The following is a 115,343-nucleotide window of genomic DNA, read 5'->3' as shown; positions in this document are numbered from 1 at the left end:
GCGCCTGCCCTTCCTTACCCTGCACAGCGACGTGCGCGACGTCGTCTACGTGAGCTGGCTGGTCGACGCCGCTGCCGCTCAGCAACTGCTGCCCGCCGGCGCAACCTTGTGGCAGCGCGACGGCAAGACGCCATTTACCGTGCTGACCTACCGTCACGGGCATTTCGGTCCGGCCCTGCCGGGTCCGCTGCGCAAGCTGCTGCCATCGCCCCTGCAAAGCAACTGGCGCCTGTACCTGGACCACACGCCTCCGGGCGCGCCGGCCGTGCCCTGCGTGTACTTTTTGAAAAACATCATGGACAGCTTGCCGCATGCGCTGGGCACGCGGCTGTTCAGCGACATCCTGCCGACCCACCTGGCCGACGGCATGACGCTGGAAGTCACGCCCACGCAAGCACGCTGCAGCATTGCAGGCGGCGCCGGCAGCGCGCCATCGCTGGAAGTGCAGGCGGACATCGTGACCGACCATACCCTCGATGCCGACTGGCAGGCGCTGTTCGGCAACTGGCGCGACGCCGTCGCCTTCCTCGCTTGCCAGGATGCGGCCATTGCGCACGTGCCGCGCAACGGCAAGCTGGTCTTCGGCGAAATCGACTTGCCCGTTGATGTGGATCAAGTGCAAGCGCTGACGGCCTTGCGCGCCGACTGTGGCTTGCTGGGGCAGTTGCCACCCGTCTCGAAGCCGTTCGCCTTTCTCGTCCCCAAGGTTCCCTTCAAGGCGCTGTCAGAGCGGCTGCTGTAGCGCGGTGGCGGCGCGGCGCTCCGGCGCCCGCACGGGCCTAACCGGGCCGCCGCGCCGCCGTTCCAGCTTGAACAGGGCCATCGCCTGCTCCAGCTGCAAGGTCTGGTCTTGCAGCGAGGCCGAGGCGGCCGCCGATTCCTCGACCAGCGCCGCGTTCTGCTGCGTCACTTCATCCATTTGCGTGACGGCCATGTTGACCTGGCCGATGCCGTGGCTTTGCTCGCGCGAAGCTGAGGCGATCTCTTCCATGATGCCATGCACGCCCTGCACGGCGCCCAGCATCTCGGCGCTGCTGGCGCCCGCCTGCTGCGCCAGCTTCGCGCCCGCCTGCACCTGCGCCAGCGACGCCGTGATCAATTGCTTGATTTCCGTGGCCGCCGCCGCGCTGCGGTGCGCCAGGCTGCGCACTTCGCCCGCCACCACGGCAAAACCGCGCCCCTGGTCGCCCGCGCGCGCCGCCTCGACGGCCGCGTTCAGGGCCAGGATATTGGTCTGGAAGGCGATGCCTTCGATGATGCCCGTGATGTCGCCGATCTTCTTCGATGAAGCGTCGATGTCCGCCATCATGTTCACCATCTGGCCGACGATCTCGCCGCCGCGCCCTGCCAGGCCGTGGACCTTGCCCGCCATGTCGCTGGCCTGCACGGCGTTGCCGCTGTTTTGCTGCACCGTGGCCGCCAGCTGCTCCATGCTCGACGCCGTCTGCTGCAGGGCCGACGCCTGCGCTTCCGTGCGGCCCGACAAGTCCATATTGCCGGCGGCGATTTCCTGGCTGGCCATACTGATGCGCAGGAAATTGCCGCGCACGTCGCCAACGATGGAATGCAGGTTCACGCGCAGCTGGCGCAGCGAGCGCAGCAACTGCCCCATCTCGTCGCGCCGTGTGGTGTCGAGCTCGCCCGTCAGGTCGCCGCCCGCCATCACGTCGCAGGCCTGGCGCGCCCGCTGCAAGGGTTGCAGCACGGCACGGTGCAAGCTGTGCCAGAAATACAAGCTCGCGCACAGGGCCACCACGGACAGGCCCGTCAGCCAGCCGCCCGCGCCGGCCGGCAACGCCCCCGCATTCCACGCCAGCTGCAGCAGCAATACCAGACTCAGCAAGCCCAAATTCCAGCCGATGCGCTTACCCAGCGGCAGGTCGCGCAGGCTCGCCAGCCTGGCCAGCCAGCCAGTCCGCACGGCAGCGCCCTGGCTGATGACGATGCCATCGGCCTGCCCCGCCTTGATGCGCGCGTACAGGGCGGATGCCTGCGCCACCTGCTGGCGCGTGGGCTTGGTGCGCACGGACATGTAGCCGACGGCCACGCCGTCTTCCACCACCGGCGTCACGTTCGCCAGCACCCAGTAGTAATCGCCATTCTTGCAACGATTTTTCACCATGCCGCTCCACGAGCGGCCCGAGCGGATGGTGGCCCAGAAATCGGCGAACGCTTCGACCGGCATGTCCGGATGACGCAGGATGTTTTGCGGCGCGCCGATCAATTCTTCCGCACTGTAGCCGCTGACGGCGATGAAATACGGGTTCGCATACGTGATATTGCCTTGCAAGTCGGTAGTCGAGACGATGGTCTCGGTATCGCTCAGGTTGATCTCGGTAGCAGTGACGGGAAGATTGAGTCGCATGGTCGTATCCTTGGCTGTAGCCCGTGCGGGAGCGGGAAAGAAGCAAAACGCCGGACAACGCCGCGCCGGCGGCAGTCCGCATCGATACATTAATTTTAATATTTAATTATTAATTTAAATGGGCAATTTTTACTGGCGAAATTGCCTTGCGAATCTGCAAAGATTGCAGGTGGCGGCGTAGCCGCAGGGGAATGGGGAGAGATACCGGAACAAGGCGATTGTCCCGGCGGCAAACAGCGTAGCGTTTAGCGTGGCACGTAACGCCAGTTGCCGTTTTCCAGCATGAACGTCAGTTCCGTCTTGATGCCTTCCGGACGGCTCGGCACGCTCAATTCCGTATCGCATACGAGATAGCCCGTCTTGCGCTTGACGTCGCACTCATTGACGGCCTTGACCTGCATGGTCGTCTGCGCTTCCTGCATCTGCACATCCTTGGCCGCTTCCGGATTGCGCGCCACTTCGTCCTTGGCCCAGCTTCGGATCATGGCTTGCGCCTCGGCCGGCGACGGTCCCGCGAACTTGGCGTCCTTGCGCTCGACGCCCACCCAGGTACCGTTCTCGTTACGCAGCGGCAGCACCATGAAAGCATCGCGCATGCCGGCGCTCATGGCGACCAGGCACACCACTTCGCCCGGCACTTCCTGCGAATCCTGGCAGCCGGTCAAGCTGGTGACCTTGACGGCGATCGGTACCGGCACAGTCGTTTGCATCCTGGCTTGGGTCTTGGCCACGCCCGCCTGCACGGCGGCGTGGATTTGTTCGAGCGTCGGCATGGTGGCCGCCTGGGCCGGCAAGGCGGTAAACAGGGCGGCGGCGGTCAGGGCGAGGGAAGTCAGGCGCATGGGTGTCGAGAGTAGTGATCAAAGGCCGGCAGTCTAGCACTTTGCATCAAATCAGCTGTTTCTATAGGGAATTATCCACGGCATCGGGTGCGAGAAAGGCCCCGCCCGCGTCCGCCTGTCCACGCAGCCGCAAGCCAATGGTTCGCAGCATTTCGACCAGCTCGCGCAAGCGCAGACCCTCGTCCGTCAGTTGGTACTCGACCTTCACGGGCACTTCCGCGTAGATCGTGCGCGTCAGCAAGCCCGCCTCTTCCAGCGCGCGCAAGTCCAGGGTCAGCATGCGCTGCGAGATATTCGGCACGGCGCGGCGGATTTCGCTGAAGCGCTTCGGCCCCGCCATCAGATAGCTGAGCAGCACGATGCGCCAGCGCCCGCCCAGCAGTCGCATGGCTTCTTCCACGGCGCAGCCGGAGACATTGTCTTTCATGGTTGGCTTCGTACCTGGTATAAAAAATGTACCTATATCACATTATTCTGCCTTCTTCCAAATAGTAAGCATTGCACTTAGACTGCCCTTCCTCACCCAACTTGGAGTTTTGACTTGGAAACCACCCTGATCTACAGCGTGCCGTTCGGCTGCTCGTTTGCCGCCATCGCCGCCCTCGAATGGAGCGGCCTGCCGTACCAACTTGCCCGCGTGGAAGCGCGCGACCCGGCCAGCAAGCAGCATCCGGCCTTTCTCGCCATCAATCCGCTGGGCCAGACGCCGGCCCTGCTCACGCACGCGGGCGCGCCGCTGCTGGAAAGCATGGCGATCCTGCTACACATCGCCGCCCGCACGCCGCACACAGGCTTGGGCTTTGCGCAAGGCACGCCGCAATACGACCGCCTGAACAGCGTGCTATCCTTTTTGCACACGACCTTCCATGCCGCCTTCATGCCCGCCTTCCAGGCATCGCGCGCGGCACCGGACGATGCGCGCGCGGCCGTGTGGCGCGAAATGGCCGTCGACAAGGTCAACAAAAGCCTGGCGCACCTGGAGCGCCTGCTCGCTGGCCGCGCCTGGCTGGCCTCGGACACGGCACCGACCATCGCCGACGCCTACCTGGCCGCCACGGCGCGCTGGGCCGAACCGCTGCAGCTGGCCAGCCTGGCCCATTATCCGCACGTGGCACGCCTGCTGGCCGCGCTGGAACAGGACCCCGGCATCCGCTTTGCCCACGCCATCGAGGCGGGCTTGCCGGCCGCCAGCCAGGGCGGCTTCCTGGGCCATGTGGCGCTCGACCAACTGGCACTGCCGGCCGGCTAACCGGCGGTCAACTCCCGCAGCAAGCGCGTCTTTATTGCTATGATGTCGGGCTGCCGGCGGTACAGCCGGCCACGTCAATACCATATCGATAACGTCGTCATAAGAATCGGGAGTTTGAATGAGTTTACGTCTGCTGCTCTTGGGAGCATTCAGTGCCGCCATGGCCACCACCGCAGCCATCCCTGCGCTGGCCGCGCCGCGCGGTTTCACCGTGGAAGACATGGTGGCCATGGAACGTGTGGGCAGCCCCGTGCTGTCGCCGGACGCCACGCGCGTCGTCTACACGGTGCGCACCACCAACCTGGACAAGAACCGCGGCAACACGCAGCTGTGGATGATCGACCTGCGCGCGCCGAACGCCGCGCCGCGCCAGCTCACGCGCGGCGATGCCAGCGCCAGCGACCCGCAATGGTCGCCGAACGGCGACGCCATCTACTTCCTGTCCGGCCGCTCCGGCTCCTCGCAAGTGTGGCAGCTGCCCCTCACCGGCGGCGAAGCGGCCAAGGTCACCGACCTGGCGCTGGACGTCGACACCTACCGCTTGTCGCCGCAGGGCGACCGCCTGGCCTTCAGCATGGGCGTCTTCCTCGATTGCGCGGACATCGCCTGCACGAAGAAGCGCCTCGATGAAAAAGCGAAAAACAAGGCGACCGGCATGGTCTACGACCAGATGTTCGTGCGCCACTGGGATACCTGGGCCGATGGCCGCCGCAATGCGCTGTACTCGGCGCCGATCGACGCCACCGGCAAGGTCAGCGCCGCGCCCGTGAGCCTGAGCGGCACCCTCGACGGCGACGCCCCATCGAAGCCGTTCGGCGACAATGGCGAATACCATTTCAGCCCGGACGGCAAGACGGTGGCCTTCTCCGTGCGCGTGGCCGGCCGCACGGAATCGTGGTCGACCAACTTCGACATCTACACGATTCCTGCCGCCGGCGGCCAGGCGCCGCGCAATCTCACCGCCGACAATCCGGCCTGGGATGCCAAAGCCACCTGGTCGCCCGATGGCCGCACCCTGGCCTATGTCGCCATGACCAAGCCGGGCTTCGAAGCGGACCGTTTCCACCTGGTGCTGATGGATGTCGCCACCGGCAAGAAGCGCACCGTGGCCGATGACTGGGACCGTTCCGTGGCCGACTTCCGCTGGACGCCTGACAGCAAGGCTTTCCTCGTCGCCGCCGATGACGTGGGCCAGCACCGCCTGTTCCACATCGACGCGGCCAGCGGCAAGGTCGCTGCGCTGACGGGCAAGGGCGCCGTGGGCGACTTCGACGTGCGCGGCAATACCATCGTGCTGGCGCAAGCGAATCTGGCCTCGGGCGCGCAGCTGTACACGCGCAAGCTCGACGCCAAGTCGGAAAACGCGCCGATGGTCCAGCTGACGAAGCAGAATGCGGCGGCCCTGGCCGACGTGCGCTTCGGCGAATATGAGCAGTTCTCGTTCGCGGGCGCGAATGGCGAAACCGTCTACGGCCACGTGATGAAGCCATGGAATGCCAAGGCCGGCGAAAAGTATCCGGTCGCTTTCCTCGTCCACGGCGGCCCGCAAGGCAGCTTTGGCAACAGCTGGAGCTACCGCTGGAATCCGCAAGTGTATGCGGGCGCCGGCTACGCCACCGTATTCATCGACTTCCACGGTTCGACCGGCTATGGCCAGAAGTTCACGGACTCCATCAGCGGCGACTGGGGTGGCAAGCCGCTGGTCGACCTGCAGAAGGGCCTGGAAGCGGCCACCAAGAAATTCCCATGGCTGGACCGCGAGCGCAGCTGCGCGCTGGGTGCGTCGTACGGCGGCTACATGATGAACTGGATCGCCGGTAACTGGCCGGACGGCTTCAAGTGCCTGGTCAACCACGACGGCGTGTTCGACAACCGCGGCATGGCTTACGCAACGGAAGAACTGTGGTTCACGGAATGGGAAAACGGCGGCCCCTACTACGATGCGCCAGCCAAGCACGAGCAGTTCAATCCCGTCAACTTCGTGAAGAACTGGAAGACGCCGATGCTGGTGGTCCAGGGCGACCTGGACTTCCGCATCCCCACGGCGCAAGGCCTGGGCACCTTCACGGCGCTGCAGCGCCAGGGCATCCCGAGCAAGCTGCTGGTTTTCCCGGACGAGAACCACTGGGTGCTGAAACCGGCGAACTCGCTGCTGTGGCATCACACGGTGCTGGACTGGCTCAATACCTACACCAAGAAGTAATCGGATGAATGTCGGATTACGGCCTTTGGCCTCGGCGGCCCCGCCTAATCCGACCTACGTTCGCTCTTCATAACAAAAAAGCCGCACGGTGCATCCCAGCACCGCGCGGCTTTTTCCATGCGTAGGTCGGATTAGCGGCGCGCGCGCCGCGTAATCCGACACATCCACCATCGTTCAATACGCAGTGAGCGCCTTGGCAAACTTCACGATCCACAAGCGGCTTGGGCGTTCGCGGTCGTCGCCGCGCGCCACGCGGATGGTGTTGGCGGCATTGCAGCCGGCGGCGGCGCTGGTGACGATAGTACCGCTGGCATCGACCGTGCACTTGGTCACGTCGGCATCCGCCACTTCCACGCCGTTCGCGTCAAAGATCTTCGTCTTCAGGCCGAAGTCGTTGTCGTTGGCCAGCGCGATGGTGGAGTCGTCGATCAGGGTCAGGCCTTCCGCCTTTTCCGCCGCCCAGCCGATGGCATTCAAGTCCAGCAGCAGGGTTTTCTTCAGCGGCGTGACGGCGGTCCAGTCGGCGCCATTCACGGCCGCGCCGCCCATGCTGCTTTTTTCCAGGTCCGAGGTCGTCGCGTTGAAGGCAGCGGCCGAGATATCGGTGGCGCCCTTCAATTCGACCAGCATCAATTTATTGAACACCTTGCCCGACGGCGCGGCACCCTGCTCGATGACGAGGAACTTGCCGCCGCCCAGCGCCACCATGTCGCCCAGCTTGGCGTTGCCCGTGCGGCCATCCTGGTAGTCGGCCGCATTCAGCGGATACGCATACATCTTGCCGCTGGTGCCCGTCGTCGGGTCAAATTCGATCCAGCGCGTGAAGCGGGCGAAGCGCTCGACCTGCTCATTCTTCCTCGTCACCGTGTATGGCGCCGTGCCGTCGGACAGGGGGCTTTGCAGGAAGGCATACAGCTTGTCGTTGCTCGTATCTAAGGTCATGCCCTCCATGCCGCGGTTCGCGCGGCGCTTGGCGAACAGGGTTGGCAAGCCCTTGCCCGGTTCGTACTTGGCCTGGATGATGCCGGTGGCCGCATCGATCTTGATGATGAAGGGGCCGTATTCGTCCGAGACCCACAGCGCATTGCGCTTCGCATCGACGACGATGGCTTCCGAATCGAGGCCGCCCGCATTGAAGACAGCCTTGCCGTTTGCATCGAACTTCATCGCATCCATGACGGGAATCTCGGCCGAATTGCCGACCGCGCCCACGGGCACGGGCAAGCCCGAGCTGTTGACGGTGGCGGACACCTTGATCGGCGTGCTCGACGCCAGCACGGCGCCGTTCTTGCCCACCGTGAGTACCCCGAACGAAGGCGTGAAGCTGGGCGACGGGAAGATTTTGCTGCCGATGGTGCCCTTGCCAGATGGATCGGGCACCAGCGGGCCGTCGCCGTTCGGGCCGCGGTCCGTCAAGCCATAGAATTCCAGGTCGCCGGCCGCATTCTTGCCCTTGTAAGCCAGGCCCGAGCCGTACGACGGCAGGAAGCCGTTCGGGAATTCGCCCTTGATCTTGGCGTTGGTACCTTCGTACGGAACGTAGAATTTATCGGCCGCCTGGATCTGGTAGCGCGTCACGGTGACTTTCACTTCGCCGACCGGATTGGCTTGCGTCAGCGCCTCGTTGACGGGCGCGCCCGCTTTCGAGGCCAGGGTGTCTTCGAAATGCTCGCGCACGAGGGCGCGGCGCTCCGCATCGACCGTGCGGCCGGCGAATTTCCCGCCCACCGTTGCCAGATGCGCGGCCAGCGCCGCGTTGAAGCCGGCCGGGGCGGCGGCAAAGTCCAGCGTCTTGCCGGCCAGCGCCGCCTTCACTTCGGCCGTCAGCTTGATGCCGTTCGACGGATCGCTGTCGTCATCGAGCAATTGCAGCGCCAGCAGGCGGTTGACGACCTTGTCGTCCGCCACGTTGGTGCTGGCGGCCAGCGCCAGCGGCGTGACGACGGCGCCGCATGGCGCCGAACCCAGGGCCAGGCCGCCCACGCTGAAGGCGACAGTATCGCCCGGGTTGCACATGAATTCGCCCTTGGCATTGGTGCTGGCCTTGGCCGCGCTGCCCGCCACGTAATCGAGTCCTTCCACCGCGCCATCGAGGAACACGCCCGTCTGCGCCACGGGCTTGGAAGGCTCCGCCGGCGGATTGTCGCTGCCGCCGCACGCGGCCAGGGTCAGGCCGGCGGCGATGGCCAACAGGGTCAGTTTCGGGATCGACGTTACAGCAGTGTTCATGCATTCCTCGGCTAAGGTGGGTGGGATAACCGTGGAGCATAACCAGTCAAAGTGACAAGCCCGTGACAGTCGTCAGGCCTGTGGCATATCCGCCACGGGCCCGCCGATGCCGCCAAAGCGGCCATCTGCCTGGCGCCGGAATTCCTTGGGCGTGACGCCCTTCACCTGCAAGAAGCGGCGGTTGAAATTGGCCACGTTCTGGAAACCCACGTCGTAACAGACGTTCGACACATAGTGATCCGTATCCATCAGCAACTGGCACGCCTTGTTGATGCGCAGGCGGCTGATGAAATCCGTGAAGCTGTTACCCGTCGCCTTGCGGAAGAAGCGCGAGAACTTACTCAGCGACATGCCCACCTGATCGGCCAGCATTTCCGCCGAAATCGGCTCGCGGTAATTGTCCGTGATGTAGTTGAGGACGGAGTTGACCTTGGCCAGGGTGGCGTCATCGTCGTACGAGCGCAGGGAGGCGGTCGACAGCAAACGGTAATTGGCCGTGCGCGCCAGCTTGCTCATCAGCTGGACGAATTCGGCGAAGCGTTCGGCGCCATGCGTGGCGCGGATGCGCGCCAGGTGCTGCTCGGCCTCGTGGCCCATGTCGAAAAACTCCACGCCATAGCTGGAGCGCTCGAGCAGCGGCAGCAGTTCGCGCAGTTCGGGGATGACGCGCGCGGCACCGGCCAGCGGCGCATGGGCAAATTGCACGATCATGTCGCGCAAGGCCACGCCGCCTTCGGGCATCACGTTGGAAATCCAGTTGTGCGGCAATCGCGGGCCCGTCAGCACCAGGTGGCCAGGCGAGAATTCGCCGATATAGTCGCCCACGAACAATCGTCCGCTGGTGGCGACGATCAGGTGCAGCTCATATTCCTCGTGACAGTGCCAGCGCACGCGCGAGCTGGGATAGCCGTGTTCCAGGTAATTGATGATGCCATCATAGCTTTCCCGTTCCAGCTCGGGCGCCTTGCGCTCGCTGTCCTTCTGCCATAGGTGTTCCATGCTTGTCTCTCCCAGGCTGTCCCCGCCTGTGCCATCCAATGTACCTCAAAAAGCCTCAGGCGCCAAAACGGCCCAGCGCCTGCTGGCGAAACTCCTTCGGCGTCATGCCCTTCAATTCCAGGAAGCGCCGGTTGAAATTGGCCACGTTATTGAATCCCGCCTCGTAGCAGATGTTGCTGACATAGCGCTCGGTCTCCATCAGCAGCTGGCACGCCTTGTTGATGCGCAGGCGGTTGACGAAGTCCGTAAAGCTGTTGCCCGTGGCGCTGCGAAAAAAACGCGAAAACGTCCGCTCGGGCATGTCCACCTGCTCGGCCAGCTGTTTCAGCGAAAACTGGCTGCTGTAATTGTGCACGATGAAGTTGATGGCCGAACTGATGCGCGCCAGGGCCACGTCGTCGTCGCTCGACTGCATCGGCACCGTCGACAGCAGCTGGTAATCGCTGGTCTGCGCCAGTTCGCCCAGCAGTGTCAAAAATTCGATGAAGCGCGGCAGGCCATTGCTGTCGCGGATGCGCTGGAAACGCCGCAGCGACTGTTCGCTGACGCCAAAAAATTCCACGCCGTGCAAGGCGCGCTGCAGCAGCGGAAAAATATCCTTCAATTCGGGAATGGCGGTGGCCATCGACGCCAGCGGCGCATGCGAAAACTGGACCACCATGTCGCGCAATGCCACGCCTTCCGGCGGCGTGTCGAGCGAGACCCAGTTGTGCGGCACGCGCGGTCCCGTCAGCACCAGGTGGCCGGGCGTGAACTGGCCGATGTAGTCGCCGACAAAGACCTTGCCGCTGCTTTCGACGATCAGGTGCAGTTCATACTCGTCGTGGTAATGCCAGCGCACCAGCGAATTCGGAAAGCCGTGCTCCAGGTAGCGGATGAAGCCAAAACTGCCTTTCGGCTCGAAGCCTGGCGTGGCGTCGCGCTGCTGTTCCAGCTCCATCTGCGGCAGTGAGGCATCGGCTTTGCGTGGCATGGCGCGCCCTCCCCCGTCAGGCGACGATCTGTTCCAGCGCCGCGCGCGCACCCATCCCGTACAGGCTGGCCAGCGACTGCCCCACCGCCTGCGTAAAGGCTGGCGTGTCGCTCAACTCGCCGAACAGCTCGCGCAGCGACAGCAAGGCCGTCGCGTCCGCCCCGCCCTGCAGCGCCAGTGCGCGCAGGCGCGCCGCATACGGGTCGTTCAAGGGCATCTCGCGCCCCTGCTCGTCGTGGCCTTCCAGGTAGCGAAACCAGCACGCCACGGTAAACGTCAGCAGCTTGATGGCGCCGTCACGGGCCAGCGCTTCGCGCACGGATGGCAGCACGAATTTCGGGATGCGCGCCGAACCTTCCGTGCCGATGCGCGCCAGCTGGTCGCGCACGGCCGGATTCGAAAAGCGCTCGATCAGGGTGGCCTTGTACCGCTCCAGGTCGATGCCTTCCACTTCATCCAGCAAGGGCGTCACTTCCTCATCCATCATCTGGCGCACGAGCAGGCGGATGCCAGGATCGTTCATCGCTTCGTGCGCAAACGTGTAACCGAGCTGCATGCCGATGTAGCACAGGGCCTGGTGGCTGGCATTCAAGAGGCGCAGCTTCATCTTTTCATATGGCAGCACGTCGTGCGTCATCTGCGCGCCCACCAGCTCCCAGGCCGGCCGCCCCTGCGGGAAGTCGTCTTCGATGACCCACTGGCGGAACGGCTCGCACACGACGGGCCAGGCGTCGATGATGCCAAAGCTGTCGCGCACCAGCGCCCGGTGTTCATCGGTGGTGGCCGGGGTGATGCGGTCGACCATGCTGTTGGGGAAGCTGCCATGCGTGGCCAGCCAGCGCGCCAGCTCCCCGTCGCGCAGAGAGACAAAGGCCAGCAACATCTTGCGCGTCACGTCGCCATTGTTTTGCAGGTTATCGCAGGACATGATGGTAAACGGCGCCAGGCCCCGCTGATGGCGCACGGCCAGCGCCGCCGCCAGATAGCCGAACGAGCAGCGCGGCGCCTGCGGGTGCGCCAGTTCATACACGATATCGGCATGACCGGCGTCGAATTCGCCCGTGCCCTGGTTCACATAGTAACCACCCTCGGTGATGGTCAGCGCGACGATGCGCGTGCCAGGGTCGGCCAGCTTTTCCAGTACGGCTTGCGGCTCGTCGGGCGCATACAGGTATTCGCCGACGCAGCCGATGATGCGCGCGCTGTCGCCGGCCGCGCTGCGCTCGACCACCGTGTACAAGCCATCCTGCGCCCGCATGGCGTCGCGCATGGCCGCGTCATGCGCCAGCAAGCCCACGCCGCAATAGCCCCACTGCGCGTGCTGCTGGCCTTGGCCCTGCAGTCCGAGTAAATCATCGAGATACACGGCCTGGTGGGCGCGGAAAAAGCCGCCCACGCCGATGTGCACGATGCTGGGCACGAGCGCGCCGCGCGCATACGCGGGCACGGCTGCGTCCACCGGCAGCTTGGCCAGGTTCGCCTGGTTCAATGCGATGGCGTCCATTACAGCGCTCCTTTCGCCGCCGCGTAGGTCTTGCCGGCGCGGTCAAAATAATGGACGAAGCCCGGCTCGAACGTCAAATGCGTCTGCTGGCCCGGCTGCAGGCTGCTGCGCTCCGCCCCGCGCGACACCACCTGCACATTGTTCGGCAAGCGCACATAGGTCAGGGTTTCCACGCCCAAGGACTCCACCAGGTCGACCGTGACGGGCACGCTGCCCGGCTGCGCCGCGCCCAGGTGCACGTGTTCGGGGCGGATGCCGACGAAGCCGTCCGCCTGCGCCGCGCTGCCCGCCTGTGCCAGCAGCTGCGGCGCCGCGTCAGCGGGCACCACGTTCATGCTGGGCGTGCCGATGAATTGCGCGACAAAGCGGTTGGCGGGACGGTCATACAGTTCCAATGGCGAGCCATGCTGCTCGATCTGGCCGTCGCGCAGCACCACCACGCGGTCCGCCAGGGTCATCGCCTCCACCTGGTCATGGGTCACATAAATCGTGGTGGCGCCCAGTTCGCGGTGCAGCTTGGCGATCTCGATGCGCGTCTGCACGCGCAGGGCCGCATCGAGGTTCGACAGCGGTTCGTCGAACAGGAACACTTTCGGGTCGCGCACGATGGCGCGGCCGATGGCCACGCGCTGGCGCTGCCCGCCAGACAATTCTTTGGGCGTGCGTTCCAGGTACTTGCCAAGGTCGAGGATGGCGGCCGCCTTGTCGACTTTTTCGCGGATGATGGCCGGATCGACGCCGGCCAGTTTCAGCGCGAACGACATGTTCTGGAACACCGTCATGTGCGGATACAGCGCATACGACTGGAACACCATCGCCAGATCGCGCTTGGACGATGGCAGCGCCGTGATGTCGCGCCCGTCGAGCGACAGCTTGCCGCCGTCGATCGGTTCCAGGCCCGCGATCAGGCGCAGCAAGGTGGATTTTCCGCAACCCGACGGACCCACGAAGACGACGAATTCGCCCTGCCGGATCTCCAGGTCGATGCCCTTGATGGCGCGGTGCTCGCCAAAGAATTTTTCGATATTGCTCAGTTGAAGGTAAGCCATGATGTGTGTCTCTATTCTGTAGTTTATTTGACTGCGCCAAAGGTCATACCCTGGACTAACTGCTTCTGGCAGAACCAGCCCAGCGCCATGATGGGCGCGATGGCCATCAGCGAAGCGGCCGACAATTTCGCCCAGAACAAGCCTTCCGGGCTGGAATACGAGGCGATGAGCCAGGCCAGCGTGCCCGCGTTGGAGGCGCCCAGGTTCAGCGACCAGAACGACTCATTCCACGACCACACCATGCACACGAGGGCCGTGGAAGCGATGCCGCCCACGGACAGGGGCAGCACGACGTGGCGGAATTCGTCCCACACGGTGGCGCCATCCATGCGCGACGCCTCCAGGATTTCGCGCGGCAGCTCCTTCATGCTCGTGTACAGGAGCCAGATCATGATGGGCAGGTTCATCAGCATGAACATGATGGTCAGGCCGATGCGCGTGTCGAGCAGGCCGAAGTACTGATAGCAGATATAGATCGGCATCAGGGCGCCCACGCCGGGCATGTAGCGCGAGCTGAGCATGAATTTCAGCAAGCCGATGGTGCCGCCCGTGGGAAAGAAGGCCATCGAATAGGCGGCCGGGATGGCGATCAACAGGCCGATGGCCGTCGAGAGCACGCTGGTAAACAGCGAGTTCCACGCGTAACCGAAGTAATTGTCGCGTGCCAGCACTTCGCGGAAGCTGTCGAGCGTGGGCGTGAAAAACAGCAGCGGCGGCGTGGAAATGGCTTGTCCTTCCGTCTTGAAGGCCATCAGGCCCAGCCAGAAGATGGGAAAGAACAGCAGCAGCGCGAACAGCCAGGCGGCGGCCGTGCGGCCATACAGATTGAGTTTGCTATGCATCAAGGTCTCCTTATTTCGACAGATTCTTGCCGATGACGCGCATCAGGAAGAAGGCGGCGATGTTGGCGATGAGCACGGCGAACAGGGCACCGGCCGAGGCCGCTCCCACGTCATAGGACAGCAGTGCCTGCTGGTAAATCATGAAGGTGATGGTGGTCGTGTCGAAGCCGGGACCGCCGCCCGTGGTGGTAAAGATTTCCGCAAAGATCGACAGCAAAAAGATCATCTCGATCATCAGCACCACCGAGACGGCGCGGCCCAGGTGGGGAATATAGAGGTAGCGCAGCTGTTGCAGATAGGTGGCGCCATCCATGCGCGCCGCTTCCAGCTGTTCCCGGTCCATCGACTGCAGGGCCGTCATGAAGATCAGGCAGGCGAACGGCAGCCATTGCCACGAGACCATCATGATGATGGAAAACAGGGGATGGGCCGACAGCCAGTCGACGGGCGTGGCGCCAAAGAAAATGCTGATTTGCGCGAACAGGCCGTAGATCGGATTGAGCAGCATGTTCTTCCACATCAGGGCATTCACGGCCGGCATGATGAGAAACGGCGAAATCAGGAGCACGCGCACGATGGCGCGTCCCGGGAACGCTTCATTGATCAGCAAGCCCAGCGCCGTGCCCAGCACCACCGTGACCAGCATGACGGAAAACAGCAGGGTAAACGTGTTCTGCAATGCCGGCAGGAACGAGGCATCCGTAAAGAAAAAGTGGAAATTGGCCAGGCCATGGAAAGGATGGCCGCTCGGATCGAGCATGGAATAGCGCACGAACGAGTAATACAGGGTGATCAATAAGGGGATCACGGAAATGACGGAGACGGCGACCACGGCCGGCGTCAGCAAAGTCCGGGGGATAATGCGTTTCATAATGTTCTCTTGGGACAGGTGAACCGATAACCCGCAAAGCTAAAGTACCGGGGTCGGACCCTCAGGGTCCGACCCCAGATTTATGCCGTTGGGGTACGCAAACTATGCAGCAGGCTTACTTGTAGTACCCGCCCTTGCGCATCTCCCGCTCCGCCGTCTGCTGCGACAACTCCAGCGCCTGATCCACCGTCACCTTGCCCAGCAGCGCTGCCGCCATCTGCTGGCCGGCTGCCACGCCGATCACCTGGAATTCGGGAATCGAGGCAAATTGCACGCCCACGTAAGGCGACGGCGGCAAGGTGCTTTGCACGGCGCGCGTGGTGGCCAGGGCCTTGCCTTCGGCGGCGGCAAATTTCGCCACTTTCTGGAACTCGGGGCTGGCATAGGTCGACTTGCGCGTGCCGGTCGGCACGTTGGCCCAGCTCGTTTCCTTGGCTACCAGTTTCACGTAGTCGGGCGACGTGGCCCAGTTGATGAAGCGCTGTGCTTCATTCGGGTGCTTGGAACTCGCGGGGATGGCGAGCGACCAGATCCACAGCCAGTTCGCGCCCCGCTCCGTCACGCCGATAGGCGACTGGGCAAACGCCACCTTGTCGGCCACCTTGCTTTGCTTGGGGTCCGTGATGAAGGAGGCGGCAATCGTCGCATCGATCCAGATGCCGCATTTGCCCTGGTTAAACAGCGCCAGGTTTTCATTGAAGCTGTTGGCGGCCGCGCCCGGCGGGCCGTATTTCTTCATCAGGTCGACATACATGGTGACCGCGTCCTTCCATGGCTTGCTGGTAAATTGCGGCTTCCATTTCATGTCGAACAGCTGGCCGCCATAGGAATTGGCCATGGTGGTGATGAGTGCCATGTTGTCGCCCCAGCCCGGCTTGCCGCGCAGGCAGATGCCGTACACGCCGTTGGCCGGATCGTGCAGCTTGGCCGCCACGTCGCGCAGCTGGTTCCAGGACGGACGGTCCTCGATCGTCACGCCCGCCTTTTTGACCAGGTCGCTGCGGTACATGATCATCGAGCTTTCGCCATAGAACGGCGACGCATACAGCTTGCCGTCGCCGGAGAGCCCTTCGCGGATGGCCGGCAGCAAGTCGTCGATATCGTATTTGGCGTCCGGCTTGATGGGGAGCAGCCAGTTTTTCTTGCCCCAGATAGGCGTTTCATACAGGCCGATGGTCATCACGTCGAACTGGCCGCCCTTGGTGGCGATATCGGTGGTCATGCGCTGGCGCAAGACGCCCTCTTCCAGAGTCACCCATTTGAGCTTGATGTCAGGATTGGCTTGCTCGAAGAACTTGCTGAGCTTTTGCATTTCGATCATGTGGCCGTTGTTGACAGTCGCGATAACCAGGTCGGTGGCGGCAAAAGCGGACGAGCTGAGGCAGCCGGCGAACAGCGCGGCGATGGCGTAACGTTTCATTGTATGTCTCCAGTGTTTTTGTCGTTGGCAATGCTCAGGTACTTGGCACCACGACCACAATGTAGCACCGGACTTTGATACTTTCTGATACTCCAAAACCGCAATTCGATACTCTTTTGCAAGCCCACTATGCGCAAGAGTATCGATATGTAGCAAAAACAACACTCTGAAAGAAAGTATCAGCACTTGCACGTTTTGTATCAGGGTGGTTAAAAAAGCGCTGCTAGACTTGGTTTTCGGCATTAGACCGCGTGCGGTGGTCGCCTTCAGGGGCGCCACCGCTACCACTTACATTCTTCTGGAGACCGCATGAACCGTACTGCGTTGAAAACTTTACCTGCCCTGATCCTGGCCATCGCCAGCGCTTCCGCCATGGCCGACCCCATGTACCCAAGCGACGCCGAAGGCTTCCATGGCTACCTGCGCGCTGGCGCCGGCAGCAATACGTCGAGCGATGGCGGTTCGCAAGGCTGCTTCGGCCTGGGTGGCAATACCATGAAATATCGTCTGGGCAATGAGTGCGACGCCTACACGGAATTCGGCTACACCAAGTCTGTTGCCAAGTCCGGCGGCGTGAACTACCTGGCCACCATCTGGGTCAACGCCTACGCGCCAAACTCGGATTTCGGCGACAACAAGCTGGGCATCGTCAAGGCCTATGTCGAAGCGCAGGGACTCGATTTCCTGAACGGCGGCACGGCCTGGGTCGGCAAGCGTTTCTACTACCGTCCTGACATCCACATGCTGGATCTGCAATACATCAACATGAACGGCACGGGCGCCGGCCTGGACCGCATTCCGGTTGGCCCGGGTAAATTCTCGTATGCCTTCTTCAAGGACAACGACATCAATGCCCGCGACAAGAACACTGGCGCCATCACCGGCACCCGTTCCGCCGTGCGCCAGAACTTCATCTACGGCGAAATTCCCGTCAATGAAAACGGCACCCTGGACCTGGCCGCGACCATTATCACGGCCGAAGGCAAGGACAACGACATCTACGGCCCGAAACATAACGGCTGGCAACTGTCGGCATTCCACCGTCAAGGCAAAGTCTTCGGCGGCGGCAACACCTTCGGCGTGCAGTACGGCGTCGGCCCTGGTGTTGGCGGTGACGGCAACGGACAGTTCGGCGCCTCGGGCAGCACTTCCTACGGTTCTGACCGCAAGCGCACGCGCGTCTTCAATGACATGGCGATCCAGCCGATGGAAAACTTCGGCATGGAATTCGTCGCCCTGTGGCAAAAAGACGAATCGACGGCCGCAGGTTCCTCGACCTGGACCTCGGTCGGCGTGCGTCCTGTGTACGCATTCACCAACAACTTCAAGCTGGTGGGCGAACTGGGCACGGACCGCGTGACGCAATCGGGCGGCCAGCCAGCCAAGCGCCTGACCAAGCTGACCATCGCGCCGACGATCTCGGCCGGTCCTGGCCTGTGGTCGCGTCCTGAACTGCGCGCTTTCGTGACATACGGCAAATGGAACGATGCGGCCACCGCCTCGGTCAATGCGTCGAACAACGGCGGCCCGATCTACAACAACAATACCAGCGGCACGTCCTACGGTTTCCAGGTAGAAACCTGGTTTTAAGCCAGCTTAACTAACGCCAGAAACTAAAAAGGGCGGAACCGCGGTTCCGCCCTTCTCTGTTTACATTACCGGATTCAACTTATGGCAAGGCTACCGGCAATTCCGGATACTCCTGCGTCAGCGCATACTTGGTGCCGCCCACGGTGACCGTGTAGTTGGCCGGTCCCGAGATCGGCAAACGGTAATTCAAGGTCAGCGCCACGGAGCCGCCGGGAGCCAGCGATTGCCAGGCGGGAATCGCGAAGCGGGCCCGGTTGTAGTTCTTCGTGAAGCCGCCGATATTGTTCGGTCCCGTGTAGCCGGCATTGATCACCGTCAAACCAAAGCCTGACTGGTCGCTCATGTCCGATGGTGCCGAGACGGGATAGTCGAACTCCACCACGGTGCCGCCTGGCAAGGTCGACGCCGTATTGTTCTTCACCGTCATCACCGGGTTGATGGGGAAGTTGTTGTCGCCCAGCTTCCAGCCGCCCAAAGTGATGCTGACGTTGGCCGCCGTGCCCGGCATGGCGATTTCGGCGCGCTTGTTGCCATACACGCCAGCCGTGCGGAATGCCTGGTACAGCACGTCCGTCAGGGTGGTGCCCATGAAATACTCGCCCTTGCCGCCGTTGCGCGTGGCATCCCATGCATAGTCGCCCGCCATTTCCCAGATCATCACGCCGCCGATATTGTTGTTGACGATGTATTGGGCCTTGGCCGCGATCGACTGCGTGGTTTCCGTGGAAATGAACACTTTCTTGGTCGCATTCCACAGCCACGGCGCCACCATGGTGCTGCTGTAATGCGGCACATAGGTGCCCACCAGGGCCTTGTCCGTGACTTTATAGGCGTCCAGGTAGCTCGGCACGATACCGTTCTGCAAGTTCAACGCATGCCAGATGGGGTTGCCGCCGCCTGGCGTGGGTTTGCCCTGCGAGTCCAGGTCGTACCAGACGTTGTCGATGCCGGTGGCGCCCGTGCCGCACGTCTTGGTGCCGGCGCAGGTGACCGTGGAACTGATCAGTGGCGTCGTGCCCCACAAGCCATTCGTGCCACCCGTCACATCCTTCCAGCCCCGCGTGTAGAACGGCACGCCGATATTGATGCGCCCCGCCTGCATGGCACCGCGGTAATAGCGGTAGGCCCAGTCCGTGTTCAGGTAGCCGATGTTCTGGAACTGGTAGGCGTTACCGGCACGCAATTCACCATCGTTGCCGTCGTCAAACAGCGCCGCGTTCGGCCCCACATACTGGTTCCACGCGCCGTGCAAGTCGTAGCTCATCAGGCTGGCGTAATCGAGATATTTCAATCCCGACATGTTTTCCTCCCCGCGCAAGACCCAGCCCGAGGCGGAACCGGCGATGGTGAGCAGATAGTATTTATTGTCCTGCACGGCCGCCTCGTCGAGCTTCTGGCGCAGCACTTTCAGCAGCAGGTTGTAGCTCGTCATCAGGCCGGCCAGGCGCGGCTTCGAGACGGCGAAGTCGTTCGGATTGCCCGCTTCATTATTGGTGGTCGGATGTTCGTAATCGACATCGACGCCATCGAAGAAGTTGTACTGGCGCACGAAGGCCACCATGGAATCGGCCAGGGTGTTGATGCCGGCCGTGTTGATGCTGCCGTCCGCATTCGTCGTGGCCGTGTAGAAGCCGCCGCTGCCGGCCCAGCCACCCACGGAAATCATCAGTTTCACGCCCGGATACTTCTTCTTGTATTGCGACAGCAAGTTGAAGTGCCCCTTGTACGGCAAGGATGGGTCCATGGCGGCGGCTGGCACGTTCGGCCATGTAAGGCCCGTGTCCGGATTGGCCGCGCCGCTGCCGATGGCGATTTTCGAGGTTGCCGGATCGACGGAAGCGAACGCATAGTTCAGGTGGGTGATCTTGTCCCAAGGCAGATTGTTTACCAGATAGGTGGGGCTGCCATCGACACCGGTGCGCCAGCTGGCGAAGTAGCCGACGATGCGCCGGTTCAAGCCATTGCTCAGCACTTCGCGGCCATTCGCGTCGTACACCTTGCAATACGGCACATTCGGCACGGCTGAGATCAAGCCATCCGGGCGGCAAGGCGTGGGCGTGGGCGTTGGGGTCGGGGTCGGCGTCGGGGTCGGCGTCGGGGTTGGCGTCGGGGTCGGCGTCGGCGTCGGTGTTGGCGTAGGTGTCGGGGTTGGCGTAGGTGTCGGGGTTGGCGTCGGGGTTGGCGTCGGTGTCGGCGTATCCGTCACGGCCCACGGGCCCCACTGGTCGGCGGCGCTGGGGACATTGCCCTGCGTCCACCACTTGGCCTTGTAAGTGACGCCTTGGTAGAGCACGCACTGGCCGCCCGTGTAGACGGTGGCGGCGTCCCAGACGGCGCACGCTTCGACGGCGGCGAGCAAGGTGTTCGGGGTGGCGGTCGTACCGTCTTGGCCACCGCCGCCGCAAGCGACGAGTACGCCGCTGAGCAGGGCCATCAATAATGCATTCGATTTCATGTTGTATTGGTCTCCGTTATGGTTGTACAGGTTGTACGTTGTGAGCTGTTGCAGGCCCCTGAAGGGGCTCTTGTCAACTGTTATCCCTGGCCGGCTATTCCTGCATTTACTGCTACTGCAACTTCACATTCCAGTTGGCTTCCACGCATTTCACGTAGTTCCCGGCCTGCAAGGCGCTGTACGGGGTTTGATAGCTGACCAGCTGGCATTGGTTGTCGCCACCGGCGCTCCAGTTCTTTTCCCAATAGATGTTGTAGGAAGCGGAACTGGCCGGGGTGAAGCGTTGCATGTTGGCGCAAGACAATTGTTCGCCGGAATAATCCCAGCCCATGTCGGCGGCAAATTGCTTGTAGTAATCGATGCGGTTTTGCGCGGCCTGCTTTTCCGTGCCCTGCCCGCATTCGGCGTTGATGATCATGATGGTGGTGGCGAAATTATTGCCCGCGCCAGCCGTCGTATCGGCCGCGTTCGGCACCCACGTGCCGTCAAGCACATGCAGCATCGACGGCTTCGGCGGTTGCGGATAGACAAAGAAGAACGTGGCCGAGGCCAGGTTCAGCCAGGTCGAGGCCACCAGGTCCGGGTTCTTCAGCAGCACGGACTGGTCGCCGTCATGCATGGCTTGCGAGAATGGGCCGTAATTGTAGTTGTACGACAGCTGCTTGGCGCCGCGGCCGAAATACTTCTTGAAGCTGCCATCGGCGTTCTTGCCGCAGGTCCAGACCTTGTTGAAGACGGGATCGGCGCACTCGACGTTGTAGCCGCAGCCGGCGCCCGTCTCGTCGCAGCCCAGCTCGCGCAAATACTTCAAGCCCTGGCGCCATTGCGGCAGCGGACTGCTGGCGTTATGGTCGCCCGTTTCCTGTACAAAATGGGCGAACATGGTGGCCAGGCTGTGGCGGCAGATGGCGTCCGCATTGCGCCCGTCGCTGTAGTCGTCGCACACGGCGGGGAACTTGGCTACGGCTTGCAGGAAACGCTGATAGGTATAACTGGTGTCGCGCGCGGCAAAATAGTAATCCCACTTCGCCGCCGGCAGCAGGCGCTCGACCCGCTTGACGTTGAGCGGATTGCTGGCCAGGCCGGGCTGCACGGCCTCGACGGCCGTATTGCCCAGGGTGCGGATCGACGCCTTGACCTTGCGGAAGAAATCGTTGTTCGTCAGCGCCGCCTCGTTGGCCTCGGCCTGGGCCTTGGTGGGGATGCCGGGCGTTGGCGTTGGCGTTGGCGTTGGCGTTGGCGTTGGCGTTGGCGTCGGTGTCGGCGTCGGTGTCGGCGTCGGTGTCGGCGTCGGTGTCGGGGTGGGTGTCGGGGTCGGGGTGGGCGTCGGGGTTGGAGTGCTGCTATCGAGACTCCACGGTCCCCACTGGTCGTTGTTCGGCGCCGTGCCCTGCACCCACCATTTGGCGCGGTAGACCTTGCCGTCATACACGGCGCACTGGCCCGCCGTGTAGACGGCAGCGGCGCTCCAGGCTGCGCACTGATCGCTGGCGGCCGTGGCGGCCAGCAGGGTCGATGGGGGTTCGGTGGTGGAATTGCCGCCGCAAGCGAGCAGCGCGCTGCCCAGCAGGCCAGCCATCAAAGGCGAGGCCAGCCGGCTAATTTGCCGTGTCTTCACAATGTCTCCTGAACGTTATACGAAAACTATCGAAGTAGCTTTTTATGTTGTACGTAAAGAAAGCACAGCGAAGCGTCGGCTTTCTGCAGAGAGAATGCGACGCTCTAAATTGGTAGTCAAGTGGTTTTATATAACGGTGTTTTTTACAATACCAGTGCTGGCGATCGCTGCGTTGGCAAGCGATGTGGTGGCGAATGGGACAAGTAAAAAAAGGCCCGCTGCATGATGGCAGCGGGCAATACCGCGCTGGATGGGTGGCGGCAAGTGGTATTAAGGGTTGTTGCGCATCCGGGACGAACTTATCTGTTCAGCACGTACTTCGCCAGGCTCGCCGCATCCGCTTCGCTCAGCTGGCTGAATGGCGGCATGGGCACGGGGCCCCATTTGCCCGCGCCGCCACTGCGGATGTTGGCCGCCACGGCAGCGACACCGTCCTTGCCCTTGTACCTGGCTGCCACCTCGGTAAAACCGGGGCCGACCACCTTCTGGTCGAGCGCATGGCAAGCCATGCAGCCATTCGCCGCCAGCAAGGTTTTGACATCCTTGCCGCTGGCGGCCGGGACAGCGGCTGCCACGGGTTTGGCGACGGCCGCGCCCGTTGCTGCCACGCCCCGCTCCACGCCATAGGTTTTCACCAGGTAATCGACCATGGCCGGCATGTCCGCGTCGTCGAACTGCGCGCCGAACGGCTTTTTCATCTTCTTGACGGTGGCTTCCCAGTAGGCGCGCGGAGAGGCCGGCGGCTGGCTCGATGCATACTGGGCCGCGTGGCACGTCATGCAGTTGCGCTGCACCAGCTGGTAGCCGGGCAATTCGCTGGGTTTGTACGTCGCCGTTTCCGGCGGCAAGTGGATCTCCAGCGCGCACGCACCACCCGCCGCCGCCAGTGCCAGCGCGGCAATCAATATTTTCATTCGCATGTGAATCTCCTCAGACTGCCTGGATGCGCGTGGTTTCCACCACGTTGCGCATATAACCCATGGGATTCCACAGGGCTTTCATGGGCTGGCTCTGGCCGATGCGGTTGACGGCGCGCACCATCAGCACGTGCTTGCCCTTGCGCGGCGCCTTCATGAGCATGGTCCATACGCGGAACGAGTAGCGTCCCAGGTCCTTGCCCAGCTTCGCTTCCTGCCACGTCTGGCCGCCGTCAAGCGACACGGTCACCTCGCTGATGCCCTGGCCGCCATCAAAAGCGATGCCGCGCAGGGCCAGGTCGCGCCCCGCCTTCACTTGCGCGCCATCCTGCACGCTGGTGATGAAAGAGCGCACGTTGAGGCGGCTGATCGGCGTCGTCTTGCCCACGGGTGCGCCCGGCTCGATGAAGCCGGAGCCGTTGTCGGGGATACGGTAGCCCGTGCTCATCCAGAAACCGTCGAATGGCTTGTCCAGCACGGTGATGTCGCTCAAGTGCTTGACCCAGTAAGTGCCGTAATAGCCTGGCACGATCAGGCGCAGCGGATAGCCGTTGAGGAAAGGAATGTCTTCGCCATTCATGGCCCAGGCCAGCATGACGTCGCCCGCCATGATGTGCTCGACGGACAAGGCTTTTTGGAAGTCGGGACCATCGCCCACTGGCGGCGCTTCCAGGCCATTGAAGGCTACTTGCACGGCGCTGGCCGCGATACCGGCCTTTTCCAGCACGGTCTTCAGGGGGATGCCCGTCCAGCGGGCATTGCCCATGGCGCCATTGCCCAGTTGCCCGCCATTCGCGCGCGGGGCAAAGAAGCCGCGGCTGTTACCCGAGCATTGCGTCACGGCCACCACGTCGACCGGGTCGGCCAGCTGTTTCAGTTCCGCCAGCGACAGTTCCAAGGGCGTCTTCACCAGGCCGGCGATGCGCAGGCGGTAGCTGCCGCCATCGATGCTGGTAGGCAAGCCACTCCAGTGGTAGCGCACGAAAAATGCATCGTTGGGCGTGATCGCGCCTTCATTGAACACGCTGAACGGCGTTTCCAGCTGGGGCGGACGGCTGGTCAGCAGGATCAGCGGGCGCTTTTGCGGAAAGGCCACCAGTTCGCGCTCGCCATTTTCAAATGGCAGGGTAACGGAGGCAGAGGCGGCCAAGGCTGGCCCCGCCACTGCGGCGGCGCCCAGGGTGGCCGTCGTACGCAGGAAGCGGCGCCGGCCTGCGGGCAACAAGGTCGTGTCAGACATGTTTGAGCTCCACTTTGGCTTCGTTGTCGCCGTTGCGGTCGTCGTTGACGAGCTTCTTGATGTAGTACATGACGCTCATGATGACCACGCTCAACAGGCCGAACCAGAACGACACGCGCTGCTCCGTATCGGACGACACGCTCATGGCACCGAGGATCACCAGCATGGCGATGATGGTGAAATACGTCAGGTAAGGGAACAGCCACATGCGCACCTTGATGCGTTCCGGACATTCGCGCTCCAGGCGGCGGCGCAAACGCAATTGAGATATCGCAATGAGCAGGTACACGAACAGGATCAGGATGCCGTAGGAATTGACGATGAAGGGGAACACCAGGTCGGCCGATACATACGATACGGCAATGGCGAAATAGGCGAACAGGGTGCTGAACAAAATGGCGCGGATGGGCACGCCGTTCTTGCTCAGCTTGACCAGGCCCGTGGGCGCATCGCCGCGGCGCGTCAGCGCAAAGATCATGCGCGACGAAGCGTACAGGCTGGAATTCAAGGCCGACAGCACGGCCGTCAAAATGATGGCGTTCATGATGTGGGCCGCGTACGGGATGTTCATGACGGTCAGGGCGCTGACGAATGGCGTGGCGATGGCCGGCGAATCCCAGGGCACGATGCAGACGACGACAAACATGGAACCGACATAAAACATCAGCACGCGCGTGATGACGGAATTGGTGGCGCGGGCGATGGCCTTGGCCGGGTCCGACGTTTCGGCGGCGGCGATGGTGACGATTTCGGCGCCCGAATAGAAGGCCGTGGCGGCGACGGCGCCACTGAGCACCGGCCCCCAGCCGTGCGGCATGAAGCCGCCGTTGCTGGTCAGGAAACCCAGGGTCGGGATGCTGTTGGGCAAGCTACCCGTGATGAACAGGGCGCCGACAAACAGGAAGACGATGATGGCGACGACCTTGATCGAGGCGAACCAGAATTCGAATTCGCCGAAGGCCTTGACCGAGAACAGGTTCAGGATGGTCATCGAGACGAGCAGCACCAGGCTGATAGCCCAGGACGGTACGTCCGGCAGCCAGAAGTTGACCAGCTTGGCGCCGGCGATGGCTTCCAGGGCCACGACGACGACCCAGAAATACCAGTACATCCAGCCGCTCATGAAGCCGAGGAATTTCGAGACCTTCGGCTTGTCGTCGAAGGCCAGACGCGCATATTCGTAAAAGGAGCCGACCACGGGCAGGGATGAAGCCAGCTCGCCCAGCATGCGCATGATCAGGACGACGAGGCCGCCCGTTAGCAGGAAGGAAAGGATGGCGGCCGGGCCGGCAGCCTTGGCAATGACGCCGCTGCCGACAAAGAGGCCGGCGCCGATCACGCCGCCGATGGCGATCATGCTCATGTGGCGTTGCTTGAGCGAGTGCTGCAAGCCGGTACTGTTATGCGATTCGCTAATCATGTTTTGTCTCCTGAAAATCTCTGAAGCTCGGTGCGCCCTGCCTGCTGCGGCTTGTTCATGCCGCGCGGCTTTGTTTTATTTAGGCAACACCGTCAAGCAGCATCGATACATCGTGTGAATCAGTCTGGTTGGCCGCATTCCATAAGTCAATCTGGAAATGCAGCGGCCCGGCGCGGCGTCCAAGGGGCAAGCGCGCTGGAGGGTAAGTACGGGTATGGCGAGTTAAAAAAATGGGAGCAGCGGCAACACTTGTGGCGTGCACGCCACTCCCGGGAACGTCTTACACCTTGCCCTTCCATGGCACGAGGGTACGTTCGAGGTAACGCATCATCAAATCAAACAGGAAAGCAAAGAAGCCGATCACGATAATGCCCATGATCACCACATCGCTGGCCAGGAACTCGGAGGCGCTCAGCACCATGTAGCCGAGACCGCGCGTGGCCGCCACCATCTCGCCAGCCACCAGGGTGGTCCAGCCCACGCCGATGCCGATACGCATGCCGGTGAGGATTTCCGGTATCGCGGCCCGCAGGATCACGTGCACGATGACCTGGAAACGCGTGGCGCCCATCGAGTACGCCGCGTGGATTTGCTCCAGTGACACGGAGCTGACGCCGGCGCGTGCCGCGATCGCCATCGGCGCGAAGATGGCCAGGAAGATCAGGTAGACCTTCGAAAACTCGCCGATGCCGAACCAGATGATGACCAGTGGCAAGTAAGCGAGCGGCGGCAACGGACGGTAGAACTCGATCAAGGGATCGAAGATGCCGCGCGCCACGCGGTTCACGCCCATCATCACGCCGATGGGAATGGCGAACAGGCAAGCCAGGCCGAATGCGCCAAACACGCGCACCAGACTGGCGACAGTGTGTTCCCACAGGGTGGCGCCGCCGAAACCGGTGGTGGCCGCCATGATGAATTTTTCATACACGGCTTGCGGCGACGGCAGAAACAGCGGCTTGACCATGCCGCTGGCCGTCACGCCAAACCACAGCAGCAGTACGGCGATGACGGTGACGGTGGCGATGCGGCTGGAATTGCCCTGCCCCGGCGCGCCGAACGCTTCGCCGGGCATGGCGCAGCGGGGAGCGAACAGGCGCGAGAAAAAGCCGGCGCGCTTGGCGGTGGTGGGAGGAAATCCCACGACGGATGGGCTATGCATGGGACACCTCCAGCTCTTTATTGACGGCGCGTTCGTCGCCATAAATGATGTTGAGCACCGTTTCGCGCATCTTGATGAAGTCCGGGCTCGATTTCACGGCGCGCGCATCGCGGCACTCGAGGAAGCGCTTGTTGAAATCGAGTTCATACGTATGCGTGATGCGGCCCGGACGGGGCGACATGACGATCAGCCGGTTCGCCAAGAACAGCGCCTCGTCGACGCTGTGGGTAATGAAGAAGAACATGGTGCTGGACTTGGCCCAGATATCGAGCAGCAATTCCTGGATGGTTTCACGGGTCAGCGCATCGAGCGCCGCCATCGGTTCATCCATCAGCAGCATGGCCGGATTGCTGGTCAGGGCGCGGGCGATGCCCACCCTTTGCTGCATGCCGCCCGACAATTGATAGATCATATTGTCGTGAAAGTCTTTCAAGCCGACCAGCGCCAGATTTTTTGCCGCCTGTTCGCGCCGCACGGCCTTAGCCACGCCTTGCAGCTTGAGGCCGAATTCCACGTTTTCCATCACGTTCAGCCATGGCAGCAAGGCATGTTTCTGGAACACGACGCCACGGTCGGCACCCGGCCCTTCCACTTTATTGTCGCCGAGCATGATCTCGCCCTTGGAGGGGGCGATAAAGCCCGCCATCAGGCTCAGCAAGGTGGTCTTGCCGCAGCCCGAGGCGCCCAGGGCGACGACAAAGTCGCCGCTATTGATGGTCAGGTTGATATTATTTAAGGCATGTACGCGTTCACCGGCCGTCTTGCCCGGATAAATCACGCTGACATCCTTGACGTAGAGATTTTCCATCGTGTGCCCCGCATAGGTGTAGTCACTTCAGTTCAACGCATTCTGTTCAGCCAGCGCGCCCGCAGGCGCGCCATTGCACAACGTTTACTTCAGCAGGCCGGCGGCCTGTGCATACTTGGGTGTCACATATTTGGCGTAATCGGTAGCCAGGGTGTCGATCTTGCCTTCGCCCTTCAAAAATTGCGCCGTGGCCAGCAAGGCTTGCGCCACGCCGCCCTTCGCGCCGCCGCCGAGCCAGGCCCGCGAGGCCTGTTCCTGCAGCGAGGGATAGGCGTACAGGGCCACGGAAGCGGCCACGTCCTTGGCGGCGGCGCCCGAATGCTTGACGTTGGCTTTCACTTGCGGGGAGTCAATGGTCCACGCCTTCGGATTGGCGCGGTAGTCGGCATCGGCGGCGGCCATCACCTTGACGAACTTGGCCATGAAATCCGCATTCGCTTCGCCCCAGGCGCGCTCGACGGCCATGCCGTCAAACGTGGCCTTGCCCTTCTTGCTCAGTTCGCCGGACGTGACGAGGACCTTGCCGTTTTGCTTGAGTTTGCTCAAGGCCGGATCCCATACGAAGGCGGCGTCGATGTCGCCCCGCTCCCAGGCGGCGGCGATCTGGTTCGGCTGCATGTTCAGCAATTTCACTTCCGTGGGCTTGATGCCCCACGTTTCCAGCGCGAACATGGTGTGGAAGTGTGTGGTGGACACGAAAGGCACGGCGATCTTCTTGCCGCGCAAATCCGTCGGCTTGGTGATGCCGGCGCCATTGCGGGCGACCATCGCTTCGGCTTCATTGATGTCGTCGATGATCCAGAACAGCTGCAAGTCGACGCCGCGGCTGACGGCTGCAGTCAGGGGGCTGGAGCCGATGACGCCGATCTGCACGTCGCCGGAAGCCATGCCGGTAGCCACCTTGGCGCCCGAATCAAACTTGCGCCAGTTGATTTTATAGCCGGTGGTTTTTTCCACTTCGCCGCTGGCGATGGCCACCAGGAAGGGACCGTTGATTTCCTGGTAGGCAATCGTCACTTCCTTGCTTTGCGCGAAGGCGGTACCGCTGGAGGCAAGGGTAACGCCCAGTACCAGGGTGCCGAGGACGGCGCGGCGCATCGTTGAAAAAACCGTGTTTTTGCTCGTATTTGTGTTCATGTCTCACTCCAAGTTATTGTTATGTGTGAACGTGCGGGCAATCTCATCCCTCGCGGGAGGCGCCGCTGGTCGATCTATGTCAACGCATGCGGCGGCTTAGTACGGCTACTGCTATTTAAAACACTTCATCCTTCAAGTGATACCAGCGGTACAGGAAGCGCTGGCCCAGGCGGCGGAACGGCGCGAACGCTTGCGACTCGACCAGTTCCATCATGTTGGGATACGGCAGTTTGGAATTGAAAATCGGCAAGCCCGTGTCGCTGGCCTTGCCGGCGATACGCTCGGCCATGCGCCGGCCCGCCTGCGCCGAGTACATGACGCCGTTGCCGCCGTAGCCGAGCGAATAGAAGATCGATTGCTTCGGGTCCGGTTGCACGATGCGCGGCATCATGTCGTGGCTGACGTCGACCCAGCCCCACCACGAATAATCGATGGCGATGCCGGTCAGCGCGGGAAACTTGCGGTGCAGATCGTTGATCAAAAACTGTTTGTACTTGTCGTCCGGCGCGTCGGCGCCCGTGATGGCGCTGCGGCTGCCGATCTGCACGCGGTTGTCCGGCATCAGGCGGTAGTAGTGGCGCAGGATGCGCGTATCCGTGATCACCTGGTGGGTGCGGAAGTTGCACGCCTCGATTTCCGCCGGGGTCAGCGGACGCGTGACAAGCGAATTCGACAAAATCGGCAGCAAGCGGTTCTTGACTTGCGGATGCAGGTGCGGCGAGGTGTAGCCGCCCGTGGCCACGGCGACGGATCGGGCACGCACCACGCCGCCTGGCGTTTGCAGATAATGCACGCCGTTGCGCGTTTCCCAGCCCATCACGGGGCTGGACGGGTGCACCTTGGCGCCCAGCGCGCGCGCCTTGCGCAGGTAGCCGAACGCCAGCTTGCCTGCATGGATGCCGATGCCTTCCGGCTCGTGCAGCGCGCCGGCCGCTTCCTTGTCGTCGACGAATTCGCGCTTGACGGTGTCGGCGTCGAGGATGCGGGCGTCGTACTTGAAGATCTCGCGCATGACCTTGGCTTCTTTTTCCAGCGCGGGCATGGCTTTCGCCTTGTGGGCGATGTACAGGTGGCCGCCCGGCTGCGGGTCGCAATCGATGTCGGCCGTGATCTTCTTGAACGTTTCCATCGCATCGCACACTTCCGCGTGCAGTTTCAGGGCCGTGTCCAGCCCATAGCGGTCTATCCACTGCGAGCGTTTCAGGCGGCCCGTCGTGCATTGCGCCTGGCCGCCGTTGCGCGTGCTGCAGCCCCAGCTGACCCGGTTCGCTTCCAGCACGGTGGCCTTGATGCCGTGTTCCTGGGCCAAAAAGATGGCGCAGGATAAGCCCGTGAAGCCGGAACCGATGATGGCCACGTCAACGTCGATGTCATGCGTGATGGGACCGTCGTCGGCGGGCGGCTCGCCGGCCGTGCCGATCCAGTAGGTGGGCGCGTAGGCATTGCCGTGGCCGGGGCGCTGGGCCACCAGCGGATCGAAGGCGGGATCGTAGGGCGTGCGGGCGGCGGTGCTGTTGTTGCCCATTACGCCAGGCGGGGTGTCGACAGGTTTGTTCATGGTCATTCCTGGTGAACGTGCTGGCTCAGACTGTGACGACGGGTGGGCGATCCTTGCGGAAAGCATTCTTGACGACGATCTTGCCATCGCGGAAGGTGAAAATATCGACCATGCGCGCTTCGATACGCGTGCCGTCCGCCTTGGTGCCGGCAAAGGTCGACTCCGTCACGCCCCGTTCGCCGCTGACGAAATGCACGGGGTTGAGCCAGGCGGCGTCGGGGAAGGTTTGCCAGGCCAGCTCGAAGCCGGCGCGCACGGCGTCGCGGCCGATGAAGCTCTTGCCCAGAAGCTCGGGACCGGCGACGGCGTGGAATTCGCAATCGTCGGCCATGGCGGCCATCAGGGCATCGATATCGTGGCGGTTCCAGGCATCGCCGAATGCTTGCAGGAAGTCCGTGGTGACGGCGTCAGTATGCGGTACAGGGTGGTTCATGGTTGTCTCCGTAAATCGTTTTTGATACGCTACGTTCCGTTTTTTGTCTTTTATTGAATTTAAGCCTTAAGCATGGCCTTGTCAAATCAAATAATTCAAAAAACGGGACGCCTTGTATTCTTTAATGAAATTATGATGCTTTCGTGACAATCTGTGAGAATTTGGTCACAGCGCTGTGTCGGATTACGCCGGGCTTGCGCCCGGCTAATCCGACCTACACAGTCGCGTAGGTTGGATTAGCCTGAAAGGCGTAATCCAACAACACCAGCAAATCAGACGTAGTCTTTATATTTATCCAGGTGACGCACAGGTTTGCTCAGCGCATCGCGGCGGAACGGGTCGCCCAGCTCGCGCGTGCACATGATTTCGATGATGGTGGTCTTGCCCTCATTCATCTGCATGTCGATCGCCTTTTTCAGGGCCGGACCCACGTCTTCCAGCTTGTCGACCGTGATGCCTTCGGCGCCCATGGCGCGCGCGATTTCCGCGAAGCTCTGGTTGTCGAGTTCACCTGCGACGAAGCGGCGGTTGTAGAAATCCACCTGGTTTTTCTTTTCCGCGCCCCACTGGCGGTTGTGGAACACCACGGCCGTGACGGGAATGTTGTGGCGCACGCAGGTCATCGTTTCCATCAGGCTCATGCCCCAGGCACCGTCGCCCGCATACGACACGGCCGGACGGTGCGGCGCGGCCACTTTCGCGCCGATGATGGTCGGGAAGGCATAGCCGCAGTTGCCAAAGCTCATCGCCGCAAAGAAGCTGCGCGGCTTTTCAAAGCGCAAGTAACTATTGGCCACCGAGTTGATGTTGCCGATGTCGGTCGACACCATCACGTCTTCCGGCATGGCTTTTTCCAGCTCGCGCAAGACCTGGCGCGGGTGCAGGTAATTGCCCGGCTCTTTCTTCTGCTCTTCGATCATGTCCAGGCTGTACGCATCCTTCTCGTGCGTCCAGTTGGTCAGCTCCTCTTCCCACGCGGCCTTTTCCGCCTGCACGGTGGCATAGCGCTCGTCGCGCGTCGCGTCGCAATCGAGCGTCTTGCCGTCCAGGCGCGCCAGGATGGCTTTGGCGGCCGCCTTGGCGTCGCCGCAGATGCCGACCGAAATCTTTTTCACCAGCCCCAGCATCTTGTTGTCGGCGTCGATCTGGATTATTTTCGCGTTTTTCGGCCAGTAATCCATGCCGTGCTGCGGCAAGGTGCCGAACGGTCCCAGGCGCGAACCGAGGGCCACGACGACGTCGGCCTTGGCGATCAGTTTCATGGCTGCCTTGGAACCCTGGTAGCCGAGCGGGCCGCACCACAGCGGATGGCTGGCAGGGAAGGAGTCGTTATGCAGGTAGCTGTTGACGACGGGTGCGCCCAGGCGTTCGGCCAGGGCCTTGCATTCCTCGATCGCTTCGCCCATGACGACGCCGCCGCCCGAGATGATCACAGGGAACTTGGCTTTCGCCAGCAATTCCGCCGCATCGTTCAGGCTTTGTTCGCCGCCGGCGCCGCGGTCCAGGCGGTTCGGTTTCGGGATTTCCGCCTTGATTTCGCCATAAAAATAGTCGCGCGGGATGTTCAATTGCGTCGGCCCCATTTCCGACATGGCGCGGTCAAAGCAGCGGCCCGTGAATTCCGCCATGCGGGCCGGATTCGTCACATGACCTTGATATTTCGTGAATTCCTCGAACATCGGCAGCTGGTTCGCTTCCTGGAAACCGCCCAGGCCCATGCTCATCGTGCCCGTCTCAGGGGTAATGATCACGACGGGCGTGTGCGCCCAGTAGGCGGCGGCAATGGCGGTCACGCAATTGCTGATGCCGGGGCCGTTCTGGCCGATGACGACGCCATGGCGGCCCGAGACGCGGGCATAGCCGTCGGCCATGTGGCCGGCGCCCTGCTCGTGCACGACGGGAATCAAACGGATGCCGGCCGGGGCAAAGATATCCATCGGGTCCATGAAGGCCGAGCCCATGATACCGAACATGTCGGTCACGCCATTGGCGGCCAGGGTTTCCACGAACGCTTCGGAAGGCGTCATCTTTTGCGGGCCGGTGGGGATGGCCGCTGCGGCGGCGGCTTTTTGCTCGGTCATGTCATTCATGGGTGTCTCCTGGTCTGTGGTGATTGAAGCTGTTGAAATTATCAACTCATTTATTAAAAATCGGTATATTTTGTTCCGAAATTTGATATACAATTCAATTTAAGCGTTCACCAATCAAAAGTCAAACAGATTTTCAAGGAAACGGTACAATTTGAGTTCGAAAATGAAATAAGCTGAAGTAACACTCATAGCTACCCAACCGAGGCCACCATGGACATGATTTCATCCCCAAAACTTGAGCCGGAAAAACTGGAAGGCGACACGCCCACGATGCGTTTGTTTGCCTTGCTGGAAGTGATTGCCGAAAAAGACCAGTTGCTGTCGCTGCAAGCGCTGGTGGAAGAAACGGGCTTGCCGAAGCCGACCCTGCACCGCATGCTGCAACAGCTGGAAAGCGTGGGCGTGCTGCAGCGCGAAAGCGATGGTCGCCACTACAGCACGGGCGTGCGCCTGCGCCGCCTCGCATCGAACCTGCTGATTAACAACACTTTCCATGGCGCCCGCCGCATGGTCTTGCGCCAGCTGGTCGAGGAAGTGGGCGAAAGCTGCAACCTGACGGCCTTCAGCGGCAGCGAAGTCGTGTACCTGGACCGCGTGGAAACGGCGGCCCCGCTGCGCTTCTACCTGCATCCCGGTTCGCGGGTGCCGGCCCACTGCTCGTCCAGCGGCAAGCTGTTCCTGGCGCAAATGACGCCCGTGCAACGGCGCCGCCTGCTGGGCCACATGGAATTGACGCGCTTTACGGACAAGACGGAAACGGACCCCGTCAAGCTGGAACGCGAACTGGAATTGGTGCGCCGCAACGGCTATGCGCTGGACGACGAGGAATTCCTGCCCGGCCTGCTGTGCGTGGCCGTGCTGGTGCCGAACCCGAACGGCCGCTCGAACCTGGCCGTGGCCATCCAGGCGCCCATCATCCGTTTAACGCACGACAAGGCTTTACATTTCTTGCCAGCATTGCAACGCGCCGCGCAAGCCCTGGCCGCCATCGAATCGGAAACCATGCCGACGACGGGCGGGAACGACGACGCATTGCAAGCCGGTCACTCATAACCGCCGTAGCGCCCATGCTGCGGTTTCACAGGAGAACAAGGTGCCAGATTCACGCCAACATCCCCCCGCCGCAGCGGCGCAAACCTTGCAGTCCGTGCGCAGCCTGTTCAATATCGACAGCGACCTGCGCGTGCCCGTCTTCACGGAGCGCGACCCGCACGTGCCCGACATCGATCCCGCCTACCGCTTCAACCAGGACGTGACCCTGGCGATTCTGGCCGGCTTCAGCCACAACCGCCGCGTGATGGTGCAGGGCTTGCACGGCACGGGCAAGTCCACGCATATCGAACAGGTGGCGGCGCGCCTGAACTGGCCTTGCGTGCGGGTCAACCTGGACGGCCACATCAGCCGCCTGGACCTGGTCGGCAAGGACGCCATCGTGCTGCGCGAACAGCAGCAAGTAACGGAATTCCAGGAAGGCATCGTACCCTGGTCATTGCAACGCCCCGTGGCCCTGATCTTCGACGAGTACGACGCGGGCCGCCCCGACGTGATGTTCGTCATCCAGCGCATTCTGGAGCGCGACGGCAAGTTCACCCTGCTCGACCAGAACCGGGTCATCACGCCGCATCCCCACTTCCGTTTGTTCGCCACGTCGAACACGGTAGGACTCGGCAACCTGAACGGCATGTACCACGGCACGCAGGTGCTCAATCACGCGCAGATCGACCGCTGGAATATCGTTGCTACCCTGAACTATTTGCCGCAGGCGGAAGAAACGGAGATCGTGCTGGCCCGTGTCCCCGCCATGAACGACGAGGCGGGCCGCCAGCTGGCCAGCAGCATGGTGGCCGTGGCCAGCCTCACGCGCCACGGTTATGCGGCGGGCGACCTGGCCTGCCTGATGTCGCCGCGCACGGTCATTACCTGGGCCGAGAATTGCCAGATCTTCCGCGACCCGGCCCTGGCCTTCCGCCTGTCCTTCCTCAACAAATGCGACGAGGCCGAGCGGCCCATGGTGGCCGAGTATTACCAGCGCTGTTTCAATGAGGAATTGCTGGCGAGCCAGGCATGAGTACGGAAGCGACCGCGCCTGCGCCCTACACGCGCGAGCAGCAGGAAACGGACGAGTTGTGCGCGGGCGCCATCCGCGCGCTGAGCGGCGTGTCTTCCATCCGCTACCGTGGCCGGCGCCTGCACGATGGCCACCGCCCCGTGCCCATCCACGCAGCCCATCTGCAGCCCGATGCGGCGCTGCAGGATTTGCCCTCGCTGCGCGGCGCGGCAGACAGCGTGGCCCTGCGCCTGCTGCACACGGACGCCGCCCTGCACAAGTCCCTCTGCCCGCCCGAGCCCGTGGCGCGCCTCGTGTTCGAATTGCTGGAACAGTTAAGGGTGGAAACGCTTGCGCCAGAACACCACGCTGGCGTCATCGGCAACCTGCGCCACCGTTTTACGGCATGGTCGCACGCGTTCTACGATTCCGGCCTGGCCGAGGGCGCCTCGGGCTTGCTGTTGTACACGGTATTCCAGATGTGCTGGTCGCGCCTGACGGCGCGGCCCGTGCTGGAAAAGACGGAAGATTTCATCGAGGCGACGCGCTGGTCCATCTCTTCACAATTGAGCGGCGACCTGGCGGGCTTGCGCCGCCACCGAACGGACCAGGCGGCCTTTGCGCGCCACTCTCTGGCCATCGCCCACGCCGTCGATGCCATGCTGCAAGATGCGCAAACGGCGCGCGACGGCAGCCAGGACGAGGCCGGCGACGCCAAGGCGCAGGCGGCCTTCAAGCTGCTGCTCGATTTTGACAGCGAGAATGACAACGTTCCCGATAGCGCACCGCTGGGCGAGAGCCGCGCCTTCAGCGACGGCGATGGCACCTACCGGATTTACAGCACGGCGTACGACCGCGAAGAAAAAGCGGGCGAGCTGGTGCGCCGCGCCCTGCTGCTCGAGTACCGCGAACGCATGGATGCGCGCATCGCCAGCCTGGGCATCAACACGGCCCGCCTGGCGCGGCGTTTCACGCAACTGCTGGCCATACCCGAGCGCGACGGCTGGTCGTTCGGCGAGGAAGAGGGCACTATCGATGGCCGGCGCCTGGCGCAGCTGATCAGCTCGCCGTCCGAACGCAGGCTGTTCCGCAAGGAACAATTCCTGCCCCAGGCCGATTGCCTCGTCACCTTTCTCGTCGATTGTTCCGGCTCCATGAAGACGCATGCGGAATCCGTGGCCGTGCTGCTCGACATTCTGCTGCGCGCGCTGGACCAGGCCGGGATCAGCACGGAGTTGCTGGGCTTTACGACGGGCGCGTGGAACGGGGGACGAGTCAGGCGCGACTGGATGCGCGCCCGCTCGCCCGCCAACCCGGGCCGTCTGAATGAACTCGTGCACATGGTCTTCAAGGATGGCGATACGAGCTGGCGCCGCGCGCGGCCCGACATCGCGGCCCTGCTGAAAGCGGACCTGTACCGCGAAGGCGTCGATGGCGAAGCCGTGGACTGGGCGTGCACCCGCATGCTGGCGCGCCCGGAACGGCGGCGCATCCTGCTCGTCGTGTCCGACGGTTGTCCGATGGATACGGCCACGAATCTGGCCAACGACGAGTTTTACCTGGCGCAACACTTGAGGCAAGTGGTGGCGCGCCGCGAAGCGCAGGGCGCCGTGGAAATCTGCGGCCTGGGCCTGGGCCTGGACCTGGGCGCCTACTACAGCCGCAGCCTGGCCACCACCCTGCCCGCCTCGCTGAACAATGAACTGTTCAGCGAAATCGCCCAGCTGCTCGCCGGACGCGGGAAACGCTGATCACACCATGGACTTGCGGCGGCGCGTCATCACGCCGGCCAGCGCCAGGCCCGTCAGCAGCATCACATACGTTTCCGGTTCCGGCACGGCGCTGATGTATTCATACGTCACTGCCACGCGGCCGGAAGCGGCCGTCTGGAATTGGGTCAGCAAATTACCGGAACCGCTGCCCGTCGAGGAACCGATGGCGTTCAGGCCCAGCTGGATCAAGCCACCGCCGGCCGAGGAAAACAGGGCAAAGTCGCTGGCACTGCCGCTCGTGTAGGAGTTGGCGCCCGTGCTGGACCGGGGTCCTGTATTGGCACCCGAGGTGCCTGCAAAGTCGATGCTGCCATCGAAGGCGCTCAGGGCGAACGTCTGCGTGAACAGTGGGTTAGCCACCAGCAAGGTGGAATTGTCGGGACGGTACAAGGTCAGCAGCGACGCCAGGCTCAGGGTCACGTCGGAGGCGCTGGCGTCAAGGCTTTCCGCCTTGCCGCTGCCCTGTACGGCGCCCTCCAGGTGGAACTTGATCGAGGTCAAGGTACCGAGGTTGCTGTCGAACTTGCCCAATCCCAGGGTGTCTGACCAATTGGTGGCACCCAGGGCGCGGTCGGCGCTGAAGGTGATGGTCTGGGTGGCCGCTTGGGCGGAAGACATGGCGCCAAAGCCAACCATGGCGGCTGCGGCCAGTGCGATCAGGGATTTTTGCATTGAGGACTCCAATTCATTCAAAGAGGAAGAGTGGATCAGCCAGTGATTCACTCAGGAAACGCGAGGGAACTCCCTCGCGCCACAGCCCGGCCATTCAGCGCTCCAGGCAATCCATTGTAATAAATGAAAGAATCGCAATATACTCAGTTTGTTGCAATTTTAAAAATAAGTGTTGTTATTTTGATTTCCCCGGAAACGATCAAACAGCCGGCCGAATGAAGCGCCGCACCTTTGCTGGCGCCTCAAGCGACACAGTAACGCACGGCATGCGCTTCCATCGGCAAGGGGATTTCCCAGTTCCACAGCATCGATTGCAGCTTCTTGTTACTGAGCGATGTGTCGCGCTGGCCATTGCGCCGCAATAACTCCTTGCGTGGCTGCTCCAGGTACACGAGTTCCACCTGCGCGTGGTATTTATACAGCAGGTTGAGCGTCTTTTCGCGCATCAGTTTTGACAGATGCGTGGCATTCCACACGAACGGTTCGCCCTTGCGCAGCAGTTCGCGCGCCCGCTCTTCCGCATAGTCGCCCACCTGCCCTTCGTTCTTGCCGTGCTTCAAGCCCAAGGCCATCCGCGCATCGTCGAAGGACACGACGGGCAGGCGCGGATGGTGCTTCTCCACCCACGTATTCTTGCCCGAAGCAGGCAAGCCCGACATCACGATCACGTGCGAACCCGGCTCCTGGAACAGGGGGTAGTCGGGATGCGCCTCGGCGCCGCGAAAATATTTGACGCGCGTGTGATCGTCGACAAAGGCCTTGCGCTGACCGTAGCAACCCTCCTCGCGCGCCAGTTCGCGGAACAGCTCGATGGCATCTAAAATGCGCTGCGGATCGGGACAGATCCTGCCGCGGATATCGGCTTCGGCCAGCATGGCCAGCAAGTGGATATCGACCTGCCACGACAGTTCGCGCACGGTAAATTCCGGCGTGACGCCGCGCCGCGACGTTTCCAGCGCAAAGAAGGGCACTTGATGTACGTTAATCAGGCGGCAGATTTCCTCGCGCGCGGCAAACGGCACGTCGCAATCCCACAAGGCGATGCGCGCATCGAGGGCGCCCTTGCGCGAGTGGCCGGGCTGGCCGATGGCGCCCGTCACCGGGTCGATCACCGTGGTGCTGCACTTGGCCACGTCGTGCAGCAAGGCGGCGAGGAACACGATTTCCTGTTCCGCCCGCGTCGCTTGCTGGTAATCGGGCATGGCCAGCAGGGATTCCACCACCATCATCGTATGCGTCCACACATCGCCTTCCGCGTGATACACGGGGTTTTGCGGCGTCGTTTTCGCCAGTTCCAGCTGCGGGAAGGCGGCCAGGCAGGCATTGAAATCGGGCGACTGGCCCGCTTGCGGCACCAGTTGTTGTAACTGTTTCCAGTTCATCTTGTACTCCTTGAAAAGGTTGCCAGTTCGTCCAGCGACTGGCAGGTGTGCAAGCCCAGGCTTTCCCACGTCACCAGCGGCTGCGGCGCGTACAGGTCCACGCCTTCGGCCAGCTGGTTCGGGATCAAGGGCCGCGTGCTGTGGTGCGAACCGCTGTCGAGGATGGTTTGCGTAAAGTCATGGCGTACCAGCTTGTAGCGGGCCAGCACTTGCTCGTCGTCTTCCACTTTCAGGTACAGGCCTTCCGCGTGGTCGGACTTGTCCGTCTGCTTCCAGCACAGGTCCAGCGGCAGGCGTTCGCGCGCCACCGCGGTTTCAAAAGCGTCGCGCCACAGGCGGGACTTGGCCAGCGAATGGCGCAGCAACTGCCACAACTGTTTGGGCGACGAGGGCATCTTGCCCGCATACAGCACGGGGACGGAGAGCACGGGCGAGCCGGCCAGCATGGCGTGGCGGCGCGCCGTCGACAAAAACATTTGGCTGCGGCGGCAATACACGTCGAACTCGTTGAAATAATGGGGCAAGCGGTCGTAAAACACGGAATGCTTGCTGTACGACCATTCTCCAAACAGCACAAATTGGTCTTCCAGCAGATGCAGCAAGGCGTGTTCGTGCGCGTGCGCCCACGGTTTCAACAGGTTGAACTGGCGTTCGCTGCCGCCGCCCGCTAGGTAGTGGCCGCGCGACTGCAGCAGCACCTCGCCCGCATCGCTGAACGATACGGCAGAGTTGGCGCCATCGATTTTTTCCTCGATGACGACGTACTGGCCGGCCAGCTTTTTCAGGGGCATCTGGTCGGAACCGTCGTCGCCATCCTGCAGGCGCGAGCCTTCCAGGTGCGGCGTGCGCGGGTATTTGAATAAGGGTAAAGATTGTAAAAACATAGCGTCCCACGCCGCGTTCACCGGGGCGTGTCCATACAGGGTCAGGGGTGCTGACGACGTGTTCGGGCGTGGACGATCGAGACTAGCGTCTCGGATACGTGTGCGGAGGGAGCAGTGCCGCAGCAATCGGGGGCGTCAACGCGCCGAACGATGCTGCAGAGAGCATTTCGTCAGCGTTAGCAGGTGATGGCGAAGAAGCGAGGCACTTTTGGCTCCAATAAGGAAGAGGTTCGAGAAAGAACCGCGAATATAAAGGCTGTTTGATTATTTTGCAAGTGGCGCTGCGTATTGTGCGCACGCTTGTGCCCACCCCTCGCTTTGCAAGCGGCACAAAGTTTGCTAAGCTGGCGGCACTTCCTGTCGCTGCTGCGTGGAAAACAAACATGGCCCTTGCAAAAGGGCCGTGCATTCGTTATTTCCGGAGCAGAATCGTGTTTCCCCTATCCAGATTACAAAAAGCCCTGCGCCGCCAGGGCATCGCTGTCGCCTATGCCGACGGCATTTATACACTCAGCAATCCGCACGCGCAGGCGTCCGTGCTGCTGCCCCACAACTTTCCGCTCGAGGAAAAAGCCGTGCGCCAGCTGATGGAGTTTGCCGCCGTCAGCGTGCCAGGCCAGGATGGCCATGTGTGCAAGGCATGCGCCACGCCCGACTTCCACCCGGGCAGCATCGCCCCCGTGGGCAGCATCGTTGCCACCAGCCCCGACATGGTGATTCCCGCCATCCCCGGCACGGACATCGCCTGCGGCATGCGCCTGATCACGACGGGCCTGAGCCTGGCGCAATTCGAGGCGCGCAAGCCGCAGCTGCTCGGCAAGCTCAAACATGTGCTGCTGGAAGACGGCCGCAACGTGCCGCTGCGCTCGAAAGCGTTTGCCGCCCTGTTCGACGTGGGGCCGGAAGCGTTCATCGACAGCCTGCACAATGAGGGCTTGTGGCCCCGCGTCGACAAGCAACGCCTGCTGCGCGAGCTCGACGATTGCATCGCCCTGCGCGAACTGGGCGGCGGCTTGCGCCATGCGCCCGAAGCATTGGTGGGCACGCGCGAAGTGATACGCGACCCCAGCCTGGGCACCACGGGATCGGGCAACCATTTCGTGGAAATCCAGCTGGTCGACGCCGTCATGGACCGCCATGCCGCGTACCGGCACGGGCTGGTGCCTGGCGAAGTGGTCGTCATGATCCACAGCGGCAGCCGCGACGTGGGCTTTTTCGTCGGCAGCCGCTGGATGGACCGCGCCAAAGAGGCCTGGCCGAAAGGCGTGCGCCACCCGCAGTCCGGCCTGTACGGCTTGACGGGCGAACTGGCCGGCGAATACATGGACGCCATGGGCGTGGCATCGCGCTATGCCTGGGTCAATCGCATGGTCCTGGCCGAGCTGGTGCGCGACAGCCTGTCGCAGGTGTATGCGCACGATACCTCTCGCCTGGTGGTGGACGTGCCCCACAATGTCATCCTGCGCGAGCATGGCATGAACATCCACCGCAAGGGTGCCACGCCGGCGCGCGAGGGCGACCTGGCGCTGATTCCCGGTTCCATGGGCGATTATTCCTATGTGGCAACGGGCATGGGCAATCCTGACTGGCTGTGGTCGTGCTCGCATGGCGCGGGGCGCAGCATCCGTCGCCAGGCCATGCGCGCCATGCGGCCCACGGTGGGCGGCGACGAGATGGCGTTCCAGTGCGTGACTTTGCGCGAAGAACGCCGCGTCGAGGAAGCGCCGATGGCGTATAAAAAGATCGGTCCCGTCATCGCCGCGCAGGAGGAAGCGGGCTTGCTGCAATCGGTGGCGCGCTTGAAGCCCCTGCTGACGTTCAAGGCCTGAGCAATTGCGGCACGGCGGCCGCCATCAATGAGATACCGATGGCGGTCAGCACGGCAAACGCGATGCGGCGCATGCCGCGCTGGGCGATCGGTGGCGGATAGCGCTTGCCGGCCATCGTGGCCAGCACGCCCACGGGCAAGGCCAGCGCGCACAGCAGCAAGACTTTCGCGTCGAGCTGGCCCTGGCTGCCCGCCATCAGCGAGCGTCCGCCCGCGCTGATGGCGAACAAAAAGATCAGGCTGTAGCGGATGGTTTTCAAACTCATTTCCTGGCGATAAAACTGGTACACGAGCGGTGGCCCGGCCAGCGAAAACAGGCCCGAGAACAGGCCGCCGCACACGCCGCTAATAAAAAAGCTGCGTTTATCCGCCGCGCCCGGTCCCGGCGGCGCCTGCAGCAGGATGCTGACGCCGCCATACACGATGGCCGCGCCCAGCAACAGTTTCAGGACGGGCGCATACTCCTGGTCCAGGTATCCCAACAACAAGACGCCAGCCGCCATGGCCGGCAGCAAGCCGATGCCGGCCGCGCGGATGGCGCGCCAGTCCAGGTGGTGCAAGGCGCCCGGCAAGGCCACCAGGCAATTCGCCAAGGACAACAAACTGACGAGGGCCGCCAGCGCGGGCACGGGCGCCAGGCCCAGGCCGCTGGCCACGCCCATGACGATCATGCCCAGGCCAAAACCCGTGACGGTCTGAAAATACGTGCCCGCCGCCACCACGCCCAGCAGCGCCAGCACCGGCAAGCTGAACAGGAAGTCAGCGTCCACCCTGGGCCTGCACGGACGTGACGGCAATCACGTTGTACACGTCAATCGCGCTGCAACCGCGCGACAGGTCGTTGGCGGGCTTCTTCAAGCCTTGCAGCAGGGGGCCGATGGCGACGGCGCCGCCCATGCGTTCGGCCAGCTTGTAGCCGATATTGCCCGCGTCGAGGTTCGGGAACACCAGCACGTTCGCGCGGCCATTGACGACGGAATCCTTGACTTTTCTCTGCGAAATCTCGGCCACGATGGCAGCATCGAGCTGCACGTCGCCATCGATGGCCAGCAGCGGCCGCTGGGCCTTGACCAGGTCTGTTGCCGCATGCACCTTGTCGACGGCCGCGTGGTGGGCGCTGCCGCTGGTGGAAAACGACAGCATGGCCACGCGCGGCTCTTCCATCAGCAACGCTTGCGCGCTGTCGGCGGCGGCCATGGCGATGTCGGCCAGTTCCTCCGCTTTCGGGTCGACAACGAGGGCGCAGTCGGAAAAGATAAAACCGCCCTTGAGGCTGTGGAAGGGTTCGCACAGCATCATCAGGAAAAAGCTGGACACCAGCTTGAAGGCCGGATCGACGCCGATGATCTGGATGGCGCTGCGCACTACGTCGGCCGTCGTGTGCACGGCTCCCGCCACGCAGCCGTCCGCGTCGCCCAGGCGCACCATCAGGTTGGCATAGCACAGCGGATCCTGCACGGCGATCCTCGCCTGCTCCACCGTCATGCCCTTGGCCTGGCGCAGCACAAACAATTGCTGGGCATAGTGTTCCGACTCGCTGGACTCTGCCGGGTCGACCAGGCGCACGCTATCCAGGTCCAGCGCATGTTCGCGCGCCAGGGCCAGGATGGCGGCAGGCTTGCCGACGATGGTGATGTGCGCCAGGCCTTCGCTTGCCGCCCGCGCGGCCGCCTGCAGCACGCGCGCATCGCCGCCCTCGCACAACACGATGTTTTTCGGTACGGCGCGGGCTTGCTCGATGATGCGGTGCAGGGCTTTCATGGCGACTCCAATTCGGTAAAAAAATGCCGGAACCATGGAAGCATGAAACATGGTTCCGGCACATAAAACCCGGCAAGCCGGGGTCATACAAGGATCGGTCAGGGTGGTGTCGGATTACGCCGGGCCGAGGCCCGGCTAATCCGACCTACACAGTCGCGTAGGTTGGGTAGGTTGGGTAGGTTGGATTAGCCTGAAAGGCGTAATCCAACACTCCAGCAGCAAATCAAACGTAATCTTTGTACTTATCCAGGTGACGCACGGGTTTGCTCAGCGCATCGCGGCGGAACGGGTCGCCCAGCTCGCGCGTGCACATGATTTCAATGATGGTCGTCTTGCCTTCATTCATCTGCATGTCGATCGCCTTTTTCAGGGCCGGGCCCACGTCTTCCAGCTTGTCGACCGTGATGCCTTCGGCGCCCATGGCCCGCGCGATTTCCGCGAAGCTCTGGTTGTCGAGTTCACCTGCCACGAAGCGGCGGTTGTAGAAATCCACCTGGTTTTTCTTTTCCGCGCCCCACTGGCGGTTGTGGAACACCACGGCCGTCACGGGAATGTTGTGGCGCACGCAGGTCATCGTTTCCATCAGGCTCATGCCCCAGGCGCCGTCGCCCGCATACGACACGGCTGGACGGTGCGGTGCGGCAACCTTGGCGCCGATGATGGTCGGGAAGGCATAGCCGCAATTGCCAAAGCTCATCGCCGCAAAGAAGCTGCGCGGCTTTTCGAAGCGCAAGTAACTATTGGCTACCGAGTTGATGTTGCCGATGTCGGTCGACACCATCACGTCTTCCGGCATGGCTTTTTCCAGCTCGCGCAAGACCTGGCGCGGGTGCAGATAGTTGCCCGGCTCTTTCTTCTGCTCTTCGATCATATCCAGGCTGTACGCATCCTTCTCGTGCGTCCAGTTGGTCAGCTCCTCTTCCCACGCGGCCTTCTCTGCCTGCACGGTGGCATAGCGCTCGTCGCGCGTCGCGTCGCAATCGAGCGTCTTGCCGTCCAGGCGCGCCAGGATGGCTTTGGCGGCCGCCTTGGCGTCGCCGCAGATGCCGACCGAAATTTTCTTGACCAAACCGAGCATCTTGTTGTCCGCGTCGATCTGGATGATCTTGGCATTCTTCGGCCAGTAATCCATGCCGTGCTGCGGCAAGGTGCCGAACGGGCCCAGGCGCGAACCGAGGGCGACGACGACGTCGGCCTTGGCGATCAGTTTCATGGCTGCCTTGGAACCCTGGTAGCCGAGCGGGCCGCACCACAGCGGATGGCTGGCAGGGAAGGAGTCGTTATGCAGGTAGCTGTTGACGACGGGTGCGCCCAGGCGTTCGGCCAGGGCCTTGCACTCTTCGATGGCTTCGCCCATGACGACGCCGCCGCCCGAGATGATCACGGGGAACTTGGCCTTCGCCAGCAATTCCGCCGCATCGTTGAGGCTTTGCTCGCCGCCGGCGCCACGGTCCAGGCGGTTCGGCTTGGGAATTTCCGCCTTGATTTCGCCATAAAAATAGTCGCGTGGGATATTCAGTTGCGTCGGGCCCATTTCCGACATGGCGCGGTCAAAACAGCGGCCCGTGAATTCCGCCATGCGGGCCGGATTCGTCACGTGCCCCTGGTATTTCGTGAATTCCTCGAACATCGGCAACTGGTTCGCTTCCTGGAAGCCGCCCAGGCCCATGCTCATCGTGCCAGTCTCAGGGGTAATGATCACGACCGGGGTATGCGCCCAGTAGGCGGCGGCAATGGCGGTCACGCAATTGCTGATGCCGGGGCCGTTCTGGCCGATGACCACGCCATGGCGGCCCGAGACGCGGGCATAGCCGTCGGCCATGTGGCCGGCGCCCTGCTCGTGCACGACGGGAATCAAACGGATGCCGGCCGGGGCAAAGATATCCATCGGGTCCATGAAGGCCGAGCCCATGATGCCGAACATATCGGTCACGCCATTGGCGGCCAGGGTTTCCACGAACGCTTCGGAAGGCGTCATCTTTTGCGGGCCCACAGGTATCGCTGCGGCGGCGGCTTTTTGGTCGGACAAATCGGTCATGGCTCAGTCTCCTTACGGTTTTATGAAAAATCGGTATATTTTGTTCCGATATTTGAAATACGTGTTCAATTTAACGGCTGCGAAATGCGCTGTCAATGAAAATTTATGAAAAATCGGACTGTTTCATTCCTGAATCCGGAATCCGTGACTTAGGTCCACTCCTGAAACAACAATGGCGGCTTATCCGCAACAGACAAGCCGCCATCGTTCTCCTTCTGCGCCGCGCTTAGAACTTCAAGCGCATGCCGGCCGTGAAGGCGCTCGAGTTATGCCCAGGCAAGGGCACGCTGCCGCCGCTGGAAGCGTCGCCAACGAAATTGGTGCCCGCGCCATCGTTGTTGATGCGGCCGTACGAGGTGTACAGATTCGTGCGCTTGGACAAGGCATAGGTATAGCCGATGGCCAGCTGGCGCCCGCCGCGGCGCGCATTCGTGCGGTCATCCTTCTTGATGTAGGACGCCATCACGCTGCCCGCCGCGCCTACAGGGGCCGACGCACCCAGCATGTAGTTGCGGAAATCCGTGCCCGCATCATCCTTGTCCGTCTCATACGCGGCGTGCAGCTTGGCGGGACCGAAGTCATAGGTGCCGCCCAGCAAGGTGACTTTCGCCGTGTTCAGCGGCGTATCCTTGCGGTTGTCGTGCGCCAGCGTCAGCACCAGCGGGCCATTGGCGTAGTCGATGGAAAAGTCGATGGTGCGGCCCAGGGTGTTGCTGTCCGGCTTTTCGCCCAAGCCATACATGACGGCGGCCGACAAGCCGTTCACCTTCGGCGTTTCATACATGATGGAGTTTTTCGTGCGCAGGCTGGCCACGCTCATCAGGTTGATCGAGGCGCCCGTCATGCCCGTCTCGAAGGGGTCGATATTGTCCAGCGCGGTAAACAGCGGGTTGTGCTGCAAGCCCAGGTTCACGGCGCCGAAGCCGCCCGACAGGCCCACGTAGGCCTTGCGCCCGAACAAGGCGCCCTGGCGGTTGGCGCCAGTATCCACGTCGAGGCCATTTTCCAGCAAGAAGTTGGCCTTTAAATTATTGCCCAGGTCTTCCGTGCCCTTGAAGCCGATGCGGCTGCCCGACTGCACGCCGGTGGCCAGCTTGGTGACGGAACCGTCCGCGCCGCCATGTTCGGATGTCAGGCCCGCGTCGAGCAAGCCGTACACGGTGACGGACGATTGGGCGCTGGCGCTGCCAGCGAAGAAGGAGGCCAGGATGGCTGCCGCTACGAGTGTGTGTTTCATGTCATCTCCAGGTATTGTGGTTTTTATAAACGCTTGAAACGATAATCAACTACGGTGCTGCAAACTGCGGGTAAATGCGGTGGCTCAGGCGATCAGCCCGGCCAATGGCGACGACGGCGAGGCGCGCATGGCGCCAGGCTGCGTCATACTTTTCGGCATGCGTCCGGCCAGGTAAGCCTCGCGTCCGCCCTGCACTGCCAGTTTCATGGCGCGCGCCATGCGTATCGGTTCGCGCGCCGCCGCGATGGCGGTATTCATCAAAATGCCGTCGCAACCGAGCTCCATGGCGATGGCCGCGTCCGACGCCGTGCCCACGCCTGCATCGACCAGCACGGGTACGCGGGCTTGCTCGATGATCAGCGACAGATTCCACGGATTCAGAATGCCCATGCCCGAGCCGATCAGGGACGCCAGTGGCATGACGGCGATGCAGCCGAGGTCTTCCAGCATGCGCGCCTGGATGGGGTCGTCGCTGCAATACACCATCACCTGGAAGCCGTCGCGCACCAGCTGCTCGGCCGCCTTCAAGGTCTCCGGCATGTTCGGGAACAGGGTCTTTTCATCACCGAGCACTTCCAGCTTGCACAGCGGGTGGCCGCCCAGCAGCTCGCGCGCCAGCTGCAAGGTATAGACGGCGTCGCGCGCGTTGTAGCAGCCGCCCGTATTGGGCAGGATCGTGTATTTCGATGGCGGAATGAAGTCGAGCAGGTTCGGCTCGCCCTTCTCCTGGCCGATATTCACGCGGCGTATCGTCACGGTGACGATCTCGGCACCGCTCTCTTCGATGGCCAGGCGCGTTTCCTCGAAATCCTTGTATTTGCCCGTGCCCACCAGCAGGCGCGACTGGTAGGTGGTGCCGGCCAGGGTCAGGCCGGTCGATGGTTGGCTGGGGGTGGCGTCGTCTCTCATCTTGATCTCCTGTGCAATTCATTTAAACCAGAAGCAAAATCCGGGGTCGGACCCTGAGGGTCCGACCCCAGCCTTTTTCCTTGGGTTTCCCCGCAAAACGCAAAATCGACTTCCGGCCGGCGTCCCGATACGAGGTCCGCGATCGCCCTGCCCGCGCCGCAGCCCATGGTCCAGCCCAGGGTGCCGTGACCCGTGTTGAGGAACAGCTGACGGTAGCGCGTGGCGCCGATATACGGCACGTTCGAGGGTGTCAGGGGGCGCAGGCCGGCCCAGTAGACGGGGTCGCCGTAATCGCAGGCGTGCGGGAACAGCCCCTGCACGCGGCGCGTGATGGCGGCGCAGCGCACGGGATTGAGCTCCCGCGTATAGCCGTTCAGCTCGCACGTGCCCGCCACGCGCAGGCGTTCGCCCAGGCGCGAAAACACGAGCTTGTGGCCATCGTCCGTCAGCGAGACGGTCGGTGCGGCGGATGGGTCAAGAATCGGATAGGTGGCGGAATAACCTTTGCCCGGATACAGCATCAAGCGTATGCCCAGCGGCTGCAGCAGGGGCGCGGAAAAGCTGCCCATGGCCACCACCACGGCATCCGCGTGTTCCAGGCGATGGCGCCCTTGCGCATCGATGCATTCCACACCTGTGATGCGTTCGCCATCCGCCAGCAAACGCGTCACGGTGCTGCCGTACTGAAAATCCACGCCGGCAGCGGCGGCGCGGGCCGCCAGCGCCGTGGTAAACAGATGCACGTCCCCCGACTCGTCGCTGGCCGTAAAGTCGCCGCCGACGATGTGCGGGCGGGCGTGGGCCAGGGACGGTTCCAGCCGTATCACTTCATCGGCGCTGACGGTGTTGCGCGGACAGCCCAGCTCGCGCAAGAGGGCGGCGCCCGACTGCGATTTATCGAACTCCTGCTGGTCCGTATAGAAATGCAGAATGCCGCGCTCCAGGTGGTCGTAGGCGATACCCGTTTCGCGCCGCAGGGCTTGCAAACTCTGCCGGCTGTACTCGGCCAGGGCGACGATCTGCCGCATATTGCGCGACACGCGCGACGGCAAGCACTCGCGCAGGTAATGCAGCGCCCACTGCCATTGCAGCGTATCGAGGCGAGGACGGAACAGCAGCGGCGCATCGTCCTTGCCCAACCATTTCACTACCTTGCGCAGGGCGGCGGGATTGGCCCACGGTTCCGCGTGCGAGACGGATATCTGCCCGCCATTGCCGAAGCTGGTTTCCTGCGCGGCGCCCGGCTGGCGCTCGAACACGCGCACATCGTGGCCAGCCTGGCGCAAATACCAGGCCGATGCCGTGCCGACCACGCCGGCGCCGAGGACTAGGATCTTCATGGCAACTGGCCTGGAATCAGCGCGTCAGCAGCACGGCGATGGCGACAAAGGCGGCGATCCACACGGTTTCCATCACCAGCATGATCACGGGACGCCAGCCCAGCGAGGCCAGCGACTGGAACGACGTTTTCACGCCCAGCGCGGCAATGGCGATGACGAGGCAGGCGCGCGAAGCATTGTTGATCCAGCCATTCACTTCCTGCGGAATCAGGCCCAGGCTATTCGTGATGACGAGCCACACAAAGCCGATCAGGAAGAATGGCACGAGCGGCGGCGCATCGACTTCGCTCTTGCCGTCCTTGCGCTTGAACATGATCGACAGGCCCAGCACGACAGGCACGAGGCAAGCGACGCGCGTCAGCTTGACGAAGGTGGCCACGTCGCCCGTGTGATTACTGACCAGGTAGCCGGCGCCCACCACTTGCGCCACGTCATGAATCGTGCCGCCGATGAACACGCCCGCTTCCGTCGGATCAAAGCCCAGCAGCTTGACCAGCAGCGGGTAGACGATCATGGCCAGGGTCGACAAGGTCGTCACGCCCACCACCGTCAGCAGCGTGAATTTTTCGTTTTCCTTGGTCTGCGGCAGCACGGCCGAGATGGCCAGCGCGGCCGAGGCGCCACAGATGGCCACGGAACCACCCGACAGGATGCCTTCCGTGATGGGGCGTTTCAGCCACCTGGCCAGCAGATAGCCGAAGCCCAAAGTTGCCACTAGGCCGCCGACGACGATCAATAACGGCGTCACGCCGACGGAAGCGATCTGGTTGAAGGTGATGCGCGCGCCCAGCAGGGCCACGCCCGTGCGCAGCAGCACCTTGCTGCAAAACTCGATGCCGGGCTTGCAGGTGGGGTCGGAGGCGAGGAAGTGGAAAGCCAGGCCGAAGAACAGCGCATACAGCAACTGGGGGCCGCCGTAATTGCTGGAAATAAAGGTGGCCGACAGGGCGATCACCAGCGCGATGGCCACGCCGGGCCAGCTGCGCAGCACGGCACGAGGACGCCAGATGGCAACGGCGGAAGACAGGTAGGGAATGTTCTTGTCGACAACGCGTGTTATCGCTGAGGAGTTGGTTTTCATGCGGGTCCGCTCATAATGTTTTAAAAATTGGGACATTTCATCTCGTTTTTTAATAATACACGATGAGCTAGCGAAGTCCATGCTTTTCCATGAAAATCGAAACCGGATGTTCCGGAAACTGACGTTTTAAGGTTAATGCTGGCGTAAACGACAAGCGGCGCGGCCCTTTGCAGGGACGCGCCGCCGTGGCTGGCCGTTGAACGATTACTTTTTGTTCAGGCGGGTAATCAGACTGGATGTATCAAAGCGGTTGCCGCCTGCCTGTTGCACTTCGCCATAGAACTGGTCCGTCAAGGTCGTCACGGGCAAGTCGCTGCCGTTGCGCTTGGCTTCGGCGAGGCAGATGCCGAGGTCCTTGCGCATCAGGTCGACGGCAAAACCGAAGTCGAACTTGCGCTCTATCATGGTCTTGCCCCGGTTTTCCAGCTGCCACGACTGCGCCGCCCCCTTGGAAATCACGTCGACGACGAGGGCCGCGTCGAGGCCCGCGTTTTCCGCGAAGGCGATGCCTTCGCTGAGCGCCTGCACCAGGCCCGCGATGCAGATCTGGTTGACCATCTTCGTCAGCTGGCCGGAACCGGAAGCGCCCATGTAGGTGACGGCGCGCGAGAACAGGGCGATGACAGGCTCGGCCCGTGCATACGCCTCTGCATCGCCGCCCGCCATCACCGTCAGCTTGCCGTTTTCCGCGCCCGCCTGGCCGCCGGACACAGGCGCGTCGAGGAAGAACACGCCCTGCTCTTTCGCCGCCGCGTGGATGGTGCGCGCCGCTTCGGCCGAGGCCGTCGTGTGGTCGATCAGGATGCTGCCCGGCACCATGGCGGACAACAAGCCGCCCTCTTCCAGGATGACCTGGTACAGGTCGTTATCGTTGCCGATGCAGGTGAAGACGAACTCGGCGCCCGCCGCCGCGGCAGCCGGCGTGGCGGCGCTGCTGCCCTTGTGCTGTTCCAGCCAGGCGGCCGCGCGGGCCGGGTTGCGGTTGTACACGGTGACGTCGTGCCCGCCCGCCGCCAGGTGACCTGCCATGGGGAAACCCATGACGCCCAAACCGATGAATGCCACTTTTGCCATATTGTCCGTCCTGTCGATGAATGAATCCGATTATTGTTGCACAAATGGCCCGTGGCGGCAGCATGGCGCGGCCCTGCGCGACGTTTGGCGTACACGGAGTGGTGATTGGGAAACATCCGCTTTTCAGCTATACAAGACGAAAATTATCATAAAGAACTTTATATTGCATTTTTTTCTAGTTAATATTATATTGAATTGGCATTATAAATAAGCAAACTTTTGCCGCATCCTTTTCCCAACCCTTGTGAAGGAGTCGATCTTGCAAACTGCATTCTCCCGCCTGAAAATCATGAGCGCCGCCGCCCTGCTGCTCGCCGCCAGCGCCGCACACGCAGACATCACGGTGTTTACCAGCCAGTCCGCCTATCTGGCAGCGGTCGGCAATACCGGCGTCGACACCTTTGATGATTTGCCCATCGATGCGCTCGACGGCCCGCTGAACCGCAACGCGGGCAGCTATGCCTACACGGTCAGCAGCGTTGGCGCCTCGCCCATCCTGTATGGCGCAGGCACGGGCAGCGACAACTGGCTGAGTACGAACGACCGCAACGACAGCGTGGTGTTCTCCAACTTTTCCAGTGCCGTACGCGGTGTGGGGGGATTCTTCTTCGGATCGAACTTTGCCGGCGAATATGCCAATGGCCAGAGCATCACGCTGACAGCGCGCAATGCGCTGGGCGAGCTGCTCAGCTATGATCTGGCCCTGCCGACGCAAGCTTCGTTTATCGGCTTCGTGTCGTCGGACGCGTTCTCCGACCTGTCCGTCAGCACAGCCGGACAGATCGGTATCTGGCCAACCATCAATAACCTGTCCGTGTCGGCCGTACCGGAGCCAGCCACTTACGGCATGCTGCTGGGCGGCCTGGGCTTGCTCGGCTTCATGGCGCGCCGCCGCCGAGTCAGCCAGCAGTAAACAAACTGGCGCCTGGTACGGCTGCCGGCAGCCGTACCAGGCCTGCCATCACGACAATATCTCGCGCAACGCCGCCATCAAGGCTGCGCACTCGCCCACATTACCAATGCTGATGCGCAAATACTGGCTGATGCGCGGCGCATTGAAGTGGCGCACGATCACGGAGCGGGCACGCAAGCCGGCGGCCAGTTGCGCCGCGTCATGCTGCGGGTGACGGGCAAAGACAAAGTTGGCCACCGAGGGCAGTACCTCGAAGCCCAGCGCCGCCAAGTCCGCCGCCAGCTGTTCGCGGGTGGCAATAACGGCCTGGCGCGTCTGCTGGAAATACGCTTCGTCGTGCAGCGATGCGACGGCCCCGGCCAGCGCCAGCCGGTCCAGCGGATACGAGTTGAAACTGTTCTTGACTCTTTCCAGCGCCTCGATCAAGTCCGGATGTCCGAATGCACAGCCCACGCGCAAGCCGGCCAGCGAGCGCGATTTCGAGAACGTCTGCACCACCAGCAAGTTCGGATACCGCGCCACCAGGGCCACGGCGCTCTCGCCGCCGAAATCCACATACGCTTCATCGACCACCACCACGGCATCGGGATGGGCGCGCAGCAAGGTTTCCACGCCGGCCAGCGGCAAGTCCACGCCCGTGGGGGCGTTAGGGTTAGGGAAGATGATGGCGCCGCACGGCCCCTGGTAGTCTTCCGGACGGATGCGCATGGCATCGTCGAGCGCCACCGTGCGGTAATCGATGCCGTACAGCTTGCAATACACTGGGTAGAAGCTGTAGCTGATGTCCGGGAACAGCAGCGGCGCATCGTGCTTGAGCAAGGCCATGAAGGCCAGCGCCAGCACTTCGTCGGAGCCATTGCCGACAAACACTTGATTGCTGTTCAAGCCGTGGTAGTCGGCCAGGGTTTGCTTCAGTTCGCTGGCGGACGGATCAGGGTAGAGGCGCAGGCTGTCGTTGGCTGCTTCGCGCAATACGGCGCGCACCTGCGGCGACGGACCGTAGGGATTTTCGTTGGTGTTGAGTTTGACCAGGTTGGGCAGTTTGGGTTGCTCGCCCGGGATGTAGGGGGTCAGCTCGCTGACGATATTGCTCCAGAATCGGCTCATTGCTTGGGTATGGGGACAGGATGGGGAGGGGGTAGATTACCATAGGCTGAGGGGGGTCAAGGCGGACACTATCGGCGAGGAGTAGCGTGGGCGGCATCGGCCCCAACGCGAAGAGGACGCAGCATGAACAGCATGCACAAGCTGAGCGATACGCAAATGCGGCATGGCGCGCTGACGCAACAGTCACGCCAGCGCAAGATCGATGCGTGGCTACAGGTCGCAGCCAGTCTCAGCGAGCAGATCACCGTCGAATTGCAGACTGCCACGGAGCAGCTACAGGGCGAAGGAATGGCCGACTTGCAGCGCGTGACGGCGCTGGCGCAACGCCTGGCAAGCAATAGCAAAGCCATGCGCGATACCCTCGGGACACTGTTTGACAGCGGTGAAAAAAGCGAGGAGCATGCAGTGACAAGCACGGAGGATTGCGCCATGGACGAGCAAGTCAACACGCCGGGAAAGGACATGGCCAGTGTGAAACTGGACGTAAAGGATGTAAAGGCCGATGTGACTGACATCAAAGTCGATGTTGCCAGCCTGAAAACGGATGTCACTGGTCTCAAGGTGGATGTTGCCGGTCTGAAAACGGATGTCGCTGCTCTCACGACCGATGTCGGCGTTCTCAAGACGGATGTCAGTGGCTTGAAACTGGACCTCGCTGTGGTGCGCTCCAATTATGCGACCAAGTCCGATGTGGCTGAGGCGAAGTCGGCTGTCATCCTGTCGTGTGTGGGGACGATCATTGCCATGTCGGGCGTCGCGTTTGCGGTGGCGAGGCTAGTGCATTAGATTGCGTTTGTGGGAACGCTGGCTTTCAAAGCCTGAATGGAGGAAAAAACGCCTTGCGCTGCGCGCTTTGGGCGGTTTTTTCTACCTGCCTTATTGCGCTGGCGGCTTGCACATGTGGCGGGTATAAAAAAAGCTCCCTTGCGGGAGCTTCTCTTATGTATTCTGGCGGAGAGGGTGGGATTCGAACCCACGGTACGATTTAACGTACGCTTGATTTCGAGTCAAGTACATTCGACCACTCTGCCACCTCTCCGTTTACTGCGGTCTATTCGTTCAAACTGACGTGCCTGTTTGAACGAGGCGCTATTTTAGCATGGGGATTGTTGGGTTGGGTAGGGGTTTTATTGGCGATTTGCAACTGAGGGCTGGTAGCCAAACCAAAAAACCAATTGGTCGATTCGGGGAGCCTCGTACAAGGCGCGGCTCGCCTTTGTAGACGCCACCTTGGCGCACGCTTAAAACCAAATTGACGATTCGGGGAGTCTCGCGCGAGTACGCGCTCGTCTTCGAATCCCACGCGCAAGGCGCGCAGGCGCCTTGCTCCTTTCCGCCGCCACAAATAAAAAAAGCTCCCTTGCGGGAGCTTTCTCTATTTGTTCTGGCGGAGAGGGTGGGATTCGAACCCACGGTACGATTTAACGTACGCTTGATTTCGAGTCAAGTACATTCGACCACTCTGCCACCTCTCCATTTGCTGCGGTCTTTCCCGCATTGCTGCGAGAAGGCAAGATTATAGCAGCCCGCGGCGAAAAGAAAAGGACTATTTTAGGCCTTCAGATGCGTCAGGCCACCCATGTACGGGCGCAGCACGGCCGGGATCTCGACGCTGCCGTCTGCCTGCTGGTAGTTTTCCAGCACGGCCACCAGGGTGCGGCCCACGGCCAGGCCGGAGCCGTTCAGGGTGTGGGCCAGTTCCGGCTTGCCGGCGGCGTTACGGAAACGCGCCTGCATGCGGCGGGCCTGGAAGGCTTCGCAGTTCGACAGGGACGAGATTTCGCGGTAGGTGTTTTGCGCCGGCAGCCACACTTCCAGGTCGAAGGTCTTGGTAGCGCCGAAACCCATGTCGCCCGTGCACAGCGACATCACGCGGTATGGCAGGCCCAGGCGTTGCAAGATCGTTTCCGCATGGCCGACCATTTCATCGAGCACCTGGTACGACGTGTCCGGATGCACCACTTGCACCATTTCCACCTTGTCGAACTGGTGCTGGCGGATCATGCCGCGCGTGTCGCGGCCGTAGCTGCCCGCTTCCGAACGGAAGCATGGCGTATGGGCCGTCATTTTCAGAGGCAGTTGATCGAGCGCGAGGATTTCATCGCGCGCGATATTGGTCAGCGACACTTCCGACGTCGGGATCAGGTAGAAGGTCTCGCCCTCGCCTTCCGCGCCGCCTTTTTTCACCGAGAACAGGTCGGCTTCGAATTTCGGCAGCTGGCCCGTGCCGCGCAGCGAGTCGGCATTGACCATGTACGGGGTATAGCATTCCGTGTAGCCATGTTCGTCCACGTGCGTGTTGAGCATGAATTGCGCCAGCGCGCGGTGCAGGCGGGCGATGCCGCCCTTCATGACGGAGAAGCGCGAACCGGTCAGCTTGGTGGCCACTTCGAAATCGAGGCCCAGCGGGCCGCCCACGTCGACGTGATCCTTGACTTCAAAGTCAAAAGTGCGTGGCGTGCCGACCTTGCGCACTTCCACGTTGCCCGACTCGTCCGTACCCAGAGGCGACGATTCGTGCGGCAAATTCGGCACGGCCATGATGAAGTCGCTCAGCTTGGCTTGCACTACGCTCAAAGCCGCTTCATCGGCTTTCAGCTCATCGCCCAGGCCGGCCACTTGCGCCATCACGGCCGAGGTATCTTCCCCCTTGCCTTTCAACATGCCGATTTGCTTGGACAGCGCATTGCGCTTGCCTTGCAGCTCTTCGGTGCGCGTCTGGATCGCCTTGCGTTCGGCTTCGAGGGCATTGAAACCTGCCACGTCGAGCTGGAATTTGCGCGTCGCCAGGCGTTCTGCGACGGTGGCGATGTCTTTACGGAGAAGTTGGATATCTATCATGGGTGGATGGCGGTGCCGATGTATCGAAAGCACTCATTGTACCAAGACCCGTTCAGTTCTTTATGAGTTTTGCACATGGCCAACCATCGTCATGGCGGCATGGCCGGGCACTCGCACCCGCTTTACATTTTCTGCTTGGCTTATTGCTTAAATGAACGCGGCTTTTTCGGCAGCGGTCAGGCGGCGGGCGCTGACGGTAACGACGGGCATCGTGCTGTCGGCAGCCTGGGCGATCACGGTGCTGCTGGCGCTCACTTCCACCGTATTCGCGCCGGCGGTGGCGAAGCTGGCGCCGATGGCGATGATGGCGGCGGCGACAAAGGTGATTTCCATGTTTTTCAGTGCATGCATGATGTGACTCCTGGTTAGTTTGTGTCGTTGACTGCTGCTGGTATGGTGGTACTTTAGCCAGCGGCCGCGAACAACGCCACCGGCTTGCGACCAGCGGCGAAAAACAGGGAGCGAACGGTGAAAAACGGGGACTGAAGGGAAAACGAGGGAATGAACAACGCCTGACAAAACCGTAGCGAGCGGCAGTGATTTGTGGCTAAGAAGCGCAACTGTGCTGTAGCACAGTGAGCATCGCAGGCCGCAAAGCGCGCCGCGCAGTAGGTTTTGACAGGCGTTCTACAAGGCGTCCTTGACCAGACGCCCCAGGCGGCCGATGGCCTGCTCGATGCGCGGCGTCCACGCATTGCCGCAATTGAGACGCAGATAATTGCCGAACTTGCCCGAGGCCGAGAACAGCTGGCCCGGCATATACGCCACGCCTTCCGCGATGGCCTGGCCGTGCAGGGCCAGCGCATCGATTTGCGGCGGCATCTGCACCCACAGCACGAAACCGCCCTGCGGCTCGGACAGCATGCAGTCCGCCGGGAAGCTGGCCACCACGGCGTCGGACATGCGGGCGATGCGCTGCACCAGGGTGCGCCGCATCTTGCGCAGCTGCTGGTCGTAGCTGCTGCCCTCCAAAAAGTCGGCCAGCACGGCCTGGAAGAAATGACTGGTGGCTCCGCTCGACACGGTTTTGAGCAAAGCCACTTCCTGCGCGAAACGCCCGGCCAGCACGTAGCCGACGCGCGACGCGGGCGTGATGGCCTTGGAAAACGAGGAGCACAGCAGCACATTGCCGCTCGTATCGTAGGCTTTCACGGGCCACGGCCGCTGCGGTGCAAAGCACAGGTCGCCATACACATCGTCCTCCACCAACGGAATATTGAATTCCGACAGCAGCCCCGCCAGCCGTTTCTTGTTTGCTTCCGGCATGACGCAGCCCAGGGGATTATTTGCGTTCGGCACGAACAGACACGCTTGCACGAGGCCGGCACGCAGGGCCAGCTCGAGCGCGTCGAGCGACGGCCCCGTCTTCGGGTCGGTGGGAATTTCCAGCGCCTTCATGCCCAGGCTTTCGATCATCTGCAGCAGCACGAAATACGTGGTCGACTCGATGGCGATGGTGTCGCCCGGCTTGGCGACGGCGCGCAGGCACAGGCTGATCGCTTCCGTGCAGGAATTCGTCACGACGATCTCTTGCGGGTCCAGCTTGCCCCAGTCCAGCGCCCGGCGCGCAACCTGGCGCAGGAAATTGCCTTCGCTGACGTCGTAGCAGCTGACCTTGCTCAATAAAGCGGGTTCGCGCCGCGCCACGGCGCTGATGGTGCGCTGCATGCGCTTGATGGGCAGTATCTCGTCGGGCGGCCAGGCCGTGCCCAGCTGCACGATATTCGCCGTCTCGTTGTCCTTCAGCACGCGCATCAACAGATTGTTGATGCCGACAAAGGCTGGCTCCTTCAAATGCTGGGCGTCGGCACTGCAGGGCCGGCGCGGCGCCCGGTGGCGCACGAAATAGCCGGACTGGGGCCGCGCATCGACCTGCCCCCGGTCTTCCATCAAGCGCAAGGCTTGCATCACGGTACTGATGGAGATGCGCTTTTGCTGCGCCAGGTGGCGGATCGACGGCAGGCGGTCGCCGGGCGCGAATACGCGCGAGTCGATCAAGGCGCCCAGCTCGTTGGCCAAGTGCTCGTACAGATTCAAATGCGCGCTCATGTTCATCCTTTCAGTATGCGGCTGCCGCGCGTCGCCGGCACAGATACAGTTGCCGAGTTTTTTGATAAGCACAGTCTACGACAAGGGACACTGTATTCATGACAATTTCGTTTTCCTGCATCTGTCATGGTTCATTGCAAGGGCCTAAGCTGTTCCTGTCAGCACAACAGGAGCGATGCCATGCATACCGACCACGAATTACGCAGCGAGCGGCCTTTGCGTCTGGAAAAAGCGCATGCCAAGGTCATCGAATGCCTGTCCGGCACGGCGTGGATCACGGCCTACTCCCAGTTCGAGGATTGCGTGCTGCGCAGCGGCGAACGCTATACGATACCGAATGACGGCCTGGTGCTGGTCGAAGCCGTGGGCAGCGGACACATCCGCGTGCATGGGACTGCCGCACCCCGCCCCGCCCTGCTGCGCTGGCTGAACCTGGCACTGCCTCACACCTTGAATATTAGGAATACATGACTCAAGCACCACCACTGCGCGTCCTCGTCACGGGCGCCGCCGGCGTTATCGGCACCGTTTTCTGGAAGAGCCGGCACGGGGAATTCTCCCTGCGCCTGGCCGACCTGCACATAGGCAAGCTGGCCGAAGCGCCCTGCCCATCCATTCAACTCGACGTGGCCGACTATGCCGCCTGCCTGGCCGCCTGCGCCGATATCGATGTGGTGCTGCACCTGGCCGGCGTGCCGCACGCCAGCGCCGATTTCGATACGCAATTGCTGCAGCCGAATATCCTCGGCACGCACAATATCTTCCGCGCGGCACAGGCGCAGGGCGTGAAAAGAGTCGTGTTTGCCAGCAGCGCGCAAGCCATCGAAGGCTATCCGCTGGATATGCAAGTGCAGGAAAACATGCCGGCGCGCCCCGCAAACATGTATGGCGCCAGCAAGGCCTTCGGCGAAGGCGTGGCCTCGGCGTTCGCGCACCAGCATGGCATGACGGCAATTGCCGTGCGCATCGCCAACGTGGCCAACTTTGCGCCAGGCCAGCAGCACAGCGCGCGCGACGTGGCCGCCTTCATCAGCGAACGGGACGTGGTGCAATTGCTGGCCCGCTGCGTGGCGGCGGACGTGTCTCCCGGCTACCACGTCGTGCATGGCGTGTCGGACAACCGCTACAAGCGTCTGTCCATCGCGGCGACGCGCCAGCTGGTGGGCTACGCGCCGCAGGATGACGGTTTTACCTTGCTGGGCCTGTAGCCTCAGCCCTTGCCGGCTGGTTTTCCCGCTTTGCGGTCCAGCTCGCGCAGCCAGGCCAATTTATCGGCGATCTTGCTTTCCAGGCCGCGCGGCACGGGCTGGTACCAGCCCGGTTCCGCCATACCATCCGGGAAATACGTTTCGCCGGCCGCATATGCATCGGGCTCGTCGTGCGCATAGCGGTAGGCGTGGCCGTAGCCCAGTTCCTTCATCAGCTTCGTCGGCGCATTGCGCAAGTGCACGGGCACTTCCTTGGATTTATCTTTCTTGACGAAAGCCATGGCCGTATTGAACGCGTTATAGCCGGCATTGCTTTTCGCGGCAATCGCCAGGTAAATCACGGCTTGGCCCAGCGCCAGCTCGCCTTCCGGCGAACCGAGGCGTTCATACGTTTCCGCCGCGTCATTAACCATGGTCAAGGCACGGGGATCGGCCAGGCCGATGTCTTCCCAGGCCATGCGCACGATGCGCCGCGACAGGTAGCGCGGGTCGGCGCCGCCGTCGATCATGCGGCAAAACCAGTACAGGGCCGCGTCCGGGTTCGAGCCGCGCACGGATTTATGCAGTGCGGAAATCTGGTCATAGAAATTGTCGCCACCCTTGTCGAAGCGGCGTGAATTGAGGGTCAGCGCATTGTCGACAAAGGCTGCGTCGATCTTCGTCGTGCCCGTCGAGCTGGCGGCTGTCTCGGCCTGTTCCAGCAAATTCAGGAAACGGCGCGCATCGCCATCCGCATAGCCGATCAGGGTATCGGCGGCCGCCTCGTCGAAGGTCAGGTGCGCCAGGGCCGTGGATTGCGCCTTGGCCAGCAACTGCTTCATCTCGTCTTCGTTGAGCGATTTCAATACATACACTTGCGCGCGCGACAGCAGCGCCGAGTTCACTTCAAAGCTGGGGTTTTCCGTCGTGGCGCCAATGAACGTCACCAGGCCCGATTCGACGAAAGGCAGCAAGGCGTCCTGCTGCGACTTGTTGAATCTGTGGATTTCGTCAACGAACAGCAGGGTGTGCTTGCCGAACTGGTCCAGGCTGTGGCGGGCCTGGTCCATGGCTGCACGGATATCTTTTACGCCAGCAAACACGGCTGACAGGGCGATGAATTCGCTGTCGAAGGCGTTCGCCATCAGGCGCGCCAGGGTCGTCTTGCCCACGCCGGGCGGTCCCCACAAGATCATCGAGTGGGCCTTGCCCGCCTCGAACGCCAGGCGCAGCGGTTTGCCCACGCCCAGCAGGTGCGTCTGGCCGATGACTTCGTTCAGGGTGGCCGGCCGCAAGGCTTCAGCCAGCGGCTGGCGCGGTGCGGTGGAAAAGAGATCCGCCATAATGAGTTACCTAATAAGAATGCAAAAGCCCCGCATTGCTGCGAGGCCGGCTCATACGCAAGGCGCGACAGTCTTAATTATTAATGACGTCGGCACCGTTGGGCATGACAAATTTAAAGTGATTGGCCGAAAGCGCCGGATTTTTCTGGAAGTTCTTGAACGCCAGCACCGACGTCTGGCCGAACGAATCGCGCAACTCCATCGCTTCCGGCACGCCGTTGCGCAGGCCGATGGTGATTTCATCAAACGTCGTGTCCTTGGCTTTCGGCGTGGCCTTCAGCCATTCCAGGCCATCGCGCGTGCCCGCTTCGGCCAGGGTGAAATTCTTTTCCAGATCGTTGCTGCCAAACAAGATGGCGGCTGGCGAGGAGCCGAGCGCATCGCCCAGTTTCTTCACCGTCACCTGGCTCAAGTCCTTGTCGTAGATATACAGCTTGTCGCCATCCGCTTGCAGCAGCTGCTCGTACGGCTTCAGATACGTCCAGATGAACTTGCCCGGACGGGCAAACTCGAACGTGCCGCTGGCCGGTGTCGACACTTTCGCCTTGCCGCTGGCATCCGCTTTCTTGACTTGCCGCTGCACGAACTCGCCCTTGGCCGACTTGGTGCCGGCCGCAAAGCTCTTGAATTGCTCGAGGGCGCTGGCCGAGGCGCTTGCCGCGAACAGCAGGCTGCAGGCAACGCTGGCTGCGCCGATCATCATTTTTGCTGCGAAAGTCGTGTTCTTCATTCTGTTTACCCTTGTTCACTACTGGCCGCCGGCACCAGGATTTCCCGGTTGCCATTGGATTGCATGGTTGAGACCACCCCGCTCTGCTCCATCTGCTCAAGCAGACGGGCGGCGCGGTTGTAGCCGATGCGCAAATGACGCTGCACCAGCGAAATCGAGGCGCGGCGGTTTTTCAGCACTACCGCCACCGCCTGGTCGTACAGGGCATCGGCCTCGCCGCCGCCCTCGCCCGGCGCGCCGCCTTCGGCGCCATCGCCTTCCAGGGTGCCGCCTTCGAGGATGCCCTCGATGTAATTCGGTTCGCCCTGCAGCTTGAGATGGCTGACAACGCGGTGGACTTCTTCATCGGAAACAAACGCGCCGTGCACGCGCATCGGCAAGCCGGTGCCCGGCGGCATGTACAGCATGTCACCCATGCCCAGCAGGGTTTCCGCGCCCATCTGGTCGAGAATGGTGCGCGAGTCGATCTTCGACGATACCTGGAAGGCGATACGCGTCGGGATATTTGCCTTGATCAGGCCCGTGATCACGTCTACAGATGGGCGCTGCGTGGCCAGAATCAAGTGCAAGCCGGCGGCGCGCGCCTTTTGCGCGATACGCGCGATCAATTCCTCGACTTTTTTACCCACCACCATCATCAGATCAGCCAGCTCGTCGATGATGATGACGATGGTCGGCAGTTTTTCCAGCGGCTCCGGCGAATCCGGCGTCAGGCTGAACGGATTCGGGATATGTTCTTCGCGCTTTTTCGCGTCGGCAATTTTCGCGTTATAGCCAGCCAGGTTACGCACGCCCATCTTGCTCATCAGCTTGTAGCGGCGTTCCATCTCGTTCACGGCCCAGTTCAGCGCATGGCCAGCCTGGCGCATGTCCGTCACGACGGGCGCCAGCAAGTGCGGAATGCCTTCATACACGGACATTTCCAGCATCTTCGGATCGATCAGGATCAGGCGCACATCGAGCGGATCGGACTTGTACAGCAGCGACAAAATCGTCGCATTGATACCGACCGACTTACCGGAACCGGTGGTGCCGGCCACCAGCAAGTGGGGCATCTTGGCCAGATCCGCCACGACGGGCTTGCCAGCGATATCCTTGCCCAGCGCAATCGTCAGGCTGGACACGCCATCGTTGTAGACCTTGGAGCCGAGGATTTCCGTCAGGCGCACGATCTGGCGTTTACTATTAGGCAGTTCCAGCGCCATGTAGTTCTTGCCGGGAATGGTTTCCACCACCCGGATCGACGTCAAGGACAGCGAACGGGCCAGGTCGCGCGCCAGGCCGACGATCTGACTGCCCTTGACGCCCGTGGCCGGTTCGATTTCATAGCGCGTCACCACAGGGCCGGGGTAAGCGGCCACTACCTTGGCATCCACGCCAAAGTCGGACAATTTCTTTTCGATCAGGCGGCTAGTAAACTCCAGGGTTTCCACGGAGACCGTTTCCATCACGGGCGGCGCTTCATCGAGCAAGGACAGCGGCGGCAGCTTGCCGTCGCCAGGGGTTTCAAACAGATGCGCCTGGCGTTCCTTTTCCACGCGCTCCGATTTCACCACCGTCACAACCTGCGGCTCGATCTTCACGGGTGGCGCGGCCACATGTTTCTCCACATGCTTGGCCCGCTCGATCACCACCACTTCGTCGCGGCGCACGGCGGCCACTTCGCCCTGGCGGCGGTCTTCGCGGTCCTGGTAGCGCAGCACGAACCAGTTGAAGGCGTCTTCGATGGCGCCGCCGATGCGCTCGGCCACTTGCAGCCAGGACACGTGGAAGAACAGACTGAAACCCAGGCCGAACAGCAGCAACAGCAGCAAGGTCGCGCCCGTGAAACCGAAGGCCACGTGGGCCGAGTGCCCCACCAGCTGGCCCAGCACGCCGCCCGGATCGCGCGGCAGCTGCACGTGCAGGCTTTTCGCCATGCGCAGGTATTCGAGGCCCATGCTGCCGATCAGCATGATGGAGAAGCCAACGATACGGATCAGCATCTCAACATGGTGCTCACGCTCCACCTCTTCCTCTTCCAGCAGGAAGCGCTTACTCAACCGGCGATAGCCATGCCACACCGTGCGCAGCAGCCACACGCACCACCACCAGGCGGAAAAGCCAAAGATATACAGCAACAGATCGGAGAACGTCGCACCGAGCTTGCCGCCCAGGTTGGCCACCTTGTCGACGTTGGTGGCGTGCGACCAGCCGGGGTCGAGCTTGTTGAAGCTGGCCAGTATCAGCACGAAATACAGGGCAAACGCGGCCAGCGCGAACCAGCGCGCCTCGGACAGCAGCCGCACCAGCCGGTTGGGCAAGGGCCGGCGTTCGACCGGTTTTCGGGTGTAGCTATTTTGATTGGCCTGGGCTGGTTTAGTCATTCTGGGAAGCGCTGCAAGGTGATAAATGTTTCTGAAAGGGAATTTCCCATAATAAGGAAGTATTCTAAGCCATATATGCCCCGGACGGCCCCACGATTCGTCGCTACAGGCGGCTTGGTCTATAATCGTGGATTGCTTGCACAAGCGCAATACGCCCTTGTTCTTCGCGCGTATGCCCCCAATTCGGATAGACCCCACTCATAGAGAAGCCTCATTATGACCACTACCAAACACGCCCGCGTTTTGATCCTCGGCTCCGGCCCAGCCGGCTACAGCGCCGCCGTCTACGCCGCCCGCGCCAACCTGAACCCGATGCTGGTCACCGGCGTGGAACAAGGCGGTCAATTGATGACCACCACCGACGTGGAAAACTGGCCTGGCGATCCGATGGGCGTGCAAGGTCCGGACCTGATGCAGCGCCTGTTGCAGCACGCCGAGCGTTTCAATACGGAAATCGTGTTTGACCACATCCACACCACCTTCCTGAATGAAAAACCGATCCGTCTGAAGGGCGACAGCCACGAATACACGTGCGACACCCTGATCATCGCCACGGGCGCATCCGCGCAATACCTGGGCCTGCCATCGGAAGCGGAATTCATGGGCAAGGGCGTGTCCGCCTGCGCCACCTGCGATGGTTTCTTCTACCGCAACCAGGAAGTGGCCGTCGTCGGCGGCGGCAACACGGCCGTCGAAGAAGCGCTGTACCTGTCGAACATCGCCAATAAAGTCACCCTGATCCACCGCCGTGACAAGTTCCGCGCGGAAGCGATTTTGATCGACCGCCTGAACGCCAAGGTTGCCGAAGGCAAGATTGTGTTGAAATATAACCACACTCTGGACGAAGTGACGGGCAACGAAGGCGGCGTGACGGGCTTGAACATCAAGTCGACCATCGACGGCAAGGTCGAAGCGCTGAGCGTGCACGGCGTGTTCATCGCCATCGGCCACAAGCCGAACACGGGCATCTTCGAAGGCCAGCTGGAAATGCACAACGGCTACATCAAGACGAAAACGGGCCTGGAAGGCATGGCCACCGCCACCAGCGCGCCGGGCGTGTTTGCCGCCGGCGACGTGCAAGACCATATCTATCGCCAGGCCATCACCAGCGCCGGCACGGGTTGCATGGCAGCACTGGACGCCCAGCGCTACCTGGAAGGCCAGGAGTAAGCGTCGCATGGCGTCGATGAAAGACTTTGCCGACCTGAAAGCGGTCAGCAAGCAACTCAAGGAGCAGGCGGATGCGCGCGCGCAAGCTGCGGCGGAGCGCGCGCAGCAGGTGAAGGTGCAGGCCGTGGAGAGCAATCTGTTCAAGGCCAGCATCGGCGGCGTCAAGCGCCTGCCCGAGTCGGACCGCTACGTGCCCAGCCTGCCCAAGGCGGGCGCCATGGCGGCCCAGCAGCCGGCGCGCAAGCTGTCGCCGGAAGAAGACGATGCGGCCGTGCTGCGCGAGTCGCTGTCGGACTTGTTCGAAGTCGACCACTACCTGGAAAACGATCCGGCCCTGAACTACGCCCGCCCCGGCGTGGGCCCGGACGTCGTGAAAAAGATGCGCAAGGGCCACTGGCCCGTGCAGGACGAGCTGGACTTGCACGGCTTGCGCCGCGACGAGGCGCGCGACGGCATCGGCGCCTTCCTGAACCAGGCGACAAGGCGCAAGCTGCGCTGCGTGCGCGTGATCCACGGCAAGGGTTTTGGCTCGAAAGGCCAGGAACCGGTCTTGAAATCGATGGTGCACAGCTGGCTCGTGCAAAAGGATGAAGTCATCGCCTTTTGTCAGGCGCGCCGCTCCGAAGGGGGCGATGGCGCACTGGTCGTATTGCTTTCTTCCGCACTGCAGCCTATCCGCTAGCCTTACAGCAAGATCACAGTTCAATAACAAGTTCCGCACTGCACACGGCCCCGTTTGTCACCATTCGGGGCCGTGTCATGTTAACCTGTGACAATTATTTCCTGCTCAAGCGCTCCACCCATGATGCCACCCCAATTGCCGCCTGGCTCGCTGATCAAGATCATTGAGGTCATCGCCATCCTGGTGGGCGCGTTTTCCGGCTTCATCGAAGCACGGCGCAAGCGCATGGACCTGGTCGGCGTGTTCGTCGTGGCATTCATCACGGCGTTTGGCGGGGGGACTTTGCGCGACATCCTGCTCGACAAGCGGCCCCTGTTCTGGGTGTCGCACCAGGAATACGCGATTCTCATCTTCGTGCTGGCCCTGACGGCCGCGCCCCTGATCCAGCACTTGCGCCAGATCGTCTCGGAACGCCTGATCATCGTGGCCGACGCCATCGGCCTGGGCATGTTCGCCATCGCGGGCGTGGCCGAAGCAACGCGCGCCGGCATGCCGCTCTTCATCGCCTCGATGATGGGGGTGATTACGGGGATTTTTGGCGGCGTGATGCGCGACATCGTCTGCAACGAAGTGCCGATGGTGTTTCGCGACGGCAAACCGTACGCCATCTGCGCGTTTTTCGGCTGCTGGGCCTACCTGCTGCAGATGCACTTCGGCGCCGAGCACGACTTCGCGCTGTGGACCAGCGCCAGCGGCATCACGATTCTGCGCCTGATATGCTGGAAATTCGACATGCGGCTGGGGCGCTGATGCGCGCAAACATCATTCGCCAACAATGTTGTCGGATTACGGCCCTGCGGACCTAATCCGACCTACGCCCACAAGGAACTTATACCGCGTCCGGGCCGGTTTCGCCGGTGCGGATGCGGATCACCTGCTCCACGTCGCGCACGAAGATCTTGCCATCGCCGATCTTGCCCGTGCGGGCCGCCTTGATGATGGCGTCAACCACCAGTTCCGACACGCTGTCGTCCACCACCACTTCGACTTTGACTTTCGGCAAGAAGTCGACCACGTACTCGGCGCCACGGTACAGCTCGGTATGCCCCTTCTGGCGGCCAAAGCCCTTCACTTCCGTCACGGTCAAGCCCGTCACGTTCACATCGGCCAGGGCCTCGCGCACTTCGTCGAGCTTGAATGGTTTGATGATGGCGGTAATCTGTTTCATGGCTACTCCTTAAAATTGTTGGATTGTGGACAGATGGCTGCTTATTCGTAAAACTTCGACGTAATGGGGTAACGCCAGTCGCGACCGAAGCCACGGTGCGTGACGCGGATGCCCACCGGCGACTGGCGCCGCTTGTATTCATTGATCTTGATCAGGCGCGTGACCCGGGCCACATCGGCCGGCGGGTAGCCAGCCTCGATAATCTCGGCGATCGGCCGGTTTTCTTCCATGTACAGCTGCATGATGCCGTCGAGCACGTCATATGGCGGCAAGGAATCCTGGTCCAGCTGGTCGGCGCGCAGCTCGGCTGACGGTCCGCGCGTCAGGATGCGCTCGGGAATCACGTCCGACACGCTGTTGCGCCAGGCGCACAGGCGGTACACCAGGGTCTTGGCGATATCCTTGATGACGGCAAAGCCGCCCGCCATGTCGCCATACAGGGTGCAATAACCGACGGCCATCTCGCTCTTGTTACCCGTCGTCAAGACGATGCTGCCATGCTTGTTCGACAGGGCCATCAGCAAGGTGCCGCGGATGCGCGCCTGGATGTTTTCTTCCGTCGCGTCTTCCGCCAGTCCGGCGAACTCGTCAGCCAGGGTGGCGCGGAAAGCGTCGAAGGTTTGCTTGATCGGAATTTCATCGTAGCGCACATTGAGGCGTTTTACCATGTCGCGCGAATCGATCCACGAGATATCGGCCGTAAATTGCGACGGCATCATCACGGCGCGCACCTTGTCGGCGCCCAGCGCATCGACGGCGATGGCCAGGGTCAGGGCGGAATCGACGCCGCCCGACATGCCGATCAGCACGCCCGGGAAACCGTTCTTGCCGATATAGTCGCGCACGCCCAGCACCAGCGCCTGGTACACCTGCGCCTCGGTGGTCAATGGCGCGGCCAGCGCCTGCGGCACGGGCGTGGCGCCGTCGAAGTCGACGACCTGCAAGTCTTCCTCGAAATGGCGCAGCTGGGCGCAGATCGTGCCGGCCGCATCCATGACAAACGAGTCGCCGTCGAAGATCAGTTCATCCTGGCCGCCGACCAGGTTGGCGTACACGAGGGCCATGCCTTGCGCGCTGACGTTCCTGCGCATCGTTTCATAGCGTAGATGCTGCTTGTTCATGTGGTAGGGCGAGCCGTTCGGCACCAGCAGCACTTGCGCGCCGGCAGCGCGGGCGCGCATCGGTGCATGCTCGAACCACGTGTCTTCGCAGATATTGATACCGAAACGCACGCCCTTCACGCCAAACACGAAAGCCTGGTCGGATGACGTAAAGTAACGCTTTTCATCAAACACGGTCGTATTCGGCAAATCGTGCTTGCGGTAGGTACCCAGCACTTCGCCGTTCAGCAGCACGGAGGCGGCATTGTGGCGCACGCCCTTCTCGTCTTGCAGGGGCAAGCCCACCACCACGTGCAAATCCTTGAACTGGGCCAGGTCGGCAGCCAGCCCGGCAAACGCTTCCTGCGTTTTTGCGTAGAATGCATTGCGCAGCAACAGGTCCTCGGGTGGATAGCCGACCAGCGACAGTTCCGGCGTGAGCACGATATCGGCGCCCGCCTCAAAGGCGCGGCGGGAAAGATCGAAGATCTTGGCACGGTTGCCGGCCAGATCGCCGACCGTACTATTCATTTGAGCAATTGCGACTTTGACTGTCATGATGATGATGGATATTTTCGTTCTATTAAACAAGACAGGGGCGCGCGGGCCGATGGCGGCGCCCCGAGAGTGATGAATGCACACTACAACAATGAATTATCGCACGGCTATCGTCACTACCCTGGCTGAAATTGGCGAAGCGGCCTGGTCTGAACTGCTGACAAGCCAGGCGGACGCCACTCCCTTCCTTTCCTACGCCTTTTTGCACGCGCTGCACGAGTCCGGCTGCGCCAGCGCGGACACGGGCTGGCAGCCGAATTACCTGGTGCTGTGGCAAGGCGATGTGCTGGCCGCCGCCCTGCCCCTGTACCTGAAAATGCACTCGTATGGCGAGTACGTGTTCGACTGGGCCTGGGCCGAGGCCTATCAGCAACATGGTCTCGAATATTACCCAAAACTGTTGTCCGCCATTCCGTTTACGCCCGTGAGCGGCACGCGCTTGCTGGCCCGCGATGGCGAGGCGCGCGCGGCCCTGCTGGCCTTCCTGCAAGCGCAGCAGCAAGCCAGCGAGGTGTCGTCCTGCCACATCCTGTTCCCGCCGGAAAGCGAAGCGCGCCAGCTGGCGCAAGCTGGCTATCTGATGCGTAGTGGCGTGCAGTTTCACTGGCTCAATCCCGGCTACACGGATTTCGAGCAATTCCTCGCCACGCTGGAACACAAGAAGCGCAAGAATATCCGCGCCGAGCGGCGCAAGGTGCGGGAAGCGGGCGTCACCATGCGCCAGGTGCGGGGTGTGGATGCTGTTGATGCCGACTGGAAGCTGTTCCACCGCTGCTACAGCAATACCTATGCGGAACACCGCTCGTCGCCTTATCTGAGCCTGGACTTCTTCCGGCGCATAGGCGCCAGCATGCCGCAAAACATTCTATTGGTCATCGCCGAGCGCGAAGGCCGGGCCATTGCCGCCTCGCTGGTGATCCACACGGCCGACACCCTGTACGGCCGCTACTGGGGCGCGCTCGAGCATGTGCCCTGCCTGCATTTCGAGACGGCGTATTACCAGCCGCTGGAGTTTTGCATCGCCAACGGCATCGCCACCTTCGAAGGGGGCGCCCAGGGCGAGCACAAGATGGCGCGCGGCTTCCTGCCGCAAAAGACCTGGTCCGCCCACTGGCTGGCGCACCCGGCGTTTGCGGACGCCGTGCAGCGCTTCCTCGAGCGCGAACGGGGCGGTATCGACGCCTACCTCGATGAATTGAACGAGCACAGTCCGTTTCGCGCATAAAAAAACGCTCCCGGCCATGACTGGCGGGGAGCGTTTTTTACTGGGTATTCTTAGGCTTTGGCGGCGTCAGTCTTGAAAGCGGCAACGCCATTCAGGATTTCTTCCTTGGCCACTTCAGGACCATACCAGCCGTCGATCTTGACCCATTTGCCTTTTTCCAGATCTTTGTAGTGCTCAAAGAAATGCTGGATCTGGCGCAAGCGCAGTTCGTTCAAGTCTTCCGGCTTTTGCCAGTGGCTGTAGATCGACAGGACCTTGTCGACTGGCACGGCCAGCACTTTCGCGTCTTCGCCCGACTCGTCGGTCATTTTCAGCACGCCGATAGGACGGCAGCGCACGACCACGCCCGGAATCAGCGGGAATGGGGTGATGACCAGCACGTCAACCGGGTCGCCGTCCGGCGACAGGGTGTTCGGCACATAGCCGTAGTTGCACGGGTAATGCATGGCGGTACCCATGAAGCGATCGACGAAAATCGCGCCGCTTTCCTTGTCGACTTCGTACTTGATCGGATCGGCGTTCATCGGGATTTCGATGACGACGTTGAAATCGTTCGGCAGGTCGCGGCCGGAAGAGACGTTATTCAAACTCATGGGGTTCCTCATTAGCGGATGGTGTTTTAACCGCGTAATTATAGCGAAGTACAGGCACCTTGTGCGATGCAGCAGCGCCCCGCCGGCGTTTTGCGCGTCCAGCCAGCAACAGTGGCGTGCATGGTCCGCTGGCGCGCGCAGGCTGCCAGCGAAAGAATAAACGGGCTGCCGCATACAATAAGTAGAAACACTTAAGCATTACTACCGTGAACCCTGAATTAATACCTGGAATATCTTCATATTTTCATTTCAATATCGCCACACCATGAACATGGTTATTATAATTATTATTGCGCTTCTTGCAGCCACTTATAACAACTGTTTCAGCCTTATTCTCCCAGCGATGCTGGCACATGATGGCGCGACCGCCTCAATATGCCTCGCCAATCACACTCCCAGCCTGGACAATCCCTCTCTCAGCATAATATTTGCGCTTATTTGAAGCATTTATTTATTCAAATGGCGGCTCTGCCAAAAAAAGGCACGACCAGAAGACAATCATCAATTCTGATAAACTATCAAATTCTGGTGTTTCCAAAACTTCGCATACTCTGCAAACAAAGCCTTCGCTAGATTCAATATGGCGCATCCACGCGCTACCGATAAATCCTTGCAAAAAGGAATATGATGATTCCCTCTTTCCGGCCCGGTCCTTTATTAAAGGTCACCGGCGTTATTTTCATTCTGTTTGGCCTCGCCCTGCTGGGCGGCGGCATCTGGCTGGCCACGCTTGGCGGCTCCTGGTACTACTTGCTGGCCGGTATAGGCATGCTGGTCGCGGGCGTGCTCGTCTTCAAAGGCAAGCGCAGCGCGCAACCGTTCATGGCGCTGCTGCTGACCGCCACCCTCATCTGGTCCGTCATTGAAGTGAAATTCGACTGGTGGCAATTGCTGCCGCGCCTCGATATCTGGTTTGCCGCCGCCGTCTGGCTGCTGCTGCCCTTCGTCAGCCGCCGCCTGGCGCCACCGGCCGCAGCAAAACAGGGGCAGGCGGGCAAGACGGCCCTCTCCGCCGCCGTGGCCCTGACCGTCATCGCCGGCGTCATCGCCCTGTTCCAGGATTACCATGACCTGCATGGCGACGTGCCGGCCGAAAACATGGCCGCCACCGCCAGCGGCGATCTGTCGCCCGGCGTCGAGCACAACGACTGGTCCGCGTATGGCCGCTCCGGCTATGGCGACCGCTACGCACCCGCCGCGCAGATCACGCCGGCAAATATTTCCGGCTTGAAAGAGGCCTGGACCTACCACACGGGCGACTTCAAGGGACCGAACGACCCGGGCGAGATCGCCAACGAAGTCACGCCGCTGAAGGTCAATGACATGCTGTACCTGTGCACGCCGCACAATATCGTCATCGCCCTGAACCCGGACACGGGCAAGGAAATCTGGCGCCACGATCCGAAGATCAACCGCGACGCGGCCAGCTACCAGCACATGATCTGCCGTGGCGTGGCGTACTGGGACGTCAACGCGGGCCGCGCGAAGAACAATCCCGCCCCTGAAGCTGCCAGCATGGAATGCCCGCGCCGCATCCTGGCGCCGACCATGGACGGCACCATGATCGCCGTCAATGCCGATACGGGCGAGTCGTGCAAGAGCTTTGGCAACAACGGCGTCGTCAACCTGTATAAAAACATGGCCATGATCAAGCGCGGTTTCCTGATGCCAACGTCGCCGCCGGCCGTCTCGCAGAAAATGGCCGTGATCGCCGCCAGCGTGACGGACAACCATTCAACGGAAGAGCCATCGGGCGTGATCCGCGGCTACGATCCCGTCACCGGCAAGCTGATGTGGAACTGGGACCCGGCCACGCCGGAAGATACGGCACCTTTCCCTGAAGGCAAGAACTACACCAACAACTCGCCCAATTCGTGGGGCGTGGCCAGCATCGATGAAAAGCTGGGCATGGTCTACATTCCGATGGGCAATGAAACGCCCGACACCTGGGGCGGCAACCGCAACAAGAATGGCGAGAAATTCAACAGCGCCATCGTCGCGCTGGACCTGGCGACGGGTAAAGTACGCTGGGTCTACCAGACCGTCCACCACGATATCTGGGACATGGATATCGGCGGCCAACCGTCGCTGGTCGACATCGACACGCCCAAAGGCAAAGTGCCATCTGTTGTGGCCACGACGAAACGGGGCGACATCTATGTGATCGACCGCCGCGACGGCAGCCTGGTCGTGCCGGCGCCGGAAAAACCCGTGCCGACGAGCAATCCAGCCGCCGGCGACACCCTGTCGCCCACGCAGCCGTTCTCGGCCCTGACCTTCTTACCTGAGCGCAATATCAGCGAAGCGGACATGTGGGGCACGACGCCGTTCGACCAGCTCGCTTGCCGCATCATCTTCAAGGAACGCCGCTATGAAGGCCCGTTCACGCCGCAAACGGCCGGCAAGGGCGCCGTCATCTCGCCGGGCCCGCTCGGTATCTTCGAATGGGGTGGCGCGGCCATCGACCCCGTGCGCCAGTTGTTGATCGTCAACCCTGACTACATGGGCTTCCTGGAAAAACTCGTGCCGCGCGCGGAAACGACGGCCAAGGGCGGCACGGGCGGTGAAATGGGCTTGCAGCCGCAGACGGGCGTCCCGTTCGCCGTGGAAATCAAGGCATTCCTGTCGCCGCTGGGCTTCCCATGCCAGGCACCGCCGTGGGGCTATGTGGCCGCCGTCGACCTGCGCACCATGAAAAAAGTGTGGATGCACAAGAACGGCACCACGCGCGACAGCGGCCCCGTGCCGATTCCACTGCCACTGGGCGTGCCCAGCCTGGGCGGCATGGTCACCACCGGTGGCGGCGTGACCTTCCTCAGCAGCACGCTCGACTACTACATCCGCGGCTACGACGTCAGCAACGGTAAAGTAATCTGGAAAGCCCGCCTGCCTGCCGGCGGCCAGGCTACGCCGATGAGCTACGTGTCGAACAAGTCGGGACGCCAGTTCGTCGTCGTCATGGCCGGCGGCCACGGTTCGCTGGGCACGAAGATGAGCGACACCCTGGTCGCATACGCCTTGCCGGAAGGCACTGCGGTACCGAAGAAGTAAGTTAGTCAGGTAGCAGCGCACTCCGCCATGGGGTGCGCACAAAGAAAAAGCCGTTCAGTCTGCACTGAACGGCTTTTTTACGTCCGAGGAAATGGTCTGCAAGGCTTACAGGATGGTCGCCAGCGCGCACTGCCGGTAATGCGCTGCAGCCTGTTCCGTCTGCTGCAAGGCGTCGTGCATCTGCGCCAGCTTCAGGTGCGCGTCGCGCACCATCTGCGGCTCGTTCGCGTCGGACAAGGCCTGCTCCAGGTGGCGCTGGGCCTTGCCCCACAGTTTTTGCTTGAGGCACAGGGTGCCCAGGGTCAGCGCCAGTTCCGCATCCAGCGGACGCTGTTTCATCCATTGCTCGCAATGCTCGATCTGCAGCAGCAGGGCCGGCGTGCCGCTCGGGGCCGCCGCTTCGCGGTAGGCGCGCACGACGCGCTCGTCCCAGTCGGCGGCCAGCGACTCTTCGCACACGAGGCGCGCTTCGTCGTGCAGGCCGCGCGCATTCAGGGCCGTGGCGGCGCGGCAGGCGATATACGGCTTGACCCGGTCCGCGCTCGGCACGGTGGACCACACGCGCATCAGCGATTCGGCGTCATGCGACGGATCGGACAGCAAATGATCGTAGGCCAGTTCGCGCAGGCGCGACGACAGGGCCGGATGCAGGGCGCGGTGCTTGTCGAGCGAACGCACGAGGCGCAGCACTTCCGGCCAGTTCTTCGCCTGCTGCTCGGCCTTGAGCGACCATTGCAGCGCGTGGATATGGCGCGTGCCGCTGGCATTGAGTTCGCGCACGGCGGCCAGGGCCGCTTCCGGCTGGTGGTCGTCGACCAGCAATTCCGTTACCGTCATCAGCCGCGCCGTCTTCAGGCTGGCATCGCCTTCGACGCGGGACAGCCAGCTGTCGCGGCGTTCGGACTGGCGCATGCGGTGCGCGGCGCGCGCGCCGATCAGCGCGGCCAGGCCGGCGTTTTCTTCCAGCTCGGCGGCGCGCAAGGCAGCCTTCTCGGCATGGCCGAAACGGCCTTCGAACAGGGCTTTCAAGGCTTCGCGCAAGCCCTTGTTGCCGTCGCGCTCACGCTTGCGCTGGCGATAGGCCGCCACTTGCGCCGGCATGCGCACGGTGGCGCGCACGGCGCGCACCAGCAGGTACAGCAGCACGAACAGCACGACCTGCAGCAGCAGGAAGAAGTTCAGCGACAAGTCGATGCGGTACGGCGGATAGAACAGCACCACGTTGCCGGGATTGAAACGGGCCGTCACGGCGATACCGATCGCCGCGGCCATCAGGGCGAGTAACCAGAGAAATAGACGCATGGGCTCAGGACTTCGCTTTGTAGTTGCGCACAGCCGTCAGGCTGTCGGACAAGGTTGGCATCTCGATGGCCAGGTTGCTGCCCTGCACCTGGCGCAGCAGGGCTTGCGCCGTCTGCGTGCTCTTGGCGCGGGTGTCGAAATACTTGGCCAGCGCATCCTGCGCCGCGATCAAGTCGTTGCGGAAGGCCGTTTCATTGCGCGACAACAAGGCCATGCGGGCATTGAGCAGGCGCAGCTTGACGTTTTCACGCAAGAAATACGATTGCGTCGGCGACAGCATCAGCGCTTCCGGCGTATCGACGCGGCGGATGCGGATCAATTGACGCACGTCGGCCCACATGTCGCCGCTCCAGGTATTCCAGCCGTCGCGCACTTTTTGCAGCAGCGGTTCCGGCGCAGGCGGTCCCATCAGCTTGCCGCTCGCATCGCGCACGGGCTTGGCCTTGCCCGGTTTTTCCGGCGCGGCCGGCAAGGCCGGCGTTTCGTCGGACAGCATCGGCAGGGAGTCGATCTGGGCGATCACGGCATCGAGGCGCAGGGCCACGCCCGTCGAATCGACGCTGGGCAGGGCCTTGAGTTTTTCCATGTCGCGCCCGATGGCGCGGCGGATGGTGATAAATTGCGGCTTGTCGGAACGCGACAGGCTGCGGTCCGCGTTTTGCAGGGCGATCAGCGCGCCGGGCACGTTGCCGGCCAGCTGCAGCTGCTGGCTGGCCGTCGACAGCACTTGCTCGATTTCCGTCAGCGCCCACTCGTCGCGGTTCTTCGACAAGTCGTTGTACAGTTGTTCCAGCGCCAGCTGCTGGCTTTGCGTTTCGCTCTGGCGGTTTTCCAGCGCGCCCACCTTGATTTCCAGCTCTTTCGTGCCTTCTTGCACGTTGCGCGCCAGCACGCCCGTTTCGGCGTTGCTGACATCGCCCTTTTGCAGGCGCTTGGCCACTTCTTCGCGCAGGTTGCGGATCTGCTTGCTGGTCGACCAGCTTTGCGCAGCCAGCAGCACGGCCAGCACGATGACGGCGATGCTCATGGGCTTTTGCAGCTGTTCGAGCAGGGTCGGCGCGCGGCCGGCAGGTTGGTCGGCCGCCTGCGGCGCCGTCTTCACGGCGCTGCCAGGCGTTGCATTCGGTTCGGAGAGTGTAGGCATTTCGTTCATGGTCGTGATTGTAACGCGGCGAGCACTCCTGCGTCGCCTGATCCTGTCAAGGTGACACGGGCAAAACCCAGGGCCGCCGCCGTTTGTGCAATGCGGGCGTGCGGCACGATCAGATGTTGCTGTTGCATTTTCACAACAACTGTCTTTTCAGCATCCATTTCGCCCAGCAGCGCCAGCAGACCGCGCAGCGCTTCCGAGCTGGTGATGATCCAGTCATTATTATGCTGCAACAGATTTTCCAGGGTCGCCCGCAAGGCCAGCGTCAGCCTTGGCACCTGGCGGCGGTAGGCCGTGACGAACTCGACTGCGGCGCCCGCGGCGCGCAAGCCGTCGGCCAGGTAATCGCGTCCGCCATCGCCGCGCACGATCAGCACGCGCTTGCCGCGCAGGGCCGGCAAGTCCAGCGCCAGCAACAGATGTTCGGAATCGCTGCGCGCCGTATCGAGCGGACTCGTGATGCTGGCATTCGCATCCGTGACGCCATGCGCGCCCAATGCCATCCTGCTGCCCTCGCCCACCACGGCCAGCGGCAGGCCGGGCGGCCAGGCGGGCAAGTGTGCAAAGACGCAGTCGATGGCGTTGGGCGAGACGAACACCACCAGGTCATATTCGGCCAGGCGCGCCAGCACGGCTTGCAGCTGCGCACATTCGTCCTCGCCGTCAAGCGCGTGGATTTCCAGCAGCGGCAGCAGTTGCACGGGCAAGCCCAGCGCCGCGATTTTGGCGGCCAGCGGCCCCGCTTGCGCCGCGGGCCGCGTGATCACCACGGTGTCAGGCATGCGGCGCCAGGCCTTCATGGTTGTCGGGTGTGACGGCGCACGAGGCGAGGATGCCGGCGGCATCTTGCCCGCGCAGCAGTTCGGCCACTTGCTCGCCCAGCTGTTCCGGCGCACCGGCCGGGCCACTGACGTCGGCGCTGGCCATGCGCGCGCCGTCCGGCGTGGCGACCATGGCGCGCAAGCGCATGTTGCCACCGTCGACTGTCGCGAACGCGGCCAGCGGAATCTGGCAGCTGCCGCCGAAGATCTTCGACACCTTGCGCTCGGCCGTGACGGCTTGCGCCGTGGCCGTGTGGTTCAGCGGCGCCAGCAGGCGCACCAGGTCGGCGCCGTCCGCGCGCCCGCTGCGGATTTCGATCGCCATGGCGCCCTGGCCGGCGGCCGGCAGGCTGTCTTCCGGCGCCAGCACGGCGCGGATGCGCGACGCCAGGCCCAGGCGTTTCAAGCCGGCGGCGGCCAGGATGATGGCCGCGTAGTCGCCACGGTCCAGCTTGCCCAAACGCGTATCGAGGTTGCCGCGCAGCGGTAAAATCGTCAAGTGCGGATAGCGCGCGGCGATCAGCGACTGGCGGCGCAGGCTGCTGGTGCCGACGACGGCGCCATGCGGCAGCTCGGCCAGGCTGGCGTAGTCGTTCGAGACGAACGCATCGCGCGGGTCTTCGCGTTCGAGGATGGCAGCCAGGGCAAAGCCTTCCGGCAATTCCATCGGCACGTCTTTCAGCGAATGCACGGCCAGGTCGGCGCGGCCTTCTTCCATCGCCACTTCCAGCTCCTTGACGAACAGGCCCTTGCCGCCTACCTTGGACAGGGCGCGGTCCAGAATCTGGTCGCCGCGTGTGGTCATGCCGAGAATTTCAACGCTACACTGCGGATACAGGGCGGCCAGGCGGGCGCGCACGTGTTCAGCTTGCCACATGGCAAGACGGCTCTCGCGCGTGGCGATCACCAGGCGGGCGGGAATCTTCGGCGTCAATTCGTTCACGGGCAATTCATTCGGGGTCAATTCGGATGCTTTCAAAACAAGTTCTTTCGCTGTGGCTGTCGTTGTCATTATCGTTGCCATTTGGCCCGTCCGATATCAATTTGTATCGAAAAGGCGCTTGGCGTCGCTATAATCGTTATCCCTTGGCCTAGAAGGCCAAGTCAGGCTAGCGTCCATGTTGAAGACCACAAATTTTATCATGCGCCCCCTCCCCTCTGCGGCCAAACGCCCGGTGCGATCCACATTCCCTTGCTTTTACACTTACTTTGGTTCTTTATTATGCTCAATGACGCAGTAGCACCAGAAATAGTTCCAGCGGCCGGCTCCGACAAGGACGCGCCACTGAAAGAAGACATCCGCCTGCTGGGCCGCCTGCTGGGCGACGTGCTGCGCGAACAGGAAGGCGACGCCGTCTTCAATGTGGTGGAAACCATACGCCAGACGTCCGTGCGCTTCCGCCGCGAAGCGGACGCCGGCGCCGCGCTGGAGCTCGACGCCATGCTCAAGGAACTGAGCCGCGAACAGACGATTTCAGTCGTGCGCGCATTTTCCTACTTTTCGCACCTGGCCAACATTGCGGAAGACCAGCACCACATCCGCCGCCGACGCGCCCATTTGCTGGCCGGCTCACCGGCGCAAAAGGGCAGCGTCAGCTTCGCGCTGAAAAAACTGCGCGCCGCCGGCGTGCCGCGCAAGACCGTCGACACCTTCTTCCAGGACGCCCTGATCGCCCCCGTGCTGACGGCCCACCCGACGGAAGTGCAGCGCAAGAGCATCCTCGACGCCGAGCACGACATCGCCCGCCTGCTGGCCGAGCGCGACTTGCCGCAGACGCCGAAAGAGCGGCACGCCAACATGCAGCTGTTGCGCTCGCGCGTGGCTACCCTGTGGCAGACGCGCATGCTGCGCTACTCGAAGCTGACGGTGGCCGACGAAATCGAAAACGCCCTGTCCTACTACCGCATCACCTTCCTGCGCGAACTGCCGGGCCTGTATGACGATATCGAGGACGACATCGCCGCCGAGTACCCGAACGGCAATGGCACCATCGAACCGATCAATGCCGCCTACGTACAGATGGGCAGCTGGATCGGCGGCGACCGCGACGGCAATCCGAACGTCAACGCGGGCACCATGCAGCACGCGCTGGCGCGCCACGCCACCACCATCCTCGACTTTTACCTCGACGAAGTGCACGCGCTGGGCGCGGAATTGTCCGTCTCGACCCTGATGGTGGGCGTGAGCGGCGAACTGCAGGCGCTGGCCGACCAGTCTCCGGACGCCTCGCCGCACCGCAGCGACGAACCGTACCGCCGCGCCCTGATCGGCATCTATGCGCGCCTGGCCGCCACGGCCCGCGCCCTGGGCGCCACCAACATCCTGCGCAAGGAAGTGGGCGCCGCAGCCGCCTACCCTGACGCGGCCGCCTTTGTGGCCGACTTGCGCACCATCGTCGCCTCGCTCGAGTCACACCACGGCGCTGCCCTCGTGCGCCCGCGCCTGGCCACCCTGGCGCGCGCGGCCGACATCTTCGGTTTCCACCTGGCCTCGCTCGACATGCGCCAGACCTCGGACGTGCACGAACGCGTACTGGCCGACCTGTTCGCGAAAAGCGGCGTGGCCGCCGACTACACGGCCCTGTCCGAAGAAGATAAGCAAGCGCTGCTGCTGAACGAACTGGCCCAGCCGCGTTTGCTGTACTCGCCCTACATCAGCTACGCCACGGAAACGGATTCCGAGCTGGCGATTCTGCGCGCGGCGCGCGACATCCGCCAGCGCTACGGCGCGCGAGCCATCCGCAACTACATCATCTCGCACACGGAAACCGTGTCCGACTTGCTGGAAGTATTGCTGCTGCAAAAGGAAACCGGCTTGCTGCGTACCGACTGGCAAACTGGCGACAGCAGCTGCGAGCTGATGGTCATCCCCCTGTTCGAAACGATACCCGACCTGCAGCGCGCGGCCGGCATCATGAGCCAGGTCATGACCTTGCCCTTGGTCAAGCAATTGATCGCCAAGCAGGGCCGGTTGCAGGAAGTCATGCTCGGCTATTCCGATTCGAACAAGGATGGCGGTTTCCTCACCTCCAACTGGGAACTGTACAAGGCGGAACTGGCGCTGGTGTCCGACTTCCGGAAGGCCGGCGTCAAGCTGCGCCTGTTCCATGGCCGCGGCGGCACGGTGGGCCGTGGCGGCGGACCCAGCTACGAAGCCATCCTGGCCCAGCCGCCGGGCACCGTCAACGGCCAGATCCGCCTGACGGAACAGGGCGAGATCATCGCCTCGAAATTCTCCAATGCGGAAATCGGCCGGCGCAACCTGGAATTGCTGGTCGCCGCCACCCTGGAAGCGAGCCTGGCGCCGCAGGAAGCCAATCCGGCCCGCAACAGCCAGCTGGCGCAGTTCGAAGCCGTGATGGCGGAACTGTCGGACCTCGCCTACCACGCCTACCGCCACCTCGTGTATGAAACGCCGGGTTTTACGGAGTATTTCTTCTCGGCTACGCCGATTGCGGAAATCGCCGAACTGAACCTCGGTTCGCGCCCCGCCTCGCGCAAGGCCAACCAGCGCATAGAAGACTTGCGCGCCATTCCCTGGGGCTTTTCCTGGGGCCAGTGTCGCCTGCTGCTGCCGGGCTGGTTCGGCTTTGGCAGCGCCATCGAAGCCTGGATCAGGCAGGCCGACGGCGCCGCGCAGGATGAAAGGATCGCCACCCTGCGCGCCATGCATGCCGAATGGCCATTCTTTGCCACCCTGCTGTCGAACATGGACATGGTGCTGGCCAAGACGGACCTGGCGATTGCCTCGCGCTATGCGGAACTGGTGGCGGACCAGGACTTGCGCGAACGCATCTACAAGCGCATCACGGACGAGCATGGCAACACCTTGCGCTGCCTGGAGCTGATCACCGGCAATACCGAGCGCCTGGCGGGCAATCCGCTGCTGGCCCGCTCGATCCAGAACCGCTTCGCCTATCTCGATCCGCTGAACCACTTGCAGGTGGAATTGATCAAGCGCAACCGCGCCCTGTCGGCGGAAAGCCGGATCGATGAAAGGGTGCACCGCGGCATCCAGCTGTCGATCAATGGCGTGGCGGCCGGCCTGCGCAATACGGGCTGATAGCGTCACATTGCCATCGGCAGGCAGGGGCCGGCACCGCAAGGGCCGGCCCTTTTGCTTGCTCAATGGAAAAATATTCTCAATAAAACAACATTTGGGATTACACTAGCGTCAGATACTTTCCCCTCTTCGGCGCCAGGCGCACCGCAGCGGCCAACCATGACGCCAGGGACGCGGATGAGCAAATGGTCGATTGAAACGCTGAGTACGGCATGCGCCGCCCTCATCCTGATCATGCTGGGCTGGCTGGCAGGCGCAGCCTGGCAGGCACTCGACTTCTGGGAACATGTCTGGCTGGCGCTGCTGCTGACGGCCGCCGCCGGCATCGCCATGTGGCTGATGCGCACGCTGCGCGCCCACCTGGCCAGCACGCGCCAGCAGCTCGATGCCAGCGCCATGCGCTACCGCGACCTGAGCGAAGCGGCGCAGGACGGCATGTGGCAAACAGACGCGCATGGCCGCATCCTGCACGTCAACCAGCGCCTGTGCGACATGCTGGGCCTCCCCGCCGAGCTGCTGCTGAACCATACCATGGAGGAATTCCACGACGAGGCTACCTTGCTGCGCCTGTGTCCGCTGCGCCAGACAGCCACGGATAGCTGCATGGGAGAACTGCATTACCGGCACAGCGACGGCTCGGAACGCTGGGCCATGATCAGCGGCCGCTGCCTGTACGACCCGCAAGGCAGCCTGACGGGCGCCCTCGTGCTGGCCAGCGACATCACGGAACACAAGCGGGCGGAACACGCGTTGAGCGTCGCCCATGCGGAACTGGAAAACCGCGTGGCCCTGCGCACGGCGCAGCTGCTTGATGTCAATCTCCAGCTCTCCGCGGAAATCGCCATGCGCGCGCAAACGGAAGCGGCACTGGCCCGCAGCGAAGAGCGGCTGCAGGACATCATTTCCATGATGCCCCTGTCGCTGTTCCTGAAAGACGCCGATTCGCGCATGCTGCTGATGAACCAGGCCTGCGAGCAGCAATGGGGCGTGCTATTCCAGGATATCGCCGAGGGACGCGACGTGCAGCACTTTCCCTCGGACCAGACCCAGGGATTCCACGCGGCGGACCAGGAAGCGTTTGCCAGCCGCCAGGTGGTGATCCGCGAAGAATTGGTATGGAATGCGCGGCTGCAGGAAAACCGCCTGCTGCAGACGCATAAAAAACCCATCTTCGACGCGCAAGGCCGGCCGCAGATGATCATCGCCATGGGCATCGACATCACGGAAAGCAAGCGCAACGAGGAGAACCTGCAGCGCACCCTGGCCCAGCTGCGCGAACTGACCGACCACCAGCAAACCATCAAGGAAGAGGAAAGGCGCCGCATCGCGCTCGACATTCATGACGACCTGGGCCAGAACCTGATGGTGCTGCGCATCGATGTGTCGCTGCTGCATGCGCGCACGGCCAAGACCCACCCGCGCCTGCACCGCCACGCCCAGCGCGTGCTCGACACCATCGATGCCACCATCCGCTCGGTGCGCACCATCATCAATGACTTGCATCCCAGCACCCTGGAACTGGGGCTGGGCCCGGCGGCCGAATGGCTGATACGCCAGATGGAAAGCCGCGGCGCCATCCGTTACCAGCTATCGCTCGACAGCGAGGCGCCCGACCTGGGCCTGGACCAGCGCCAGACGTCGGCCATCTTCCGCGTGCTGCAGGAATCGCTGTCGAACATCGTGCGCCACGCCCAGGCCAGCGAAGTGAAGGTGGCGTTGGCGCAGGATACGGATGCCATCGTGCTGCGCATCAGCGACAACGGCATCGGCATGCAGCCGGACGACCACGGCAAGAAGGCCGCCTTCGGCCTGAAAAGCATACGCGAACGCGTCCACGCGATGGGCGGCGAACTGCGCATCGACAGCCAGGCGGGCCGGGGCACGGTGCTGGCCATCCACCTGCCGCAGGCGAGGAAAGGCGCGCCAGCCGGGCATGATGAAACACAGGAATTATCAAAAACAGTAGCAAATTAAGTATGCATTCTCGACATTGAAAAGTATAGTAAGTTTTTTCTTTGAGGAAACTATCATGCCGCCACGGTTCTCCCGCTTCCACGCCCCACTGCTCGGCCTGTGCCTGCTGGCCGCCGTCCCCACCGCCAGCGCCACCCTCTATGCCGAACGCGGCTTTGGCGAAAGGGATGGCAATGGCAGCATCGCGTCCGACCTGAATCCGGCGGGCCTGGTGGCCGGCATCATCATGGAGCAAGAAGGACGGCGCCGCGCCGTGACGTATCAGCATGGCCGCATCCGCGAGCTGGGCACCCTGGGCGGTGACGAAGGCTTCACCAAGGCCATCAATATCCATGGCGTGGTGGTCGGTTCGGCGCAGACGGCCAGCGGCGCCTGGCACGCCTTTCACTACGACGCAGCGGGCGGCATGCGCGACCTGGGCACCCTGGGCGGCACCAGCAGCTATGCCACGGCCATCGCGCGCGGCGGCCAGGTGGCCGGCTATGCCGATACCAGCGGCGGCGATTTCCACGCCTTTGTCACGAAAGCCGACCACAGCCTGCAAGACCTGGGCACCCTGGGCGGCGCCAGCAGCTATGCCAGCGGCCTGAACAGCCATGGCGTGGTGGTCGGCACGGCGCAGCGCGGCGACGGCTACCGCCGCGCCTTCGTCTACCGCCCCGGCGCGGGCATGCAGGAAATCGGCACCCTGCCCGGCGGACGCATCAGCTCGGCCACCGCCATCAATGACGCGGGCCTGGTCGTGGGCGCTTCGGAAACGGAGAAGCGCCGCTGGCACGCCTTTGCCTGGGATGGCAAGCGCATGCTCGACCTGGGCGCCCTGATCGGCCAGGGCGACAGCTACGCCACGGCCGTCAACGCGGCCGGACACGTGGTCGGCAGCGTCAGCATCAACGGCTTCGAACCGATGACCTTTGTCTACAAGGAAGGCGTGATGACGGTGCGCCGGCGCGACGATGGCCTGTACCTGACCAACAAGATCACGGATGCTGGGCTGGTGGTGGGCGCCATTTATACGGGGCATAAATTCCAGGCCTTCGCCGTGCCGTCGCAAGCGTCGCCACCGCCGCCACCGCGCCGCACCCCGCTGGACTGGCTGGTCATCACCTTCATCCTCGGCGCCAGCGGCGTGGCGCTGTACCAGCTGCGGCGCCGTCACCGCGCCGGCGTGTCGGGCCAGCGCATGCATTTCCTGTAAGGCCGCACGCGGCACGGGCGTAAAAAAAGGAGGCTCACGCCTCCTTTTTTATTACCTGCTGACTACTTAATTTTGAGTCAAGAAGGTTTTCAGCTTGTCCGAACGCGAAGGCTGGCGCAGCTTGCTCATGGCTTTCGCTTCGATCTGGCGGATGCGCTCGCGCGTCACGTCGAACTGCTTGCCCACTTCTTCCAGCGTGTGGTCGTTCGACATTTCCACGCCGTAACGCATACGCAGCACTTTCGCTTCGCGCGGCGTCAGGGAATCGAGTACTTCCTTGATCACGTTGCGCATCGACGCGTGCAGTGCGGCGTCCAGCGGCGCCAGGGTCGTGTTGTCTTCGATGAAGTCGCCCAGTTGCGAATCGCCATCTTCGCCCATCGGCGTTTCCATGGAAATCGGCTCTTTCGCGATCTTCATGATTTCGCGTACCTTGTTTTCCGGCATTTCCATCTTGACGGCCAGGGTCGCCAGGTCCGGCTCGCTGCCCGTTTCCTGCATGATCTGGCGCGAGATGCGGTTCATCTTGTTGATCGTTTCGATCATGTGCACCGGCACGCGGATGGTGCGGGCCATGTCGGCGATCGAACGCGTGATGGCCTGGCGGATCCACCAGGTGGCGTAGGTCGAGAACTTGTAGCCGCGGCGGTATTCGAACTTGTCGACGGCCTTCAGCAAGCCGATGTTGCCTTCCTGGATCAGGTCGAGGAATTGCAAGCCGCGGTTGATGTATTTCTTGGCGATCGAGATCACGAGGCGCAAGTTGGCCACCGTCATTTCGCGTTTCGCGTGACGGGCACGCTTTTCGCCGGCAGCCATCTGCTTGTTGATCTTGCGCAAGTCCGCCAGCGGCAAGGCCACGCGGGCTTGCAGGTCGATCATCTTCTTTTGCAGTTCCTTGACGGCAGGCACGTTGCGGCTGAGGATGGCGCTGTACGGATACTTGCAATCGACTTCGCGGTCGACCCATTCCAGATCGCATTCATTGCCCGGGAACACCTTGATGAAGTGGGCGCGCGGCATGCCGCATTTGTTCACGCACAGTTCCAGCACGGCGCGCTCGATATGGCGCACTTCTTCCATCTGGCCGCGCAGGGTGTCGCACAGCTTTTCGACGACCTTGGCCGTGAAGCGGATGCCCAGCAATTCCTGCGAAATGGCTTCCTGGGCCTTGATGTAGGCTTTCGAGTTGTAACCCTCGGGCGCCTTGCGCATCTTGTCGTACTGCGTCGAGATGACGTTGAATTTCTCCAACGCATTCTTTTTCAGCTGGGCCAGCTGTTCGCTGGAGAAACCGGCCGCGCCGCCATTGGCGTCGCCGTCTTCTTCCTCGGCTTCTTCTTCCTCTTCCTCGTCGTCACCGCTGGCGGCGGCAGGCGCGGGGGCAGCGGCGGGCGCCGGGGCATTGCTTTCGTTCAAATCGACAAAGCCGTCGACCACTTCATCGACCTTGATTTCGTCGCGCGCGATTTTTTGCGACAGCGCAACGATTTCGCCGATGGTGGTGGGGCAGGCGGAAATCGCCTGGATCATGTCCTTCAGGCCGCCTTCGATGCGCTTGGCGATCTCGATCTCGCCTTCGCGCGTCAGCAGCGCCACGGCGCCCATTTCACGCATGTACATGCGCACGGGGTCGGTGGTGCGGCCGAAATCGGAGTCGACGGTCGACAGGGCGGTCGCGGCAGCCGCTTCCACTTCATCGTCGCTGGTGACGGTGGCGACGTTGTCAGTCAACAACAGGCTTTCCGCGTCAGGGGCGCGCTCGTAGACGGCGATGCCCATGTCGTTGAAGGTGGCGATGATGCCTTCGATCGCTTCCGGATCGATGATATTTTCCGGCAATTGGTCATTGATCTCGGCATAGGTCAGGAAACCGCGTTCCTTGCCCATGTTGATCAAGCCCGTGATCTGCTTGCGGCGGCGTTCCAGGTCCGCTGCCGATGCTTCCGGATCGCCCAGTGCGTCCGCCAGGCCGCCCTTGGCCTTGCGGTCGCGCGCTTTCGACACGGCCTTCAGTTCGGCGCGTTCGACGGCGTTCAGCGCTGCCACTTCATCGTTTTCCGGCGTGAATTCGCTCGGTTTGCGGCCACGGCGGCCCGGCACCTTGACGGTGGGCAGGAAGTAGTTCGAGGTATCGATGGCGGCCAGGGCATCGGCGTCCGTGGTCTTGCTGACCACTTGCGCGCCGGTGATGATGGTCACGGGCGCCGCTTCAGGCTTGGCGCGCACGACTTTCGAACGGGCTGCCGTCACCACCTTGTTCGTGGCGGCGCTTTCGCTGACCTTGCGCGGCGCGGCCGGGGCCTTGGCGCCGGGAGCGATCTTCACGCTTGGGGTTTTCGCCGGTGCGGCTTCGGCAGCCTCTGCCACATCGGCAACAGCTTCGGCGGCTGGTGCGCTGACGGCCGCTTCCGCAGCCGACTCGGCCGGTGGTACTGCAGCCAGTCGCGAGCGGCTTTTCTTCACCACGGTGACGACGGTCGGCGCCGTCGTGACGGTGGCTTCCGGATTCGCTTGCGCATTATCGATGAAGTAAGATAAAGTCGTTTTGGGTACGGCAAGTGGCGCCGCAGCTGGGCGTGGCGCCTTGGCGGACAACGTTAAAGTTTTTGGCGTATTCTTCATGAGATATCTCTTAATGCGAGACCAGATGGTGTCGGCGCGAAGTGAATGATTCCACCTAAGCCTGCGAAACCGGACTCGATGGAGCGTATTGTTGCGGCTGCCGTGTTAACGGCAGCGGCGCCTGTCTATCGGGACGTTCAAAGCCCGCGCATCCGTCATGGGGAGCGGCGGGGCCGAAGCCGGGTCAGATAAATAAGCGATGTACATTGCGGAATGAAAAAAAGCCCGTACCAGAACGGGCTTGAATCTATTGTTGTTCAGTGAAGACACAGCGGAGAGCAAGATTATGCACGAAGGCCAGTTATCTGGATAATTGATAAACAAAATATCTGATATCAAAAATATCAATAATCGTGGCCCTGCACCGCACTGCTCCTATCCCCTGCACACCTGAGCCAGACCGTCAAATACGGGGTCCAGTCATCAGCGCAAGCCGACATTATACACATTTCCCGCATTTCGCGCTTGGCACGGCCAGCCACGCGCAGGCAGATCGCAGCGCAAGTTGCCAAAAAAGACAATGCACTTGCCTGTGGCGCGTGCTATGCTCCCCTTTTATAGCCCAACCAATGATGTCGATGACCAGCTCCACGCCAGACCAGCAAGCCACCACTCCTGACACGCCAGTCGATGCAGCCCCAGCGGCGGCACCGGCCGCAGCGACCACGCCGGCACCTGCCGGCCTGACCGCGCGCGCCCTGCTGAAGCAGTTCCAGGAGCAATTCCCGCCATTCCGCGATTGCCTGCCCTTGTCGATCGGTATCGACAAGCAGATCCTGGCGCGCCTGCCGGACCTGGACCGCAAGCTGATGCGCACGGCGCTGGGCATCCACACGGGTTCGCTGCGCTACCTGCGCGTGATGGAAAAAGCCAAGGTACGCTACGACCTCGACGGCACCGCCGGCGCGGAAGTGACGCAAACCCACCGCGACCACGCCACGCAAGTATTGCAGCAACGCTTCAAGAAGGAAGCCGAGCGCAAGAAAGCCGAGCGCGACGCGGCCGCCGCGGAAGAAGCGAGCCGTTTGCGCCTGGAAAAACTGAATCAGCTGACCGCGAAATTCTCGCGCAAAGGCTGATCCGGTTTCATGGACACAGCTGCCGCACCGCCACTGCCCCCCTATCAAGGCATTGCCCTCGACCACGTCAAGCTGGTACGCACCAGCGATGATGCAAAAGCGGCCATGGCCGCCCTGCTGGCAGCGGACGCCATCGGCTTCGATACGGAATCGAAGCCGACTTTTGTGAAGGGCGAATCCTCCACGGGCCCCCATCTGATCCAGCTGGCCACCGACGACATCGCCTACCTGTTCCAGGTGGGCAGCACGCCGGCGCCGGCCCTGGCCGAACTGAAAGCCATCCTCGAATCGACCACCACCCTGAAAGTGGGTTTTGGCCTGTCCGACGACGTCAAGCGCCTGCGCAACAAGCTGGGCATCGCCCCGGCCCAGGTGCTCGACCTGTCCGTCGCCCTGCGCGGCGGCCAGCGCAACGACCTGGGCGCGAAGACGGCCGTGGCCAAGTTCTTCGGCCTGCACCTGCAGAAATCGAAAAAGATCTCCACCACCAACTGGGCCACGTCGCGCCTGACGGAAAAGCAGATCCTGTACGCGGCCGACGATGCGCAAGTGGCCCTGCGCGTGTACCGCCGCTGGATCGCCGACGGCGGCAAAGTCGCGCCGCAAAAAGCCCCGCGCGCCAGCACGCCACCGGCCCCGCCACCCATCGCCGCCTGAGCCGGCGCGCCTTCCACAGCATGAACAAGAGCAAGTCCATCGGCACCACGCTTGACGCGATCGCCGCCGCCGAACAGGCGCTGGGGCGCGAACTGCCCGCGTCCCATGTGCAATGGTTATTGGCGAACAATGGCCGCGCGCTGGGCGCCTTGACTATATTTCCCGTCTACGACGCGGACCATGCGCGCAAGACGTGGGAATCGATCACGCGCCACTACCGCGAAGGCTGGCAGGAATGGCTGGAGAGTATGGGCGACAGCGGCAACAACGCCAGTAGCCTGCTGCCCTTCGCCCAGTTCGGCACGGGCGATTACTATTGTTTTGACTATGCACAAACGGGGCCGACCGGTGAACCGGTGGTCGTGCTGTGGTCGCACGAAACAGGCGCCGCCACCGCGGTGGCGCCCGGCTTTGCCGCATTCCTGATACTGCCCGGCCGCCCGGGCTGAAACCCGGCGGCCGACGCAGTTTTATTTGACGAGCCGCAAGGTCAGGGGATAACGGTAAGTGACTCCGTTGCTGGCCTTCACGGCCGCGACGATCGAGCACACCAGGTTGGCCAGCGCCACGATCCAGAACAGGAACAGGCCGATCAGCACGAACGACAGGATGAAGCAGGCGAAATACCAGATGATCAGGGTGATCTGGAAATTCAGCGCTTCGCGGGCGTTCTCGGCCGAGAATTTATCCGCATCGTCCTTCTTGATCAAATAAATGATCAGCGGCGCCACCCAGCTGGTGAACAGGCCGCCAACATGGGACAGAATGGCGATCGTCGTATCTTGCGTACGACCCACTTCCGGCTGCGTGTTATCCATTATCATTCCCATCATTAGTTATAGATACACCAATATAACAGCAATATTTCTTTTTGAAATGAAACACTTGCTGTCGCCAGGGACTTTTTTTGTTCTACGCTATGCCGCCGCCAGCGCCAGCCGCCCCAGGGTGGCGATGGCTTCTTCCAGCTGCGGGCTCCAGGGGTGGCCGTAATTAAGGCGAATACAGTGGCGAAATGCGCGCGTGGCGGAAAAAATGGGACCGGGCGCGATGCTGATGCCGGCCGCCAGCGCGCTGCGGTGCAGGGCCAGCGCATCGATACCGGCCGGCATTTCCACCCAGACGAAATAGCCGCCCTGCGGCCGCGTGACCCGCGTGCCGGGCGGAAAATGCACGGCAATGGCTTGCAGCATGGTACTTTGCTGCGTCGCAAGGGTCAGCCGCAGCTGGCGCAAATGGCGGTCGTAGCCGCCCTGCGCCAGGTAGTCGGCCAGCGCCATCTGCAGCGGTATCGGCGCCGACAGGCTGGTGGTCAGTTTCAAGCGCTCGACCTGGCGCGCGTAGCGGCCCGCCACGGCCCAACCCAGGCGAAAGCCGGGCGCCAGGGTCTTGGAAAACGAGCTGCAATGCATCACCAGACCCGCGCCGTCATGGCTTTTCGTCAGGCCTGGACGCTGCTTGCCAAAGTACAGCTCGCCATACACGTCATCCTCGATCAGCGGCACGCCATGGCGCGCCAGCAGCTCGACCAGCGCGCGCTTCTTTTCCGGCGGCATCAGGCTACCCAGGGGATTCTGGAAATTCGTCATCAGCCAGCATGCCTTGGGCTGGTGGCGCTGCAGCAACTCTTCCAGCGCCGCCAGGTCGACGCCGTCGCGCGGACTGGTGGCAATTTCCACCGCCTTGAGTTCCAGCCGTTCCAGCGCCTGCAGGCACGCATAGAAGCTGGGCGACTCGATCAGCACCGTGTCGCCGGGCCGCGTGACGGCTTGCAGGCACAGGTTCAGCGCTTCCAGCGCGCCATTCGTGATGACGATGTCGTCGCTGGACACGAGTACGCCGTCGAGCTGGTAGCGCAGGGCGATCTGGCGGCGCAGCTCCGCATTGCCCTGCGACAAATCCGTGACGGTGCTCCAGGGATCGAGGCGGCGCATGCTGGCCGACACGGCCCGTGCCAGCCGTTCCATCGGAAACAGATGCGGGCTGGGAAAAGCCGAACCGAAGGGCACGATATCGCGCGCACCCACGGCGCCCAGCACCTCGAACACGAGGTCGCTGACATCGACGGTGGTGCTGGCGTCGAGCGGATGGGAACTGTCCGGTTCGGGCGCCAGCGCGGCGCGCTGCGGCGCCACGTAGTAGCCGGAGCGGGGCCGCGAGACGATCATGCCGCGCGCTTCGAGCAAATAGTAGGCCTGGAATACCGTCGACGGGCTCACGCCCCTGCGCGCATGCTGCTGGCGCACGGAGGGCAACTTATCGCCAGGCAGCAACAACTGCGCGCTGATCATGGCGGCGACTTCCTCCGCCAATTCCTCATATCGTTTCAACCCTGCTCCTCAAACTGATCCGTAGTTTTATTGCACAACTGATCCTGTCACAGTGACAGCACCCGGTATATGCTAGGGTAACAACATCCGGGCAGCAACACCGGCACGCCATCCCGACCGACGAGACAGCTCATTTCCCATGCCATTTCCCATGCGACTTTCCATGCTACTGCATTTCCCCCTCGTGCCGGTGCTGACCCTGGCCCTGGCCGTCGCACTGCCCGGCATGACGCTGGCCGCGCCCGCCGCCATCTCAGCCAGCCACGACAGCCTGGAACAGCGCATCAAGGCGTGCACGGCCTGTCATGCGCAACAGGAGCGCCACGACGCCTTCTTTCCCCGCATCGCCGGCAAGCCGGCCGGCTACCTGTATAACCAGTTGCTGAACTTTCGCGAGGGACGGCGCCAGTATCCGCTGATGAACTATATGGTCGAACACTTGCCGGACGATTACCTGCGCGAAATTGCCGAGTATTTTGCGGTACAGCACCCGGCCCCGCCGCCGGCCCAGCCCAGCAGCGCCGGCACGACAGCCTTGGCGCGGGGCAAACAATTGGTGCTGCAAGGCGATGCCGGCAAAAAGATTCCCGCCTGTATCGCCTGCCATGGCCAGCAGCTGGCTGGCGTGGCGCCCGCCATCCCCGGCTTGCTGGGCTTGCCGCGCGACTATATCAACGCCCAGCTGGGCGCCTGGAAGAACGGCATCCGCCGCGCCCATGCGCCCGACTGCATGGCGCAGGTGGCGCAGCGCCTGTCGGACGCGGACGTGGGCGCCGTTTCGGCCTGGCTGGGCACGCAAGTGGCATCGGCCGACGCGCGCCCCGCCAGCAGCATCGCCCTGCCCTTGCCGCTGCATTGCGGCGGCGTGCCGGGCTCCGCCGCGCAGGTGGCGCCATGAAAAAATGGATGATCGCAGCCGCCATCGTCGCCATCGGCGCGGCTGGCGCCAAATTCGCACTGTACCCTGACGACGATCCGGGCCCGCCCGCCGTGGCCAGCCCCCTGAACCAGGAACAGCTGGTCGCGCGCGGCGCCTACCTGGCCAAGGCGGGCGACTGCATGGCTTGCCACACGACGCGCGGCGGCGTGCCGTATGCCGGTGGACGCGCCTTGCAGACGCCGTTCGGCAAGGTGCTCTCGCCCAACATCACGGCCGACAAGGAAACGGGCATCGGCAGCTGGACGGCCGACGATTTCTGGCGCGCCATCCACAACGGCAAGTCGAAGGATGGCCGGCTGCTGTATCCGGCCTTTCCCTACACCAGCTACACCAAGGTAAAGCGCGAGGACAGCGATGCCTTGTATGCGTATTTCCAGAGCGTGCCGCCGCACAAGCAGGCGAACGCGCCGCACGCGCTGCGCTTCCCCTACAACCAGCAGATCGCTCTGGCCGCCTGGCGCGCCCTGTACTTCAAGCCGGGCGTGTACCAGCCGCTCACGACGCAAAGCATGGAATGGAACCGCGGCGCCTACCTGGTACAGGGCCTGGGCCACTGCAGCGCCTGCCATAGCAGCCGCACGACGCTGGGCGGCAGCGATGACGGCCTGTCGGGCGGCCTGATCCCCGTGCTGGGCTGGTACGCGCCGTCGCTGACGTCGGACGCGGAAGCGGGCCTCGGCGACTGGGACACGGCGCATATCGTGGCATTGCTGCAAACGGGCGTGTCGCCGCGCGCCACCGTCTTCGGCCCCATGGCCGAGGTGGTACGGCAAAGCTTGCAGCACATGAGCAATGCCGACGTGCAGGCCATGGCCGTCTACCTGAAAAGCCTGCCCGGCCCCGCGCAGCCCGCACGACGGGCGCCGCGCGACACGTCGGAGCAAGCCCGGCAGCAACTGGCCCTGGGCGCGAAACTGTATGAGGCGCAATGCGCGAGCTGCCACCAGGCCGACGGCAAGGGCGTGCCGCCCGGCTACCCGCCGCTGGCCGGCAATCGCGCGCTGACGACGGAGTCGGCCGTCAACGCCATCCGGCTCGTGCTCAACGGCGGCTTCGCGCCCGGAACCCGCGGCAACCCGCGCCCCTACGGCATGCCGCCGTTCGGCCCCGTCATGGATGATGCGGAAGTGGCGGCCGTGGTGACCTATCTGCGCGCGTCGTGGGGCAATGATGCGCCGGCGGTTTCTGCGCTGGAAGTGAACAAGTACCGCAGCGTGCCGCTAGAGTAGCGCCGTTTGACGATTATCTCAAATTGAGATAATCTCTACATCACGATATCACTTCGTCACGGCATCGCTTTGACATATGCGCATCGTCGCCAACAAGGCTTTGATGGATTTCGCCAGAAAACACCCGCTGGCGGGCGAACCCATGCAAGCGTGGCGCAAGATCATCGAATCGCGTCCGTTTGCCAATTTCGCCGTGCTGAAGTCGACATTTAACGCCACCGATCGCGTCGGTGATTACTATGTTTTTAATATCGGCGGCAACAAGTACCGGATCATCGCCGCGATTCACTTCAATCGCCAGCTGCTATTCATCCGGGAAGTATTGACGCATAAGGAGTACGACGCATGGAAACCTTGATGCATCGTGAAATGATTACGGAAATCACTGTCCACTATCAAGCCCTGTCCAAGCTCGTTCCTCTGCAGGCAATTCCTGATGCGGCCGCTTATGAACAGGCTGTCAGCGTATTGCATCATCTGCTGGACGCCGGGGCGGCCGAGGAACAGCATCCGCTGGCCGGTCTGGTTGACAGTATCGGCCGGCTGATCGGCGACTACGATCAGGAGCATTTTCCGCCTGCCGCCGTCTCGCCTGCCGCGACACTGCGCCTGTTGATGGAACAGCATGCACTGACGCAATCCGACCTGCCGGAAGTTGGCACCCAGGGCGTCGTCTCTGAAATACTCAACGGCAAGCGCGCATTGAATGTTCGGCAGATCAAGGCCCTGACACAACGGTTCAATGTTCCCGCCAGTGTGTTCATGGCGTAAGCCAATAAAAAACCGGCCAGCGCCGGTTTTTTCACGTCAAGCAGCAATTCTCAGCGGAACTTGCTCTTGTGTCCTGTCTTCAAATCCAGCGCATAGCGCACGCCGTTGTCCGTCAACATGACTTCATCGGGCGGCTCTTCGCCGGCCAGGGCGCCGTCGATCAGGGGCAAGCCTTCGCCCTTGCGCATCAGGTCGTCGCAGCGCTCGTACACGTTCACGCAACCGGTGGACGCCATCAGCGATTGCACGATGGCCACTTTCCACGCATCGACGCCGCCGGCGTTGAATTCGCAGATCAGGTAGCCTTGCACGCCGCCGAACAGCTGCACCACCAGGCCGGGCAAGCCCTCGTCTTCGCCCTTGATCAGGGTCAACAGCTGGTTTTCGCCCGCCTTCTTGATGGCTGGCAGTTTTTTCTCGATGGCGACCTTGACGCGGCGCTTGATCAGCGCATGGTCGACCGGTTCGTCTTCCTTGAAGCTCCAGATGCGCGCGCGGATCTGCGACTTCGAATTGTAGGCGGCACGGGCGATGAACTGCTTCGACGAGCTTTGCACGATGGCCGTCGAGCCCGGCTTCATTTTTTCCTGCGGCTTGCCCTCGACTTTTTCAATCGCGGACGCGTAGATCCACGATTGGCCCAGCAAGCTCTTTTCCTTGCCCTGTTTGATGGTGATGATCAGCATGTAATTCCAGTAGTGTGAGCGGCGCGAGCCGGTCGTCGTATGTCCAATACCGGCATGATACCTCATGCCATCCTGTCGCATCCTCCTGCATTCCATGCCGCTGCTGGCGCAGTCTGTCGCAGCGCGGTACGCAAGCCTGGCCGGCTGGCATACCATGCACACAGTCCAATTCCAAACAGGGAGCAAGAATGACACACGCAATTTTCCAAGCCCGCCATGCCCGCGCCGTGACCACCCTGCTGCTGGCCGCCTGCGCGCTGGCCATCCCGGCCGCGCCGGCGCTGGCGTCGCCGCTCGACTGGATTTCCGGCAACAGCATCCAGGGCAGCGGCAAGCTGCAAAAGCAGACGCGCGAAGTGGGCAGTTTCCATGCCGTGGCGCTGAACGTGCCGGGCACGGTCGAATTGCGTATCGGCAACACGGACAGCGTCACCGTCGAGGCCGACGACAATATCCTGCCGCTGATCGAAACAGCGGTGGAGAACGGCACCTTGCGCATCCGCCCCGCCAAGCGCAACGCCAACTTCCGCCAGAGCAGCCTGAGCATCGTCATCCAGGCGCGCCAGGTGGAACGCATCAGCGTGGGCGGCTCGGGCAACATCACGGCCACGGGCTTGCGCGCCGAGAATCTGCGCTTCGACGTGGGCGGCTCCGGCTCCATCCACGCGCGCGACCTCGACAGCCGCCAGGTCTCCGTGGCCATCGGCGGCAGCGGCAACTTCAAGGCCAGCGGCAAGACGGAGCAGCTGACGGCCTCCATCGGCGGCTCGGGCAATATCCAGGCGGGCAAGCTGGCCGCACGCGAGGTGCAGGTGAGCATCGGCGGCTCGGGCGAGGCGCAGGTGTGGGCCAAGGATGACTTGACCATCAGCATCGGCGGCTCGGGCGAAGTCAGCTACTACGGCGATCCGCGCATCAGCCGCAGCATGCAGCGTTCGAGCAGCATCAAGCGGCTGGGCAGTGCGCCGAACTAAGCGCCCGCAATGACAAAAGCCCGGAGCGATCCGGGCTTTTTGCGTTGCAAACGGTAAAAATCAGCGGGCCGGCTTCACCGGTTCGCGGTCGATCAAGACCGTGTTGACGCTGTCCGTCAGCCAGATCTGGCCATCCTGGATCGTGCATTGCAGCTGCATGCTGCGCTGCGCCAGCTTGCTCATGTCTTGCGCCGCCTCGGATGGCAAGTTGATCACGGTCAAGTTCTTCGCCCGTTCCAGTTTATTCGCGATCTGCTTCCACCAGATGTGACTGGTTGCGCCATAGCTATAGACGATCACCTGTTCCGAACGGCCGCAGGCCTTCAGGATGCGCTTTTCGTCCGGCTGGCCCACTTCGATCCACAGCTGGATGGCGCCCGTCAAGTCTTTCTGCCACAGGTCCGGTTCTTCCGTATCGAACAGGCCCTTGGTGAAGGTCAGCGCCTCGTCGGCGTGGATGGCAAACGCCAGCAGGCGCACCATCATGCGCTCGTCCGTTTCGGACGGGTGGCGCGCCAGGGTCAGCGCGTGATCCTGGTAGTAATTGCGGTCCATGTCGGCGATCTGCAGATCGGCTTTGAAAATTGTTGCTTTGAGGGCCATCGTGTTTCTGTCTCGGTAAAGTGGATGTCAATATTGTACGGGCGAAGGTATCAGCGGAAAACCACGGTCTTGTCGCCATTTTTCAGGATGCGGTGCTCGACGAACCATTTCACGGCGCGCGCCAGCACCACGCACTCGACGTCGCGGCCGATGGCCGTCAGGGTTTCGGCATCCATCGCATGGTCGACGCGCTCGACGTCCTGCTCGATGATCGGGCCTTCATCCAGGTCGCCCGTGACGAAGTGGGCCGTCGCGCCGATCAGCTTGACGCCGCGGTGATGCGCCTGCGCATACGGCTTGGCGCCCTTGAAGCTGGGCAGGAAGGAATGGTGGATATTGATGGCGCGGCCATCGAGCGCCTGGCACAGGCCCGGCGACAGGATCTGCATGTAGCGGGCCAGCACCACCAGGTCGATCTTGTGCGTGTCCATCAAGTCGATGATCTTCGCTTCCTGCGCCAGCTTGGCCGCTTCCGGCGCGCCGGCCGCCAGCGGCAGGTGATGGAAGGGAATATTGTAGCTGGCCGCCAGCTGGTAGAACTCCATGTGGTTCGACACGATGGCGGGAATTTCCACGTTCAGCAAGCCGCTCTTGTAGCGGAACAGCAAATCGTTCAGGCAATGGCCGATCTTCGACACCATCAGCATCACGCGCGGCTTGACGCGCGCATCGTGCAGCTGGCCGTGGAAGGGGCCGTTCAATTGCATGGCTTGCGACAGGTCGGCGAAGTCGCTGCGCAACTGGGCGTCGCTGACGGCGCCGTCTTCCAGCGCGAAATGCACGCGCATGAAGAACAGCTGGGATTCCTGGTCGCCGAACTGGGCGGAATCGAGGATGTTGCAGCCGCGTTCGGCCAGGAAGCCGGACACGCGGTGCACGATGCCGCGCTGGTCCAGGCAGGACAGGGTCAGGATGTATTCGGGATGCGTCATGGTCGCGGAATAAGGCAAAAAAGGTGGGCTATGCTCGGCTCAGCCACGCGCGCCGGCCATCGGCTGCGCTGCCGCGAGCCGGCTATTGTCGCACGGCCGGGCCTGTAAACCTGCATTTTCCACACAAGCAGCATGGCTGCCGGCGGCGGCAAGCTGATTCACGTTCATTTGATCTGGCGCAAAACCATCGCGTTTTTCCCCCTGCCAGGCCCCATTCTCGCGCCAAACCGCCATCTGGCGTGGAACCTGGCACACCATCCGGCGTCTATCCCTTTGCTTGTTGCACCATACGCCGCATCCGGTACACCGGGTGTTTCCTGGATCCGCTTTTCATTGAGGTAGAACATGTTCACAACCAGTATGTCCCCCAGTTTCAGCCCCGCCCTGAAGTCCCATCTGGAGGCCCAGTGCAATTTCGCCACGGAACTATCGCGCAAGATGTTCGATACGGCGCAGCAACTGAGCGAGCTGCATCTGCGGCTGGCGCAAGACTTGCTGCAGGAATGGAGCAACGCCAGCCAGCAACTGCTGTGCGCGCGCGACACGGGCGAGTTCATGTCGCTGGCTGCTGCCCAGCTGCAGCCGGGCAGCAACAAGCTGCGCCAGTACCAGCAGCAACTCGGCAACCTCGTCGCCAACGCCAATGTCGAGATGAACCGCACGGCAGAGAACCACCTGCCCGAAGCGAGCCGCACGGCCGTGGCCTTCGCTGACGAAGTGGTGCGCAAGACGGCCGAGGAAACGGAAAAAGCCACGCAGCGCCAGCGTGAAATGATCGAAAAAATGCACGCCACGGGCCACCGCGATGGCGCCGGCCACAGGCAATCCGATCAGGCGCATTGAAGACTTGAGTTAAACACGTGAGTTGAACACTGGACCCCCACTCGATAGCAAGGAGAGCGACATGGCTAACAATCAAGGTAATGAGCAGGGCAAAGGCGCTGGCAGCAGCCAGAAAGCCAGCGAATCGGGCAGCGCCAAAGGCACGAGCAAGCGCGGCTTTGCCGCCATGAACGAGGAGCAGCAACGCGAAATCGCCAGCAAGGGCGGCCAGGCAGCCCATCAAAAGGGCACGGCGCATGAATTCGACTCGGAAGAAGCACGCCGGGCCGGGCAGAAAGGCGGCGAAGCCGTCAGCCGCAACCGTGTACACATGGCGGAAATAGGCCGCAAGGGTGGCGAAAGCCGGCAATCGGCCCAGCGCGCCAATGAAAACCGCGGCGGCACGTCGGCGCGCAGCGGCAACACTGGCCGGCAGGGTGGCAAGGAAGAAGACGACAAGGGCTGATCCGGGCTGACCGGGATTACCCGGACAGCCCGGCTTGACGAAGGCATGGGACGGCCCCGGCGGCCCCGCGCAAGGGCTGGCGCAGCGCGGGGCGCGGCGGTATGGTACATTCTCGCCTTACCGACACCTCCGCGCCCCGCCCCGCCCTTCCCCGCATGCAGCCATCCCTGAAATACCTGAGCGCCTATTCCGAACAAACGCAAGCGCAAGTGCAGCAACTGATCGCGCAAGACAAGCTGGGCGACGTCCTGTTGAAACGCTATCCGAACGCGCACGATGTGCGCAACGACAAGGCGTTATACCAGTATGTGCAGGACTTGAAGAATGAATTCCTGCGCAATGCCGAACCCATCAACAAGGTGGCGTTCGACAGCAAGATCCATGTGATCCAGCATGCGCTGGGTTTGCATACCTCGATCTCGCGCGTGCAGGGCGGCAAGCTCAAAGCCAAGCATGAAATCCGCGTGGCCACCATGTTCAAGGAAGTGCCGCTGGAATTCCTGCGCATGATCGCCGTGCACGAACTGGCGCATGTAAAAGAAAAGCAGCATGACAAGGCGTTCTACAAGCTGTGCACGTATATGGAACCGCAATACCACCAGTATGAATTCGACGTGCGCCTGTACCTGACCCAGCTCGACCTGTCAGGCCAGCGCCTGTGGTCATGAAGTCAGGGTCATGAAGTCCACGTAACAATGCCGCCCGGCATCCACTGGGCGGCATTGTTTACGTATGCGCCGGCATGGCCGGCACCATGTTCAGGCTCAGGCAGCGTTCTTGCGGCGAAGCATGAAGCCCAGCAGGCCCAGTCCGCCCAGCAGCATGCCGTAGGTGGCCGGTTCCGGTACGGCGCTGACAGTGGCGGAGATATTGTCAACCTGGAAGGTGTGCAAGGCGCCTTCCTTCCACGATGCCGACAGCAGATTGCTGAAACCCGTAAACGTGTAATCGGCAAAGGTGTGGCCGCCGCCAAGGCTGAAGGTCTGGGTCACCGTGCCGCCGCCCACTTGGTGGCCGACAAAGGTCACATCGAAGGAACCAGGCAAGCTCACGAAATCGGCCAGGCTGATCGAGCTCAGCGAGAAAGCGGCGCCATCGGCGCGCGACAAGGTCGTTGTCGACAGGGCTGTCGCACCCAGGCCGGCCGAGCCGGCATAGGCGAAGCTATCCTGATGTGCCGAGCTCAACAGGCCCAGGAAGCTGCTGTCAAAGTTATAGCCGCCTTCGGAGTAGGAATTGAATACGGAACCAAAGTAGCCGGGATGTTCGAGCGAATCGAAGCCGATCGTCGTCGTCTGCGCCTGAGCACCGCCAGCGGCTGCAAGAATGGCGGCGACAGCGGTCGCGCGCAAGAGGGTCATAGGTTTCAAAATAGCATCCTTTCGAGATGATGAAGTAGCGTGGCTGTGGCAACTTGAAATGGCTCGGCACCGTTTTTTAGGAGTCTTGTCGCGCTCACGGGTGTCCGATAGTCCTAACTTTTGAACAGGACAAGTAGACCACAACCATAATTAAAAAGCATCTTCATTTTCAAAATAACATGCATAGAGAGAAATATTATGGACATATATTTATCAATTGAATCATTGAGCGCGATCAATTTTCCCGTGTGGAAATAAAAAAAGCCATGCACTGCGCAGTGCATGGCTCCCTGTCAATTTCTATGAGGAAAGATTACGGCGCGCACTCCTTCAGGCGCTGCACCAGCGCGGCAGGATCGGCGTCGGCATTCAGGAACGCCGCGTGCTGCGGGCGGATAAAACCCTGTTCCTTGCCGTTTTGCACGAAAGCGATCAAGCCATCATAGAAACGGTCGACATTGAGCAAGCCGATGGGCTTGGCGTGCAGGCCCAGCTGGGCCCACGTGAGCATCTCGAACAGCTCTTCCAGGGTGCCATAGCCGCCGGGCATGGCGATGAAGGCGTCAGACAGGCTGGCCATCATCGCCTTGCGCTCATGCATGTCCTTCACGATGAACTGGCGCGTCAAGCCCGTGTGGCCCACTTCGCGCTCGACCAGCTGGGTGGGAATCACGCCCGTCACTTCGCCGCCCAGGCGCAGCACTTCATCGGCGATCACGCCCATCAGGCCCACCTTGCCACCGCCATATACGAGCGAGATATTTTCCGCCACCAGCACGCGCGCCAGTTCGCGCGCCGCTACGGCATAGTCCGGCGAGACGCCCGCATTGGCGCCACAGTACACACATAAAGCCTTGATCACAGTAATCCCTACCCTTTCAATTCATCGATCGCCGCCTCGACCTCGAGGCGCTCCTTGGCGTCCAGTGCCTCGCACTCGGCCGCCTTTTCATACAGTGCCAGCGCTTCCGCCAGCTTTTTCTTTCCGTCGAGCATATTCAAGGCGCGCGCATATTCGCTGTGCGCCAGCGCCGAATACGGCGTCAGGGCCAGTGCCGTCTTGAAGTGCTGATAACCGTCTTCCTTGTTGGCGCCGTAGGTCAGGCTGCCTATCATGGCGCCGACCTTGTCGATAATTTCCGTATGATAAATCCCAAACGCGATATGCGCTTCCGCATGCATGGGCGCCACCGTCATCGTGCGGTCCAGGCTGTTGCGCACGCGCGCGCCCATGCCCTGCGCCAGGGCCTTGACGACGGACGTGCCCAGCGCATAACGGCCCAGGCTGTAGGCATGCCAGTAGTAGCCGGCCGGATTGTCCGGCTGCTCGCTCTGCTGGCGCTCGCAGCGCTCCGCGACTTCTTCGTACATGTCGAGTTTCCGGCTGTCGTCCACTTCCAGGTGCGTGGCGTAGATGCAGGTCGCCTTGTGCGCCACCGCATAGCCGGGCACGCCGACGGCCAGGCCCAGCTTCACGGCGCGCTCGAAGTCGCCCGCATGGAAGGCCAGCCAGGCTTGCACCAGCGCAGAGTGCGTGGGAAAGGGTTCCACGTCACCCGCATGCAGGCGCGCCCAGGCCGCTTCCAGGGTTTGCGGCGTGTAGACATATGCCTCGTCCGGATAGGGGAATTGTTTCCAAGCCATATATCTCTCCTGTAAATAGCGACGTGGCGCCAGCAGCCGCGTCAGTCGTTCTTGAGTTTCGTCACATACTCTTCCGACAGTTTGCGAAACAGCAAATGCGTTTCATTGCGCAGATACGGGCCGATCAGGGACAGCACCTGGTAGCAGCCGCGCGCCAGCGCATCGGACATCGATTGCTGCTCGCTGTACTTGCGCGGATTGCGCACATACTCGTACGACAGCCAGTAGGTGGCGACAACCACCATATTCGTCGCCATCGCAGCAATTTCCATGTCCGACGCTTCCAGCGACTGTTCGCTGCGCAAGTCTTCGCACAGCTGCGTGGCCACCTTGATCTTGTGCGCCAGGATCAGCTTGAAGTGCAATTCCAGTTTGCGGTTGCGCGACAGCAAATCATTGAGGTCGCGATAGAAAAAGCGGTAGCGCCAGATCAGTTCGAACATCAGGTGCAAATACAGCCAGACATCCTCGATATTCGAGCGGCGACCGTCGGGCACGGTCAGGATGCGTTCGATTTCCGCCTCGAACTGGACGAAGATCGAATTGACGATGTCGTCCTTGTTACGGAAGTGGTAATACAGGTTGCCGGGCGAAATGTTCATCTCTTCCGCAATCACGGTCGTCGTGATATTCGGCTCACCAAACTCATTGAACAGGCGCAGCGACAACTCCAGGATGCGTTCGCGGGTACGGCGTGGTGCTTTTTGTAGCATGGCGGGCAATCTCTCTGTGTTCTGCCTCAAGCATACCACCTAAAATAGCCATAATGAAACACTCCGCCCCTGGCCGCCGGCGAAAAACCCAGGCAAAAAAAAGCCTGCGCGAGCAGGCTGGAGGAATGCGGCGTCAGCTCAGGCGGCCGGCGCTTTTTTCTTCGCCGCCGGTTTGCTCAGCGGCTTGCTCACCGGTTTGGCTGCGGCGCGCGGCGCGGCCCTGGCTGCCGGCTTGGCCGTGGCCTTGGCGACGGCCGTTTTCGGTACGGTTTTTGGCGCGGTTTTCGGTGCGGCTTTCGGCGCCGCCTTCAAGGCGGGCTTGGCCGCAGCCTTCGGCCTGGGCGCCGGCGCGGCCTTGGCCGACAGCGCCGCCACTTGCCGGCTCAAGGCATCGATCTGCGCGTGCAGCGCGGCGAGGTCCTGTTGCGTGGGCACGCCGATGGTGGCCAGGGCGCGCGCGACGCGCTCTTCAAACACCTGTTCCAGCTTGTCCCAGGAGCCGCTGGCCTGCTTGCCCACGCCATCGGCCAGCTTGCTGACACTGTCGCTGACACCGGCCACCTTGTCTTCGGCGCGCTTCTGGAATTCCGTGCCTTCCTTTACCAGCTTGGAAAACACGCGCCCGCCCTCTTCCTGCGCCTTGGCAAAGGCACCGAGGCCCGCTTGCCAGATCTGCTGCGCGGACGAGCGCACGGCGCTTGCCAATTCCTTGTCTTCCGTCGGTTCCTTCAATTTCTTCACCATCGCCAGCTCCCGTCATGTGAAAGGCCATGCCACTTCATGGATGCATTTTATTCTAGTGAGCAAAACTAGAGACGGGGGTCTAATTCGATAGAAAACGGCTGCTCAAGGTGCGCCAGCGCACGTGGCGGCCAGAACCTAGGCCGCCGCCTTCACCTGGCCATGCAGCAGCTTGTGCAGGCGGAAGCCTTCGCGGATATTCTCGCGCAGCACGGCGCCTTTCCACGGCTTGGTATAGAAGCGGTCGACGGCGCCGCGGTTGATGGCCGCCATGATGGGCGTCAGGTCGGCAAAAGCCGACAGCATGATGCGGAAGGTGTCGGGACACAGGTGCTTGACCCGCTCCATGAATTCGGTGCCGCTCATGAGCGGCATGCACTGGTCGCACAGGATCACCTGCACCTTGTGGCGCGCCAGGATGTCGAAGCCTTCGGCGGCCGTCTGCGCCGTGAGGATGCGGTAGCCGTCCTGCGCCAGGAAGTCGCTGAGCACATCGAGCATGAAGACGTCGTCGTCGACGATCAGCAAGGTTTGCTGCTCTTCGCCACCGGCATCCTGCGGCGCCTGCAACAGCTTGCCGCCCATCAGCATCTGTTCGAATTCCTCGTGCGGCACGGGACGGCTGAAGTAATACCCCTGCATCTCGTCGCAGCCGTGGCGCCGCAAATAGGCCAGCTGCGCATCGTTTTCCACGCCTTCGGCGATCACTTCCAGCTTCATGCTGTGCGCCATGCTGATAATGGCCAGCACGATGGCCGCGTCGTCCGGATTGCTGGTCACTTCGCGCACGAAGGCGATATCGATCTTCAGCTTGTCGATGGGGAAGCGCTTCAGGTAGGCCAGGCTCGAATAGCCGGTGCCGAAATCATCGATGGAAATCTGGATGCCCAGCGCCTTCAGGTTGCGCAGCACGGCGATGGTTTCCTCGGCGTTCGACATGAGCGAGCTTTCCGTCAGCTCCAGCTCCAGCAGCTCGGGCGCGATATCGTATTTGCGGATCGCCTTGAGCACCTCCTCTTCCAGGCCGCCGACGAAAAACTGGATACCCGACACGTTGACCGACAGGTGCACGGGCCCGATGCTGCTGGCGCCCCACTCGCTGATCTTCCTGCACGCTTCGTCAAGCACCCAGTTACCGACGCGCACGATCAGCCCCGTTTCTTCCAGCAGGGGGATGAACAGGGCCGGCGAGACCATGCCGTGGCCGGGGCGGCGCCAGCGTATCAGCGCCTCGGCGCCGCTGATGCGTCCCGAGATGATATTCACCTTGGGCTGGAAGAACAGCACGAATTCCTCGTTGTCGATGGCGCGCCGCAGGGCGTTTTCCATGTCCAGCCGCGCCATCGACTGCGCATTCATTTCCGCCGTGAAGAAGCGGAAGGCGTCGCGGCCCGCTTCCTTGGCGCGGTACATGGCCGTGTCGGCATATTGAATCAGCGTGTCCGCATCGATGCCATCGTCGGGGTACACGGAAATGCCGATGCTGACCGTCACCGTCACCTCGTGGCCCTGCAAGTCGAAGGGCTTGCGCATCGCCTCGCGGATCTTGTCGACCACGCCCACGGCATGCTGGGCGCCATCGGGCAGTACCAGGATGGTGGCAAATTCATCGCCGCCAAAGCGGCCGATGGTATCGCGCACGCGCAGGCAATCGACGAGGCGGCTGGAAAACTGGCGCAGCAGATCGTCGCCGATGGTGTGGCCCAGGGTATCGTTGATATTCTTGAAGCGGTCGATATCCATGAACAGCACGGCCACGGCCCACTGGTGCTCGGACGCCTGGGTCAGCGAATGGGTCAGCGAGGCGTAGAACTGGCTGCGGTTCGGCAAGCCAGTCAAGGTATCGAAATGCGCCAGCTTCATCAGGCGGTGCTCGGCATCCTTGCGCTCGGTGATGTCGCGCGCCACGGCCACCAGGATCCAGCTCTGCCCCGAGCGCAGGGTACGCCGCTGCACTTCCACCGACAGCGGCGAACCGTCCTTGCGCTGCAGCTGCAATTCCGTCATCGGGCCGCCCTGGTCGCCGGCCAACAGCTTGTTGTACAGCTCTTCCAGCTGGGATTCACCCTCGTGCGCGCGGCCCGGCCCCACGCGCAGAAAATCCTCGCGATCGAAACCAAGCATGCGGCAAGCCGTCTGGTTGACGTCGACGAAGCACATGCCGGCGCGGTCGACGAGGAAAATCGCGTCGGCCGTGGCATCCATCGCCAGGCGGAAGCGGCGCAAGTCTTCATCGAGGCGGATGCGCGCCGCCATGTCCAGGGTCAGCTGCTCATGGTGGCGCTTGATCTCGTCGTACAGCAGCAGGTTGTCGTAGGCGACGGCGATCTGCGCCGCCACCGTGGCGGCGACGCGCTCGTCGACTTCGGAAAATTCATTCGCGCCCAGCTTGTCGACCAGGTACAGCCAGCCGTGGCTGCGCTCGCGCGAGGCGATGGCCACGCCCAGAAAGGAATGCACGGGCGGGTGCGTGTCGGGCAGGCCCAGCGCGCCAGGGTCGCCCTTCAAGCCGTTGACCCGGTAGGGCTGGCGCTGTTCCAGCAAGCGGTTCAGGATGCCCGTGCGCGGTGTGCTGGCGATGCGCTCGAGGTTTTTCTCGGCGCCGCACGAGGAAAAATAGCTGAGCTTTTCGGCGCCCTCTTCCAGCATGCCGATGCAGGCGTACTTGGAGACGCAGATATTCTGCGCCACCTTGCAGCCCGCCTCGATCAGGGCGCGCGGATCGCGTTCGGCGCCCAGCTCGATGCCCAGCTCGATCAGGGCCGTGAGGCGCAGGCTGACGGCCTGCAGGCTCGACAGCGAGCGCGACAGGCGCTCCGTCATGACGCCCAGGTCTTCGGGGATGACGGCCTGGCCCTCGCGCTGGCTGGCCAGTTGCGAAATCTGCTGGCTGCTCGATTCGAGTTCGTCGAGGTAGCCGCTGACCTGGTGCTCGATGCCGGCCAGCTTGCCCGTGGCGGGAGGCGCCGCGGCGTCGCTGGCCTCCGGCGCTGCCGGCACCTGCGGCCCTGCCGGCATCAGTCCCAGCGCCTCGTTCACCGTGCGCACGATGACTTCGGGGTCGGACGGTTTGGGCAGCACCCAGCGCACGCCGCACGCCTGCGCCAGCAAGATCGCTTCCTGTTCGCGGTAGGTGGCCGTATAGAAAATGATGGGCACGTCGGTCAGCACGGGATCGGCATGCACGCGCGTGACGAATTCGTAGCCGTCCATGTTCGGCATGAGGATGTCGGAAATGATCAGGTCCGGCCGCTCGGTGCGCAGGATTTCCAGCGCATCGGCGCCATTCGCCGCTTCCAGCAGGCGGTGGCCGCCGTAACCGAGCAAAGCGGTCAGGAATTCGCGGTTCAGCACATGATCATCGACGATCAGGATGGTGGCTATGTCGTTTTTAACTGGCGTCGACGGCGCCCCGGGTAAAAAAGATTCCAGCTCCGCGACGAACAGGTCGGGCTCGATCGGCTTGCCGATGTAGCCATTGAAACCCGCTTCGAGCAGACGTTCGCGGTCGCCCACCATGGCCAGCGCCGTCACGGCCAGGGCCGGGATATTGCGCAGCTGCGGATCTTTCTTCAGCTCGGCCACCACGCCATAGCCATCGAGCTTGGGCAAATGCACGTCGCAAATGATCAAGTCCGGCAATTCGCTGCGCGCCATGCGCACGCCCTCTTCGCCGTCATAGGCGGCCAGCGGCGTGTACCCGAAGGCACGCAGCAAATACACCATCAATTCCATATTGGTGGCGTTATCTTCAATAATCAGGATACGTGCGGACAATTAGCGCCCCCAATAAAAACTGCATGGACTCATTTTCTGCCTGCGTTCAACTTTTCGCATGCGCGGGCTACATAACAATCCTACAATATCTTGCCATAGATCCTGAGAAAAATCTGGCCGCCGGACGTCTGCAGAACGGCGCAAGCGGCCTCAGGAACAATTTTTCCCGCTGCCCTTCTGACCTTAGCTTAATACAGTACGCCAGCGGAAAACAGCATTATCTGCCCATGGCGTTGTTAAACAGGGGCAACAGCAGAGTCAAAACAGACAGTCTTGCCATGCAGACAAAACACAACAGGAGTCAGGAAAAATGCGGGCAAGACGGAGGCTGGGCGACTTCGTTCTTGATAGTGATTTCTTCCAGCAGCTGACGCAGCACGCGCGCATCGCTGGCCAGCGCCACGTGGCCGATGCCGCCGAAGGCCAGATTGCGCGCGCCGGGCAGCTGCGCGGACGACTGCGGCGCGACGATATTGTCGTGATGCGAGTACATCGAGGTGATCAGGGCGCGCGTTTCCGGCGTCTCGCTGGCGGCCAGCTGCGCCAGCCAGGCGTCCGGGGCGCCATGGATACGGCTCATCTGCCGGGCATTCGCGCCTGCCGCCAGGTTGGCCAGCGCCGTGCCGTGGTGCGGCGTGCCGATGGTGATGATGCGGGCGACACGCCGCGCGCCATGCCGGCGCAGCCAGGCGCGCGCCACCAGGCCGCCCATGCTGTGGGCGACGAGAATCACGCGGCCGCTGCCCGTGCGGGCGCACAGCTCGGTGATGGCTTGCTCCACTTGGGGCACAAATTGCTCGATATCGGCCCCGAAGGGCTCCAGGTCGACGCCATCGTGCGCGATGCCTGCCCGCGCCAATTGGCGGCTCAGCTGCGCCCAGTAGCCGCGGTTGCATACATAGCCGTGTATCAGCAGCACGGGCAGGCCCTGGCCAGCGATGGTGTCGGCCGCATGCAGGCGCGGACGCAGCATGCCCCACGACGAGGTCCACAGGGTGGCGCGCAGTTCGCCGAAAAACAGGCGCGCGGCGCCCATGGCGCCCAGCTGATACTCGGGCGGCACGGGGCTACCCAGCCGCCGGCTCTGCCAAAAATTGCGCGCCACGACCAGCGCGCGCACGGCCAGCAGCATGGCCAGCGCCAGCAACACGGCCTGCACCGGCGAAGCCACGCCCCACGCCTGCATGGCCAGGTACGCCAACCCCAGCACGGCCAGCACTTGCAGCAGCATCAGCCACTTGAGTATGCGTGCGATCATGCTGGCGCTGGAACGGGCACAGGCGCCGGTTTGCCCGTCAGCTCCCGCGCCAGGCCGCTGGCCAGGCGCGCGGCCAGCGCATACAGCGTCAATTGCGGATTGGCGCCTATCGACGTGGGCAACAGCGAGCCGTCGTGCACGGACAAATTGCGCACGCCGTGGTAGCGGCCATCGGCACCCGTCACGCCCAGGCGCGCATCGTCCGACATGGCGCAGCCGCCCATCACGTGGGCCGACACCACCCGCGCCAGCAGCACCTTCATCGGCAAATCGCCGATCGCCTGCTTCGCCTGCGCCCAGCTGGTGTAATGGCTGGCCATTTCATGCACGGGATAGACACTTTTCGCGCCGGCGGCGAACTGGATTTCCGCCATCGACAGCAGCGCGCGCCGCACGCCATCCCACATAAAAGGCGTGAGCGGATAGTCGAGTACGGGCGCGCCGAAGCTGTCGATCGATACCGTGCCGCCCGCCGAATCATGGTGAAAGCCGTCGCGCAGCAGGGCCAGCAAGCCATGCGCATGGGGGAATTCGCGCATGGTGCGCGCGTGTTCATCGCCGAAACCGCCCATGGTGGTGGCCATCAGCAGCGGATGCAGCGGCGGCGCTTCGAGCTTGTAGCCGATGGGACCATCGATGGGCGCCGTGTGCAGGAAATGGTCGGAATAAATCGTCTGCGGCGCGCCCGCATAGGCGTCGACGCGCTGCGGGAACAGGCCCGCCGAGATCACCGTCGGATGCAGGAAGGTGCGCCGCCCCAGCAAGCCATGCGGATCCGGCGCCTGCGAGCGCAACAGCAGCGCCGGCGAGTTGATGGCGCCGCCGGCCAGCACGAAGTGCCTGGCGCGCAAGGTGAGGCGCACGCCCGTCGGCGCCTGCCCGGCGGCGTCGAGCGCCGTCACCTGCAGGCTGTCGATGCGCTCGCCCTTGAAGCTGAAACGCTCGGCGCGCGCATGCACGAGCAGGCCCGCGCCCAGCGCCAGCGCCGACGGGATCGTCGTCACCAGCATCGACTGCTTGGCGTTGGTCGGGCAGCCCATGCCGCAATAGCCGAGGTTCCAGCAGCCGTTCACGTTGCGCCGGATGGCGGCCGTGGGGATGCCCAGCGCCGTGGCGCCACGGCGCAGTAAATCGTTGTTTTCATTGGGCGGCGCGGCCCAGTCGCTCACGTGCAGGCGCTTTTCCATCATGGCGAACCACGGCGCCATGGCATCGACGGAATAGCCGGACAAGCCAAAATGCTTGCGCCAGTATTCGAGGGTGCCGGGCGGCGTGCGGAAGCTCGAGGTCCAGTTGACGGTGGTCGAACCGCCCACGGTGCGCCCCTGCAGGATATTGATCGCCTTGTCGCGCGTCTTGCGCGCGGCCGATTCCTGGTACAGCGCGGGATAGGCGTCCGCTTCGCGCATCTTGAAGTCTTGCGAGGACTTCAAGCCGCCCTCTTCGACGATCAGCACTTTGAGGCCGGCCAGCGCAAGGATTTCCGCCGTCACGCCGCCGCCGGCGCCGCTGCCGATGATGATCACGTCGGCTTCCAGCGTACGGTCGGCGGCCACGGTGCTGGCGTCGGTGACGTTCCAGCCGCTGGCCACGCCGATGGCGATGGGGTCAAGAATGGGAGATGTGCTCATGGATGCCTTATGCGCTCAGTTCGGGCAGCGGCCCCGGATAGCCGATGGCGGCCCAGTGGGCGGCATCGGCATACCAGGCGCCGAGGATCAGATCGTGCAGGGCCAGGTAGGCCGTCTGCAAGGTGGCCAGGCGGTGCGTGCGCCACGACTGCAGAAAAGCGGCCACCTGGGCGGGATCGGCTTCGCGCCAGCCGCCATGCACGCCGGCGACGAAGCGCCGCGCGGGGGCCAGCGCCAGCAGGCCAAACAAATCCTGCACCTCCTGCTGCGCCGCCAGTGGCAAGCCGCGGATGGCCGTATCCACGCCGGCGATGGCGCCATCGAGCGCCGCGGCCCGCGCAGCCGCTTGCGGCGGCGGCAAGGCCTCGCCCAGCATGGCCGGCACGATGGCCGCCAGCGCCGCGCGCGCCGCGCCATCGAGCACGAAGCGGCCTGGTGGCGCCGGCCCGCGCACCAGGCGATAGGCCGCCCCTCCGGCGGCCAGCGCGCAGGCGCCGAGCACGCCCAGTTTCAGAAACGATCTGCGTTGCATACCCCTATCCCCTTGTTTTATACCGCCTTTTGCAGGCCAGTGTACGCCAAAGGCAGTGGGCGCTTGAACGCAAAAACTAGAGCGGAGAGTCTAGTTTTTACGACTGAAACCACAGCAGCAGCATGGCCAGCAGCGCCGCCAGCGCGCCGCCGATGGCAATGCTGGGCAAGCCGAAGGCGACGATCAGCGCACCTCCCAGCGCGCCGCCAAAGGCCGTGCCCGCATTGAAGGCGGCGATATTCAGGCCCGCCGCCACGGCGTCGCTGCCCGGGCAATGCCTCTGCGCCAGGCGTAGCAGCCGCATCGTAGACAGGGTGACGAGGGCAAAGAACAGCAAGCCCAAAGTGCCGCACAGGGCCAGCATGGCCAGGGGCTGGGCACGCAGCAGATAAAACCCCAGCAGATTGAGCGCCAGCGCGGCCAGGGCCAGCACGGTGGAGCGCAGCGCGTGGGGACGGTCGGCGCACCAGCCGCCCAGCAGGTTGCCGCCGATGGCGCACGCGCCAAAGCACAGCATGGCAGCGCCCAGCCAGCCAGCATCGAGCCCGCCCAGCTGCAGCAGGAAAGGCGAGACATACGTGAAAAAGCTGAAGGTAGCCACGCTGACCAGCGCCGCCACGCCCGCCGCCAGCAGCAGCGGCGGCTGCAGGATGGCGCGCAGGCTGGCCAGCGCCGATACGGCGGCGGCCTGCTGGCGCGCGGCCGGCATGGCCAAGCGCAGGCCCGCGCCGCCGCACAGGGCCAGCACGCCGATGGCCGCGAAAACCCAGCGCCATGACGAGACGGCGCCCAGCCACGTCCCCAGCGGCACGCCGCCAGCCAGCGCCAGGGTCAGACCCAGCCAGACGATGGACAGCGCCCGTCCCGCGCGAGACGGGTCGACCAGGCTGGTGGCCGCATGCGACGCCACCGCCATGAACACGCCATGCGCGAGGCCGACGGCAAAGCGCACCCCCAGCAGCGCGCCCAGCGCCGGCGCGGCCGCCATGGCCACGCTGCCGGCCGCCAGCACGAGCATGGTGGACACCAGCACCTGTCGCACGGGCCGGCGCGCCAGCATGGCCGTCAGGATGGGCGCGCCGATGGCCGCCCCCAGCGCATACGCGGCGATGGCGCCGCCGGCCGCCGCCACGCTGGCGTGCAAGTCGCGCGCCATGGGGGTCAACAGGCCGGCGGCGATGAATTCGCACAAGCCGAAGGCAAAGCTGCACAGGGAGAGCAGGTAAATGGAGAGTGGCAGCGTGGCGGACGGCAGCACTGTGCGCGAGGACATGGTGGACATGGCAGTTCCTGACAATCAAAACGCCATGCTGGCCCCTCGTTCACCATCTGTAAAATATCTTATTTATCTTGAAACGAGACTTTGAAAGTCTCAATAGGCGGAAAAGTGCCGCAGCTGCGCCAGCAGCCGCTCGCGCACGGGAGACGTGCGCTGCGGATCCCACGCCATGTACAGGTCAAGCTGGCGCAGCGGCGCGGGCGCATCGCTGTGCAGCGGCAGCATGACGACGCCCGCTGGCGCGCAGGCGGCCAGGCTGGCCGGCAGCAGGGCCACGCCGAAGCCCGCAGCCACCAGTCCCAGCACCGTTTGCAAACGGCGCGCCTGCTGCGCCACATGCGGCACGAAGCCCGCGTGCAGGCACAGGCTGGCCAGCTGGTCGTGGAAACCCTGGCCCAGGTCGCGCGGCGAAGCGACGAAATCGTCGCCGGCCAGGTCCGCCAGATCCACGCGCGCCTGGCCCGCGCAGCGGTGGTTCGACGGCAGCGCGATCACGATGTCTTCGCCGGACAGGCGCTCGAAGCGCAAGCCCGGCGTGCTGCGTCCCGGCGCGCGCAGCAGGGCGATATCGACCTCGCCTTTTTCCAGCCACTCGACCTGCTGCTGCGTCGACGCTTCGCGCAAGGTGAACTGCACGGCGGGCGAAGCGGCGCGAAACGCGCGCAAGGCATTCAATACGTGGGCATACGGCGTGATGTGGATAAAGCTCAGGCGCAAGTGGCCCTCGATGCCCTGCGCCACGCGGCGCGTGGCCGCCACGCCCTCTTCCAGGCTGGCCAGCACCTGGCGCGCCGTGGCCAGGAAAGCCATGCCGGCCGGCGTCAGGCTGACCTTGCGGTTCGTGCGCTCGAATACGGGATAGCCGAGCGCTTCTTCCAGCCGCAATATCGCCTGCGACAAAGGCGGCTGCGCCATGTGCAGCCGCTCGGCCGCGCGGCGGAAATTGAGTTCCTCGGCGACGGCGATGAACTGGCGCAGCAGCCGGGTCTCTATCATGGACCTTTTTTCGCCACCGCCAGGATATGCCGGGCGATGCCGCGCAGGATATTGACTTCTTCCGTTTCCAGCCCCGTGCGCGAAAACAGGCGTTTCAGCCTTGGCATGAGTTTTTTCGGGTTGTCCGCGTCGAGGAAGTCGATGGCCACCAGCGCCTGCTCCAGATGCGCATACATGCCGTCGACCTGCGCCAGGCTGGCCGCGTCGCCATGGAAACCGACGGGACTGGCGATCTGCCCGTCGCCGAGGGCCGCCACGCGGCATTCATAGGCGACGACCTGCGCCGCCTGCGACAGGTTCAGCGAGGAATACTCGGGGTTGGCGGGTATGTTGATCAGCACATTGCACTGCTCGACGATCTCGTTGGGCAAGCCGAAGCGCTCGTTGCCGAAGATGACGGCCGCGTGCAAGTCGTCGCTGGCCGCCAGTTGGGCCGCGATGGCGCGCGGGGCCGTGACGGGCGGAGAAAATTCGCGCAGGCGGGCTGAGACGGCCGCCGCGTAATTGCAGCCTTCGAGCGCCTCGGCGATCGAGCCGACAATGCGCGCGCCGGACAGGATATCCTGCGCGCCGCTGGCGAAGGCCACCGCTTCCGCGTCCGTCAAGGCATCGGGAAAGCGGGGATTGACCAGCACCAGATCGGAAAAACCCATCGTTTTCATGGCCCGCGCGACGGCGCCAATGTTGCCAGAGCGACTAGTTTCGACAAGAATAAATCGCAGGCGTTTGAAAAGAGACGTGTTGATTTCGGGCAGATTCATTTAAAATAGCGCTATTGCGCGGTATCGATACAGGAAATTTCGGGAAACGGAGTCACAAAACGCTGACTCCAGGCCGGGATTTTAACCACTTCGGCACCGCTCCGCTCTTTAATTCATTCTTGCACTCTATCGTACCGGCGCCGAAAGGCGACGCTGGGCGGTCGCGTGCTTTTAACGGAAGCTCACATGCACCCAATGCTCAACACGGCGATCAAAGCCGCCCGCCGCGGCGCCGCCGTCATCAATCGCGCCTCTTTTGACCTCGACCGCGTCGTCGTCACGGAAAAACAACATAACGATTTCGTCACCGACGTCGACCAGGCGGCCGAACAAGCCATCATCGAAGTGCTGTCCAAAGCCTACCCGGACCACGCGTTCCTGGCTGAGGAATCGGGAGCTTCCGCCAACTCGCACGACGAGAATGAATATCAGTGGATCATCGATCCGCTGGACGGCACCACCAACTTTATCCACGGCTTCCCCCAATACTGCATCTCGATCGCCCTCGCGCATCGCGGCGTCGTCACGCAAGCCGTCATCTACGACCCGGTACGCAACGACCTGTTCACGGCCACCAAGGGCGCCGGCGCCTACCTGAACGAAAAACGCATCCGCGTCACCAAGCTGGACCGCATCTCGAACGCCCTGCTGGGCACCGGCTACGTGGCCGGCAGCGCCCGCGCGCTGGACGAATACCTGAAGATGTACGCGATCATGGGCGAACGCAGCCAGGGCGTACGCCGCGCCGGCTCGGCCGCGCTGGACCTGGCCTACGTCGCTTGCGGCCGCCTGGACGGCTTCTATGAAAAAGGCTTGAAGCCTTGGGATATCGCCGCCGGCGCCCTGATGATCACGGAATCGGGCGGCATCGTCGGTGAATTTTCCGGCGAATCGGACTACCTGTACAAGGGCGACGTCATCGCCGCCAGCCCGAAGATCTTTGGCCAGATGATCACCCTCTTGACGCCATTCGCCTGATTGCCAGGCGCGGTCTGACGTAAAAAAAGCTGCCGGAGGCGACTCCGGCAGCTTTTTTTTTGCCCCGGCCAGCCCTCAGCTGCCCCGCATGGCCGGCAGCAGCACGCGGTAAATCTGCAGGAACGCCGGTCCCATCAGCACGACCATCAGCGATGGGAAGATAAAAAAGATCAGCGGAAACAGCAGCTTGAGGGCGATCCTGGCCGCCGTTTCCTCGGCCCGCTGGCGCCGCTTGGTGCGCAGCTGGTCGGATTGCACGCGCAGCGACGCGGCGATGCTCGTGCCGAAGCGCTCGGCCTGGATCAGCAGGGTCACCAGCGCGTCCACATCGTCCACTCCCGTGCGCAAGGCCAGATTGCGCAAGGCCTTGTCCTTGGCGCTACCGGCGCGCAATTCCAGCGTCACCAGTTGCAGCTCTTCGGCCAGGACCGCGCTTTTCAGGCCGATTTCCTGCGCCACGCGCGCCAGTGCCGCATCCATCGCCAGCCCCGCTTCGACACACACCGTCATCAGGTCCAGTGCATCGGGAAAGGTCTCGAACACTTCGCGCTGACGCTGTTTCAGGCAGTGCGACAGCCAGACATTCGGCAGGTAATAACCGAGGGTGGCCGCCGCGACCAGCCACAACAGCATATTGTGTCCGCCCTGGCGCAGCAGAACATATGCCAGCAGCGGCAAGCCCACGAACAAGCCTGTCTTGGCCGCATAAAACAGCGCGGGCGCGGCCTGGCTGCGCCAGCCGGCATGGACGAAGCGGCTGCGGATGGGCGAACTTTCCCAGCCTTCGTCCGGCAGCGACAGCCTGGCCAGCGGACGCGTCAGGCTGACGGCGTGCACCAGCCATCGCCGCCTGGCATGGCGCCCGCCATCGCCGGCGGCGCCCCCATCGCCCAGCGCCTGCAGCCGCTCCTGCACGGCACTGCCAGTGAGCAGGCGCAACACCAGCAAGGCCAGCGCGAAGACAATCAGGAACAGCAGGCCCAGCAAAGCCAGCTGCGCCGCACTCATCGTGTTCATCGTGTCTTTTCTTTCATCTTATACCCGGATATTGATAATTTTTCTGATGCAGATCACGCCCAGCATCAGCAAGCCCAGCGATACGCCGACCATCTTGCGCCCGCCCCCATCCGTGTACAGCACGGCAATAAACTGCGGATTCATCAAATGCATCATCAGCGCCGCGCCGAACGGCAGCAAGCCCAGGACCCAGGCCGACATGCGCCCTTCGGCCGACAGCACGCGCACCTGGCCCAGCAATTTCAGGCGGTCGCGGATGATGGCGCTGATGCTGCTCAGCAATTCAGTCAGGTTGCCGCCCGTTTCGCGCTGGATCAGCACGGCGATGACGAAATAGCGCAAGTCCGTGCTGGGCACGCGCGCGGCCAGGTTGCCCAGCGCATCGGCCATGGCGACGCCGAAACTGACTTCGTCGAACACGGCGCGGAACTCGTCGGCCAGCGGTCCCGTCATTTCCTCGCCCACCATTTTCAGCGCGGTGGGAAAGGCGTGGCCGGCGCGCATGGCGCGGCTCATCAGGTCGAGCGCGTCCGGCAGTTGCTGCTCGATGCGCACCAGCCGCTTGCTCCTGGCGCGGCGCACCAGCAGATACGGCAGCGCGGCGCCGCCCACGCCCAGCCCCAGGCGCACATACCATGGCAGCGGCAGCGCGCCGGCCAGCAGCAGGCCGGCCATCCCGCCAAGTGCGCAATAGCCGAGGAAGCCGGCCACGAACCAGCGCATACCCGCCTGCAGCAGCAGCTGATCGAGGCGCCGCGCGCCGGGCAAGCCTTCCAGCACGCCGTGCAGCAAGGCATGGGCGCTCAGCGGCCGCTGCTTGGTGATCGACAGCGCCTGTTCGCCATCGCTGGCCGTGTACATGCCCTGCAGGCGCCGCGCCACCCGCGCCGCGCCCGCCCCCCGCGCCGCTTGCCACGCCAGCCAGGCGCCAGCCACCAGCAGCAGCACGGC

99 protein-coding genes and 2 tRNA genes (2 of these 101 only partly in view) are annotated in these 115,343 nt (G+C 62.7%); 32 read left to right on the top strand and 69 right to left on the bottom strand.

The genetic code is table 11. The features are described 5' to 3' along the window. Window positions 1–742 carry the 3' portion of a DUF2071 domain-containing protein gene (locus O3297_RS01945; protein ID WP_305047600.1) on the top strand. It extends 107 nt beyond the left edge of the window, so 742 of the gene's 849 nt are visible here — the last part of the coding sequence; the start codon falls outside the window, past its left edge; it ends in the stop codon at window positions 740–742. Here the strand turns inward: O3297_RS01945 and O3297_RS01940 are convergent. From O3297_RS01940 to O3297_RS01930, 3 genes are all read right to left on the bottom strand, one after another. Then, window positions 725–2,365: a PAS domain-containing methyl-accepting chemotaxis protein gene (locus tag O3297_RS01940; protein WP_305047599.1), complete on the bottom strand. Its 1,641-nt coding sequence runs from the start codon at window positions 2,363–2,365 to the stop codon at window positions 725–727. The genes O3297_RS01945 and O3297_RS01940 overlap by 18 nt on opposite strands. Before the next feature lie 245 nt (window positions 2,366–2,610). Beyond that, a complete protein-coding gene (locus O3297_RS01935; protein ID WP_305047598.1) occupies window positions 2,611–3,207 on the bottom strand; it encodes a hypothetical protein in 597 nt (198 codons plus the stop codon). A gap of 61 nt (window positions 3,208–3,268) precedes the next feature. Beyond that, entirely contained in the window at window positions 3,269–3,634 is a 366-nt protein-coding gene (locus tag O3297_RS01930; protein ID WP_151093803.1) for a helix-turn-helix domain-containing protein, read from the bottom strand. Window positions 3,635–3,748: 114 nt separating this feature from the next. On the opposite strand from O3297_RS01930, the gene O3297_RS01925 reads away from it, so the two are divergent. Continuing rightward, window positions 3,749–4,456 (top strand): glutathione S-transferase family protein, encoded by a 708-nt coding sequence (locus O3297_RS01925; protein WP_305047597.1) that lies wholly within the window; start codon window positions 3,749–3,751, stop codon window positions 4,454–4,456. Window positions 4,457–4,574: 118 nt separating this feature from the next. Continuing rightward, complete coding sequence (locus O3297_RS01920; protein ID WP_370385379.1) at window positions 4,575–6,659, top strand: prolyl oligopeptidase family serine peptidase; 2,085 nt, start codon at window positions 4,575–4,577, stop codon at window positions 6,657–6,659. A gap of 174 nt (window positions 6,660–6,833) precedes the next feature. Here the strand turns inward: O3297_RS01920 and O3297_RS01915 are convergent, their stop codons facing one another. The 8 genes from O3297_RS01915 to O3297_RS01880 all read right to left on the bottom strand — a co-directional run bounded on the left by O3297_RS01915 (window position 6,834) and on the right by O3297_RS01880 (window position 16,546). Further along, complete coding sequence (locus O3297_RS01915; RefSeq protein ID WP_305047596.1) at window positions 6,834–8,888, bottom strand: esterase-like activity of phytase family protein; 2,055 nt, start codon at window positions 8,886–8,888, stop codon at window positions 6,834–6,836. Between the two features lie 72 nt (window positions 8,889–8,960). Beyond that, on the bottom strand, window positions 8,961–9,887 hold the full coding sequence (locus O3297_RS01910) for an AraC family transcriptional regulator (RefSeq protein WP_052139843.1): 927 nt from the start codon (window positions 9,885–9,887) through the stop codon (window positions 8,961–8,963). Between the two features lie 55 nt (window positions 9,888–9,942). Beyond that, on the bottom strand, window positions 9,943–10,860 hold the full coding sequence (locus O3297_RS01905; protein WP_070253872.1) for an AraC family transcriptional regulator: 918 nt from the start codon (window positions 10,858–10,860) through the stop codon (window positions 9,943–9,945). A gap of 16 nt (window positions 10,861–10,876) precedes the next feature. Continuing rightward, entirely contained in the window at window positions 10,877–12,364 is a 1,488-nt protein-coding gene (locus tag O3297_RS01900) for a mannitol dehydrogenase family protein (RefSeq protein ID WP_151093795.1), read from the bottom strand. Further along, window positions 12,364–13,413, bottom strand: coding sequence for an ABC transporter ATP-binding protein (locus O3297_RS01895; protein ID WP_099664782.1), 1,050 nt, complete (start codon window positions 13,411–13,413; stop codon window positions 12,364–12,366). The genes O3297_RS01900 and O3297_RS01895 overlap by 1 nt, the downstream gene beginning before the upstream one ends. A gap of 23 nt (window positions 13,414–13,436) precedes the next feature. After that, window positions 13,437–14,255 (bottom strand): carbohydrate ABC transporter permease, encoded by an 819-nt coding sequence (locus O3297_RS01890; RefSeq protein ID WP_034777945.1) that lies wholly within the window; start codon window positions 14,253–14,255, stop codon window positions 13,437–13,439. Window positions 14,256–14,265: 10 nt separating this feature from the next. Next, window positions 14,266–15,126, bottom strand: coding sequence for a carbohydrate ABC transporter permease (locus O3297_RS01885; protein ID WP_034777943.1), 861 nt, complete (start codon window positions 15,124–15,126; stop codon window positions 14,266–14,268). 115 nt (window positions 15,127–15,241) lie between these two features. After that, window positions 15,242–16,546 (bottom strand): sugar ABC transporter substrate-binding protein, encoded by a 1,305-nt coding sequence (locus O3297_RS01880; RefSeq protein ID WP_151093793.1) that lies wholly within the window; start codon window positions 16,544–16,546, stop codon window positions 15,242–15,244. A 309-nt stretch (window positions 16,547–16,855) separates the two neighbouring features. On the opposite strand from O3297_RS01880, the gene O3297_RS01875 reads away from it, so the two are divergent. Then, window positions 16,856–18,136 (top strand): carbohydrate porin, encoded by a 1,281-nt coding sequence (locus O3297_RS01875; protein ID WP_034777939.1) that lies wholly within the window; start codon window positions 16,856–16,858, stop codon window positions 18,134–18,136. Between the two features lie 79 nt (window positions 18,137–18,215). Here O3297_RS01875 and O3297_RS01870 read toward each other — a convergent pair whose 3' ends face one another. From O3297_RS01870 to xsc (O3297_RS01820), 11 genes are all read right to left on the bottom strand, one after another. Further along, window positions 18,216–20,591, bottom strand: coding sequence for a glycosyl hydrolase family 18 protein (locus O3297_RS01870; RefSeq protein WP_305047595.1), 2,376 nt, complete (start codon window positions 20,589–20,591; stop codon window positions 18,216–18,218). Between the two features lie 112 nt (window positions 20,592–20,703). Further along, the gene (locus O3297_RS01865; protein WP_305047594.1) at window positions 20,704–22,209 is read right to left on the bottom strand and encodes a glycoside hydrolase family 19 protein; all 1,506 of its coding nucleotides are present in this window, start codon (window positions 22,207–22,209) and stop codon (window positions 20,704–20,706) included. A 299-nt stretch (window positions 22,210–22,508) separates the two neighbouring features. Further along, window positions 22,509–23,129, bottom strand: coding sequence for a c-type cytochrome (locus tag O3297_RS01860; protein WP_305047593.1), 621 nt, complete (start codon window positions 23,127–23,129; stop codon window positions 22,509–22,511). Window positions 23,130–23,139: 10 nt separating this feature from the next. Further along, entirely contained in the window at window positions 23,140–24,366 is a 1,227-nt protein-coding gene (locus O3297_RS01855) for a molybdopterin-dependent oxidoreductase (protein WP_305047592.1), read from the bottom strand. Next, window positions 24,359–25,786, bottom strand: a complete 1,428-nt coding sequence (locus tag O3297_RS01850) for an amino acid permease (RefSeq protein ID WP_070254562.1) — start codon at window positions 25,784–25,786, stop codon at window positions 24,359–24,361. The genes O3297_RS01855 and O3297_RS01850 overlap by 8 nt, the downstream gene beginning before the upstream one ends. A 280-nt stretch (window positions 25,787–26,066) precedes the next feature. Then, entirely contained in the window at window positions 26,067–26,861 is a 795-nt protein-coding gene (locus O3297_RS01845) for an ABC transporter permease subunit (protein ID WP_051959683.1), read from the bottom strand. A 79-nt stretch (window positions 26,862–26,940) separates the two neighbouring features. Further along, on the bottom strand, window positions 26,941–27,756 hold the full coding sequence (locus tag O3297_RS01840) for a taurine ABC transporter ATP-binding protein (protein ID WP_034788398.1): 816 nt from the start codon (window positions 27,754–27,756) through the stop codon (window positions 26,941–26,943). Between the two features lie 84 nt (window positions 27,757–27,840). After that, window positions 27,841–28,893 carry a taurine ABC transporter substrate-binding protein gene (gene tauA, locus O3297_RS01835; RefSeq protein WP_370385378.1) on the bottom strand — a complete coding sequence of 351 codons (1,053 nt, stop codon included), beginning with the start codon at window positions 28,891–28,893 and terminating at the stop codon, window positions 27,841–27,843. A gap of 115 nt (window positions 28,894–29,008) precedes the next feature. Continuing rightward, the gene (locus O3297_RS01830) at window positions 29,009–30,418 is read right to left on the bottom strand and encodes an FAD-binding oxidoreductase (protein WP_034788412.1); all 1,410 of its coding nucleotides are present in this window, start codon (window positions 30,416–30,418) and stop codon (window positions 29,009–29,011) included. Window positions 30,419–30,476: 58 nt separating this feature from the next. Beyond that, window positions 30,477–30,884, bottom strand: a complete 408-nt coding sequence (locus O3297_RS01825) for a nuclear transport factor 2 family protein (protein ID WP_151093781.1) — start codon at window positions 30,882–30,884, stop codon at window positions 30,477–30,479. A 272-nt stretch (window positions 30,885–31,156) separates the two neighbouring features. Next, window positions 31,157–32,965: a sulfoacetaldehyde acetyltransferase gene (gene xsc / locus O3297_RS01820; RefSeq protein WP_305049585.1), complete on the bottom strand. Its 1,809-nt coding sequence runs from the start codon at window positions 32,963–32,965 to the stop codon at window positions 31,157–31,159. Window positions 32,966–33,190: 225 nt separating this feature from the next. Here xsc (O3297_RS01820) and O3297_RS01815 point away from each other — a divergent pair, with 225 nt between their 5' ends. The 3 genes from O3297_RS01815 to O3297_RS01805 are packed head-to-tail and all read left to right on the top strand — an operon-like array spanning window position 33,191 to window position 36,772. Then, window positions 33,191–34,027, top strand: a complete 837-nt coding sequence (locus O3297_RS01815; protein ID WP_370385377.1) for an IclR family transcriptional regulator — start codon at window positions 33,191–33,193, stop codon at window positions 34,025–34,027. Between the two features lie 40 nt (window positions 34,028–34,067). Then, the gene (locus O3297_RS01810; RefSeq protein ID WP_257219099.1) at window positions 34,068–35,042 is read left to right on the top strand and encodes an AAA family ATPase; all 975 of its coding nucleotides are present in this window, start codon (window positions 34,068–34,070) and stop codon (window positions 35,040–35,042) included. After that, window positions 35,039–36,772, top strand: a complete 1,734-nt coding sequence (locus tag O3297_RS01805; protein WP_305047590.1) for a cobalt chelatase — start codon at window positions 35,039–35,041, stop codon at window positions 36,770–36,772. Before O3297_RS01810 ends, O3297_RS01805 begins: the two co-directional genes overlap by 4 nt. Here the strand turns inward: O3297_RS01805 and O3297_RS01800 are convergent, their stop codons facing one another. From O3297_RS01800 to O3297_RS01790, 3 genes are all read right to left on the bottom strand, one after another. Beyond that, entirely contained in the window at window positions 36,773–37,465 is a 693-nt protein-coding gene (locus O3297_RS01800) for a choice-of-anchor E domain-containing protein (RefSeq protein ID WP_034788004.1), read from the bottom strand. Between the two features lie 242 nt (window positions 37,466–37,707). Further along, window positions 37,708–38,847 carry an AAA family ATPase gene (locus O3297_RS01795; protein WP_305047588.1) on the bottom strand — a complete coding sequence of 380 codons (1,140 nt, stop codon included), beginning with the start codon at window positions 38,845–38,847 and terminating at the stop codon, window positions 37,708–37,710. Next, window positions 38,844–39,731 carry an RNA ligase family protein gene (locus tag O3297_RS01790; protein ID WP_099393043.1) on the bottom strand — a complete coding sequence of 296 codons (888 nt, stop codon included), beginning with the start codon at window positions 39,729–39,731 and terminating at the stop codon, window positions 38,844–38,846. The genes O3297_RS01795 and O3297_RS01790 overlap by 4 nt, the downstream gene beginning before the upstream one ends. Window positions 39,732–40,162: 431 nt before the next feature. On the opposite strand from O3297_RS01790, the gene O3297_RS01785 reads away from it, so the two are divergent. Next, window positions 40,163–41,560: an RtcB family protein gene (locus tag O3297_RS01785; protein ID WP_034788013.1), complete on the top strand. Its 1,398-nt coding sequence runs from the start codon at window positions 40,163–40,165 to the stop codon at window positions 41,558–41,560. On the opposite strand, the gene O3297_RS01780 is transcribed toward O3297_RS01785, so the two are convergent. The 8 genes from O3297_RS01780 to O3297_RS01745 all read right to left on the bottom strand — a co-directional run bounded on the left by O3297_RS01780 (window position 41,550) and on the right by O3297_RS01745 (window position 50,999). Next, a complete protein-coding gene (locus O3297_RS01780; RefSeq protein ID WP_305047585.1) occupies window positions 41,550–42,329 on the bottom strand; it encodes a sulfite exporter TauE/SafE family protein in 780 nt (259 codons plus the stop codon). The genes O3297_RS01785 and O3297_RS01780 overlap by 11 nt on opposite strands. Further along, entirely contained in the window at window positions 42,319–43,320 is a 1,002-nt protein-coding gene (gene pta, locus O3297_RS01775; protein ID WP_305047584.1) for a phosphate acetyltransferase, read from the bottom strand. Before pta ends, O3297_RS01780 begins: the two co-directional genes overlap by 11 nt. A 223-nt stretch (window positions 43,321–43,543) precedes the next feature. Beyond that, window positions 43,544–45,358 (bottom strand): sulfoacetaldehyde acetyltransferase, encoded by a 1,815-nt coding sequence (xsc, locus tag O3297_RS01770; protein WP_305047583.1) that lies wholly within the window; start codon window positions 45,356–45,358, stop codon window positions 43,544–43,546. Between the two features lie 226 nt (window positions 45,359–45,584). Further along, on the bottom strand, window positions 45,585–46,595 hold the full coding sequence (locus O3297_RS01765; protein WP_305047582.1) for a porin: 1,011 nt from the start codon (window positions 46,593–46,595) through the stop codon (window positions 45,585–45,587). 84 nt (window positions 46,596–46,679) lie between these two features. Continuing rightward, window positions 46,680–47,504, bottom strand: coding sequence for a thiazole synthase (locus O3297_RS01760; protein ID WP_305047581.1), 825 nt, complete (start codon window positions 47,502–47,504; stop codon window positions 46,680–46,682). Next, window positions 47,501–48,844 carry a D-amino acid dehydrogenase gene (locus tag O3297_RS01755; RefSeq protein ID WP_305047580.1) on the bottom strand — a complete coding sequence of 448 codons (1,344 nt, stop codon included), beginning with the start codon at window positions 48,842–48,844 and terminating at the stop codon, window positions 47,501–47,503. The genes O3297_RS01760 and O3297_RS01755 overlap by 4 nt, the downstream gene beginning before the upstream one ends. Window positions 48,845–48,860: 16 nt before the next feature. Continuing rightward, complete coding sequence (locus O3297_RS01750; RefSeq protein WP_080753631.1) at window positions 48,861–49,925, bottom strand: YeiH family protein; 1,065 nt, start codon at window positions 49,923–49,925, stop codon at window positions 48,861–48,863. Between the two features lie 204 nt (window positions 49,926–50,129). After that, window positions 50,130–50,999 carry an NAD(P)-dependent oxidoreductase gene (locus O3297_RS01745; RefSeq protein WP_070253766.1) on the bottom strand — a complete coding sequence of 290 codons (870 nt, stop codon included), beginning with the start codon at window positions 50,997–50,999 and terminating at the stop codon, window positions 50,130–50,132. A 259-nt stretch (window positions 51,000–51,258) separates the two neighbouring features. On the opposite strand from O3297_RS01745, the gene O3297_RS01740 reads away from it, so the two are divergent. Further along, a complete protein-coding gene (locus O3297_RS01740; protein ID WP_230522696.1) occupies window positions 51,259–51,912 on the top strand; it encodes a PEP-CTERM sorting domain-containing protein in 654 nt (217 codons plus the stop codon). Between the two features lie 48 nt (window positions 51,913–51,960). On the opposite strand, the gene hisC is transcribed toward O3297_RS01740, so the two are convergent. Beyond that, window positions 51,961–53,019 carry a histidinol-phosphate transaminase gene (gene hisC, locus O3297_RS01735; protein ID WP_305047579.1) on the bottom strand — a complete coding sequence of 353 codons (1,059 nt, stop codon included), beginning with the start codon at window positions 53,017–53,019 and terminating at the stop codon, window positions 51,961–51,963. A 123-nt stretch (window positions 53,020–53,142) separates the two neighbouring features. Between hisC and O3297_RS01730 the strand changes: the two genes are divergently transcribed. Beyond that, window positions 53,143–53,805, top strand: a complete 663-nt coding sequence (locus O3297_RS01730) for a hypothetical protein (RefSeq protein ID WP_305047578.1) — start codon at window positions 53,143–53,145, stop codon at window positions 53,803–53,805. Between the two features lie 163 nt (window positions 53,806–53,968). On the opposite strand, the gene O3297_RS01725 is transcribed toward O3297_RS01730, so the two are convergent. From O3297_RS01725 to O3297_RS01705, 5 genes are all read right to left on the bottom strand, one after another. Continuing rightward, window positions 53,969–54,058: transfer RNA gene (locus O3297_RS01725), tRNA-Ser, on the bottom strand. 346 nt (window positions 54,059–54,404) lie between these two features. After that, a tRNA-Ser gene (locus O3297_RS01720) sits at window positions 54,405–54,494 on the bottom strand. Between the two features lie 76 nt (window positions 54,495–54,570). Next, complete coding sequence (gene serS / locus O3297_RS01715; protein ID WP_070254932.1) at window positions 54,571–55,860, bottom strand: serine--tRNA ligase; 1,290 nt, start codon at window positions 55,858–55,860, stop codon at window positions 54,571–54,573. Between the two features lie 147 nt (window positions 55,861–56,007). Further along, window positions 56,008–56,211, bottom strand: a complete 204-nt coding sequence (locus O3297_RS01710) for a hypothetical protein (protein WP_131689149.1) — start codon at window positions 56,209–56,211, stop codon at window positions 56,008–56,010. A 276-nt stretch (window positions 56,212–56,487) separates the two neighbouring features. After that, window positions 56,488–57,909, bottom strand: a complete 1,422-nt coding sequence (locus tag O3297_RS01705; protein WP_305047577.1) for a PLP-dependent aminotransferase family protein — start codon at window positions 57,907–57,909, stop codon at window positions 56,488–56,490. Window positions 57,910–58,089: 180 nt separating this feature from the next. On the opposite strand from O3297_RS01705, the gene O3297_RS01700 reads away from it, so the two are divergent. Beyond that, a complete protein-coding gene (locus O3297_RS01700; RefSeq protein WP_305047576.1) occupies window positions 58,090–58,380 on the top strand; it encodes a DUF2917 domain-containing protein in 291 nt (96 codons plus the stop codon). Next, window positions 58,377–59,117: an NAD(P)-dependent oxidoreductase gene (locus tag O3297_RS01695; protein ID WP_305047575.1), complete on the top strand. Its 741-nt coding sequence runs from the start codon at window positions 58,377–58,379 to the stop codon at window positions 59,115–59,117. Before O3297_RS01700 ends, O3297_RS01695 begins: the two co-directional genes overlap by 4 nt. 2 nt (window positions 59,118–59,119) lie before the next feature. On the opposite strand, the gene O3297_RS01690 is transcribed toward O3297_RS01695, so the two are convergent. The 3 genes from O3297_RS01690 to O3297_RS01680 form a co-directional block, all read right to left on the bottom strand. Then, window positions 59,120–60,439, bottom strand: coding sequence for a replication-associated recombination protein A (locus O3297_RS01690; protein WP_305047574.1), 1,320 nt, complete (start codon window positions 60,437–60,439; stop codon window positions 59,120–59,122). Window positions 60,440–60,512: 73 nt separating this feature from the next. Next, complete coding sequence (lolA, locus tag O3297_RS01685; RefSeq protein ID WP_305047573.1) at window positions 60,513–61,169, bottom strand: outer membrane lipoprotein chaperone LolA; 657 nt, start codon at window positions 61,167–61,169, stop codon at window positions 60,513–60,515. Window positions 61,170–61,174: 5 nt separating this feature from the next. Further along, window positions 61,175–63,535, bottom strand: coding sequence for a DNA translocase FtsK (locus O3297_RS01680; protein WP_305047572.1), 2,361 nt, complete (start codon window positions 63,533–63,535; stop codon window positions 61,175–61,177). Between the two features lie 216 nt (window positions 63,536–63,751). Between O3297_RS01680 and trxB the strand changes: the two genes are divergently transcribed. The 3 genes from trxB (at window position 63,752) to O3297_RS01665 (ending at window position 66,137) form a co-directional block, all read left to right on the top strand. After that, entirely contained in the window at window positions 63,752–64,705 is a 954-nt protein-coding gene (trxB, locus tag O3297_RS01675) for a thioredoxin-disulfide reductase (protein ID WP_034786153.1), read from the top strand. 7 nt (window positions 64,706–64,712) lie between these two features. Then, a complete protein-coding gene (locus O3297_RS01670; RefSeq protein ID WP_099393030.1) occupies window positions 64,713–65,387 on the top strand; it encodes a Smr/MutS family protein in 675 nt (224 codons plus the stop codon). 120 nt (window positions 65,388–65,507) lie between these two features. After that, window positions 65,508–66,137, top strand: a complete 630-nt coding sequence (locus O3297_RS01665; protein WP_099393029.1) for a trimeric intracellular cation channel family protein — start codon at window positions 65,508–65,510, stop codon at window positions 66,135–66,137. A 79-nt stretch (window positions 66,138–66,216) separates the two neighbouring features. Here O3297_RS01665 and O3297_RS01660 read toward each other — a convergent pair whose 3' ends face one another. Both O3297_RS01660 and O3297_RS01655 read right to left on the bottom strand, forming a co-directional pair. Beyond that, a complete protein-coding gene (locus O3297_RS01660) occupies window positions 66,217–66,555 on the bottom strand; it encodes a P-II family nitrogen regulator (protein WP_034758685.1) in 339 nt (112 codons plus the stop codon). 41 nt (window positions 66,556–66,596) lie between these two features. Then, a complete protein-coding gene (locus tag O3297_RS01655) occupies window positions 66,597–68,213 on the bottom strand; it encodes an NAD+ synthase (protein ID WP_034786157.1) in 1,617 nt (538 codons plus the stop codon). 91 nt (window positions 68,214–68,304) lie between these two features. On the opposite strand from O3297_RS01655, the gene O3297_RS01650 reads away from it, so the two are divergent. Beyond that, window positions 68,305–69,438 carry a GNAT family N-acetyltransferase gene (locus O3297_RS01650; RefSeq protein ID WP_305049584.1) on the top strand — a complete coding sequence of 378 codons (1,134 nt, stop codon included), beginning with the start codon at window positions 68,305–68,307 and terminating at the stop codon, window positions 69,436–69,438. Window positions 69,439–69,488: 50 nt separating this feature from the next. Here the strand turns inward: O3297_RS01650 and ppa are convergent, their stop codons facing one another. Then, entirely contained in the window at window positions 69,489–70,031 is a 543-nt protein-coding gene (gene ppa / locus O3297_RS01645; protein ID WP_034786159.1) for an inorganic diphosphatase, read from the bottom strand. Window positions 70,032–70,655: 624 nt separating this feature from the next. On the opposite strand from ppa, the gene O3297_RS01640 reads away from it, so the two are divergent. Next, window positions 70,656–73,082, top strand: a complete 2,427-nt coding sequence (locus O3297_RS01640) for a membrane-bound PQQ-dependent dehydrogenase, glucose/quinate/shikimate family (protein WP_305047571.1) — start codon at window positions 70,656–70,658, stop codon at window positions 73,080–73,082. A 105-nt stretch (window positions 73,083–73,187) separates the two neighbouring features. On the opposite strand, the gene O3297_RS01635 is transcribed toward O3297_RS01640, so the two are convergent. Genes O3297_RS01635 through hemC form a run of 4 tightly spaced genes read right to left on the bottom strand, consistent with a single transcriptional unit; the run spans window position 73,188 to window position 77,334 of the window. Then, on the bottom strand, window positions 73,188–74,384 hold the full coding sequence (locus O3297_RS01635; RefSeq protein WP_071653290.1) for a heme biosynthesis protein HemY: 1,197 nt from the start codon (window positions 74,382–74,384) through the stop codon (window positions 73,188–73,190). A gap of 4 nt (window positions 74,385–74,388) precedes the next feature. Continuing rightward, window positions 74,389–75,537: a uroporphyrinogen-III C-methyltransferase gene (locus O3297_RS01630; RefSeq protein ID WP_305047570.1), complete on the bottom strand. Its 1,149-nt coding sequence runs from the start codon at window positions 75,535–75,537 to the stop codon at window positions 74,389–74,391. Next, window positions 75,534–76,316 carry a uroporphyrinogen-III synthase gene (locus O3297_RS01625; RefSeq protein WP_305047569.1) on the bottom strand — a complete coding sequence of 261 codons (783 nt, stop codon included), beginning with the start codon at window positions 76,314–76,316 and terminating at the stop codon, window positions 75,534–75,536. The genes O3297_RS01630 and O3297_RS01625 overlap by 4 nt, the downstream gene beginning before the upstream one ends. After that, a complete protein-coding gene (gene hemC / locus O3297_RS01620) occupies window positions 76,309–77,334 on the bottom strand; it encodes a hydroxymethylbilane synthase (RefSeq protein WP_305047568.1) in 1,026 nt (341 codons plus the stop codon). The genes O3297_RS01625 and hemC overlap by 8 nt, the downstream gene beginning before the upstream one ends. Before the next feature lie 243 nt (window positions 77,335–77,577). Between hemC and ppc the strand changes: the two genes are divergently transcribed. The 3 genes from ppc to O3297_RS01605 all read left to right on the top strand — a co-directional run bounded on the left by ppc (window position 77,578) and on the right by O3297_RS01605 (window position 83,590). Further along, on the top strand, window positions 77,578–80,418 hold the full coding sequence (gene ppc / locus O3297_RS01615) for a phosphoenolpyruvate carboxylase (RefSeq protein ID WP_305047567.1): 2,841 nt from the start codon (window positions 77,578–77,580) through the stop codon (window positions 80,416–80,418). Window positions 80,419–80,595: 177 nt separating this feature from the next. Then, window positions 80,596–82,392, top strand: coding sequence for a PAS domain S-box protein (locus tag O3297_RS01610; protein WP_305047566.1), 1,797 nt, complete (start codon window positions 80,596–80,598; stop codon window positions 82,390–82,392). 55 nt (window positions 82,393–82,447) lie between these two features. After that, window positions 82,448–83,590 (top strand): hypothetical protein, encoded by a 1,143-nt coding sequence (locus O3297_RS01605; protein ID WP_052140473.1) that lies wholly within the window; start codon window positions 82,448–82,450, stop codon window positions 83,588–83,590. 66 nt (window positions 83,591–83,656) lie between these two features. On the opposite strand, the gene rpoD is transcribed toward O3297_RS01605, so the two are convergent. Beyond that, complete coding sequence (rpoD, locus tag O3297_RS01600) at window positions 83,657–86,215, bottom strand: RNA polymerase sigma factor RpoD (protein WP_070254958.1); 2,559 nt, start codon at window positions 86,213–86,215, stop codon at window positions 83,657–83,659. A gap of 569 nt (window positions 86,216–86,784) precedes the next feature. Between rpoD and O3297_RS01595 the strand changes: the two genes are divergently transcribed. Genes O3297_RS01595 through O3297_RS01585 form a run of 3 tightly spaced genes read left to right on the top strand, consistent with a single transcriptional unit; the run spans window position 86,785 to window position 88,400 of the window. Next, window positions 86,785–87,294, top strand: coding sequence for a ProQ/FINO family protein (locus O3297_RS01595; protein ID WP_034786166.1), 510 nt, complete (start codon window positions 86,785–86,787; stop codon window positions 87,292–87,294). A 9-nt stretch (window positions 87,295–87,303) separates the two neighbouring features. Beyond that, a complete protein-coding gene (locus O3297_RS01590) occupies window positions 87,304–87,951 on the top strand; it encodes a 3'-5' exonuclease (RefSeq protein ID WP_070254960.1) in 648 nt (215 codons plus the stop codon). A gap of 20 nt (window positions 87,952–87,971) precedes the next feature. Beyond that, window positions 87,972–88,400 (top strand): SMI1/KNR4 family protein, encoded by a 429-nt coding sequence (locus O3297_RS01585; RefSeq protein ID WP_305047565.1) that lies wholly within the window; start codon window positions 87,972–87,974, stop codon window positions 88,398–88,400. A 21-nt stretch (window positions 88,401–88,421) separates the two neighbouring features. Here O3297_RS01585 and O3297_RS01580 read toward each other — a convergent pair whose 3' ends face one another. Both O3297_RS01580 and O3297_RS01575 read right to left on the bottom strand, forming a co-directional pair. Further along, window positions 88,422–88,769: a DUF4870 domain-containing protein gene (locus tag O3297_RS01580; RefSeq protein WP_034786172.1), complete on the bottom strand. Its 348-nt coding sequence runs from the start codon at window positions 88,767–88,769 to the stop codon at window positions 88,422–88,424. A gap of 99 nt (window positions 88,770–88,868) precedes the next feature. Beyond that, on the bottom strand, window positions 88,869–90,281 hold the full coding sequence (locus O3297_RS01575; protein ID WP_305047564.1) for a PLP-dependent aminotransferase family protein: 1,413 nt from the start codon (window positions 90,279–90,281) through the stop codon (window positions 88,869–88,871). A gap of 163 nt (window positions 90,282–90,444) precedes the next feature. Between O3297_RS01575 and O3297_RS01570 the strand changes: the two genes are divergently transcribed. The 4 genes from O3297_RS01570 (at window position 90,445) to O3297_RS01555 (ending at window position 93,221) form a co-directional block, all read left to right on the top strand. Next, entirely contained in the window at window positions 90,445–91,179 is a 735-nt protein-coding gene (locus O3297_RS01570; protein WP_305047563.1) for a c-type cytochrome, read from the top strand. Further along, window positions 91,176–92,450, top strand: coding sequence for a cytochrome c (locus O3297_RS01565; RefSeq protein WP_305047562.1), 1,275 nt, complete (start codon window positions 91,176–91,178; stop codon window positions 92,448–92,450). The genes O3297_RS01570 and O3297_RS01565 overlap by 4 nt, the downstream gene beginning before the upstream one ends. Before the next feature lie 76 nt (window positions 92,451–92,526). After that, window positions 92,527–92,808, top strand: a complete 282-nt coding sequence (locus O3297_RS01560; protein ID WP_070278691.1) for a type II toxin-antitoxin system HigB family toxin — start codon at window positions 92,527–92,529, stop codon at window positions 92,806–92,808. After that, window positions 92,796–93,221, top strand: a complete 426-nt coding sequence (locus tag O3297_RS01555) for a type II toxin-antitoxin system HigA family antitoxin (protein ID WP_305047561.1) — start codon at window positions 92,796–92,798, stop codon at window positions 93,219–93,221. Before O3297_RS01560 ends, O3297_RS01555 begins: the two co-directional genes overlap by 13 nt. Window positions 93,222–93,271: 50 nt before the next feature. Here the strand turns inward: O3297_RS01555 and O3297_RS01550 are convergent, their stop codons facing one another. Next, the gene (locus tag O3297_RS01550) at window positions 93,272–93,907 is read right to left on the bottom strand and encodes an SAM-dependent methyltransferase (RefSeq protein ID WP_305047560.1); all 636 of its coding nucleotides are present in this window, start codon (window positions 93,905–93,907) and stop codon (window positions 93,272–93,274) included. 188 nt (window positions 93,908–94,095) lie between these two features. On the opposite strand from O3297_RS01550, the gene O3297_RS01545 reads away from it, so the two are divergent. Beyond that, complete coding sequence (locus O3297_RS01545; RefSeq protein ID WP_305047559.1) at window positions 94,096–94,881, top strand: head GIN domain-containing protein; 786 nt, start codon at window positions 94,096–94,098, stop codon at window positions 94,879–94,881. A 60-nt stretch (window positions 94,882–94,941) separates the two neighbouring features. Here O3297_RS01545 and O3297_RS01540 read toward each other — a convergent pair whose 3' ends face one another. After that, a complete protein-coding gene (locus O3297_RS01540) occupies window positions 94,942–95,484 on the bottom strand; it encodes a YaeQ family protein (protein WP_034786185.1) in 543 nt (180 codons plus the stop codon). Window positions 95,485–95,534: 50 nt separating this feature from the next. Beyond that, window positions 95,535–96,416, bottom strand: coding sequence for a formyltetrahydrofolate deformylase (gene purU / locus O3297_RS01535; RefSeq protein WP_034786194.1), 882 nt, complete (start codon window positions 96,414–96,416; stop codon window positions 95,535–95,537). 345 nt (window positions 96,417–96,761) lie between these two features. Here purU and O3297_RS01530 point away from each other — a divergent pair, with 345 nt between their 5' ends. From O3297_RS01530 to O3297_RS01520, 3 genes are all read left to right on the top strand, one after another. Beyond that, window positions 96,762–97,259, top strand: coding sequence for a phasin family protein (locus O3297_RS01530; protein WP_034786197.1), 498 nt, complete (start codon window positions 96,762–96,764; stop codon window positions 97,257–97,259). A gap of 61 nt (window positions 97,260–97,320) precedes the next feature. Continuing rightward, a complete protein-coding gene (locus O3297_RS01525) occupies window positions 97,321–97,704 on the top strand; it encodes a KGG domain-containing protein (RefSeq protein ID WP_305047558.1) in 384 nt (127 codons plus the stop codon). A 155-nt stretch (window positions 97,705–97,859) separates the two neighbouring features. Next, entirely contained in the window at window positions 97,860–98,372 is a 513-nt protein-coding gene (locus O3297_RS01520) for a YgjP-like metallopeptidase domain-containing protein (protein WP_034758768.1), read from the top strand. A 96-nt stretch (window positions 98,373–98,468) separates the two neighbouring features. Here O3297_RS01520 and O3297_RS01515 read toward each other — a convergent pair whose 3' ends face one another. From O3297_RS01515 to O3297_RS01460, 12 genes are all read right to left on the bottom strand, one after another. Then, complete coding sequence (locus O3297_RS01515; RefSeq protein ID WP_052140476.1) at window positions 98,469–99,065, bottom strand: PEP-CTERM sorting domain-containing protein; 597 nt, start codon at window positions 99,063–99,065, stop codon at window positions 98,469–98,471. A 313-nt stretch (window positions 99,066–99,378) separates the two neighbouring features. Then, window positions 99,379–99,924 (bottom strand): TIGR00730 family Rossman fold protein, encoded by a 546-nt coding sequence (locus O3297_RS01510; protein WP_034786386.1) that lies wholly within the window; start codon window positions 99,922–99,924, stop codon window positions 99,379–99,381. Window positions 99,925–99,935: 11 nt separating this feature from the next. Continuing rightward, complete coding sequence (locus tag O3297_RS01505; protein WP_034786202.1) at window positions 99,936–100,709, bottom strand: hypothetical protein; 774 nt, start codon at window positions 100,707–100,709, stop codon at window positions 99,936–99,938. Between the two features lie 41 nt (window positions 100,710–100,750). Continuing rightward, window positions 100,751–101,422, bottom strand: a complete 672-nt coding sequence (locus tag O3297_RS01500) for a TetR/AcrR family transcriptional regulator (protein WP_034786204.1) — start codon at window positions 101,420–101,422, stop codon at window positions 100,751–100,753. A 138-nt stretch (window positions 101,423–101,560) separates the two neighbouring features. Beyond that, the gene (locus O3297_RS01495; protein ID WP_305047557.1) at window positions 101,561–102,166 is read right to left on the bottom strand and encodes a phasin family protein; all 606 of its coding nucleotides are present in this window, start codon (window positions 102,164–102,166) and stop codon (window positions 101,561–101,563) included. Window positions 102,167–102,301: 135 nt separating this feature from the next. Next, entirely contained in the window at window positions 102,302–105,940 is a 3,639-nt protein-coding gene (locus tag O3297_RS01490) for an EAL domain-containing protein (protein WP_305047556.1), read from the bottom strand. Between the two features lie 301 nt (window positions 105,941–106,241). Beyond that, window positions 106,242–107,198, bottom strand: coding sequence for an alpha/beta fold hydrolase (locus O3297_RS01485; protein WP_305047555.1), 957 nt, complete (start codon window positions 107,196–107,198; stop codon window positions 106,242–106,244). Beyond that, window positions 107,195–108,829, bottom strand: a complete 1,635-nt coding sequence (locus O3297_RS01480) for a GMC family oxidoreductase (protein ID WP_305047554.1) — start codon at window positions 108,827–108,829, stop codon at window positions 107,195–107,197. Before O3297_RS01480 ends, O3297_RS01485 begins: the two co-directional genes overlap by 4 nt. Before the next feature lie 7 nt (window positions 108,830–108,836). Continuing rightward, on the bottom strand, window positions 108,837–109,361 hold the full coding sequence (locus O3297_RS01475) for a hypothetical protein (protein WP_099393013.1): 525 nt from the start codon (window positions 109,359–109,361) through the stop codon (window positions 108,837–108,839). Window positions 109,362–109,458: 97 nt separating this feature from the next. After that, window positions 109,459–110,643, bottom strand: a complete 1,185-nt coding sequence (locus tag O3297_RS01470) for an MFS transporter (protein ID WP_305047553.1) — start codon at window positions 110,641–110,643, stop codon at window positions 109,459–109,461. Between the two features lie 90 nt (window positions 110,644–110,733). Then, window positions 110,734–111,636 carry a LysR substrate-binding domain-containing protein gene (locus O3297_RS01465; protein WP_305047552.1) on the bottom strand — a complete coding sequence of 301 codons (903 nt, stop codon included), beginning with the start codon at window positions 111,634–111,636 and terminating at the stop codon, window positions 110,734–110,736. Further along, entirely contained in the window at window positions 111,633–112,397 is a 765-nt protein-coding gene (locus tag O3297_RS01460) for an RNA methyltransferase (RefSeq protein ID WP_070278661.1), read from the bottom strand. The genes O3297_RS01465 and O3297_RS01460 overlap by 4 nt, the downstream gene beginning before the upstream one ends. A 195-nt stretch (window positions 112,398–112,592) precedes the next feature. On the opposite strand from O3297_RS01460, the gene O3297_RS01455 reads away from it, so the two are divergent. Next, on the top strand, window positions 112,593–113,375 hold the full coding sequence (locus tag O3297_RS01455) for an inositol monophosphatase family protein (protein ID WP_034758799.1): 783 nt from the start codon (window positions 112,593–112,595) through the stop codon (window positions 113,373–113,375). A 75-nt stretch (window positions 113,376–113,450) separates the two neighbouring features. Here O3297_RS01455 and O3297_RS01450 read toward each other — a convergent pair whose 3' ends face one another. After that, a complete protein-coding gene (locus tag O3297_RS01450; RefSeq protein WP_305049583.1) occupies window positions 113,451–114,383 on the bottom strand; it encodes a type II secretion system F family protein in 933 nt (310 codons plus the stop codon). 27 nt (window positions 114,384–114,410) lie between these two features. Then, on the bottom strand, window positions 114,411–115,343 hold the 3' portion of the coding sequence (locus O3297_RS01445; RefSeq protein WP_305047551.1) for a type II secretion system F family protein. Its footprint extends 36 nt past the window's final position; the window shows 933 of its 969 coding nt (coding positions 37–969); its start codon lies off the right edge, out of view; the stop codon is at window positions 114,411–114,413.

Origin of the sequence: Janthinobacterium sp. SUN128 (genome assembly GCF_030587275.1) — a bacterium.
Classification (GTDB): Bacteria; Pseudomonadota; Gammaproteobacteria; order Burkholderiales; family Burkholderiaceae_D; genus Janthinobacterium; species Janthinobacterium lividum.
This window is presented reverse-complemented; position numbering and strand designations above follow the sequence as displayed.

Excerpts from the sequence above, each read along its gene's own strand:
- O3297_RS01940 (WP_305047599.1), bottom strand. The coding sequence starts at position 2,365 with ATGCGACTCAATCTTCCCGTCACTGCTACCGAGATCAACCTGAGCGAT.
- O3297_RS01935 (WP_305047598.1), bottom strand. The coding sequence starts at position 3,207 with ATGCGCCTGACTTCCCTCGCCCTGACCGCCGCCGCCCTGTTTACCGCC.
- O3297_RS01930 (WP_151093803.1), bottom strand. The coding sequence starts at position 3,634 with ATGAAAGACAATGTCTCCGGCTGCGCCGTGGAAGAAGCCATGCGACTG.
- O3297_RS01920 (WP_370385379.1), top strand. The coding sequence starts at position 4,575 with ATGAGTTTACGTCTGCTGCTCTTGGGAGCATTCAGTGCCGCCATGGCC.
- O3297_RS01915 (WP_305047596.1), bottom strand. The coding sequence starts at position 8,888 with ATGAACACTGCTGTAACGTCGATCCCGAAACTGACCCTGTTGGCCATC.
- O3297_RS01910 (WP_052139843.1), bottom strand. The coding sequence starts at position 9,887 with ATGGAACACCTATGGCAGAAGGACAGCGAGCGCAAGGCGCCCGAGCTG.
- O3297_RS01905 (WP_070253872.1), bottom strand. The coding sequence starts at position 10,860 with ATGCCACGCAAAGCCGATGCCTCACTGCCGCAGATGGAGCTGGAACAG.
- O3297_RS01900 (WP_151093795.1), bottom strand. The coding sequence starts at position 12,364 with ATGGACGCCATCGCATTGAACCAGGCGAACCTGGCCAAGCTGCCGGTG.
- O3297_RS01895 (WP_099664782.1), bottom strand. The coding sequence starts at position 13,413 with ATGGCTTACCTTCAACTGAGCAATATCGAAAAATTCTTTGGCGAGCAC.
- O3297_RS01890 (WP_034777945.1), bottom strand. The coding sequence starts at position 14,255 with ATGCATAGCAAACTCAATCTGTATGGCCGCACGGCCGCCGCCTGGCTG.
- O3297_RS01885 (WP_034777943.1), bottom strand. The coding sequence starts at position 15,126 with ATGAAACGCATTATCCCCCGGACTTTGCTGACGCCGGCCGTGGTCGCC.
- O3297_RS01880 (WP_151093793.1), bottom strand. The coding sequence starts at position 16,546 with ATGAAACGTTACGCCATCGCCGCGCTGTTCGCCGGCTGCCTCAGCTCG.
- O3297_RS01875 (WP_034777939.1), top strand. The coding sequence starts at position 16,856 with ATGAACCGTACTGCGTTGAAAACTTTACCTGCCCTGATCCTGGCCATC.
- O3297_RS01870 (WP_305047595.1), bottom strand. The coding sequence starts at position 20,591 with ATGAAATCGAATGCATTATTGATGGCCCTGCTCAGCGGCGTACTCGTC.
- O3297_RS01860 (WP_305047593.1), bottom strand. The coding sequence starts at position 23,129 with ATGCGAATGAAAATATTGATTGCCGCGCTGGCACTGGCGGCGGCGGGT.
- O3297_RS01855 (WP_305047592.1), bottom strand. The coding sequence starts at position 24,366 with ATGTCTGACACGACCTTGTTGCCCGCAGGCCGGCGCCGCTTCCTGCGT.
- O3297_RS01850 (WP_070254562.1), bottom strand. The coding sequence starts at position 25,786 with ATGATTAGCGAATCGCATAACAGTACCGGCTTGCAGCACTCGCTCAAG.
- O3297_RS01845 (WP_051959683.1), bottom strand. The coding sequence starts at position 26,861 with ATGCCCGGCGAAGCGTTCGGCGCGCCGGGGCAGGGCAATTCCAGCCGC.
- O3297_RS01840 (WP_034788398.1), bottom strand. The coding sequence starts at position 27,756 with ATGGAAAATCTCTACGTCAAGGATGTCAGCGTGATTTATCCGGGCAAG.
- tauA (WP_370385378.1), bottom strand. The coding sequence starts at position 28,893 with ATGAACACAAATACGAGCAAAAACACGGTTTTTTCAACGATGCGCCGC.
- O3297_RS01830 (WP_034788412.1), bottom strand. The coding sequence starts at position 30,418 with ATGGGCAACAACAGCACCGCCGCCCGCACGCCCTACGATCCCGCCTTC.
- O3297_RS01825 (WP_151093781.1), bottom strand. The coding sequence starts at position 30,884 with ATGAACCACCCTGTACCGCATACTGACGCCGTCACCACGGACTTCCTG.
- xsc (WP_305049585.1), bottom strand. The coding sequence starts at position 32,965 with ATGACCGAGCAAAAAGCCGCCGCCGCAGCGGCCATCCCCACCGGCCCG.
- O3297_RS01815 (WP_370385377.1), top strand. The coding sequence starts at position 33,191 with ATGATTTCATCCCCAAAACTTGAGCCGGAAAAACTGGAAGGCGACACG.
- O3297_RS01805 (WP_305047590.1), top strand. The coding sequence starts at position 35,039 with ATGAGTACGGAAGCGACCGCGCCTGCGCCCTACACGCGCGAGCAGCAG.
- O3297_RS01800 (WP_034788004.1), bottom strand. The coding sequence starts at position 37,465 with ATGCAAAAATCCCTGATCGCACTGGCCGCAGCCGCCATGGTTGGCTTT.
- O3297_RS01795 (WP_305047588.1), bottom strand. The coding sequence starts at position 38,847 with ATGAACTGGAAACAGTTACAACAACTGGTGCCGCAAGCGGGCCAGTCG.
- O3297_RS01790 (WP_099393043.1), bottom strand. The coding sequence starts at position 39,731 with ATGTTTTTACAATCTTTACCCTTATTCAAATACCCGCGCACGCCGCAC.
- pta (WP_305047584.1), bottom strand. The coding sequence starts at position 43,320 with ATGAAAGCCCTGCACCGCATCATCGAGCAAGCCCGCGCCGTACCGAAA.
- xsc (WP_305047583.1), bottom strand. The coding sequence starts at position 45,358 with ATGACCGATTTGTCCGACCAAAAAGCCGCCGCCGCAGCGATACCTGTG.
- O3297_RS01765 (WP_305047582.1), bottom strand. The coding sequence starts at position 46,595 with ATGAAACACACACTCGTAGCGGCAGCCATCCTGGCCTCCTTCTTCGCT.
- O3297_RS01760 (WP_305047581.1), bottom strand. The coding sequence starts at position 47,504 with ATGAGAGACGACGCCACCCCCAGCCAACCATCGACCGGCCTGACCCTG.
- O3297_RS01755 (WP_305047580.1), bottom strand. The coding sequence starts at position 48,844 with ATGAAGATCCTAGTCCTCGGCGCCGGCGTGGTCGGCACGGCATCGGCC.
- O3297_RS01750 (WP_080753631.1), bottom strand. The coding sequence starts at position 49,925 with ATGAAAACCAACTCCTCAGCGATAACACGCGTTGTCGACAAGAACATT.
- O3297_RS01745 (WP_070253766.1), bottom strand. The coding sequence starts at position 50,999 with ATGGCAAAAGTGGCATTCATCGGTTTGGGCGTCATGGGTTTCCCCATG.
- hisC (WP_305047579.1), bottom strand. The coding sequence starts at position 53,019 with ATGAGCCGATTCTGGAGCAATATCGTCAGCGAGCTGACCCCCTACATC.
- O3297_RS01730 (WP_305047578.1), top strand. The coding sequence starts at position 53,143 with ATGAACAGCATGCACAAGCTGAGCGATACGCAAATGCGGCATGGCGCG.
- serS (WP_070254932.1), bottom strand. The coding sequence starts at position 55,860 with ATGATAGATATCCAACTTCTCCGTAAAGACATCGCCACCGTCGCAGAA.
- O3297_RS01710 (WP_131689149.1), bottom strand. The coding sequence starts at position 56,211 with ATGCATGCACTGAAAAACATGGAAATCACCTTTGTCGCCGCCGCCATC.
- O3297_RS01705 (WP_305047577.1), bottom strand. The coding sequence starts at position 57,909 with ATGAGCGCGCATTTGAATCTGTACGAGCACTTGGCCAACGAGCTGGGC.
- O3297_RS01700 (WP_305047576.1), top strand. The coding sequence starts at position 58,090 with ATGCATACCGACCACGAATTACGCAGCGAGCGGCCTTTGCGTCTGGAA.
- O3297_RS01695 (WP_305047575.1), top strand. The coding sequence starts at position 58,377 with ATGACTCAAGCACCACCACTGCGCGTCCTCGTCACGGGCGCCGCCGGC.
- O3297_RS01690 (WP_305047574.1), bottom strand. The coding sequence starts at position 60,439 with ATGGCGGATCTCTTTTCCACCGCACCGCGCCAGCCGCTGGCTGAAGCC.
- lolA (WP_305047573.1), bottom strand. The coding sequence starts at position 61,169 with ATGAAGAACACGACTTTCGCAGCAAAAATGATGATCGGCGCAGCCAGC.
- O3297_RS01680 (WP_305047572.1), bottom strand. The coding sequence starts at position 63,535 with ATGACTAAACCAGCCCAGGCCAATCAAAATAGCTACACCCGAAAACCG.
- trxB (WP_034786153.1), top strand. The coding sequence starts at position 63,752 with ATGACCACTACCAAACACGCCCGCGTTTTGATCCTCGGCTCCGGCCCA.
- O3297_RS01670 (WP_099393030.1), top strand. The coding sequence starts at position 64,713 with ATGGCGTCGATGAAAGACTTTGCCGACCTGAAAGCGGTCAGCAAGCAA.
- O3297_RS01665 (WP_099393029.1), top strand. The coding sequence starts at position 65,508 with ATGATGCCACCCCAATTGCCGCCTGGCTCGCTGATCAAGATCATTGAG.
- O3297_RS01660 (WP_034758685.1), bottom strand. The coding sequence starts at position 66,555 with ATGAAACAGATTACCGCCATCATCAAACCATTCAAGCTCGACGAAGTG.
- O3297_RS01655 (WP_034786157.1), bottom strand. The coding sequence starts at position 68,213 with ATGACAGTCAAAGTCGCAATTGCTCAAATGAATAGTACGGTCGGCGAT.
- O3297_RS01650 (WP_305049584.1), top strand. The coding sequence starts at position 68,305 with ATGAATTATCGCACGGCTATCGTCACTACCCTGGCTGAAATTGGCGAA.
- ppa (WP_034786159.1), bottom strand. The coding sequence starts at position 70,031 with ATGAGTTTGAATAACGTCTCTTCCGGCCGCGACCTGCCGAACGATTTC.
- O3297_RS01640 (WP_305047571.1), top strand. The coding sequence starts at position 70,656 with ATGATGATTCCCTCTTTCCGGCCCGGTCCTTTATTAAAGGTCACCGGC.
- O3297_RS01635 (WP_071653290.1), bottom strand. The coding sequence starts at position 74,384 with ATGCGTCTATTTCTCTGGTTACTCGCCCTGATGGCCGCGGCGATCGGT.
- O3297_RS01630 (WP_305047570.1), bottom strand. The coding sequence starts at position 75,537 with ATGAACGAAATGCCTACACTCTCCGAACCGAATGCAACGCCTGGCAGC.
- O3297_RS01625 (WP_305047569.1), bottom strand. The coding sequence starts at position 76,316 with ATGCCTGACACCGTGGTGATCACGCGGCCCGCGGCGCAAGCGGGGCCG.
- ppc (WP_305047567.1), top strand. The coding sequence starts at position 77,578 with ATGCTCAATGACGCAGTAGCACCAGAAATAGTTCCAGCGGCCGGCTCC.
- O3297_RS01610 (WP_305047566.1), top strand. The coding sequence starts at position 80,596 with ATGAGCAAATGGTCGATTGAAACGCTGAGTACGGCATGCGCCGCCCTC.
- O3297_RS01605 (WP_052140473.1), top strand. The coding sequence starts at position 82,448 with ATGCCGCCACGGTTCTCCCGCTTCCACGCCCCACTGCTCGGCCTGTGC.
- rpoD (WP_070254958.1), bottom strand. The coding sequence starts at position 86,215 with ATGAAGAATACGCCAAAAACTTTAACGTTGTCCGCCAAGGCGCCACGC.
- O3297_RS01595 (WP_034786166.1), top strand. The coding sequence starts at position 86,785 with ATGATGTCGATGACCAGCTCCACGCCAGACCAGCAAGCCACCACTCCT.
- O3297_RS01590 (WP_070254960.1), top strand. The coding sequence starts at position 87,304 with ATGGACACAGCTGCCGCACCGCCACTGCCCCCCTATCAAGGCATTGCC.
- O3297_RS01585 (WP_305047565.1), top strand. The coding sequence starts at position 87,972 with ATGAACAAGAGCAAGTCCATCGGCACCACGCTTGACGCGATCGCCGCC.
- O3297_RS01580 (WP_034786172.1), bottom strand. The coding sequence starts at position 88,769 with ATGGATAACACGCAGCCGGAAGTGGGTCGTACGCAAGATACGACGATC.
- O3297_RS01570 (WP_305047563.1), top strand. The coding sequence starts at position 90,445 with ATGCTACTGCATTTCCCCCTCGTGCCGGTGCTGACCCTGGCCCTGGCC.
- O3297_RS01565 (WP_305047562.1), top strand. The coding sequence starts at position 91,176 with ATGAAAAAATGGATGATCGCAGCCGCCATCGTCGCCATCGGCGCGGCT.
- O3297_RS01560 (WP_070278691.1), top strand. The coding sequence starts at position 92,527 with ATGCGCATCGTCGCCAACAAGGCTTTGATGGATTTCGCCAGAAAACAC.
- O3297_RS01555 (WP_305047561.1), top strand. The coding sequence starts at position 92,796 with ATGGAAACCTTGATGCATCGTGAAATGATTACGGAAATCACTGTCCAC.
- O3297_RS01550 (WP_305047560.1), bottom strand. The coding sequence starts at position 93,907 with ATGCTGATCATCACCATCAAACAGGGCAAGGAAAAGAGCTTGCTGGGC.
- O3297_RS01545 (WP_305047559.1), top strand. The coding sequence starts at position 94,096 with ATGACACACGCAATTTTCCAAGCCCGCCATGCCCGCGCCGTGACCACC.
- O3297_RS01540 (WP_034786185.1), bottom strand. The coding sequence starts at position 95,484 with ATGGCCCTCAAAGCAACAATTTTCAAAGCCGATCTGCAGATCGCCGAC.
- purU (WP_034786194.1), bottom strand. The coding sequence starts at position 96,416 with ATGACGCATCCCGAATACATCCTGACCCTGTCCTGCCTGGACCAGCGC.
- O3297_RS01530 (WP_034786197.1), top strand. The coding sequence starts at position 96,762 with ATGTTCACAACCAGTATGTCCCCCAGTTTCAGCCCCGCCCTGAAGTCC.
- O3297_RS01525 (WP_305047558.1), top strand. The coding sequence starts at position 97,321 with ATGGCTAACAATCAAGGTAATGAGCAGGGCAAAGGCGCTGGCAGCAGC.
- O3297_RS01520 (WP_034758768.1), top strand. The coding sequence starts at position 97,860 with ATGCAGCCATCCCTGAAATACCTGAGCGCCTATTCCGAACAAACGCAA.
- O3297_RS01515 (WP_052140476.1), bottom strand. The coding sequence starts at position 99,065 with ATGACCCTCTTGCGCGCGACCGCTGTCGCCGCCATTCTTGCAGCCGCT.
- O3297_RS01505 (WP_034786202.1), bottom strand. The coding sequence starts at position 100,709 with ATGGCTTGGAAACAATTCCCCTATCCGGACGAGGCATATGTCTACACG.
- O3297_RS01500 (WP_034786204.1), bottom strand. The coding sequence starts at position 101,422 with ATGCTACAAAAAGCACCACGCCGTACCCGCGAACGCATCCTGGAGTTG.
- O3297_RS01495 (WP_305047557.1), bottom strand. The coding sequence starts at position 102,166 with ATGGTGAAGAAATTGAAGGAACCGACGGAAGACAAGGAATTGGCAAGC.
- O3297_RS01485 (WP_305047555.1), bottom strand. The coding sequence starts at position 107,198 with ATGATCGCACGCATACTCAAGTGGCTGATGCTGCTGCAAGTGCTGGCC.
- O3297_RS01480 (WP_305047554.1), bottom strand. The coding sequence starts at position 108,829 with ATGAGCACATCTCCCATTCTTGACCCCATCGCCATCGGCGTGGCCAGC.
- O3297_RS01475 (WP_099393013.1), bottom strand. The coding sequence starts at position 109,361 with ATGCAACGCAGATCGTTTCTGAAACTGGGCGTGCTCGGCGCCTGCGCG.
- O3297_RS01470 (WP_305047553.1), bottom strand. The coding sequence starts at position 110,643 with ATGTCCACCATGTCCTCGCGCACAGTGCTGCCGTCCGCCACGCTGCCA.
- O3297_RS01465 (WP_305047552.1), bottom strand. The coding sequence starts at position 111,636 with ATGATAGAGACCCGGCTGCTGCGCCAGTTCATCGCCGTCGCCGAGGAA.
- O3297_RS01460 (WP_070278661.1), bottom strand. The coding sequence starts at position 112,397 with ATGAATCTGCCCGAAATCAACACGTCTCTTTTCAAACGCCTGCGATTT.
- O3297_RS01455 (WP_034758799.1), top strand. The coding sequence starts at position 112,593 with ATGCTCAACACGGCGATCAAAGCCGCCCGCCGCGGCGCCGCCGTCATC.
- O3297_RS01450 (WP_305049583.1), bottom strand. The coding sequence starts at position 114,383 with ATGAGTGCGGCGCAGCTGGCTTTGCTGGGCCTGCTGTTCCTGATTGTC.